Source organism: Streptococcus sp. HCA-5024, from assembly GCF_037890265.1.
GTDB classification, from domain to species: domain Bacteria; phylum Bacillota; class Bacilli; order Lactobacillales; family Streptococcaceae; genus Streptococcus; species Streptococcus lingualis.
In genome coordinates, this window is the sequence record NZ_JBBKBR010000006.1 from 1 (window position 1) to 91,205 (window position 91,205).

Genomic DNA, 91,205 nt, shown 5'->3' on the forward strand with positions numbered 1-91,205 from the left:
TTGATTCCGCCATAGCTCAGTTGGTAGTAGCGCATGACTGTTAATCATGATGTCGTAGGTTCGAGTCCTACTGGCGGAGTATAGAATAAAAGAGATCAAGTAATTGATCTCTTTTTTTACTTTTCATTTTAATGTTAATTAAAGCTCCGTTTAGTTAACGGAGCTTTTCTCTATTTAGTTATTTGGGAAAAATGCTTGATATAAGGCTTTAATTGCTTTTTCTTCTTGATCTTTACTTACAACGAACATAATGGAAACTTCACTAGAACCTTGCGAGATCATTTGAATATTCACTTCATTTTCTGATAGTGCTTTGGCTGCAGTGGCAGTAACCCCTACCTGACTCTTCATTTTCTCACCAACAATCATAATGATAGAAAGATCATGTTCAATTTCGGCTGTGTCAACTTCTAGCTTTTGTGTTAATTGTTTCAGAATCTCTTGTTCTTTGATTGGAGTCAGTTCACGTGAACGCAAAATGATGGATAAATCATCAATTCCTGTTGGCATATGTTCCCAACTGATATTGAGATCTTCTAAAATTTGAAGGACTTTTCGACCAAAACCGACTTCGCGGTTCATAAGGTATTTTGTAGTGTTAATACTAACGAATCCTGAATCACCTGCGATCCCTACAACAGTCACATGATCATTTGAATGTTCCAAAACAATGCGGGTTCCAGGGTGGTCTGGATTATTTGTATTTTTAATGACTAATGGAATTTTACCTCTGTATGCTGGAACAAGTGCTTCATCATGTAAGACTGAAAAACCAGCATAGGCTAATTCACGCATTTCTTTGTAGGTTAATTCAGGAATAGAATGTGGGTGTTTAATAATACCTGGATGTGCTGCAAAGATACCATTTACGTCTGTAAAGTTTTCGTATAAGTCTGCTTTTACACCTGCTGCAATGATCGATCCAGTAATATCAGATCCACCACGAGAAAATGTACAAATATTACCATCTTGAGTAACACCAAAGAATCCTGGAATGACAATCACTTCACTTGACTCTTTTAGTTCTTCAATTTTATCGTAACTAGATGGTAATATACGAGCGTTGGAAGGTTCTGCAGTGACTGTAATCCCTGCCTCTTTTGGATGGATGTATCTTGCTTCTAATCCATTTTGATTGAAATAAGCAGCAATGAGTTTAGCATTGTTATTTTCGCCTGCTGCTAGGAATGCATCGTATGTGAATGGATTCCCTTTTTTAGGTAAATTTGTTAAATCATAGATATCTTCAGCAATTTCTTGAATAATGGAATCTTTGAGACCCAATTCTTCTGTAATGGCACGATAACGTTCAATAATCCACTGTTGTGTTTGTGTGACATCCTTATCTGAAGTAAATTCTTTATAATACCGGATCAGAGCGTCTGTTACTTTTGTATCTTCAGCGTTGCGTTTGCCTGGAGCTGATACAACTACAAATCTTCTTTCTGGATCATCTTTAATGATATCAAGTACTTTTTTTAATTGAGAAGCTGATGCTAGAGAACTTCCACCGAATTTAGTTACTTTCATATTTTCTCCTTAATAGTTTCATTAATACATTATATCAAAGTTCAGTTATTGATACAATGTATTTACAGATAGGGCATAAAATAATTGATTCTGTAGAGGAGAGAAATTGTAATTATTCAAATTTTACAATTTTGTTACATCTTATAGATATATTTTACTATTTTACTTTTTTGTGGTATGATATGTTATAATTCAAAAGTTTTAATATCAAAATATTTTATATTTAAACAAAAGGAGTCTGTGATGTTTGAAACAATTTTGTATTCTGTCGAAAACGACCTCGCGACAATCTCTTTAAATCGTCCTGAAGTATCCAATGGTTTTAACATTCCAATGTGTCAGGAAATTTTAGCTGCCCTGGAAGATGCAGAAAAAAATGAGGAAGTAAAATTCATTATTCTATCAGCAGAAGGGAAAATCTTTTCAGTTGGTGGAGATTTAAGCGAAATGAAACGCGCAGTCGATGCGGATGACATCGAGTCTCTTGTTTTAATTGCCGAATTAGTTAATACGATTTCAAAGAAAATCAAGCAATTGCCAAAACCGGTTATTATGATGGCAGATGGAGCGGTTGCTGGAGCAGCTGCTAACATTGCAGTAGCTGTTGATTTTTGTATTATTAGTGATCGTACTAAATTTATCCAAGCCTTTGTTGGGGTTGGTTTAGCACCGGATGCGGGTGGGTTATTCTTGTTAGGAAAAGCCATTGGCATGTCTCGGGCTACTCATTTAGTAATGACGGGTGAAGCCTTGACTGCTGAAAAGGCATTTGATTATGGCCTAGCTTATCGTGTTTGTGAATCTGAAAGACTCGATAAAACAGTTGAGCAATTGCTTAAAAAATTAAGAAGAGGATCTTCAAATTCTTATGCTGCCATGAAAGAAATGGTTTGGGAAGCATTCTTGAAAGAATGGGACCAATATGCGGGTCTTGAATTGGATTTGCAAAAGAAACTAGCATTTACAGAAGATTTCAAGGAAGGGGTTATTGCCTACTCTGAGAAACGTCGGCCACAATTTAAAGGAAAATAAATTTGTAATTTTTCTATGTTTTGTGAAAAAATGCTTGCAAATTATTTTCATTTTTGATAAAATTTGACTATCAAAGTAAAATTAGGAGGTGGAGTTTTGAATTACCAATTAGTTAACGACTATTTAACATCCATCTTTAATAATGTTTTGGTTATTGAGGAGTCGAGCCTAAGAGCAAGTCGATTCAAAGATGTTTCTATTAAAGAAATGCATACGATCGATGTGATTGGTTCGACACCGAATGCAACCCCGAGTGATATTTCACGGGAGTTGATGGTGACTTTGGGGACTGTCACGACAAGTTTGAATAATCTTGAGCGCAAAGGGTATATCGAAAGAAGAAGATCGGAAGTTGATCGCCGGGTTGTACACTTGAGTTTAACGAAGAACGGTCGTCTACTTTATCGTCTTCATCAGCAATTCCATAAACGGATGGTCAACCAGATTATTGGAGATATGAGTCCCGAAGAGAAGAAAGTGATGCAAAAAGGATTGCAAAATCTGTATCGTTTCTTGGAGGAAATTAAATAATGGTCTTTGCTAAAATTAGTCAAGTTGCTCATTATGCACCTGACCAAGTCGTATCAAATGATGATTTGGCTGAGATCATGGATACAAGTGATGAATGGATCAGTAGTCGGACAGGTATCCTTCGGCGTCACATTTCAAAAGATGAGACGACAAGTGATCTAGCAACAGTCGTTGCACAAAGATTATTAGCAAAAGCAAACTTAGACGCTGAGAAAATTGATTTCATCCTTGTGGCTACGATTACTCCAGACAGCTTAATGCCATCAACTGCAGCCCGGGTACAAGCTAATATTGGTGCTTCTAGAGCTTTTGCCTTTGATCTGACTGCAGCATGTAGCGGATTTGTATTTGCTTTAGCGACTGCTGAAAAATACATTTCTTCAGGTATGTACCAGCGAGGAATTGTGATCGGTAGTGAGACGCTTTCAAAAGTATTAGACTGGTCAGACCGTTCTACTTCAGTCCTTTTTGGAGATGGAGCTGGTGGTGTCTTGCTTGAAGCGAGCGATCAAAAATCGTTTTTGGCTGAAAATCTTTTTACAGATGGTAGTCGAGGTGCTAGTCTTGAGTCTTGCTATTTGGGTCTGTCTTCCCCTTACTCAGATGAAGTTTCTGATCGAAGGTATCTGACAATGGATGGACGGGCAGTTTTTGATTTTGCCATTCGTGATGTAACGAAAAGTATTCAAAAAATGATAGCAGACGCCTCTATGGAAGCAGAAGAGATTGACTTTTTTCTGTTACACCAGGCGAATGACCGAATGTTAGATAAGATGTCAAAGAAGCTGGGTGTCTCTAGAGAGAAAATCCCAGCAAATATGATGGAATATGGGAACACTAGTGCTGCTAGTATCCCTATTCTATTATCGGAGTGTGTCGAGAATCATCGAATCAAGATGGATGGAAGTCAAAAAATTCTTCTGACAGGATTCGGTGGAGGTTTGACATGGGGCACACTTCTTGTTACAATCTAGTTAAACATGTGGAAACACATTTTAAAAATTTATATATTATTTTTTAAGGAGGCCTATCATGGCAGTATTTGAAAAAGTACAAGAAATTATCGTTGAAGAACTTGGTAAAGAACCATCAGAAGTAACTCTTGAATCTACATTCGAAGATTTAGAAGCAGATTCATTGGATTTGTTCCAAGTTATCTCTGAAATTGAAGATGCTTTTGACATCCAAATCGAAACTGAAGAAGGATTGTCTACAGTTGGTGACCTTGTCGCTTACGTAGAAGAAAAAACAAAATAATGATAGATGAGAGTATCGAAAGATATTCTCTCTTGTTTAGGTAATAGTTTGAGGCTCAAAGAAACAATCTTTTAATTTCAAACTATTACTTAAGCGAAAAAAGAGGTAGGTATAATGCAAACACGAATTACTGAACTATTGAATATTAAATATCCGATCTTCCAAGGTGGGATGGCTTGGGTGGCTGATGGCGACTTGGCTGGAGCAGTATCAAATGCCGGTGGTCTTGGAATCATTGGTGGCGGGAACGCTCCAAAAGAAGTTGTAAAGGCCAATATTGATAAGGTGAAGTCTATTACTGATAAGCCTTTTGGCGTGAATATCATGCTCTTGTCCCCATTTGCAGATGATATTGTCGACCTGGTGATTGAAGAAGGTGTAAAAGTTGTTACAACTGGAGCTGGAAATCCTGGGAAATACATGGATCGTTTCCATGAAGCAGGGATCACTGTCATTCCAGTTGTTCCATCTGTTGCCCTTGCAAAACGGATGGAAAAATTGGGTGCCGATGCAGTGATTGCAGAAGGGATGGAAGCTGGAGGTCACATTGGTAAATTGACGACCATGACCTTGGTTCGTCAAGTGGTTGAAGCTGTTTCTATTCCAGTAATTGGTGCTGGAGGTGTCGCTGATGGTGCCGGAGCTGCAGCTGTCTTTATGTTAGGTGCCGAAGCTGTTCAGGTGGGAACTCGTTTCGTGGTTGCTAAAGAATCTAATGCTCACCAAAACTTTAAGAATAAAATCTTGAAAGCGAAAGATATTGATACGGTAGTTTCAGCATCAGTTGTTGGACACCCTGTTCGTGCGATCAAGAATAAATTGGCTTCTGCCTATAACCAAGCTGAAAAAGATTTCTTGGCAGGTAAGAAGACTCAAGAAGAAATTGAAGAATTAGGAGCAGGTGCCCTTCGCAATGCCGTTGTTGATGGAGATGTTGACAATGGATCTGTAATGGCAGGTCAAATTGCTGGGCTTGTCAGCAAGGAAGAAACTTGTGCTGAAATTCTAGAAGATATCTATTATGGAGCAGCCAAGGTGATTCAAAGAGAGGCTGCTCGTTGGGCAGATGTAAACGTCTAAAAACGTCGAAAGGATTAGGATAGTGACAAAACGTGCGTTCTTATTTGCTGGTCAAGGGGCTCAGAAATTGGGCATGGCGAGCGATTTGTATGCGGCTTATCCCGTTGTTAAAGAGACATTTGATACGGCTAGTCGTATTCTAGGTTATGATTTGCGTGAATTGATTGATTCTAACGAAGAAAAACTGAATCAGACACGCTATACTCAACCAGCTATTTTGACAACGTCAGTAGCCATTTATCGTCTCTTAGCAGAAAATGGTATCACTCCTGATATTGTTGCCGGCCTCTCTTTGGGGGAATATTCTGCCCTTGTTGCGGCTGGAGCTCTTTCGTTTGAAGATGCAGTAGCTTTGGTTGCAAAACGTGGAGAATTTATGGAAACAGCTGCTCCTGCTGGAAGTGGAAAAATGGTTGCTGTCATGAATACAGATCCAAGTTTGATTGAAGAAATCTGTCAACAAGCATCTGAAAAGGGTGTAGTAACACCAGCTAACTACAATACTCCAGCACAAATTGTGATTGGTGGTGAAGTTGCGGCTGTGGACTATGCTGTGGAACTATTGAAGGAAGCAGGTGCTAAACGCTTGATCCCTTTGAATGTGTCAGGTCCATTCCACACAGCCTTACTGGAATCTGCTAGTCAAAAATTGGCGGCTGAACTAGAAAAAGTATCATTTAATGATTTTGATCTTCCTTTAGTTGGGAATACAGAAGCGACTATCATGAAGTCAGAAGATGTAAAAGCACTTTTGGCCCGTCAAGTAAAAGAACCGGTTCGTTTCTATGATTCGATTGCTACGATTCAAGACTTTGGTGTAGATGAAGTCATTGAGATCGGACCTGGAAAAGTCTTGTCAGGATTCTTGAAGAAAATTGATAAAACTCTTCCAACTCATAACGTCGAAGATCAGGCTAGTCTAGATGCTCTTCTGAATGCTTAAAACGAGGTAAAGATGGAACTTAAAAATAAAAATGTTTTTGTAACAGGTTCAACACGCGGAATTGGATTGGCTGTGGCTCATAAATTTGCGAGTCTCGGTGCCAACGTTGTCCTAAATGGACGTTCTGAAATTTCTGAGGACTTGCTTGCACAGTTTGCTGACTATGGTGTGACTGTTGTTGGTATTTCTGGGGATATTTCGAATGGCGAAGATGCGCAACGTATGGTTGCTGAAGCTATTGAAAAGCTTGGTAGTGTTGATGTTTTGGTCAATAACGCTGGGATTACAAACGACAAGTTGATGTTGAAGATGACTGAAGAAGATTTTGAACGGGTTTTGAAAATCAACTTGACTGGTGCCTTCAATATGACACAAGCTGTCTTGAAACCAATGTCTAAGGCGCGTCAAGGGGCCATCATCAATATGTCATCTGTTGTAGGTCTCATGGGGAATATCGGTCAAGCTAACTATGCGGCTTCAAAAGCTGGTTTGATCGGTTTCACTAAATCAGTAGCGCGTGAAGTTGCGGCCCGTGGTGTCCGTGTCAATGCTATCGCTCCTGGTTTCATTGAATCAGATATGACTGACGCTATTCCAGAGAAAATGAAAGATGCCATGCTAGCTCAAGTGCCAATGAAACGTATTGGTCAAGCAGAAGAAGTAGCTGAAGTTGCGGCTTTCTTAGCAGGTCAAGAATATTTAACTGGTCAAACAATTGCTATTGATGGCGGCATGACTATGCAATAATGAATGCTCACTGATCGAAAATCACTTACTTAAATATCCATCCGACAAAAGGAGAATATATATGTCTACAAATCGTGTTGTTGTTACAGGTTACGGTGTAACCTCACCAATCGGAAATACACCAGAGGAGTTCTGGAATAGCCTTCATGAAGGAAAAATTGGAATCAAGCCCATTACAAAATTTGATGCTTCTGAAATTCCAGTCTTTAATGCTGGTGAAATTCAAGATTTCCCATTCGATAAATATTTCGTGAAAAAAGATCAAAATCGTATGGATACTTACTCATTGTATGCAATCTATGCTGCGATGGAAGCTATTGAAAATTCAGGCTTGAACATGGAAGAAGAAGACCGCGATCGTGTAGGTGTGATTGTATCATCTGGTATCGGTGGTTTGCAAGAATTGGAAGACCAAATTATCCGGATGCATGAACGTGGGATGAAGAGAATCCAACCAATGTTTATTCCAAAAGCTCTTTCAAACATGGGTGCTGGAAACATCGCACTTAAGATTGGGGCTCAAGGGGTATGTAAATCCGTGACAACAGCTTGTGCTTCTGCTAATGATGCCATTGGTGAAGCCTTCCGCGAAATTAAATTTGGGTTCCATGATGTTGTTTTAGCCGGTGGTTCAGAGGCTTCAATTACTAAGATTGGTATCGGTGGTTTCAATGCCCTTACGGCCCTTTCAACAACGGAAGACCCAGAACGCTCATCTATTCCATTTGACAAAGACCGCAATGGTTTTGTGATGGGGGAAGGTGCAGGGGTTCTTGTCATCGAAAGTTTGGAACATGCCCAAAAACGTGGTGCTAATATTTTAGCTGAGATTGTTGGTTACGGTTCAAACTGTGATGCCTACCATATGACAACGCCAACACCAGACGGTTCAGGTGCTGCAAAAGCGATTAAATTGGCGATCAATGAAGCTGGTATCAAGCCTGAAGATGTCGATTATGTCAATGCACATGGTACATCTACACCTGCCAATGAAAAAGGTGAAAGTGGAGCTATCGTTTCTGTACTTGGTAAAGAAGTTCCTGTATCATCTACTAAATCATTTACTGGTCACTTGCTTGGTGCTGCTGGTGCAGTTGAGGCGATTGCTACCATCGAAGCTATTCGTCATAGCTTTGTACCAAAAACGGCTGGGACCAAAGAATTGTCTGACTACATTGAAGCCAATGTTGTTTATGGTGAAGGCCAAGAAGCTGATATTCAGTACGCTATCTCAAACACCTTTGGTTTTGGAGGACACAATGCTGTTCTGGCCTTTAAACGTTGGGAGGGTTAATTCATGAATATTTCTGAAATCAAAGATTTGTTGGCTCAATTTGATGCGTCAACTTTGCGTGAATTCTCATATAAAAATAATGGCGAAGAATTGAATTTGAGTAAAAACCAAACGAGTTCAGTTGCGGCTACACCGGTTGCTCCTGCAGTTGAAGTGGTAGCAGCTCCTCAAACTCCTGTAGTAGCCCCTGTTGTTGAAGCATCAGCAACTCCAGCTGTAGCGGCTGAACCAGTTGCTGCTCCAGCTCAGGCTGCAGAAGGTGATGTGGTTGAAAGTCCATTGGTTGGGGTGGCTTACTTGTCGCCAGCACCGGATAAACCAGCCTTTGTATCTGTAGGAGACAAAGTTACTAAGGGTCAAACACTCTTGATTATCGAAGCCATGAAAGTGATGAATGAAGTCCCAGCACCAAAAGATGGGGTAGTCACTGAAATTTTGGTAACGAATGAAGAAATGGTTGAATTTGGAAAAGGATTGGTTCGAATCAAATGACAATTGATATTAATGCTATTCGTGAGGCTTTGCCGCATCGTTACCCAATGCTTTTGGTGGATCGCGTTATAGAAACAAGCGAAGATACGATTGTTGCCATTAAAAACGTGACAATTAATGAACCATTTTTTAATGGACATTTTCCACAATATCCTGTTATGCCAGGTGTTCTCATCATGGAAGCTTTGGCACAAACAGCAGGTGTATTAGAGTTGTCAAAACCTGAAAATAAAGGGAAATTAGTCTTTTATGCAGGGATGGACAAGGTGAAGTTTAAAAAACAAGTCGTTCCAGGAGATCAACTGGTGATGACAGCTACTTTTGTCAAACGTCGTGGAACCATTGCTGTTGTTGAAGCGAAAGCAGAGGTAGACGGTAAGCTTGCAGCTTCAGGAACACTTACTTTTGCAATTGGAAATTAAGAAAGGCCTATCTATGTTTCGTAAGATCTTAATCGCCAATCGTGGTGAGATTGCAGTGCGCATTATTCGTGCGGCTCGTGAACTTGGCATCGAGACGGTTGCGGTGTATTCTACTGCTGATAAAGAAGCCTTGCATACCTTACTAGCGGATGAAGCAGTCTGTATTGGCCCTGCTAAATCAACAGAATCTTATTTGAATATGAGTGCTGTCTTGTCTGCAGCTGTCTTAACAGGTGCAGAAGCTATCCACCCTGGTTTTGGATTTTTAAGTGAAAACTCAAAATTTGCAACCATGTGTGAGGAAGTGGGCATTAAATTTATTGGTCCTTCTGCTAAAGTCATGGATTTGATGGGGGATAAGATTAATGCTCGTAAACAGATGATCAAAGCAGGAGTGCCTGTTATTCCTGGATCAGATGGTGAAGTGTATACTGCTGAAGAAGCCCTCGAGATTGCAGAGCGTATTGGTTACCCTGTGATGTTGAAAGCATCTGCAGGAGGCGGTGGTAAGGGAATTCGGAAGGTTGAAAAACCAGAAGATTTGGTTGCTGCTTTTGAATCTGCTTCCTCAGAAGCTCAAGCTGCTTTTGGGAATGGTGCCATGTATATGGAGCGGGTGATTTATCCGGCACGCCACATTGAAGTACAGATTTTAGCGGATCAGCATGGACATGTCATTCACTTAGGTGAACGCGATTGCTCTCTTCAACGAAATAACCAAAAGGTTTTAGAAGAATCCCCTTCAATTGCTATCGGAAAAACTCTTCGTAATCAAATTGGTTCTGCTGCTGTTCGGGCTGCTGAATCAGTTGGGTATGAGAATGCTGGAACGATTGAATTCTTGTATGATGAAGGCAAGGGTGAGTTCTACTTTATGGAAATGAATACCCGTGTGCAAGTAGAGCATCCTGTCACGGAATTTGTAACAGGAGTTGATATCGTTAAGGAACAGATTAAAATCGCAGCTGGACAAGAATTATCCGTTACTCAAGAGGATATTGTCATTAAAGGTCATGCGATTGAATGCCGGATCAATGCGGAAAATCCTTCCTTTAACTTTGCACCAAGCCCAGGTAAGATCACTAATCTCTATCTTCCAAGTGGTGGGGTTGGCTTGCGTGTGGATTCTGCTGTGTATCCTGGTTATACGATTCCACCATACTATGATAGTATGATTGCCAAGATCATTGTCCATGGGGAAAATCGCTTTGATGCACTGATGAAAATGCAGCGTGCTCTTTATGAGTTGGAAATCGATGGTGTCACAACCAATAGCAGTTTCCAGTTGGATTTGATTTCAGATTCACATGTGATCGCTGGTGATTATGACACTGCATTTTTGATGGAACAATTCCTTCCAAATTATAATAAGGAATGATGAAAAAGCCTGGACTTGTGAGGGAAGTATGAACATCATCTTCACAGTTTCAGGCTTTTATAGTAATGCTTCAGATACTGTAGCATATTATAAGGAGTAAGTAATGGCATTATTTTCTAAAAAAGATAAATATATTCGGATCAATCCGAATAGGTCAGCCTGGAAGGAGCCTCAGCCAAAACCTGAAGTTCCTGATGAACTATTTTCACAATGCCCAGGTTGTAAACATACCATTTACCAAAAGGATTTAGGTAGTGAACGAGTATGCCCGAATTGTGGCTATACCTTCCGTATTTCTGCTAAAGAACGCTTGGCGCTGACAGTGGATCCAGCTAGCTTTGAAGAAATGTTTACAGGAATCGAAACAACAGATCCTTTGAATTTCCCAAATTATAAGAAGAAACTAGCAGCAGTTCGGGAAATGACAGGACTGGATGAAGCTGTCCTAACTGGCACTGCCTTGATTAAAGGGCAAAAAGTTGCGCTTGGGATCATGGATTCCAACTTTATCATGGCTTCAATGGGTTCTGTAGTAGGTGAAAAAATTACTCGTTTATTTGAATTTGCGACAAAAGAAAAATTGCCAGTTGTTCTCTTTACCGCTTCCGGTGGTGCTCGGATGCAAGAAGGAATCGTGAGTTTGATGCAAATGGCAAAGATTTCTGCGGCTGTTCAACATCATTCTAAAGAAAAATTATTCTATTTGACAGTATTGACAGATCCGACAACTGGTGGGGTGACAGCCTCATTTGCTATGGAAGGTGATATTATCATGGCAGAGAGTCAGGCCTTGGTCGGGTTTGCCGGTCGTCGCGTGATCGAATCAACTGTGCGTGAAAAATTGCCAGATGATTTCCAAAAAGCAGAATTTCTACAAGAACATGGATTTGTAGACTTGATCGTGGAGAGAAGCCAAATCCGAGCAACAGTTGGACAATTATTGGCCCTTCATGGAGGTAAACATGAGTAAAATAACACAGATTATTAAAGAAGCACGTGACCAAGGAAGATTGACTGCTCTTGATTTTGCTCAAGGAATTTTTGATGATTTTATCGAATTGCATGGAGATCGAAACTTCCGTGATGATGGTGCGGTGATTGGTGGGATTGGACGCTTAGGCGATCAAACGGTTACAGTCGTTGGGATCCAAAAAGGAAAAAATCTTCAGGATAATCTAAAACGTAATTTTGGACAACCACATCCAGAAGGCTATCGAAAAGCTTTGCGCCTCATGAAGCAAGCAGAGAAATTTGGCCGTCCAGTTGTGACCTTTATCAATACAGCGGGTGCTTATCCTGGTGTTGGTGCTGAAGAACGAGGACAAGGTGAAGCCATTGCCCGTAACCTTATGGAAATGAGTGATTTAAAAGTTCCAATTATCGCGATTATCATCGGAGAAGGTGGTTCTGGTGGTGCCTTAGCTCTTGCTGTAGCAGATAAGGTTTGGATGCTTGAGAACTCCATCTATGCAGTCTTGAGTCCAGAAGGTTTCGCCTCTATTCTTTGGAAAGATGGAAGTCGTGCTATGGAAGCAGCAGAGTTGATGAAGATTACTTCTCACGAATTATTAAATATGGAAATTGTCGATAAGGTGATTCCCGAGCATGGATTTTCAAATGGAGAACTACTGGCTCAAGTGAAGAAGGAATTACAGGAAGAGTTAAAGGTTTTACAAGCCTTGCCTCTCGAAGAGCTTCTGGAGCAACGCTACCAACGTTTTCGTAAATATTAAAAAACTGAGCTTGCAAATTGCAAGACTCAGTTTTTTTAAACTTTATTTTGGTGCGATGACTTCTGCACCACCCATGTATGGACGAAGAACTTCAGGAATGGTTACAGAACCATCTTCGTTTTGATAGTTTTCAAGAATAGCAGCGACGGTACGTCCAACAGCTAACCCTGAACCGTTCAAAGTGTGAAGAAGTTTGACTTTACCATCTGCTTCGTCACGGTAGCGGATTTGCGCACGACGAGCTTGGAAATCTTCTGTATTGGAACAGCTTGAGATTTCACGGTAGGTATTTTGTGCTGGGATCCATACTTCTAAGTCGTAAGTCTTAGCAGCTGAGAAGCCCATGTCTCCTGTTGAGAGAGCTACTACACGGTATGGAAGATTCAGTTTTTGAAGGATATTTTCAGCATTGACAACCATTTTTTCCAATTCATCATATGATTCTTCTGGTTTAGCAAACTTCACCATTTCAACCTTATGGAATTGGTGCAAACGGATCAATCCACGAGTATCACGACCAGCTGAACCAGCTTCTGAACGGAATGATGGACTCATAGCGGTGAAATAGATTGGAAGGTCTTTCCCATCAAGAATTTCATCGCGGTAGTAGTTTGTCAAAGGAACTTCGGCTGTTGGAATGAGGACATAATTGGTATCGCTAAGTTCAAAAGTGTCTTCCTTGAATTTTGGATACTGACCAGTACCAAACATAGAATCATGGTTGACCATGTAAGGAGGGATGACTTCAGTGTAGCCTTCCTTGCCATGTTCGTCCAACATAAAGTTGTAGATAGCGCGTTCTAAGCGAGCTCCAAGTCCTTTGTAGAAGAGGAAACGAGCACCAGTGACTTTAGCCCCGCGTTCCCAGTCAAGGATATCAAGGTCTTCTCCTAAATCCCAGTGAGCTTTTGGTTCGAAGCCAAATTCGCGCGGTGTTCCCCAACGGCGAACCTCAACGTTGTCATCCTCATCCGCTCCAACAGGGACACTATCAGCAGGGATGTTTGGAAGGGTAGTAGTGAATTCAGTTAATTTTGCATCGATTTCAGATAATTCTGTATCCAATGCTTTGACCTCTGCAGAGAGAGTTTGCATGGCAGCAATCTTATCATCTGCATTTTCCTTGTTGCGTTTAGCTTGTGCGATTTCAGCAGATACAGTGTTACGCTCTGCTTTGAGATTTTCTACTTTGACTAAGATATCTCGACGTTTAGCATCGATTTCTTTCATTTCATTCAAAATAGCTGCATCTACGCCACGTGTTGCCAATTTTTTAGCAACCGCATCAAAGTCTGTACGAATCCGTTTAATATCTAACATAGCTTCTCCTTTAACAAAAAACACACCTGTTAGAGTGTTGGAGTGGCAGAGCCACGGTTCCATCCAACTTCACAGGTGTGCACTTGATTCGATATTGTATTTTAAAGAAACGGTAGAATTTCAATTAAGATTTCTATCTGCTCGCAGCAACCGCAGACTTTCTGAAAGAACCTCTTAACTTACTTATCCGTTTGCGTCTATTATACAAGAAAAGATCCTATTTTGCAAATAGATTTTTAATTTTAGCCGTGATGATTTGGATCAACGTAGGAAGTTTGACAATTTTATCATTTCCTAGATGTTCCCGAGCAATCTTTAAAATTTTTCCAGAGTCTTTTGAAGCAAAGAGAAATTTTGATTCTCTGGTATAGATTTCAAAATGGCGGCTAATTTTACGTCCGGATACATTGGCTCCGATTCGCTCGATTTCTTGCCAGGGAATTTGAATGTAGTCTTCTACATTTGCATCCGCATAAAATTCAAAAGCGGCATTCCCGACTAGGATTTTTCCAACCTTTCCCCCCACTCCAAGGTAAGAAACCCCTGTAGTATGGAATTCAACGGTTTTATTCAATGATTGAGCCATGAGATCCTCCTGTATTGCTGTTCACTCCATTATATCATAATAAAAAGAAGGCCGAAACCTTCTTTTTAGTTGATCTTTGCTTACATCAAGCCAGCAACGTGTGCTAATACACCGATTACAAAGAGAGCGATGATGATAGTGATTGGAGATACTTTTTTCTTCAACAACCACATACAAGCAAAAGTAAGAAGCAATCCCATCAAACCAGGAATCAATGAATCCAAGTTTTGTTGGAAAGTTGTAACTTTTTCAGGTGTTTGAGATAGGCCTGAACCAACTTGAGCGAAGGCTTCTTGAATTCCTTTGAAACCTTCAGGAAGTTTATCCCAATGGATATAAGCTTTGTCGTCTAATTTGACAGAAGAAACATTGAAGACGAATTTAATAGATACCCAACGTTCTACCAAGACAGCGAGGATGAACATCCCAAGGATAGAAGCCCCTTTAGTGATGTCTTGCAAGATCCCACCAGACATATCTTTGGTAATTTCAGAACCTGCTTTGTAACCAAGTTCTTGCGTGTACCACAAGAAGGCCATACGAATCGCATTCCATGCGATAAAGAAGATGAGTGGGCCAAGGATGTTACCAGACGCAGCAAGTGATGCACCAAGGGCACCAAGGATAGGACGTACTGTAAACCAGAAGACTGGATCTCCGATACCCGCCAAAGGACCCATCATACCAATTTTAACCCCTTGGATGGCAGCATCGTCAATAGCGGCACCGTTTGCTCTTTCTTCTTCAAGAGCAAGCGTTACCCCGATGATAGGAGCGGCAACGTATGGGTGAGTGTTAAAGAATTCCATGTGACGCTCAAGAGCAGCCGCTTGGTCTTCTTTCTTTGTGTAGAGTTTTTTGATAGCTGGGATCAATGAGTATGCCCAACCCAAGTTTTGCATCCGTTCATAGTTCCAAGAACCTTGCAAGAAGGTTGAACGCCACCAAACTTTTTGACGATCTGATTTAGATAATTGTAATTTTTCAGTCATGATAGTGTCACACCTTTCTTAATAGTCTTCGAGAATGTCGCCAATTGGATCGTTAGAAGTAGTGGCACCGCCACCTCCATTGCCACCTTTCTTAGAAAGAGTAAGGTAGATCAAGGCAAGGGCAACACCAATTGCTCCAAGAGCGATCAAAGTTAATTGGCTAACGGCTGCAAGAGCAAAACCGATGGCAAAGAATGGCCATACTTCACGGCTCGCCATCATGTTGATAACCATGGCATAACCAACGGCTACAACCATACCACCACCGATTTGCATTCCATCAGAGAGCCATTTTGGCATTTGTTCAAGAGCAGTTTTGACAGTTTCAGCAGGAATCATCAACAAGAGGGCTGCAGGAATAGCGATACGAAGGCCTTGAAGAAGAAGTGCCACAAAGTGAGCGCGTTCTACACCTTTGATATCCCCTTTTTTAGCAGCAGCGTCGGCAGTGTGAACCAAACCAACGGAAAGGGTACGGACGATCATGGTCAAGAAAAGACCAGCAACTGCAAGTGGAATAGCGACACTTTGAGCGACAGCGATTCCTTTTGCACTGAAGTCTCCCCCAAGTACCATGATGATGGCAGCAGCGACAGATGCAAGGGCAGCATCGGGTGCAACTGCGGCACCAATGTTTGCCCAGCCAAGTGCAATAAATTGAAGTGAACCACCAAGCATAATGCCAGCAGTCAAGTTACCTGTTACCAAACCGATTAAGGTACAAGCAACAAGGGGTTGGTGGAATTGGAATTGGTCAAGGATACCTTCAAGACCTGCTAAGAAGGCAACAACGACCACTAATACCATAGAAATAATAGACATGTTTAAAATCCTTTCGTAAGTAATCGATTATTGAACGTTAGCTTTGTTAATTAAGTCAAACAAATCTTTCTTAGAGTCATTTGGCACTTTACGGACATCAAATTCTACTCCAAGATCACGCATTTTTTCAAATGTAGCCACATCATCTTTATCCATTGACAACACATTGTTCACCATGGTTTTACCAGTTGAGTGGGCCATTGAACCAACGTTCAAGGTTTTAATCGGAACACCACCTTCGATGGCGCGAAGAGCATCTTGAGGTGTTTCAAATAAGATCAAAGCATGGGTATTTCCAAAACGTGGATCTTTAGCAACGTCGATCAATTTTTGAATTGGGACAACGTTTGCTTTGACACCATTTGGTGCTGCTTGCTTGATCAACTCTTTACGAAGTTCATCTTTGGCAACTGAGTCTGAAGCAACGATAATGCGATCTGCTTTTGAATCAGGTGTCCAAGCAGTTGCGACTTGTCCATGAAGAAGACGTGTATCTAAGCGGGCAAGGTTAATCTTGAGTTTTCCATCTCCGATAACCGTTCCTTCTGGAATAGCAGCTTGGGCTACAGGAGCAGCAGCGGCAGTACTAGCTTCTTCAACAGGATTCAATTCTTCTGGAAGGGCTTTGACACCGTCTTTTGCTTCCTTGATGATGTTTGCAGCGACTTGATCAACGCCGGCATTTGCATCCATCAAACGTTCTGTATAAGCTTGAATCAACATCGGAAGGTTCAATCCTGTGATGATCGCAAATTTACGATCTGGATTTTCTCCCATGACGCGACTTGCTTGGTTAAATGGAGAACCACTCCAAAGGTCAGCCAAAACCAAGACTTCATCTTCTGCATCAAATGCGGCAACAGCTGCATTAAATTTAGCATAAAGATCATCCGGGCCTTCACTTGGCATGAACGTAACCACTTGAACTTTCTCTTGATCCCCAAAGATCATCGAGCCGGATTGGTGGATTCCAGCTGCAAATTCACCGTGGCTAGCAATAATGATACCAATACTCATTATTGACATTCCTCCTTATAAAATTTGTTTGACTTTCAGTTTAAGAAAACTTTAAGCTACTTTATTATAAATCGTTTCCACACTTAAGTCAATTTTTCTATCAAAATCTCGATGTAAAAATATTGATTTATTATATTAAATTATCGTTAGATAGAAAAAGAATGCTCTTGAATGGCTCTTGTTTATTAGTTGATGATGGCAGAAGAAAGCAATGATATGTAGGTTTCATAGGATTTGAATTTCAATAAAAATATTCCAACAATCGATCTATATCCGCAAAAATAAATATATAATAAATTGTAAAATAGAGTGATTGAGAGCACTCAAAAAGACTAGCCCAGTTGGGCTAGTCCTGTAGGTTCAGTTGTTTAGTTTGTAAAGTCAAGTACCATACGTCCTTGAATGGTTCCAGCTTCCATTTCATCAAAGACTTTGACAGCATCTTCTACTGGACGTTTTTGAACGACAGGGACTACCAGGCCTTCTGCACCAAATTGGAAAGCTTCTTCCAAATCTTTACGAGTTCCTACAAGAGAACCAATGACTTGGATACCATCTAATACAGTTTTCACAATGCTGAGGTCCATCATTTCAGAAGGAAGACCAACTGCGACCACGCGGCCACCTGCACGAACAGAATCTACTGCTTGGTTGAAAGCTACTTTAGAAACAGCTGTTACGACAGCAGAGTGAGCTCCACCATTTGTTTTTTCTTGGATCAATCCTGGAACATCTTCGACTTCACGACCGTTGATGACAAAATCTGCACCAACTTCTTTCGCCAATTCTAGTTTATCATTGTTGATATCGACAGCGATGACATGTGCGTTGAAGACTTTCTTAGCATATTGAACAGCCAAGTTTCCTAGTCCACCAGCTCCATAGATAACGATCCATTGTCCTGGTTCAGCTTTGGCTTCTTTGATAGCTTTGTAAGTGGTAACACCTGCACACGTAATAGAAGAAGCTTGGGCTGGATCTAATCCTTCAGGTACTTTCACTGCGTAATCTGCAGTAACGATACATTGTTCAGCCATTCCTCCATCAACAGAGTAACCAGCATTTTTTACAGTACGACAGAGAGTTTCACGACCAGTTGTACAGTATTCACAAGTTCCACATCCTTCGAAGAACCATGCGACACTGACACGATCCCCAACCTTTAGGCTCTTAACATCTGGAGCAACTTCTTTAACAATACCGATTCCTTCGTGTCCAAGAACACGGCCTGGAACTTTACCAAAGTCTCCGTGAGCAACGTGCAAGTCAGTGTGGCAGACACCACAGTATTCGATTTGAACAAGTGCTTCCCCTGTTTCAAGTGGACGCATGTCTTTGTTTGCAACGATTTCAACACCAGTACCTTCTGGATTTACAACAACAGCTTTCATTTTGTTCCTCCTTAAGTGAACGAGAAGCGATTTAGTTTTTTGAAAGCGCTTCTTTAATAACTATGTTAATAATATCACAAACGAGATGGCAAGGCAATGAAAAAAATGTAAAAATAGGAGGGTATTGATTAACCGATTAAGTATTTAGGATAGAAAAAGACATAAGGGATAGCTCATGTCTGTTCCTATTATAAGAATAATTGAATGAGTTGGCGCGCGACACCGTCCTCATTATTGGTAAAATCTGTGACGGAATCCGCGTAAGGAAGTAGGACAGAGCTCGCGTTTTTCATGGCGTATCCATGACCAGCGAGAGCTAGCATGTCGGTATCGTTGTGCTCGTCTCCAAAGGCAATCAAATCCTTCTGATCCATATTGAGTTTATCTAGAAGGTAGGTCAGAGCAGATGCTTTGGTCACATTTTTTGGATTGCATTCCAGAATATTTAAGGGACCACCCCAAGTATTGATAGACAGATTGTAGTCATAATGCCGATTCATTTCATCTGCCAGAGCATATTTGTCTTCCGCTTTCGTTTGAAAGAGGATACAGTTTGGGTCGCTCGTTACCCGCTCTGGATTGAATTGATTTTCTGGTTGGAAAGCCTCAATACCGAATAATTTAGGGTCCGCAACGTGCTCATTTGGATCGGTAATAAAGAATTTATTGCGGTATTCACCTGCTATAAAGTCCGCTTGGATGGTGTCTCGGTTAGCGACCATATCTAGCAGGTATTTTTTATCTAAAGTCAAACATTGTTCATCCACCCATTTTTTCTCGGGGAGATGCGTAAGGGAGCCGTTAAAATTGATCATCGGAGTATTGAGCTCTAGTTGTTTGTAGTAGGTATGTGCCATACGGTAGGGGCGGCCTGTTGTAATAATGACTTTATGGCCAAGAGCACTAATTTTTTTAATCGTATCAATGGTAAAGTCGCTCAATTTGCTATCGGAATTCAAGAGAGTGCCGTCTAGATCTAGAGCGATCATCTTTTTATGCATATTTCAGTTCCTTTCGAGAAGAATGAGACCATTATATCAGAAAAATCGGAAAAGCGCTCAAAAATCGAGAAGAGAAGCGGGATTTCTTGAAAGACGAAAGATCTTTTGGTAGAATAGATATAACGTTCGCAAATTGATTGGGAGCGAGAATGATGAAAAAGGAGTTTATTCTGAAATGGATAAGTTTTTTAAACTTTCAGAACATGGAACCACTGTTCGAACAGAGGTTCTTGCTGGTTTGACAACCTTTTTTGCGATGAGTTATATCCTCTTCGTAAATCCGCAAATGTTGTCACAAACAGGTATGCCAGCTCAAGGGGTCTTCCTTGCAACGATTATTGGATCTGTTGTCGGAACCTTGATGATGGCTTTTTATGCCAATTTACCTTATGCACAAGCACCTGGGATGGGCTTGAATGCCTTCTTTACCTTTACCGTTGTATTTGGTATGGGCTACTCATGGCAGGAAGCTTTGGGAATGGTCTTCGTTTGTGGTGTGATTTCATTGATTATCACATTGACAAATGTCCGGAAGATGATCATCGAATCGATTCCGACTGCTCTTCGGTCTGCTATTTCAGCGGGGATAGGGATTTTCTTGGCCTATGTTGGGATTAAGAATGCAGGATTTTTGAAATTCACGATTGACCCTCATACCTATACAGTGGTCGGGGAAGGAGCAGATAAGGCGAATGCAACGATCTCAGCCAATGCATCTGCTGTTCCAGGATTGGTTGCTTTTAACAATCCAGCTGTCCTCTTGGCTCTTGTTGGTCTTGCGATTACTATTTTCTTTGTTGTCAAAGGGATTAAGGGAGGGATTATCCTTTCCATCTTAGTAACGACTGTGCTTGGAATTCTCATCCATGTTGTTGATATCACTAAAATTGACTTTGCAAGTAACCATCTAGGAGCGGCCTTTAATGATTTAGGCACGATCTTTGGTCAAGCTTTGGGATCGAAAGGATTGGGATCTTTGATTTCCAATACGTCTCGTTTGCCTGAGACCTTAATGGCCATATTAGCCTTCTCCTTGACGGATATTTTTGATACAATCGGAACTTTGATCGGTACGGGTGAAAAAGTTGGGATTGTTGCGACAAATGGGGAAAACCATCAATCAGCGAAATTAGATAAGGCCCTCTATTCAGACCTTGTAGCGACTTCAGTCGGAGCTATTGCAGGAACTTCAAACGTAACGACGTATGTTGAATCTGCAGCTGGTATTGGAGCTGGTGGACGCACTGGTCTGACAGCCTTGGTTGTAGCGATCTGTTTTGCTATTTCAAGTCTCTTTAGTCCGTTGTTGGCGATTGTACCGACCGCTGCCACAGCCCCAATTTTGATTGTTGTTGGGATCATGATGTTGAGTGGCTTGAAAAATATCCATTGGGAAGATATGTCAGAAGCAGTTCCTGCTTTCTTCACCTCTATCTTTATGGGCTTCAGCTACTCGATTACACAAGGGATCGCTGCTGGATTTATCACCTATAGCTTAGTGAAAGTGGTTAAAGGAGAAGCCAAAGAAGTGCACAGCATGATTTGGATCCTAGATGTTCTCTTTATTTTAAACTACGTTAGCATGGCCTTGAATTAAGTATCAGAAAAGTGCCAAAAAGGAATGGGAGTTGTCTCCCATTCCTTTTTAGATGGATCGAGGGAATAAATCGGAGAGTTTCCTGTTTTCTTTGATTTCTTCTTCTCAAAAACAAACTTGAATCAAACAATTTCTAAAAGAAAGAGCAGATTTTTAAAAAGTTTGGTATAATAGAGAAATGATTAGTCACAATGAAACGGAGCTGATCGCTCTAGGAAAACAGCTAGGAAAACTCTTAGAAAAGCAAGACGTGATTATCTTATCAGGTGATCTAGGAGCAGGAAAAACGACCTTTACCAAAGGAATTGCAAAGGGGTTAGGGATTGATCAGATGATTAAAAGCCCGACCTATACCATTGTTCGTGAATACGAAGGTCGCTTGCCTTTATACCATTTGGATGTTTACCGGATTGGGAATGATCCAGATTCTATTGATTTAGATGATTTTCTATTTGGAGATGGGGCTACCATTATTGAATGGGGAGAGCTGATTGAGCCGAGTCTCTCGGATGCTTATCTAAAAATTTTTATCCGAAAATTAGAAGATGGGCGAGAGTTAGCTTTTGAAGCTCATGGAGCGCGTGCAGAAGCTTTGCTGGCATCCTTTGAGCAGGTGGAAAAAACCGATGACTAAGGAAAAGGAAGTAACATTAGAAATTCGGCAAGCTGACAGTGCAGACGCGGCTCTTGTCGTTGATTTCTTAAATCAAGTTGGGAAAGAGTCAGATTACATGACGCTAGATGAAGCTGGAATTGGCATGTCTCCAGCAGACATGGAGCAATTTCTGATGGTGCAAGAGATGGCGGGAAACAGGATTTGCCTCTTGCTATTTCTAGATCAGGAACTGGCAGCTTTGCTAAATATCACTGCAGCTTCTCAACGGTCCATTCGGCATATTGGTGATGTCTTTATTGTGGTTCAAAAAGCTTATTGGAGTCAAGGGCTTGGACAGATCTTGTTGGAAGAAGGAATTGAGTGGGCGCACTCGACCGGTGTTCTCAGGAAACTAGTCTTGAATGTCCAAGTGCGCAATGAACGAGCAGTTCACCTGTATAAAAAGTTAGGTTTTGAGATCGAAGGTTGTCAAGCTCGTGGAGCTTGTTCAGCTGAAGGAGAATTCTTAGATGTTTACCTTATGGGGAAACTGATAGATTAGAGAGAGATTCTATATGGTTAAAAAAATTATTTTAATGTTTTTGAGCTTATTGACGGTAACAGTGATTGGGATTGGGGCTTATGGCCTTACCATCCTAAACCAAACGACTGGGACTCTCAGTAAGACCTATAAAGGCTTTGGAAATGAGACCAATGTCATTGCAGAAAACAAGCCGATGACCATCCTTCTGATGGGGGTTGATACAGGTAGCGGTTCTCGGGAAGATCCTTGGGCCGGAAATAGTGATACCATGATTTTGGTGACTGTTAATCCTCAAACAAAAGAAACAACTATGACGAGCTTGGAAAGAGATATCCTAACCAATATTACTTCAGATGGCGAAACGGTCCAAGCAAAATTGAATTCGGCTTATGCTCAAGGTGGTGCCAAGTTAGCCATTAAGACCATTCAAGATCTTTTGAATATCCATATTGACCGCTATGTCATGATCAATATGAAGGGGCTGGTTCAATTAGTGGATAAGGTTGGTGGCATCACAGTCAACAATCCATTTGACTTCGATATCTCGATCGAGGAAAATGAGCCAGAATATACGGCTAAGATCGCACCAGGACGTCAGGAGATTAATGGGGACCAAGCTCTCGTTTATTCACGCATGCGCTACCAAGACCCAGAAGGAGACTACGGACGTCAAAAACGCCAACGTGAAGTGATCAAAAAGATTGTTGAGAAAGTTTTAAGCCTCAATAGTTTGAGTCACTACAAAGGAATCATTGAGTCTGTTAGTGACAATATGCAAACCAACATTTCACTTGATAGCAACAGTCTTCTTCAATTGTTAGGATATAAAGATGCCCTTTCAACGATTCATCAGTACCAGCTGAAAGGAGAAGATGCCACCTTAGCAGATGGCGGAAGTTATCAGATTGTCACTTCAAAACATCTCTTGAAAATTCAAAATATCATCCGCAAAGCTTTGGGGATGAAAGAAATTAAAACATTGAAAACCAATGCTTACCTATTAGATGGAGATGAAGAGTTGAAGAATGCTTCTTCTCAAAATGATACGCCAGCGGCCTCATCTGAGGAAGCACCTGTTTACCAAGAGTTTAACCAACTACCAGTTGTACCATCGACCCAGGATACGGGAGTGGTGACGCCTCAAAGTTCTGTTGCACCAGTGACACCAGTTGCTCCTGCAGCTACAGAGTCGAGCAGTGTGACACCTACGGTACCTTCAGAATAAGAAAAAAACGATTGAGTTTTCTCAATCGTTTTTACTTGGTTGCCAGATGTCTTGAATTTCTTTTAGAGAGGCTGTTGCTTGTTGACTAAATAGTTTGGTCTTGTATTGGAAATCCGTTACCAATTCTTGAAGATTGGTCTTTTGGTCTTGGATAATATCCAGATTGCGTTGGATTTTTGCTAGGTTATCTTGGATTCCCTTGATCAATTGACTGGATTCAGTCACCTCTGTTTTGATTTCTTTGCGGTTTTTAACTAATTGGTAACTAATACTAGCCCCAGTTGCAAACCAAAAGAGATTTTTGAGTTTCATATAGACTCCTTTTTAACTGTTTTTGATGGTTTCTGCGAGAACTGCTAGTTGTTCAAAATTAGGCTCGTGTTCAGTAAATGAAATGGCAAGCTCATCTTGATCGGAATAGCGAGGAATAATGTGGACATGTGTGTGAAAAACGGTTTGTCCAGAAACTTCTTCCATGTTGCTGATGATATTCATTCCCTTAGCTTGGGTAGCAGCTTCTACTTTTTTAGCAACTTTAGAAACACGTGCAAATAGTTGAGCTGTGGCGGTTTCGTCCATCTCTAATAGGTTGCGAGCGTGTTTTTTTGGAACCACTAACGTATGACCTGGTGTAACCTGAGAGATGTCCAAAAATGCGAGGACTTCCTCGTCCTCATAGACTTTGGAGGAAGGAATGTCGCCAGCTATAATCTTACAAAAAATACAATCGTCAACCATAAATACACCTCATTTAGACTAAATTTTGTTATAATATAAGAACATTATACCAGAAATCGGAGAAAATATGTTAGAAATCAACAAGTTGACAGGGGGCTATGTCAACATCCCTGTCCTGAAAGAGGTGAGTTTTTCAGTTCCGGATGGCCAACTGATTGGTTTGATTGGACTAAATGGAGCTGGGAAGTCAACCACGATTAATGAAATTATTGGTCTCCTGCATCCTTATGCTGGGGAAGTACGGATTGACGGCTTGAGCCTTCCAGAAGCTCCAACAGACTATCGTAAAAAAATCGGCTATATTCCAGAAACTCCTAGCCTATATGAAGAATTAACCTTGCGAGAGCATATTGAGACCGTAGCTATGGCCTATGATTTAGACATGAATCAGGTCATGGTGCGCGTCCAGCCTTTGTTGGAACGCTTCCGTTTGGCTGAAAAATTAGATTGGTTCCCGACCCAGTTTTCAAAAGGGATGAAGCAAAAGGTCATGATTATTTGCGCCTATGCAGTGGATCCAAGTCTTTATATTGTCGATGAACCCTTTTTGGGATTGGATCCTGTTGCGATTGCAGATTTGATTCAGTTATTGGCAGATGAGAAAGCAAAAGGAAAATCGATTTTGATGAGTACTCACGTTCTGGATTCGGCTGAAAAGATGTGTGATGGTTTTGTGATCCTCCATAAGGGTCAGATCCGAGCAAAAGGGACCTTGGACGAGCTGCGTTCAACTTTTGGGGATGAGAAAGCAAGTCTAAATGATATCTACATGACCTTGACAGAAGAGGAAACAGCATGAAAGAGTTGATGAAAAAACGGCAACAAACGTTTCGAACTCAATGTGTAAAATATAGCCGCTATGTTCTCAATGATCATTTCGTCCTCTTTATGTTGATTTTTATAGGATTTTTGGCGGTTCAATACAGTCAATTCTTGCAAGATCTACCCAAAGATACAAGCCTGATCCGTTGGAGTCTCATGATTGGTTTGCTCCTCTTGGTTCCGATAGGCTCTATTGCGACCTACTTAGAGAAGCCCGATGCTTTATTCCTTTTGGTAAAGGAAGAGGAAGTGAAACGTTATATCAAAGGGCAGGCCAAGAAGTCTTTTGTGTTTTGGTTTTTGATTCAAAGTTTTGTCCTTCTATTATTTGTGCCTCTTCTTCTGGCAACGGGGCTGGATAAACTTGCTATTGTAGCTTATATCCTTGTCTTAGGAGTGGCTAAAGGGGCTGTTTTTAGCTGGAAGGAAGCGCGCTTCTACCAGGATGGAAATTTGAATTGGAACTTGGCCATTGCTCGTGAGAATGCAAGGAAACAATTGATTCTTCGTTTCTTTGCCTTGTTTACAACGGTGAAAGGTATTACTAACAGTGTTAAAAGAAGAGCATACTTGGATGGTTTCTTAGGGCTTCTTCCTAAAACACATGGCAATACGTGGCTTCACTTATATATGCACTCCTTCCTACGGAATGGTGATCTTTTCTCAATGACTCTCCGACTCTTGGCTCTTTCCATTCTCGCTATGGTCTTTATTCCTCAACCTCTCGTAGTGATTGCGCTTGTAGCCTTGCTCAATTACTTGGTTATTTTTCAATTACTGGGGCTTTACAGTGCTTTTGATTACCAACCCTTGACCCTCCTTTTCCCGATGAAAAAGGGTAGTAAAAAGGCAGGGTTGAACAAAACGATTCAGCTGGTCATGGGGATGATAACGGTGATAGAAGGGGGAATTGGCCTGGTCTTTATTTCAGATAAAGTCCTGTTGTTAGGCTTATTGGCTTATACAGTTGCTTTAATCCTACTCTATCTTCCATTTAAGATGGCGCGCTTGGTTGACGAAAGTCGTTAAAATTAGTAAAATAGATTGGAAACTTTTTACGGAGGAAAAGATGGACTCGAATGAAAAAGAGCTAAGCCTCACCCCAATTCCTGGGAAGAGTGGGAAGGCCTACATGGGGACCTACCCAGATGGTGGGCGCGTTTTTGTAAAAATGAATACGACCCCAATCCTTGCGGGTCTAGCAAAAGAACAGATTGCTCCTCAATTGTTATGGAGTCGACGATTGCCAGATGGAAATGTGATGAGTGCCCAAGAATGGTTGAATGGGGAAATTCTCACGCCAAATGGGATGTCAAAAAAACAAGTGGTCAATATTTTAACGAGATTGCACCGTTCTAGACCTTTGATGACCCAATTGAAAAAACTTGGCTATCCTGTGGAATCTCCATTAGAATTGCTCAATTCTTGGAGCAACCGGTTGCCAATTGCCCTACGTCAGAACCACTATATCCAATCAGTCGTAAAGAATTTACGTAAGACAGTGCCTGCCTTTCGGGAGGATTATGCGACGATCGTCCACGGAGATGTTCGTCATAGTAACTGGATTGAAACAGAGAGCGGCTTGATTTATCTAGTCGATTGGGACTCTGTTCGTTTGACAGACCGGATGTTGGATGTGGCGCATATCTTGAGTCACTATATCCCAGATTCTAATTGGCGCGATTGGTTAGGCTATTATGGCTACAAGTACAATCAAAAAGTATTTGATAAACTCTATTGGTTTGGTCAATACTCTTTCTTGTGCCAAATTGCTAAATACTATGAAAATAATGATTTAGAAAATGTCAATCGCGAGATCTATGCTCTGCGCAATTTCCGGTTGAAATATGGAAAGGAAATATGAGAGTTAGAAATCGCAAGGGAGCGACTGAATTATTAGAAGCGAACCCGCAATATGTGGTCCTAAATCCAGAAGATGCCAAGGGAAAGTGGCATGAAATTTTCGGGAATGACCATCCTATTCATATCGAAGTGGGTAGCGGAAAAGGGGCCTTTATTACTGGGATGGCCAAGGCCAATCCAGAGATCAACTACATCGGAATTGATATTCAAAAATCGGTCTTGAGTTATGCTTTAGATAAGGTCTTAGAAGCTGATGTTCCTAACATTAAATTGCTTTGGGTAGACGGAGATAGCTTGACCAACTATTTTGAAGATGGGGAAATTGATCAACTCTATCTGAATTTTTCAGATCCTTGGCCTAAGAAACGTCATGAGAAGCGTCGCTTGACTTACAAGACTTTCTTGGATACCTTCAAGCAAATTCTTCCAGAACATGGGGAGATTCACTTTAAAACAGATAATCGAGGTCTATTTGAATACAGTTTGGTGAGCTTTTCTCAATACGGAATGACTTTGAAGGGAGTCTGGTTGGACCTTCATGCTAGTGATTTTGAGGGGAATGTCATGACGGAATATGAGAAAAAGTTCTCCAGTAAAGGCCAGGTCATTTACCGTGTAGAAGCACAGTTTTAGCATATTCCTTGCAATCGTTGGGGAATCGTGTTATAATACCTTAAATGAATAGAAAAGGAGAGGCGGGGAAATATCTTCGCCTCTTATCTATGAGGAGGTGGCAACCATCGCAACGATTGTTGACTTAGTAACAGAAGTGATTCAGCCAGCTATAAAGGAACCATTTGAATTGGTCGATGTTGAATATGGCAAAATGGGTGGTGACTACGTCTTAAGCATTTTCGTAGACAAACCAGAAGGAATCACACTGAATGATACAGCGGATTTGACAGAAATCATCAGTCCGCTATTGGATCAAATCAAACCAGACCCATTTCCAGAACAGTACTTTTTAGAAGTCACCAGTCCTGGCTTGGAGAGACCTTTGAAAACCAAGGAAGCACTCGAGGGAGCTGTTGGTAAGTACGTCAATATCAGCTTGTACAAGGCTGTTGAAAAGCAAAAGGTCTTTGAGGGGAACCTGGTAGGTTTTGAAGAGGATGTTTTGACCATCGAGTATATGGATAAAACACGAAAGAAAACTGTAGAAATTCCTTATAACCTTGTGTCCAAAGCAAGGTTGGCTGTAAAATTGTAACAGAATGAAAGAAAGGATGCCTTTATAGTAGAGGCAAGAAAAACATGAGTAAAGAAATGCTAGAAGCCTTCCGCATTTTGGAAGAAGACAAAGGGATCAAAAAAGAAGATATCATCGAAGCCGTCACAGAATCATTGCGTTCAGCTTATCGCCGTCGTTATGGACAATCAGAAAGTGCAGCGATTGAATTCAATGAAAAAACTGGAGATTTCCGTGTTTATACGGTTCGTGAAGTGGTGGATGAAGTCTTTGATAGCCGTTTAGAAATCAGCTTGAAGGATGCCTTAGCCATTAGCTCTGCTTATGAGTTGGGGGACAAGATCAAGTTTGAAGAAGCACCAGCTGAATTTGGTCGTGTAGCAGCTCAATCTGCTAAACAAACGATCATGGAAAAAATGCGTAAGCAAACGCGCACCATCACCTATAACACTTATAAAGAACATGAAAATGAAATCATGAGTGGAACGGTGGAGCGCTTTGACAATCGATTTATCTATGTCAATCTTGGCTCAATCGAAGCTCAATTGTCTAAGCAAGACCAAATTCCAGGAGAAGTGTTCCAATCTCATGATCGAATTGAAGTATTTGTCTACAAGGTAGAAGATAATCCACGTGGTGTCAATGTCTTTGTTAGCCGAAGCCATCCTGAAATGATCAAACGTTTGATGGAACAGGAAATTCCTGAAGTCTATGATGGAACTGTTGAGATTATGAGTGTAGCGCGTGAAGCTGGAGATCGTACAAAAGTTGCGGTTCGTAGCCATAACCCAAACGTAGATGCGATTGGGACTATCGTTGGTCGTGGTGGATCGAATATTAAAAAGATTACCAGCAAGTTCCACCCAGCTCGATACGATCAGAAATTAGACCGTATGGTTCCGACAGAAGAAAATATCGATGTCATCGAATGGGTTCCAGATCCAGCTGAATTTATCTACAATGCGATCGCCCCTGCAGAAGTGGACCAAGTTATTTTTGATGATGAAGATAGCAAACATGCTCTCGTTGTGGTTCCAGATAATAAACTATCTCTTGCCATTGGTCGTCGTGGTCAAAACGTTCGTTTGGCAGCTCATTTGACTGGTTACCGCATCGATATCAAATCTGCTAGTGAGTTCGAAGAAATGGAAGCAGCTCAAGAAACTTTTGAAGACCAAGTAGAAAGTGGCGAAGAGCAAGTCGATTAAGAGAGGGAGGGAACATGGTAAAAACAAGAAAAATCCCTTTAAGAAAATCTGTCGTTTCAAATGAAATTATTGATAAGCGCGATTTGCTCCGCATTGTCAAAAATAAAGAAGGACAAGTCTTTATCGATCCAACTGGCAAAGCCAATGGTCGAGGCGCTTACATCAAGCTAGACAATGAAGAAGCGGCACTTGCTAAGAAAAAGAAAGTTTTTAATCGTAGCTTTAATATGGAAGTGGAAGAAGCTTTCTATGATGAATTGATTGCTTATGTAGATCATAAGGTGAAGAGAAGAGAGTTAGGCCTTGAATAAGCAAAAGATAAGTAATTTGTTAGGCTTGGCGCAAAGAGCAGGAAAACTAATTTCTGGAGAAGAACTCGTGATCAAAGCAATCCAGGAAGAAAAAGCAAAATTAGTTTTTCTGGCAAATGATGCAGCTAGTAACCTGACAAAAAAGGTGACAGATAAGGGTCACTATTATGAGGTTCAAGTATCTACCGTGTTTTCAACACTAGAATTAAGCACTGCAATTGGACGTGCCCGGAAGGTCGTCGCTGTTGTAGATGCTGGATTTTCAAAGAAAATGAGGTCTCTTATGGAATAGAAGAGGAGGACAGCAATTGTCTAAGAAAAGATTATACGAAATTGCCAAAGAATTGGGCAAGGAAAGTAAGGAAGTCGTCACTCGTGCGAAAGAATTAGGTTTTGACGTCAAGAGTCATGCATCTAGTGTCGATACTGATGTTGCTGAAAAGCTGATCAAGAGCTTTGCAGCGAAAAAAGAAACAGTCGAAAAGAAAGTAGCAGAAGTGGCTGCCAAGACAACGGCTGTCGCAGAGAAAAAAGAAGCAGCGCCTGTCAAAAAAGAAGGAGCAACTGAGACAAAATCAGTAACGCCAGCTGCTAAACCAAAGAGTCGTAACTTTAAAGCGGAACGAGAAGCGCGTGCAAAAGAACAGGCTGAACGTAGGAAACAACAAGACAATCGTCCAAAACGTGATCGCAAAGATAATCAGCGTCATGGTGACAACCGAAATCAACGACCACAAGAGCGAAATGAACAGCGAAATCAAGGTTCTGAGCGTCGTAATAACCGACCAGATCAAAGACGTAGTGCACAACCCCAAGTGGCACCAAAAGTTGATTTCAAAGCGCGTGCAGCAGCACTGAAAGCTGAACAAAATGCTGAATACGCACGTGGAAGTGAAGATCGCTACAAACAACAAGCTGCAAAAGCAGAACAAGAACGTCAACAGCGCCGGAAACGGGTAGAAGCACCAGAAGTGAAAGCACCTGTACAGGAGCCAGCTGTTGAGAACCATACAAAACCAGCTGTTGCTGCTGCTCCAGCTCAAGTCGATACACGTCGGAAGAAACAAGCGCGACCAGATAAGAAACGCGATGATTTTGATCGTGAAGAAGATGGTCCAAGAAAACAACAAAGGAATCGAAATAGTCAAAATCAAGTGAGAAATCAGAGAAATAGTAACTGGAATAACAATAAGAAAAATAAAAAAGGAAAGAACAACCGTAATGATGCTCCAAAACCAGTAACAGAGCGTAAATTCCATGAATTACCAAGTGAATTTGAGTATACGGATGGAATGACGGTTGCCGAAATCGCAAAACGCATCAAGCGTGAACCGGCTGAAATCGTCAAGAAACTCTTTATGATGGGAGTCATGGCGACTCAAAATCAATCGCTGGATGGAGATACGATTGAACTCTTGATGGTGGATTATGGAATTGAAGCCAAGAAAAAGGTTGAAGTGGACAATGCCGATATCGAACGCTTCTTCGTTGAAGATGGTTATTTGAATCCAGATGAGTTGGTAGAGCGTCCACCAGTTGTCACCATCATGGGACACGTTGACCACGGTAAAACTACCCTTTTGGATACTCTTCGTAATTCACGTGTAGCAACAGGTGAAGCGGGAGGAATCACCCAGCACATCGGTGCCTACCAAATCGTGGAAAATGGTAAGAAGATTACCTTCTTGGATACACCTGGACACGCGGCCTTTACTTCTATGCGGGCGCGTGGTGCATCTGTTACGGATATTACCATCTTGGTCGTAGCGGCAGATGACGGGGTGATGCCTCAGACTATCGAAGCTATTAACCACTCAAAAGCGGCGAATGTCCCAATCATTGTGGCTATTAACAAGATTGATAAACCAGGTGCCAACCCAGAACGTGTCATCGGTGAATTGGCGGAACATGGGGTTATGTCAACTGCCTGGGGTGGCGATTCTGAGTTTGTAGAAATCTCAGCTAAGTTCAACCAAAATATCGATGAACTCTTGGAAACGGTCCTTCTTGTGGCTGAAATCCAAGAACTCAAGGCAGATCCAACTGTTCGTGCCATCGGTACCGTTATCGAAGCGCGTTTGGATAAAGGAAAAGGTGCAGTGGCAACCCTCCTTGTTCAACAAGGTACCTTGAATGTTCAAGACCCAATCGTTGTCGGAAATACCTTTGGACGTGTCCGTGCCATGACCAATGACCTTGGACGTCGTGTGAAGGTTGCTGGACCATCTACTCCAGTTTCAATTACTGGTTTGAACGAAGCACCAATGGCGGGTGACCACTTTGCGGTTTATGAAGATGAAAAATCTGCGCGTGCAGCCGGTGAAGAACGTGCGAAACGTGCGCTGATGAAACAACGTCAAGCGACCAACCGTGTCAGCCTTGAAAATCTCTTTGATACCTTGAAGGCTGGTGAAGTGAAATCTGTTAATGTCATTATCAAGGCTGATGTACAAGGTTCGGTTGAAGCTCTTGCTGCTTCTCTTCAAAAGATTGAAGTAGAAGGTGTCAAGGTTACCATCGTTCACTCAGCAGTTGGTGCCATCAACGAATCAGACGTGACCCTTGCGGAAGCTTCAAATGCCTTCATCATTGGATTTAACGTTCGCCCTACGCCACAAGCGCGTCAACAAGCTGAGGCTGATGAGGTAGAAATCCGTCTTCACTCAATCATCTACAAAGTGATTGAAGAAATGGAAGATGCCATGAAGGGAATGTTGGATCCTGAGTTTGAAGAGAAAATTATCGGGGAAGCGGTTATTCGTGAAACCTTTAAAGTCTCTAAAGTGGGTACCATCGGTGGATTTATGGTCCTCAGTGGTAAGGTCACTCGTGATTCCAAGGTTCGTGTCATTCGTGACGGTGTCGTGATATATGACGGTGCTCTTGCAAGCTTGAAACACTTCAAAGATGATGTCAAAGAAGTGACAAATGGTCGTGAAGGTGGATTGATGATTGAAGGCTACAATGATATCAAGACAGACGATACCATTGAAGCCTACATCATGGAAGAAATTAAAAAATAAGAGGCTGACTAGGAAAAAAGAGGACTTTTCTCTGATTTCCTAGTTTTTAAACACAAAGCAGAAAGGAGTTCCTATGGCAAGTCATTTTCGGACAGATCGAGTAGGGATGGAAATCAAGCGTGAAGTCAATGAGATTTTACAAAAGAAAGTCCGTGACCCGCGTGTTCAAGGCGTTACTATTACGGATGTTCAAATGCTAGGTGATTTGTCTATGGCCAAAGTGTATTATTCAATTATGAGTGATTTGGCTTCAGACAATCAAAAGGCTCAGACAGGCCTTGAAAAAGCAACAGGAACCATCAAGCGTGAATTAGGTCGGAATTTGAAACTGTACAAGATTCCGGATCTTACTTTTGTCAAAGACGAGTCTATCGAATACGGTAACAAGATCGATGAGATGTTACGCAATTTGAACAAAGACTAGAGAGGTTGGAAATTTTCCACGCCCAGATTGAAAGACAAAGTCTTCTTAGAAACTTTCCTTAGGTGAGTACGGACGTCAGCGAACTTCTTCGAAGTTCCATGACTAATTATTGAGCCTAAGGTCTCAATAATTCCGAGTACCTGAAACTATTAAGTTTCAGGTACTTTTCTCACGACGAAAAGTTTCAGTAGATGATTGAATCACTCTAACGAGTAACATTTCTTTTTATAGAATTTATTAGATTTATAAAAAAGAATAGTTTGTCTACAGTCTCGGGTTGGAAATTTTCCACCCTCTTTTTTTGGCTCTTAAAACGAGGAAAATAAAACAGAAGGAAAAAACGGTTTCAAAAAATAATAGAAATTTACAGAAATCTCTTGTGTGATTGGAAATTATCCTTTACAATAGGAGAGGAGTTTTATTTCTGATCTCAAATTTGGAGGAATGAACATGTCGATTAACTGGCAGGAAATTGTATTTAACTTTTTGGGAGGCCTGGGGCTCTTTCTCTATAGTATTAAAACCATGGGAGAAGGCTTGCAACAGGCTGCAGGAGATCGACTTCGCTACTATATTGATAAATATACGAGTAATCCCTTTCTAGGGGTTCTAGTAGGGATTGGGATGACTGCCTTGATTCAGTCGAGTTCAGGGGTTACAGTGATTACGGTCGGTCTGGTGAGTGCAGGACTTCTAACCCTCCGTCAAGCTATTGGTATTGTTATGGGGGCCAATATTGGAACGACTATTACCTCCTTTATCATTGGTTTTAAATTAGGAGACTACGCTCTTCCCATGCTCTTTATCGGAGCGGTTTGTCTCTTCTTTACCAAAAATCGTTTGGTTAATAATGTTGGACGAATCGTTTTTGGTGTCGGTGGTATCTTCTTTGCCCTCAACTTGATGAGTGGGGCTATGGAACCTCTTAAAGATTTGCAAGTCTTTCGTGACTATATGGTGCAGTTAAGTAAAAGTCCTATCTTGGGTGTCTTTGTTGGATCAGGCTTAACACTTTTGATTCAGGCCTCTTCTGCAACCATTGGTATCTTGCAAAATCTCTATGCTAGTCATTTGATTGACCTGAAAGGAGCCCTCCCAGTTCTCTTTGGTGATAATATCGGAACGACCATTACAGCTATCATTGCTTCCTTGGGAGCTAATATTGCGGCCAAACGTGTGGCAGGTGCCCATGTAGCCTTTAATGTTATCGGAACCATTATCTGTCTTGTCTTCCTTGTTCCGTTTACCTCTTTGATTCAATGGTTTGAAACGACTCTTCATTTATCCCCAGAAATGACCATAGCCTTTGCTCACGGAACCTTTAATATAACCAATACCATCATTCAATTCCCATTCATTGGAGCTTTGGCATACTTTGTAACCAAACTGATTCCTGGTGAGGATGAGGTTGTCAAATATGAGCCACTCTACTTGGATGAAAACTTGATCACTCAAGCGCCTTCGATTGCTCTAGGAAATGCAAAAAAAGAGTTGCTTCATTTAGGTGGATATGCAGACAAAGCTTTTAATCTCTCTTATGATTATATTGTTCATCAAAATGAAAAAACAGCTGAAAAGGGACATAAGACAGAAGAAGCCATTAATACCATTGATGATGATTTGACTCGCTACTTGATTCGTTTGTCGAGTGAAGCCTTGAGTCCGAGAGAAAGTGAAGTTCTCACCAATATCTTAGATTCCTCACGGGATTTGGAGCGGATTGGAGATCACGCGGAAGCCTTGATCAATCTGACCGATTATTTAATTCGTAAGAAAGTCGTCTTTTCAGAAGCAGCCTTGGCTGAATTGGAAGATATTTACAACCAAACCCATCAATTTGTAGAGGATGCTTTGAAAGCCGTTGAGAACAATGATGTGAATCTTGCAAACCAATTGGTAGCACGTCACGAGGCAATTGAAAATTTGGAGAAAAAACTTCGGAAAACCCATATTCGTCGTTTGAACCACGGTGAATGTACACCTCAAGCCGGAGTGAACTTTATTGATATCATTTCTCACTATACACGTGTTGCAGACCATGCCATGAATCTCGCTGAAAAAGTACAAATCGAGCAAATTTAATGAACGTTAAACAGAGTAAGTAGGAAGCTTACTCTGTTTTTTGTTGGATTCTATTCAAAAATAGGTCTAGACCATTTACAAATAGAAGTGAAAGCGTTATAATATGTATGAATATAAATGGAACACAGTTCCTACAATGGAAAGGACGATTTTATGTCTACATATATTAAAGCAAATCAATTTTATTACCCACATGGGGTTCGTCGCGGAGGCTATTTGGAACTCGTTGATGGCAAGTTTGGAAAACATGTGGAAAGCTTACCAGAAGGTGCGGATGTGCTGGATTATTCTGGTTACAGTATTGCGCCTGGCCTCGTAGATACCCATATTCACGGATTTGGTGGGGTAGATGTGATGGATAACAATATCGAAGGCACTCTCCATACCATGAGTGAAGGTCTCTTGAGTACAGGGGTTACGAGTTTTTTGCCTACGACCTTGACTTCCTCTTACGAACAGCTTTTGGCAGTAACGGAAAATATCGGTGCACGATACAAAGAAGCAACAGGAGCCAAGATTCGCGGGATTTATTTTGAAGGCCCTTATTTCACAGAAAAATACAAGGGAGCTCAAAACCCATCTTATATGAAGGATCCAAGTATGGAAGAATTCCGGGCTTGGCAAAAAGCTGCCAATGGTCTGTTGAATAAGATTGCCCTTGCTCCTGAGCGTGAAGGGGTAGAAGACTTTGTTCGGACCATTACAGGAGAAGGGGTGACTGTCGCTTTGGGACACTCCAATGCTACTTTTGAAGAAGCTAAAAAAGCGGTTGATGCAGGTGCGAGTGTCTGGGTGCATGCCTACAATGGTATGCGTGGTTTGACGCACCGTGAACTCGGTATGGTTGGTGCCATGTATGAGTTGCCTCATACTACAGCAGAGTTGATCTGTGATGGCCATCACGTTGATCCGCTAGCTTGTGATATCCTGATGAAACAAAAAGGAAAAGAAAATGTTGCCTTGATTACGGACTGTATGACAGCTGGGGGCTTAGAAGACGGGGACTACATGCTTGGGGAATTCCCGGTTGTGGTCGCTGAAGGAACTGCTCGCTTGAAATCAACTGGTAATCTAGCTGGCTCAATCTTGAAATTGAAAGATGGATTAAAAAATGTTGTAGAGTGGGGAATTGCTAACCCTCACGAAGCAGTGATGATGGCCAGCCTCAATCCTGCAAAATCAGTCCATATTGATGATGTTTGTGGTCAAATTCGCGAAGGGTATGATGCTGACTTCATCGTGCTTGATCAAAATTTGGATCTGGTTGCGACCTATCTCGATGGGGTCAAACGTTACCAGGCTACGAACTAGATTCAAGAATCGAAGATAGAATACTTCCTCTCTAGGTCATACCTAGAGAGGTTTTTGTGAGGTATTCATGGGGCTAAACAGTCTGTAGGGGCTTTTTGTTTACCAATGGTAGTGCAATTTTGTGAATGCTGTCTTTTCATGCTATAATGGGAATTGAAATGTGAGGTAGCTTATGAAGGCAATTGATATACGTTTTTTATTGATGGGAATTTTTTTCTTGCTCTATGGGATTGTAAGAAAAAATATCTTTATTGTGATTGTTGGTGGGGCATTTTTACTCTATAGTTTTTATAGCAAGAAGATGGAGCCAACTAAGAAGAATATTTTTAAGCCAGAGATCAAGCTTCGAGGGCCTAAGAAACCGAAATCGAAGAAAGGAAAGAAAAAATGAATCATTATCGTTTAAATAATGGGGTGGAGATTCCTGTATTGGGATTTGGGACATGGAAAGCAGCGAATGGAGAAGAAGCCTATCAAGCTGTCTTAGCTGCTTTAAAAGCAGGTTATCGCCATATCGATACAGCTGCGATTTATCAGAATGAAGAGAGTGTGGGTCGGGCCATTAAAGACAGTGGTCTTGCGCGCGAAGACCTGTTTATTACCACCAAACTTTGGAATACTCATCACACCTATGAAGACGCTCAAGCTGCTTTGGAAGAGTCTCTTGAGAAACTAGGCTTGGACTATGTAGATCTTTATTTGATTCATTGGCCAAATCCAAAACCTCTTCGAGAAAATGATGCTTGGAAACAACGAAATGCTGAGGTTTGGCGGGCAATGGAAGATATGCTAGCTGCTGGCAAGGTTCGAGCTATTGGTATTAGCAATTTTCTGCCTCATCATTTGGAAGCCCTCCTTGAAACAGCTCGGGTCATTCCGTCTGTGAACCAAATTCGTCTAGCACCTGGGGTTTACCAAAGCGAAGCCATTGCAGCGAGTCGTAAGCATGGCATTTTACTAGAGGCTTGGGGACCTTTTGGCCAAGGAGAATTGTTCCAAAATGAACAAGTAAAAGAAATGGCTACTAAATATGGAAAGACGGTCGCTCAACTAGCCTTGGCTTGGAGTTTGCAAGAAGGTTTCCTTCCACTGCCAAAATCGGTTACACCTGAGCGGATTGCGAGTAATTTAAATTGCTTTGATTTTGAATTGACGGCAGATGATATGGAACTCCTTCGCCATCTTCCGGTTGAAGCAGGTGCACCAGATCCAGACACCAAAGATTTTTAAGAAAGAATATCTATTCATTAATGAAAACCGAGGACAGTTTCGTTCTCGGTTTTTAAAATCCTTTCAATGATTAAATAATTTTAAAACTCCAACAAAAACAGATGTTCTATAATACTTTCCCATTCTAATTTACAATTTTCCGAACGAAAATAAATTAATAGTTAGTAACATTCGTGAATGTTACATTTGTGTTACAATTTGTTTTTTGAATGAATTTTCAGATAATTTTGCGTTATAATAGTTACTATTAAAATAAAAGGGGAGTTTCTATGAATAGACAAGAACGTTTTTCATTAAGAAAATACAAATTTGGTGTAGCCTCAGTTTTATTAGGGGCTGTTTTGGTATTTGGATCTGCACAAGCGAGTGCTGAAGAACAAGCGGCCAGCCAAACGAGTGCTGGAACACAGCTTGTAGCCACTACTCAACAGGCACCTGCTGAAGAAGAGCATTCACAAGCAACAGAAGCAAGTACAGCAGTTGCTAGTGAGAAAGTAGAAGTTGCAAAAGAAGCAACAGTTGCTGCAAAGACAACGAATGCAACAGAAGCAGCTCTTGTTGAAAAAACAGAAGCTCCTAAAGAGGCAGCTACTGTTCCAGAAACAAAACCGGAAGTAGCGGAAAAACCTGTAGAAAAAGCAACAGCAGTGGCTACTGCGACAAGTTCAGAAACAACGAATCGCCATGAGGCAGCTGAAAAACCTCAAAGCATCGAAAGTGACGAAATTATTACTGTTCCCCAAACCTGGAAGCAAGGTTATAAAGGGGAAGGGATGGTTGTCGCCGTCATCGACTCTGGTTTGGATGTGAACCACGAGGTTCTTCGGATTACCGATCCTTCAAAAGCTAAGTTTAAAAACCAAGGAGAAATAGAAGCTGCTAAGAAAGCAGCAGGAATTGATTATGGTAAATGGTACAACGACAAGGTTGTCTATGCCTATGACTACTTTGATGGTACCGACAATATCAAAGAGGCCGAAAGAGATTCTCATGGGATGCACGTTACAGGGATTGCAACAGGGAATCCTGATAAAGCAGCAGGAAACGGAGAAAAGATCTATGGTGTAGCACCAGAAGCGCAAGTTATGTTTATGCGTGTCTTCTCAGATCGCCAAAAAACAACGGGATCTGCTCTTTATGTAAAAGCAATTGATGATGCTGTAGCTCTTGGTGCAGATACTATCAACATGAGTCTTGGTTCTACGACTGGTTCTACGGTCAATGCGGATTCAGATATTGTGGATGCCATTAAACGGGCGCGCGCTAAAGGCGTATCTGTCTTAATTTCTGCAGGAAATAGCAATAGCTTTGGAAATGGTTACTCAAGACCTTCTGCTGAAAATCCAGATTATGGTTTGGTCGGAAATCCTTCAACAGTAGAGGACTCCATCTCTGTTGCTTCTATCAATAATAATGTTATTACGACAGAAGTGTTTGAAGTCAAAGGCCTTGAAGGCAATGCGGAAGCGGATAACGGTAAGTTTGATTACAGTAAATCTGCTGCAGACGCTGATTTTGAAAAAGGCAAAGAGTACGAATATGTGTCAGTTGGTCTTGGAAAAGAAGATGATTTCAAAGATCTGGATCTTACCGGTAAATTAGCCTTAATCCAACGCGGGGAAATTCCATTCTCAGAAAAGATTGCGAATGCCTTCCATCATGGTGCAGCAGGAGCTTTGGTCTACAATAATGTGGAAGGATCGAACCTTGGAATGGCAATTGAAGGAGATGCGAAAAAGATCCCATCTGTCTTTATTTCAAAACGTTATGGGGAAGCTCTTAAGGCAGGTTCCTACAAAATTGTCTTTAACAATACTATGGCCAACCGTCCATCTCCAGAAGCAGACCAATTGTCTGATTTCTCAAGCTGGGGAGTGACAACCGATGGTCAGTTGAAACCAGATGTCACAGCACCTGGTGGGAATATCTTCTCTTCTTTAAATGACAATACCTACGGGGATATGAGTGGTACTAGTATGGCTTCACCTCACGTGGCAGGTGTCGCCGCCTTGGTCAAAGAATACCTTGTGAAGCATCACCCAGAATTAACTCCAGAACAAGTTTCTGAAACAGTGAAAGCCTTGATTATGTCTACGGCTAAACCACATGTTAACAAAGAAACCGGTGTCTATACGTCTCCACGCCAACAAGGAGCAGGGGTTGTCGACACAGCCGCAGCCGTTTCAACAGACTTGTATGTGACTGGTGAAAACAACTATCCAAGCGTCACTCTTGGAAATGTTGGAGATAGCTTTACCTTTGATGTCACAGTCCACAATATTTCAGATACCGATCGTACCTTGAAAATGTTGGTGAATACTGACACAGATGAAGTGAAGGATGGTAAATTTACCCTTCGTCCACGTAAATTAACAGAAACTGCTTGGCCTGAAGTAACCGTGAAAGCACATAGTTCTGAAACAGTTACAGTGAAAGTCGACACAAGCAAATTCACAGAAGAATTAAGCAAAGAAATGCCAAATGGTTATTTCCTTGAAGGATTTGTTCGTTTTGTCGATCCAGCAGATGATGGAGATGTAGTTAGCTTACCATTTATGGGATTCAAGGGAGAATTCCAAAACCTTCCAGCTGTTGAAAAACCAATCTATGATTTGGTTCGTGAAGGAAAAGATGGCTTCTACTATCATGTTCCAAAAAATTTGAATATCTCATCTAGTGCTAATGTTTCTGCGCTCGTCACCCTTCAAAATGACCTTCTCCTTACACAAGGGAAACGTGATGGTCGTCGGATTACAGTTCTTGGTATTGAAGAAAATGCAGAAGGAACTCACTCTCTTCAACTAGATGAGAATGGAAATGTTCGCATTGCCATTTCACCAAATGAAGATGGGAATAAAGACCTTGTTGAATACAAGACAGTCGCTCTTCGAAACATTGAAAACCTACATGCAACTGTCTATGCAGCAAGTGATACGGAACATAAAAATCCACTGTGGGAAGGAACTCCATCTGATCATCGTAAGAACTTCTTTGATGGCAATGAAAAGAACCCACGCAGCTACACACTAGATAACACTGCTTGGAATGGTACCGATGCAAATGGGAAAGCAGTAGCAGATGGTGTATATGATTATGTCATTCGTTACACCCCAATGGTTCCTGGAGCTGAGGAGCAATCAACAACCTTCAAGGTTCAAGTCGATACTCAAAAACCAGTGATCACATCAGGATATATCCGTTTCAAAGATGGGGCTCAACAGTTTGTAGCACGTAAAGCCAAAGATGTTGGCGATGGCGGTATCTTAACTGAAAAACTCGTCTATGTGACTCCATTTGATGATCAGGGGACAATGGTCCAAACCAGTGAAGATAAGAATGGTACACGTGCGCTTGAAAATTATCATGTGATCAAGGCCAATGCAGATGGTAGCTTCGATCTTCCTGAAAACATCGATAAGAAGAATATCTACTACTATGTAGAAGACTTTGCGGGGAACGTAGACTATGTTTCACTAGCTGATTTAGTTCGGGATCAAAATAGTGGTCGTATTCAAATTGCAGTGCGTGATGCTAAGACAAACAAAGATATAGATACCATGTATGTGTATCGTATCAAGGACAGCAATGGTCAATATGTAACGGTTGATAAAACAAAAGATATTAACTTCTTGAACTTTGGTCATTATACTGCAGAAATCTTTACGTATGATCGTACAGAAGTGAAATTTGTCAGCAGCTTGACCCAAGAATTTGATTTGACAGAGGATAATAGTTTCCAAACGATTGCTTTTCTTGCCAATACTTTAGAATATGCACCAGTTAGCATCAGCTTTGATCAACCGGTTTCAAAAGCAGCTACGATCGTATTAAAAGGGGCAGATGGTGAAAACTTTGTCTTGCCTGCTGAAAAATATGGTAAAAATGGCTTTGGTAAATCTGTAGCAACTGGTCAATATACCTTGGTTGCAACTCTTCCTACAGGCTATGAACTAGCTGAGGAAGCACCAGTGATCTCAGTTGTCGCAGGGCGCAACAACAATTATCGTATTGGAGTGATCTCAAAAGTGGATCTCTTAGCTGCTTTGAACAACCAAGCAGATGTTACAAAGACAGCGCAATATTTCAATGCCAGTGCGGATAAGAAGGAAGCCTATGATCAAGCCTTGCAAGCTGCCCAAGCAGCCTTGACCAACAAGGTTAGTCAAGAGCAAGTCAACCAAGCTCTAGCTAGTCTTGAAGCTGCCAGCCAAGCTTTGGATGGGAAAGATTCAAACGTTGCGGCCTTGAAAGAAGCAATGCAGGCTTACGATGCTACGACTAAAACTGGTCGTTATGCCAATGCCAAAGAAAAAGTACGTCGCGACTACGATCGTGCTTTCCAAACAGTTGCCTTGCTTGCAGTTGATCCAACTGTGAAACAAGAACAAATCAATCAAGCACTTGCTGAGCTTAGCCGTGCGGAAGGAAAATTAAACGGGAAAGCAACTGATTTTTCAAGCCTTGAAAAATACATCAAGGAAGAATTGAAGTTCCAAGAAAAGAATGCTAAATTCATCTATGCTGGAAATGAAGAAAAAGAAGCTTACCTAACAGCCTTCAAGGATGCGCAAACTATCCTTTCAAATCCAGGAGCAAGCCAACAAGATGTGAAAGATGCTTTGACAGCCTTGAAGAATGCCAAGAAAAAACTTCATGGTAAAAAACCAAAAGCTGCAAGACGTCCATAAGAAAAACAATATTGTTTGTTAGCCTAAAATCCGTATGAAACGATTGTTTCATGCGGATTTTAATTTACAAGTTACTAAAAATCTGCTATAATACTAGTCAAGAAAGAAGGGCTTACGGCGTTTTTCTAGCGAGCTTGGGATAGTGAGAGCCAAGTAGAGCAAAGTAAGCAAGTGGCGCTTTCTCTCAGTAAAAGCTGAGTAAAGTAAAATAAAATGAAGTAATAAATTAGGGTGGAACCGCGTTTCTGACGCCCCTAGGTCAAAGGACTTAGGAGCGAAGACACGGTTCTTTTTGCATCCTGAGTCACAAGAAACTTTATGAATAAAGAGTAAAACATGTCTAAAAAATTGACTTTCCACTGCGTTAGTGGCAGAGACCTCCTTACAGTCGGACTGCCCCACGCTCAGCACTAGGGTGCCTGAGCTAGACGCAGTACTAACTCGTCTTGCTTCGTAAAATCGACGAGGCAGACTCATGTCGCAAGAAATTATAGAATAAGGAGTAAAACATGTCTAAAAAATTGACTTTCCAGGAAATCATCCTTACTTTGCAACAATACTGGAATGACCAGGGTTGTATGCTCATGCAGGCTTATGATAATGAAAAAGGTGCGGGAACCATGAGTCCTTACACTTTCCTTCGTGCCATTGGTCCTGAGCCATGGAATGCGGCTTATGTAGAGCCATCACGTCGTCCAGCTGATGGACGTTACGGAGAAAACCCAAACCGTCTTTACCAACACCACCAATTCCAAGTGGTGATGAAACCATCACCATCAAACATCCAAGAACTCTACCTTGAGTCATTGGAAAAATTGGGGATCAATCCTTTGGAACACGATATTCGTTTCGTTGAAGATAACTGGGAAAACCCATCAACTGGTTCAGCTGGTCTTGGTTGGGAAGTTTGGTTGGACGGTATGGAAATCACTCAGTTCACCTACTTCCAACAAGTTGGTGGTTTGGCAACTGGGCCAGTAACTTCTGAGGTTACTTACGGATTGGAACGTTTGGCTTCTTACATCCAAGAAGTCGATTCTGTTTACGATATTGAGTGGGCTCCAGGCGTTAAATACGGAGAAATCTTCCTTCAACCAGAATATGAACACTCAAAATACAGCTTTGAAGTTTCTGACCAAGATATGCTTCTTGAAAATTTCGAAAAATTTGAAAAAGAAGCAGGACGTGCTTTGGAATTGGGCCTTGTTCACCCAGCCTATGACTACGTTTTGAAATGTTCACATACCTTCAATTTGCTTGATGCTCGTGGAGCAGTATCCGTTACAGAACGTGCCGGCTATATTGCCCGCATCCGTAACTTGGCCCGTGTCGTAGCCAAAACCTTCGTCGCAGAACGTAAAAAACTTGGTTACCCACTTCTCGACGAAGCCACACGCGCCAAACTCCTAGCAGAAGAGGAAGAATAAAGAGAGTTACAAGAATGGAAAATGGGCAAACAAAGTGAGCCCATATGGAACCCAGAGGCAAGTCGGAGACTTGCTAAAGGGATAGGCACCGCCGTACTGCTTGATGGGGATTTTTGAAACGTTAGGTTCAAAAATCAGTTGGCTAAATCCACTTTGATGAGACTGTTGGAAATCGATGTCAAGGAGACAGAAGATTTCCCTACAGCCTCACAAAGTTAGTTAGCGACGTCCCCGGTACCTAAGGTGCCTATCAAAAAGAAGAATTTTGTAAAGGAAAAAACATGACAAAAAACTTATTAGTAGAACTTGGACTTGAAGAGTTGCCAGCCTACGTTGTCACACCAAGTGAAAAACAACTCGGTGAGAAAATGGCAGCCTTCTTGGATGACAACCGCCTTTCATACGAAAGCATTCAAACCTTCTCAACACCACGCCGTTTGGCTGTCCGTGTGATTGGTTTAGCAGATCAACAATCCGATTTGACTGAAGATTTTAAAGGACCTTCTAAGAAAATCGCCTTGGATGCAGATGGAAACTTCTCAAAAGCGGCTCAAGGATTCGTCCGTGGAAAAGGCTTGACGGTTGATGATATCGAATTCCGTGAAGTCAAAGGTGAAGAGTACGTTTATGTTACGAAGCACGAAGCTGGAAAACCAGCTAAAGAAGTTTTGGCTGGCGTTCCAGAAGTGCTTGCTTCATTGACCTTCCCTGTCAGCATGCACTGGGCTAACAATACATTTGAATACATTCGCCCAGTTCACACCTTGACAGTTCTTTTGGGCGACGAAGCGCTCGATCTTGATTTCTTGGATATCCAATCAGGTCGTGTGAGTCGCGGACACCGTTTCCTTGGACATGAAGTGGAAATTACCAATGCGGATTCGTACGAAGAAGACCTTCGTACCGTTTACGTCATTGCCGACAGCAAAGAGCGTGAAAACATGATTCGTGAGCAAATCAAGGCCATCGAAGCAGAACAAGGTGTTCAAGTTCAAATCGAAGAAGGACTTTTGAACGAAGTCTTGAACTTGGTCGAATACCCAACTGCCTTTATGGGAAGTTTTGACACCAAATATTTGGACGTTCCAGAAGAAGTCTTGGTGACCTCAATGGAAACGCACCAACGTTACTTTGTTGTACGTGACCTTGATGGTCAGCTCAAACCAAACTTCATCTCCGTCCGTAATGGGAACGCTGAGCACTTGGAAAATGTTATCCGAGGAAATGAAAAAGTCTTGGTGGCACGTCTTGAAGATGGTGAATTCTTCTGGCGTGAAGACCAAAAACTCAAGATTGAAGACCTCGTTACTAAATTGGCACACGTGACTTTCCATGAAAAAATCGGTTCTCTCTCAGAACACATGGCGCGTGCTGGTGTTATTGCAGCATCACTAGCTGAACAAGCTGGTTTGACTGCTGAAGAAAGGGCAGCCGTAACTCGTGCAGCTGAAATCTACAAATTTGACCTCTTGACTGGTATGGTCGGAGAGTTCGATGAATTGCAAGGAATCATGGGTGAAAAATACGCTCTCCTTGCTGGTGAGGATCCTGCAGTAGCGACAGCTATCCGTGAGCACTACCTTCCTGATGCAGCAGATGGAGCCCTTCCAGAGACTAAGGTTGGTGCTATCCTTGCGCTTGCAGATAAATTAGATACTCTACTTTCCTTCTTCTCTGTTGGCTTGATTCCATCAGGTTCAAATGACCCTTATGCGCTTCGCCGTGCAACGCAAGGGATTGTTCGGATCTTAGATGCCTTTGGTTGGTACATCCCGATGGATGAGTTAATCGACAGCCTTTACGGACTTTCATTTGATAGCCTTTCTTATGACAATCAAGCAGAAGTGCTCAACTTCATCAAGGCGCGTGTGGACAAGATGATGGGACGTACACCAAAAGATATCAAAGAAGCTGTTCTTGCTGGTTCAAACTTTGTCGTAGCAGATATGCTGGAAGCAGCTGAAGCTCTTTCAGAAGCTGCTAAGACGGATGGTTACAAGGCAGCTGTTGAGTCACTCTCACGTGCCTTCAACTTGGCAGAAAAAGCAGATGCTTCAGTAGCAGTCGATGCTAGTCTCTTTGAAAATGATCAAGAAAAGGCACTTGCTAAGGCGATTGAAGAATTAGAATTGACTGGTTCAGCTAGTGATAAATTGGCACAGCTCTTTGCTCTTAGTCCAGTCATCGATGCCTTCTTTGACAATACCATGGTGATGGCTGAAGATGAGGCTGTTAAGAATAACCGTTTGGCCCTGCTTGCAGGTCTTGTGTCTAAAGCTAATGCTGTTGCAGCCTTTAATCAATTGAATACAAAATAAGTACCTGATGGCAGGTAGAAAGTAGGTCTGATGATGACACCTGAAAAAATTGCTCGGATCAATGAGCTTGCTAAAAAGAAAAAAACAGAAGGTTTGACGCCAGAAGAAGCAGTGGAACAAGCAAAACTTCGTGAAGAATACATTGAGGGTTATCGTCGTTCCGTTCGTCACCACATCGAAGGAATCAAAATTGTGGATGAAGAAGGAAATGATGTGACACCTGAGAAACTACGCCAAGTGCAACGGGAAAAAGGTTTGCATGGCCGTAGTCTTGATGACCCCAATTCATAATCAAAAGAGTGCTGGAAGAAACTCCAGCACTCTTTTGTACCTTCAAAATTCAGAACATTCTGGACTAGATTGACCAATTTTTTAAAACGTGGTATAGTAGATTGAGTGAAAATTGAAAGTATACTTTTCTGAAAATGTACAGAAAAAGAATTGGAGTAATCATATGTCAAAAAAACATCATCCTGGTGAAGAAACCGAAAATGGGATGGTTCGTGGTCTGCAAAATCGGCATGTCCAGCTGATCGCTATTGCAGGAACCATCGGGACAGGACTCTTTCTTGGAGCCGGTCGTTCCCTTTCGTTGACAGGTCCGTCTATTATTTTAGTCTATATGCTGACTGGAGCTTTCATGTACTTCATGATGAGGGCGATTGGCGAGATGCTGTATATGGATCCAGATCAACACACCTTTATCAACTTTATTACCAAGTACTTAGGAAAGGGTTGGGGCTATTTTTCAGGATGGTCCTATTGGGTTTCCTTGGTATTTCTTGGGATGGCAGAAATTACAGCCGTTTCCAACTATGTCCAACTTTGGTTTCCAAATTGGCCAGCCTGGCAGATTCAAATCATCTTTTTAGCGCTTTTAAGTTGTGTAAACTTGATCGCTGTGAAAGTTTTTGGAGAGGTTGAATTCTGGTTTGGAATGATCAAGATTGTCACGATTTTAGCCCTGATCGCTACAGGGATCTTTATGGTGACGACGAATTTTGAAACACCAGCTGGACATGCTAGCTTAACCAATATTACCAATGGTTTTCAAATGTTTCCGAATGGTTGGGTCAAGTTTGTGATGGCCTTTCAAATGGTCTTCTTTGCTTATCAAGCGATTGAGTTTGTTGGAATTACCACATCAGAGACAGCCAATCCCCGTCAGGTCTTACCGAAAGCCATTAAAGAAATTCCAATCCGAATTGTAATCTTTTATGTAGGGGCTTTGTTGGCGATTATGGCTATTTTCCCTTGGCAACAGCTTCCCGTCAATAAATCACCATTTGTAACGGTCTTTCAGATGGTTGGAATCAAGTGGGCAGCAGGATTGATTAATTTTGTTGTACTGACAGCTGCTGCATCTTCCTTGAATTCCACCCTCTATTCAACAGGGCGTCACTTGTACCAGATTGCAAAAGAAACACCAAACAGCAAAGTGATGAATCGTTTGAAACTGAATAGCTTATCTCGTATGGGGATTCCAAGTCGCGCGATTATTTTTTCTGCGATTGTGGTTGCTGTTTCTGCCTTTATCAATGTCTTGCCAGGTGTCTCAGATGCCTTTGCCTTGATTACGGCCTCTTCTTCTGGTGTCTACATTGCTATTTACATTTTGACCATGCTTGCCCATCTTAAGTACCGTAAATCGAAAGAATTTATGCCAGATGGTTTTGTCATGCCAGCCTATAAAGTGTTGAATCCATTGACCATTGTTTTCTTCCTCTTTGTATTCGTTTGTCTCTTCTTGCAAGAATCAACATACATTGGAGCGATTGGAGCAACCATCTGGATCATTCTTTTTGGGATTTACAGCAATTGGAAACATAATCAATAAACCGCAAGAGAGTGGGACAGAAATCGGTAATTCGTTAGAACTCGATTTCGTCGTCCCACCTCCGCACAGTTGAGTAGGGCTGTAAAAGCTGATGAAATCAGCGTAGTAGAGCCCACTCAACCACTGCGTCTTGCTCGACAATCCAAAAATAATTGAGAGGCTAGGACTTTTGTCCCAGCCTCTTTATTATTTCAGAGCTAGTTTGCTTTCTTTTAAGGAATTACTTGGAGGGAATAAAAGAAAAACAGAGGTGGAAGAAATTATTTTTCTTCCATCTCTGTTTTTTGTCCTTGAATGGCTTTTTTGAGCCACCAAAGTGAGCCGACTAGGATCAGGGCAGCAAGCCAAAAAATCCAAGCCTCAATAGTGGTTAGAAAAAAGTAGAGAGCGATAGCATCGACCAATAAAAGTGGGATGAGAATCTGTTTTCTTATTTTCATAAGAGTATTGTATCATAAATCCTAGAGGAAACAAATAAAATCAAGCCTTTCTAGGTATTTTGTAGGATCTGAAAAGGTCCGATAGGGTTAGTTAGTGAATTTTCTTTTAGGAGTGCATCTTGGTCCCATTTGTGGTAAAATAGTAAAGATATGAGTAAAGAATTTCATCATGTAACGGTTTTGCTTCATGAAACGATCGATATGCTGGATGTTAAGCCAGATGGGATCTATGTAGACGCCACATTGGGTGGGGCAGGCCACAGCGAATATTTGTTAACAAAATTAAATGAATCGGGCCATCTTTATGCCTTTGACCAAGATCAGCATGCAATTGAGAATGCTAAGATTCGTTTGGCACCTTTCATTGAGAAAGGCATGGTGACCTTCATTAAGGATAACTTTCGTCATTTGAAGGAACGTCTAAACGAATTGGGTGTGACTGAAATTGATGGAATCTGTTATGACCTAGGTGTGTCTAGTCCTCAGTTAGATGAACGGGAACGTGGATTTTCTTACAAGAAAGATGCGCCACTGGACATGCGGATGAATCAAGAAGCTTCCTTGACAGCCTATGAGGTCGTAAATAGCTACGATTACCATGATCTAGTCCGTATTTTTTTCAAATATGGAGAGGACAAATTTTCCAAGCAAATTGCGCGGAAAATTGAGCAAGCACGAGCAATTAAACCGATTGAAACGACGACTGAATTAGCAGAGATTATTAAATCTGCTAAACCAGCTAAGGAGCTCAAGAAAAAGGGCCATCCTGCTAAACAGATTTTCCAAGCCATTCGTATCGAAGTCAATGATGAACTGGGAGCTGCAGATGAATCGATTCAGCAAGCCATGGATTTGTTGGCCCTCGATGGTCGTATTTCTGTGATTACCTTTCATTCGTTAGAGGATCGATTGACCAAACAATTGTTTAAAGAAGCTTCGACGGTTGAGGTTCCAAAGGGACTTCCCTTTATTCCAGATGATTTGAAACCAAAGATGGAGTTGGTCAACCGGAAACCTATTTTGCCAAGTGATGAAGAGCTTGAGGATAATAATCGATCCCATTCAGCAAAACTACGGGTTGCTCGAAAAATACACAAGTAAGAGGAATTGATATGGCAGCAAGAGATGATAGAACAAGAACACAGGTACTGCAAGATCGCTTTCGCCGTTTCTCTAGAGTAGAAAAGGCTTTTTATGGGTCGATTGTCCTAACAGCTGTGATTTTAGCCATTAGTATTGTCTTTATGCAGACACGGATTTTACAAGTTCAAAGTGAGTTGACTGATTTGAATACGGAACTAGAAGCCAAAAAGACGGAATTGGCAGATGTTCGTCAAGAGGTTAATGAATTAACACGTTATGACCGCTTATCACAGTTGGCTAGCTCCCAAGGAATGAAGCTGCAAAAAGAAAATCGAAAAACAGTGAGTGCAAGTAGTGATGAATAAATTCAAAAAATTTTTGATCGGGTATTCGATAAAGAAACGTCGCTTGCCGGATCAGAATCGAAAACAAGTTGGGAAAAATCTCAGTGTACTGGCGATTTTCCTCTTTTTTCTCTTTCTGATTAATTTTGCAATGATCATTGGGACTGACAAAAAATTTGGTGTGACCTTATCGGATCAAGCCAAAAAAGTCCATGAGCAGACGGTCATTGTTCCTGCAAAACGTGGAACGATCTACGACCGAAATGGAGCAGTAATTGCTGAAGATGCGACGACCTATAACGTTTATGCTATTATTGATAAAAAGTACAAATCAGCAACTGGGAAAATCCTCTATGTAGAAGAGAGCCAATTTAAAAAAGTAGCAGAAATCTTTAAGCAGTACTTAGGGATGGATGAGGATTACGTCATTCAACAGTTGTCGCAAAAGAAATTGAAACAGGTTTCTTTTGGCTCGAACGGAAACGGCATAACTTATAGTAATATGACAGCCATCCGTGAGGCCATGGAAGCGGCGAAGATTGAAGGGGTTGCCTTTACAACCAGTCCAAATCGAAGCTATAAAAATGGAGTTTTTGCTTCTCAATTTATAGGTCAGGCCTCTCTTCAAGAAGATAAAGAGGGGAATAAAACTCTGAAGGGGCAATCAGGGATGGAGAAATCCCTCGATCGTATTCTCGCTGGTCAAAATGGGGTTATCACCTATGACAAAGACCGAAACGGCAATATCGTTCCTGGTTCAGATAAGGTTTCTGTCAAAACAGAAGATGGAAAAGATGTCTATACGACCATTTCAGCAGAATTACAAACCTACCTTGAGACGCGAATGGATGTTTTCCAAGAAAAAGTAAAAGGAAAGTATGTTAGTGCGACTCTTGTGAGTGCAAAAACTGGAGAAATCCTGGCTACAACGCAACGTCCATCCTATAATGCGGATACCAAACAAGGGTTGGATCTGAAAAACTTGAAAACCTGGAATACCATCCTTTATCAAGATCAATATGAACCGGGTTCAACGATGAAGGTCATGTTATTAGCTTCGGCGATTGATCATGGAACTTTCCCAGCCTATAATGAAGTATACTACAGTAACGAACTACAAGTAAAAGATGCGACGATCCGTGACTGGGATGTCAATATGGGGCTGGCTGAAGGTCGCTATATGAATATCGCACAGGGCTTTGCTTACTCAAGTAACGTGGGGATGACTCGCTTAGAGCAAAAGATGGGAAATGCTGTCTGGATGGACTACCTAACCCGCTTTAAATTCGGTCTTCCGACCCGTTTTGGAATGGGAAATGAAGCTTACGGGAGTCTTCCAGGTGATTATGTCAGTCAAGCCATGTCTTCCTTCGGTCAAGGGATTTCCGTCAGTCAAACCCAAATGTTACGGGCCTTTAGTGCCATCGCTAATGATGGGCAAATGTTAGAGCCGAAGTTTATTAGTGCCATTTACGATAAAAAATCAGACACAGCCCGCAAATCAAAAAAAGAAGTTGTTGGAAAACCAGTTTCAGGATCAGCTGCCCAACAGACACGGAACTATATGATCACCGTCGGAACAGATCCAGAGTATGGAACCTTGTACAGCGATGGACCCATCATTCAGGTGCCAGGTCAAAACGTTGCGGTGAAATCAGGGACTGCCCAAATGGCGACAGATCAAGGATACTTGCAAGGAGAAAATGATTATATCAACTCGGTTGTAGCTATGACACCTGCAGAGGATCCTGAATTCATTATGTATGTGACGGTCCAACAACCAGAAGTAAAATTCTCTCCAAATAATTGGGAAGAATTGGTCAATCCCATTTTAGAAGATGCTGTTGCTTTGAAAGACGAATTGCATTTGACATCAGAGGCACCAACTTTGGATAATGTGACCAAAGAAACGACCTACAAAATCCCTTCAGTAGAAACTCTCTCTAAGGAGTTGAATCTGAAACAAAATCTGAGCCCAGGTGCTTATTCAGAGGAATTGCGTCGCAATTTGGTGCAACCAATTGTCCTAGGAACCGGGAAAAATATCCGCAAGATGTCTGTGGATGTAGGCTCTAAAGTCAAAGCCAATCAACAAGTATTGTTATTGACAGAAGACTTTGATGCGGTTCCAGATATGTATGGTTGGACTAAGAAAAATGCAGACATCTTTGGAGAATGGACTGGAATTGAGATTACCTATAAAGGTAGTGGAAAGAAAGTAACCAAACAAAGTGTCAAAATGAACACCTCACTCAATAAAACTAAAAAGATTACGTTAACATTAGGAGACTAAGATGTATATTGCTACGATCCTTGTATCGTTTCTATTAACAGTGGCTGCTATTCCAGCCTTTATTCGATTTTACCATCGTGCTCATATTTCTGGGCAACAAATGCATGAAGATGTGAAACAACACAAAGCGAAAGCTGGCACTCCGACAATGGGTGGAGTGGTGTTTCTCATTACAGCAGTTCTAGTCAGTTTTGTCGTTACCGTATTGACTGGAAATTTCACGCGCCCTGTTCAACTGATTCTATTTATCTTGATTCTATATGGAATTGTTGGATTTTTGGATGACTTTTTAAAAGTTTTTCGTAAGATTAATGAAGGGCTCAATCCAAAGCAAAAATTAGCTCTTCAACTCGTTGGTGGAATCATCTTCTATATTTTTTCTGAACGCCACGGTGCAGGAAGCCTTTTGAATGTCTTTGGTTACGATCTTTACTTGGGCCATTTCTACATTCTCTTTGCTTTATTTTGGTTGGTTGGTTTTTCAAACGCGGTCAATTTGACAGATGGGATTGATGGATTAGCCAGCATCTCCGTTGCTATTAGCCTGAGTGCTTATTCCTTTATTGCCTATATGCAAGGAAAATGGGATATTCTCTTTGTGACTTTGAGTATGATTGGGGCCTTGCTTGGATTTTTTGTCTTCAACCACAAGCCAGCTAAAATCTTTATGGGAGATGTCGGTAGTCTAGCTCTTGGAGGGATGCTTGCAGCCTTGTCAATGGCTCTGCATGTCGAGTGGACGCTGCTCCTGATTGGTCTGGTCTATGTCATTGAAACAGGTTCTGTGATGCTACAAGTGACCTATTTCAAATGGACCAAGAAACGGTACGGGGAAGGACGTCGGATTTTCCGAATGACTCCTTTCCACCATCATTTAGAACTGGGTGGCCTTTCTGGCAATGGTCAAAACTGGTCAGAATGGAAAGTGGATGCCTTTATGTGGAGCATTGCCTTGGTGACAAGTGTCGTGACTCTAGTCCTTCTCTACCTATAAAACGACGGTGGGCTTGCCCATCGTTTTTTTGCTGACTCAGAGAGACTTCGCTGGTTAGGAAAAATGACCCATAAGAGAGGCAAGAAGACAGCTTTTCTGATATAATAATAGAGATCATGAAAGGAACTGAGAAAATGAAATTTACAGAGTTTAATTTTAAGCCCTATATTCAAGAGGCACTGAAAGAAATCAATTTTAGAGAAGCAACCGAAGTACAGGAAAAACTAATTCCGATTGTCCTAGCTGGAAATGATTTGGTAGGAGAGTCAAAGACAGGTTCTGGGAAAACCCATACTTTCCTCTTGCCGATTTTTCAAACCTTAAATGAAGACAGCCAACAAGTAGAAGCGGTCATCACGGCTCCTAGTCGGGAGTTGGCGACGCAAATTTACCAAGCTGCTCGTCAAATCGCTAGTCATTCTGAAAAAGAGATTCGGATTGTAAATTATGTTGGAGGAACGGATAAAAGCCGTCAGATTGAAAAACTGCAGGTCAAACAACCACATATCGTGATTGGAACTCCAGGCCGGATTTATGATCTGGTTGCATCGGGTGATCTGGCTATTCATAAGGCCCATACTTTTGTGGTGGATGAGGCAGATATGACACTGGACATGGGATTCTTGTCTACTGTGGATAAGATTGCTTCAAGTCTTCCGCAACAACTGCAATTTTTAGTTTTTTCAGCCACCATTCCGCAAAAATTGCAGCCTTTCTTGAAAAAATATCTCTCAAATCCAGTCATGGAGCAAATTAAGACCAAGACGGTGATTTCAGATACCATCGATAACTGGCTGGTTTCGACCAAGGGTCGAGATAAAAATGAGCAAATTTACCAATTGACCAAGACCTTGCAACCTTATTTGGCCATGATTTTCGTCAATACAAAAACGAGAGCAGATGATCTCCATGCCTATTTAGTGGCTCAGGGATTGAAAGTGGCGAAGATTCACGGAGATATCCCACCACGTGAACGGAAACGGATCATGAATCAGGTTAAAAATCTAGATTTTGAGTATATTGTGGCCACAGATTTAGCGGCTCGTGGAATTGATATCGAAGGGGTGAGTCATGTCATCAACGATGCTATTCCACAAGATCTTTCCTTCTTTGTTCACCGTGTTGGCCGGACAGGGCGCAATGGTCTACCAGGTGTCGCTATTACTCTTTATCAACCGAGTGATGATTCAGATATCCGTGAACTAGAAAAAATGGGAATTCGTTTCGTACCTAAAGTCTTGAAAAATGGGGTTATTGAAGATACTTATGATCGGGACAGACGGGCGAATCGTGAGAAAAAGCAAGAGAAACTCGACATCGAAATGATTGGTCTGGTGAAGAAGAAAAAGAAAAAAATCAAACCAGGCTACAAGAAAAAAATCAAATGGGCAGTTGATGAAAAGCGGAGAAAAGCTAAGCGAGCTGAAAACCGTGCGCGTGGTCGGGCCGAACGAAAGGCCAAACGTCAAACTTTCTAACCCCTTCTTTCAAATGTTCAGAAGAAAACATAGATTTTCTTTATGAACTCCATAAAGAAAAACTATTAGGAACTTGTCTAAAATTATGATAGACTAAATTTGAGTAGTCTATCATTTTTCTATTTCTGTAGCAATTTTTGGAATTCCGATAGTGAATGTGATAGAATGTTTATGTTCGAGAAAGGAAGTAACAAAAATGTTTACAACTAATCTTTTAACTGCCAACTGGTATGCTGACTTTTTAAAACACGTTCCAGATAGCAAGCTGTTTAGTTTGAGAGCCGTATTGGATGCATTTCCGGCTGTCATAGGGAAATTGCCTGTGACGATTTTATTAGCCCTAGGAGGCGCATTTTTTGGGATTATTTTTGCCATGATTTTTGCTCTGGTCAAAATTAATCGTGTACGAATTCTTTACCCGATTCAAGCTGTTTTTGTCAGTTTTTTACGGGGGACTCCTTTGTTGGTTCAGTTGATGTTGACCTATTATGGGATTCCTCTTATTTTAAAAGCGATCAATCAGTCTTATGGAACAGCTTTTAATATTAATGCCATTCCAGCTGAGTTATTTGCAATTGTAGCTCTTGCCTTTAATGAGGCAGCTTATGCGAGTGAGACCATCCGGGCAGCCATTTTATCGGTTGATCCTGGTGAAATTGAGGCAGCGCGTAGTCTTGGAATGACCAACCGTCAAGTTTATCGCCGGATTATTATTCCCAATGCAGCAGTCGTTGCAACTCCAACCTTAATCAATTCTCTCATTGGCTTGACCAAGGGGACCTCGCTAGCCTTTAGTGCCAGTGTAGTTGAAATTTTTGCTCAAGCACGGATTATTGGGGGGAGCGATTTGAAGTACTTTGAACGCTTTATCACGGTATCGATTGTTTACTGGATTGTGAATATTCTCATTGAAATACTAGGCCGTCACATTGAACGTCGACTGGATATTGAGACTCCCGTAGCAATTGATTTACCAGATCAGGAGGTCCGGATCTAATGATTTATATTTCAGAATTATCAAAGACATTTTCAGGTCAAAAGGTTTTAAATAATCTAAGTTTAGAAATTCAAAAAGGGGAAGTCGTGGCCCTAATCGGGTCTTCGGGAGCTGGTAAATCAACCTTCTTACGCAGTTTAAACTATTTGGAAGCACCAGATAGTGGTAGAATTAAGATTGATGATTTCGAAGTTGATTTTGAGCACATTACTCAAGATCAAATCTTAACCTTAAGAAGAAAATTGGCCATGGTGTTCCAACAGTTTAATTTGTTTGGTAGAAAAACAGCCCTTGAAAATGTGAAAGAAGGGCTCGTTGTTGTGAAGGGCTTATCCGATCAAGAAGCAACGAAAATTGCTCGAGAAGAACTGGCAAAAGTCGGTTTATCGGATCGTGAAAATCACTATCCTCGTCACCTCTCAGGTGGACAAAAACAACGGGTGGCTTTGGCCCGTGCCTTGGCTATGAAACCAGAAGTTCTTTTGTTGGATGAACCGACTTCAGCCTTGGATCCAGAATTGGTTGGAGAAGTTGAAAAATCCATTGCCAATGCAGCAAAATCAGGACAAACCATGGTACTGGTCAGTCATGATATGTCTTTTGTAGCGCAAGTAGCAGATAAGGTCTTATTTTTGGATAAAGGACGGATTATTGAATCTGGAACACCAGAGGAAATCATGCAACATCCAAAAGAAGAACGGACAAAAGAATTCTTTGCTAGTTACAAACGGACCTATGTTTGATATAATAGAGGAGAGGTAAGACTCAGCTGGCGATGCTAGCTGGGTTTGTTTTCTGAAAATGTAAAAATATTTGGAGTCGTGATGTTAAATAAATTATTGTCCTTATATTTACAAAGTTTAGTGACGACAACGATTTTAGTTGGGATCGCTTCTTGTATTTGGATTGGCTACCGTGCCCTTAAGAAGAAAGATAAAACAGCCAAGCAACGACAAGCCCATTTGTATGATATCCTTTTAATTGATATCATGACGATTCCTATTTTAACCTTTGCGGTCATAGGGATTTTGTTTATCTTTCAAGCACGATAATTGCAAAAAGACCGTGTTAGAATTATAATGATTACAACGAAACAGAAAGAGGTTGTGTATGTTTGATACAGTGATTATTGGGGCAGGTCCTGCAGGGATGACTGCTGCCCTTTATGCAGCACGAAGCAATTTAAAAGTCGCATTGATTGAGAGAGGAATTCCAGGCGGTCAAATGAACAATACGTCTGACATTGAAAACTATCCTGGCTATGCGAATATTAGTGGTCCAGACTTGGCTGAAAAAATGTTCGAGCCTTTAGAGAATCTTGGTGTAGAACATTTGTTTGGACAGGTAGAGCGCATCGAAGACCACGGAGCAACCAAAAAGATTGTCACAGATGACGGAGAATTTGAAGCTAAAACTATTGTGATTGCAACAGGTTCCAACCACCGTTTATTAAATGTCCCTGGTGAAGAGGAGCTGAATAGTAGAGGGGTTTCCTACTGTGCTGTTTGTGATGGAGCTTTCTTTAGAGACGAGGATCTCTTGGTCGTTGGTGGAGGCGATTCTGCGGTAGAAGAAGCTGTTTTTTTGACTCAGTTTGCAAAAACAGTGACCATTGCCCATCGTCGTGATCAATTGCGTGCTCAAAAAGTTCTTCAAGATCGTGCCTTTGCCAATGATAAAATTCACTTTGCTTGGAATACAGTTGTTGAAGAAATTAAGGGTGAACAAAAAGTAACGTCTGTCCTTTTAAAAGATGTGAAGACAGGAGAGGTTAGAGAGCAAGCCTTCGGTGGTGTCTTTATCTATGTCGGTTTAGATCCTGTCAGTGAATTTGCGACAGAACTTGGTATTTTAGATGAAAATGGCTGGGTGGTCACGGATGATCATATGAGAACCACAGTCCCAGGTATTTTTGCGGTTGGCGATGTTCGTCAAAAAGATTTGCGTCAAGTGACGACAGCCGTCGGAGACGGTGCGATTGCTGGCCAAGAAGTTTATAAATATATCACAGAAAACTTTTAATCCAAAAAATCTGAGCTTCCTGTCTCAGATTTTTTTCATGCTTTCCTTTCAGTATTCAATAGAGCTGAAATATGCTATAATGGTACTAATTTTATGGTAGGAATTCATAGAACAAATCAATAAAAAAGAGGTATACATATGTATCCAGATGACAGTTTAACTTTGCATACTGATTTATACCAAATCAACATGATGCAAGTCTATTTTGATCAAGGTATCCACAATAAACATGCTGTATTTGAAGTGTATTTTCGTCAACAGCCTTTTAAAAACGGTTACGCTGTATTTGCTGGCTTAGAGAGAATTGTGAAATACTTGGAAAACTTGAGTTTTTCTGAGAGCGATATTGCCTATTTAGAGTCACTTGGTTATCATGGGGCCTTCTTGGAATATCTTCGTGATCTCAAGTTGGAATTGACGGTACGATCGGCTCAAGAAGGAGACTTAGTCTTTGCGAATGAACCAATTGTTCAGGTAGAGGGCCCTTTAGCTCAGTGTCAATTGGTGGAAACAGCCCTTTTGAATATCGTCAACTTTCAAACCTTGATTGCAACAAAAGCTGCTCGTATTCGTTCGGTCATTGAAGATGAGCCTTTGATGGAATTTGGAACACGTCGTGCGCAAGAAATGGATGCGGCCATTTGGGGAACTCGTGCAGCAGTCATCGGAGGGGCCAATGGAACTAGTAATGTTCGTGCAGGAAAACTCTTTGGAATCCCAGTTTTAGGAACCCATGCCCATTCTCTTGTACAAGTATATGGGAATGACTATCAAGCCTTTAAAGCTTATGCGGAAACCCATAAAGATTGTGTCTTCCTCGTCGATACCTATGATACGCTTCGTATTGGGGTACCAGCAGCTATTCAGGTAGCGCGTGAAATGGGAGATAAGATCAATTTCCTAGGCGTCCGGATTGACTCAGGAGATATTGCTTATATTTCTAAAAAGGTTCGCCAGCAATTAGATGAGGCTGGGTTTACAAATGCTAAAATCTACGCTTCTAATGACTTGGATGAAAATACCATCCTCAACTTAAAAATGCAAAAAGCAAAAATTGATGTTTGGGGTGTAGGAACCAAGTTAATTACAGCTTACGATCAACCAGCGCTTGGAGCGGTATACAAAATTGTCTCTGTTGAAAACGAAGCAGGAGAGATGATCAATACCATCAAGCTTTCCAATAATGCAGAGAAAGTTTCTACACCAGGTAAAAAGCAAGTCTGGCGGATTACCAGCCGTGAAAAAGGTAAGTCAGAAGGGGACTACATCACTTACGATGGAGTAGATGTTTCACAACTGACAGAACTTAAAATGTTCCATCCAACTTATACCTACATTAATAAAACAGTCCGAAACTTTGAGGCGGTTCCTCTTTTAGTGGATATTTTTAAAGAGGGTCAATTGGTTTATCAACTGCCAACATTATCAGAAATTCAAGAATATGCTCGTAAAAATTACGATCAATTATGGGATGAATACAAGCGCGTTCTCAATCCACAGCATTACCCAGTTGACTTGGCCAAAGATATTTGGCAGGATAAGATGGATCTGATCGAGGAAATGCGTAACAAGGCCAATGGAGAAGGAGAAGCAAAATGAGTTTGCAAGAAGAGATTATCCAACAATTGGGTGTCAAGCCTAGCATTGATCCTCAGGAAGAGATTCGCCGCTCGGTTGATTTCTTAAAAAGATATCTAAAAAAACATCCCTTCTTGAAAACATTTGTATTAGGGATCTCAGGAGGACAAGATTCAACTCTTGCTGGACGATTAGCTCAATTGGCCATGGAAGAAATGCGTGCAGAAACAGGAGATGCCTCCTATCAATTTATTGCCGTTCGTCTTCCTTATGGGGTACAAGCAGATGAAGCAGATGCACAAAAAGCATTGGCCTTTATCCAGCCGGATGTTAGCCTGGTTGTGAATATCAAGGAGTCTGCTGACGAAATGGTACGAGCAGTAGAAGCGACTGGAACAGAGGTTTCTGATTTTAACAAAGGCAATATTAAGGCTCGCAGTCGCATGGTTGCTCAGTATGCTCTAGCTGGAGCACGCAGCGGAGCGGTGATTGGAACGGATCATGCTGCAGAAAATATTACTGGTTTCTTCACAAAATTTGGAGATGGTGGTGCAGATATTTTACCCCTTTTCCGTTTGAATAAACGCCAAGGAAAACAATTGCTTAAGGCCTTAGGAGCCGATCCTGCTCTTTATGAGAAAATCCCAACAGCAGATTTGGAAGAAGAAAAACCAGGAATAGCAGATGAAGTAGCACTGGGTGTCACCTATAATGAAATTGATGATTACCTAGAAGGCAAACAAGTGAGTCCAGAAGCTCAAGCCACTATTGAAAAATGGTGGTACAAAGGCCAACACAAACGCCACTTGCCAATCACAGTATTTGATCATTTTTGGGAGTAAAAAGGTCCAGTGGACCTTTTTAGCCCGAGTCTTAAAATAGGAGAACGAGGTAGAAATCGGTAACTCGTAGAGTTCTATTTCGTAGTCTCACCATACAATATTGTGAAAAGCATTAAAAAGAAGGGCGGTTTCATCCGTCCTTTTCTTCTAGATTAAAGTAACCAACTTGCAAAGTTCAAGTTGCATGAAAAAATGAAGGGAGACAATCTATGAAGCATCTTGGAAGTCTTGTCATAGAGACGGAGCGTTTATACATGAGGCCTTTCGTTTTGGAGGATGCATCAGCGATGTTTGAAAATTGGGCTTCTGATCCTGAAACCCTGAAATATGTCACCTGGGATGCCCATGCATCTTCTGAGAGAACTAGAGAATCGATCAAAAGATGGATCGAACAGTATCGTAAATCAGATACTTATAAATGGGCGATTTGTTTGAAAACATCACCGGATCAGGTAATTGGAGATATTAGTGTGGTTTCTCAGGACCCGGAAAGTCAATCATGCGAGCTAGGTTATATCCTTGGCAAGAAATTCTGGGGGCAGGGATTCATGACAGAAGCCGTCATAGCTGTTTTGGCTTTCTTATTGAACGAAGTCGGATTTAAAGAAATCAAAGCCACTTATGTCAGTTTAAATCCTGCTTCAGGGAAAGTCATGGAAAAGACAGGAATGCAGTATGTAGAAACCATCCCTCATGCCATTCAACGCAAAGGATATTGTGGGGATAAAATCATCTATTCTATACAGAATCCCTCTCTATAGGGTGATTTTTACTTGAAGATTCTGCTCAAAGGATTATAATAGTAAATAACGAAAAAAGGAGATTGCTATGTCAGAATTAACGAAAGAATTTACAGACCAGCTCTATGCTAATTATGAAGCAAATGTGAAATATGCGGCTCTTGAAAATGCTGTTACCCACAATGGGATCCATGCATCGCTTGAAACGCGCAAGAGTGCAGTAGAAAATACACCAGTTTTTTCACTTGATTTGACCAAGGATAAGGTGACAAACCAAAAAGCATCTGGACGTTGTTGGATGTTTGCGGCTTTAAATACCTTCCGTCACAAGATGATTTCAAGCTTCCAATTGGAGGATTTTGAATTGTCTCAAGCACATACTTTCTTTTGGGATAAGTATGAAAAATCAAACTGGTTTTTGGAGCAAGTGATTGCTACAGCAGACCAAGAATTGACCAGCCGTAAGGTGGCTTTTCTCCTACAAACCCCACAACAAGATGGCGGTCAATGGGATATGGTGGTATCTCTCTTTGAGAAATACGGAGTGGTTCCAAAATCAGTTTATCCAGAATCGATTTCTTCAAGCAATAGCCGGGAATTGAACACCTACCTCAATAAACTCTTGCGTCAAGATGCGCAAATCTTGCGTGATTTGATTCACTCAGGCGCAGATAGTGAGGCAGTTGCGAGCAAGAAACAAGCGCTGTTGCAAGAAATTTTTAACTTCTTGGCTATGTCTTTAGGATTGCCTCCACGTGAATTTGACTTTTCATACCGTGATAAGGACAACCAATTCCATAGTGAAAGTGGTTTAACTCCACAAAGCTTCTACAAAAAATATGTAGACCTTCAATTAGACGATTACGTCTCTATTATCAATGCCCCAACTACAGACAAGCCATATGGAAATTCTTACACCGTAGATATGCTGGGCAATGTTGTTGGTAGCCGTCCAGTCCGCTACCTAAATGTTCCAATGGATCGATTGAAAGAATTAGCCATTGCTCAAATGAAAGCAGGGGAAACTGTCTGGTTTGGTTCAGATGTAGGCCAAGTCAGCAACCGTAAAGCCGGAATCCTGGCAACAGATGTCTACGATTTTGAAGCAGGCATGGACATTCATTTGACACAAGACAAGGCGGGTCGCTTGGACTATGCAGAAAGTCTCATGACACATGCTATGGTCTTGACAGGGGTTGATTTAGACGAAGCAGGTCAGTCTCGTAAATGGAAGGTTGAAAATTCATGGGGAGACAAGGTCGGTACAGATGGTTACTTTGTGGCTTCTGATGCTTGGATGGATGAATATACCTACCAAATCGTGGTTCGTAAAGAATTCCTAACAGCAGACGAATTAGCAGCCTATGAAGCAGAACCAATTGTCCTAGCACCGTGGGATCCAATGGGAGCTTTGGCAAAATAATGATACAGAAAAGAGCCGAAAGGCTCTTTTTTTTATATACTCAAAAATAAAAAAGCTGGGAAGTCTAACTAAATAAATCAGATTTTATTCGTTCTGGTTTTTTAACCATTGTTTTAAAAAAAGCCGGGCAAAAGCCCGACTTCTCTGTTATATTATTCGTTATGATTGTTAGATTCTTGTGAAGAAGGCTCAGATGGTTTAGATTGATTTTCTTCGTTCGAAGAGCTAGACGATGGTTCTTCATACGAATACTGATCAGTGGAATAACTTGGCTCATAGTAGTAGTTATTGTAGTTGTTCTTACCATTGTTTAAGTAGAGATAAGAACCACTTCGATACAGTCCACTTGGTTGCGTCCAATCCGTATGACCAGAGTTATTATTATTAGCAAGATAGAGCATCATTTGACGGTAGACATCCGTTGCGACCTGTATTCCATTATCCAATACTGGTGTAAAGCGATTGGAATAACCTGTCCATACTGCCATGGCATATTCAGGAGTGTAGCCTACAAACAATTCATCCGGTGTTACAATATTTGAATAAGCATTTTTTGTCAATTTACCGATTTCGTTATCAGCATAGTTTGATGTACCTGTCTTACCAGCTTGGTAGATTCCCGAAATGGCAGCATTTGTACCGGTACCAGACAAGAGAACTGTCTTCATCATATCTGTCATCATGTAGGCAGTTGTTGCTTTCATTGCACGAGTTCCTTCGGACTCAAATTCCTTGGTTGTGCCATCACTAAAGACAACCCGACTAACATAGGATGGTTTGTAATAGGTACCGCCATTGGCAAAAGCAGCATAGGCAGCTGCCATTTTCTCACTGCTGGCTCCGTATTTGTTGCTAGAATCGCTAGTGTTACTCGAGATAGCGTTGGCGTAAACCATTTCTGGGTAATCGATCCCTAATCCATTGAGGAATTTCTTAGCTTGTTTAAGACCAACTTTTTCCAGGGCCTTCACCGCAGGCACGTTACGAGATTGTTGAATTGCGTAGGTAATGGACATGCTACCATAGTATGAACGGTCCCAGTTGTAGACAGGCGTTGATGAATGAGGGAAGTTGTATGGCGCATCTGTTGTAGTAGCTGCTGTAGAGGTATATTCCTCATGTTCAAGAGCTGGTGCGTAATCTGTGATTGGTTTCATTGTTGAACCCCAGTCACGGTTCGTTTCAACCGCTTGGTTTGTACCAAAGGAAACATTGCTGGATTGGTGACGAGAACCCAGCTGAGCAATGACTTTACCAGTATTGACATCAATAACGGTAGAAGCTACTTGCATTTCATCATCCGGGTAATTGACATATTCATCTGTATTGTAGATATCCCATAGTTTCTTTTGAGCTTCTGTATCCACGTTTGTATAGACATCCATTCCGGTTGTCAACAAATTGTAGCCCGTTTCTTCTTCGACTTGCTCGATCACTTCTTTTAGGTAATTATCCATATAGGCTGGGTAACTGCTTGAAGAACTGAGACTTTGCAGACCATCTGTAACAGGTGTATTGACCGCTGCTTCGTATTGTTTGTTAGAAATGGTCTTCATATCGAGCATTTCTTTTAATACTAAGTTTCGGCGCTGTTGCGCTGCTTCAGGATGGGAGTATGGATCGTATTGGTTTGGTGCTTGGGGCATCCCCGCAAGGAGTGCCAATTGAGGGAGCGAAAGATCTTTTAGATCTTTTCCGTAATAACTTTTCGCAGCTGTCTGCATTCCGTAGTTCCCATTCGCCATAAATACTTTATTGACGTAATAGGTCAAGATTTCTTGTTTGGTTGCTTTCTTTTCTAGTTGGGTTGCTAACCAAGCTTCTTGGATCTTACGAGAGAGGGTACGGTCAGAGGCTGAAGTGGAGAAATAGGTTAACTTGATCAATTGTTGCGTCAAGGTTGACCCACCTTGACTTCCTCCTCGTAAGTTGTGAAGGAAGGAACCGCCGATCCGAATGATGTCGACCCCACGGTGATTGAAGAAACGGTGGTCTTCAATCGCAACGATAGCATTGACCAAATCAGTAGGGATTTCATTGGCTGTGACATTGATTCGTTTCTCAGCTCCCAAATCCGCGATCAAGTTATTTTGGTTGTCATAGATCTTACTAGATGTTGTTGCAACCAAATCTTTTTCAGACAAGGTTGGTGCTTTCATAGCATAGTAACTAAATATCAGTCCACCGAGGACAAATAAAAGTAAGAAAAATGAAATGGCTGCGATGGCAACATATTTCAACCATTGAATGACTGTTTGTTTATTCATTTAAATACCGCCTAGAAGTTTCTGTTCGATAATATCAAGATAAGGAACGCTTGGAAGACGATTCTTATCTACTAGAAAGCCGTGCTCCTGAATATAGGAGAGGGGCATGGATTTACTACCATGATCGATGTTGTAATAGTGAATTAATGCAGGAGCAGGAAGTAAGTAGGTTTCACTCAACTTTGCAAAATGCAAGAGAACGAAACAGATACCGCCTTGCTGAACAACTGCCTCCATATGATCGATTTGATGTTGATGAAAATTTTTCATCGGCATGGATTGCTTTTGCTGTGTTTCCTTCGCTTCAAAATCGATATAGCGTCCCTTGTATACTCCAGAATAGTCCGTCGTTGAGGCTTGCCTGAAATAGGCTTCAACAATCTTTGCCCGACTGCGACGTGGATAATCCACTTTCACGATTTGAATCGGTGTTGGTTTTTTATGGATGACTGCTAGACCTCGAGAAAGATAGTATTGATTGCTTTCATTGATCATTTTTTCAAATGTCATCCCACGATTCGCAAAGTCGACTGGATGTTTCCTTTGTGTAGAGACCAAGGTTTTTTTGGCTACTTTATGTGGATAGTTGACCATAGTTCTCCTTATTGGTACAATTACATCACTCTATTATATCATAAATTAGAATAATGAGGAAAAAATGAATACCATACTTGTTGCAGGTTATAAGAGTTTTGATGTGGGAGTCTTTTCCAATAAAGACCCTCGACTGACCATTATCAAAAAAGCCATTGAAAGAGATCTTCGTCGTCTATTTGAAGAAGGAGTGAAATGGCTGGTCTTTTCTGGTAATTTGGGATTTGAGGCTTGGGTACTAGAGGTCGCCTTTGAATTAAAAAAAGATTACGATTTTCAAATGGCGACGATCTTCCTATTTGAGAATGTTGGCGAAAATTGGAATGAAAGCAATCAGGAATTATTAGCACGCTTCAAACAGGTGGATTTCGTGAAATATGCCTATCCCCACTATAGCAATCCGGGTCAACTAAAAGAATACAATCAGTTTTTGATAGATAACGCGGATGGAGCTTATGTTTTTTATGATCCAGAAAATGAAACCAATTTAAAATATCTTTACAAAATGATGGTAGAAAAAGAACCATTTTATGTCAAACAATTAAGTTTTGATGACTTAAATGAACTTGCTGAAAATTTTTACGAAAACTAAGTGTTATACCTTGATTTTTCTTACCATTTTTTTATATAATTGAGATGATGAACTAGATTGGAGAGAGTAATGGCGAGTATTATTTTTACTGCGAAAGATATTTTTGATCAAGATTTCAAACGAGAAGTTCGTGGTTATAATAAAGATGAAGTAAATGAATTTTTGGATGATGTCATAAAAGACTATGAAACCTATGCTGCTTTGGTGAAGGAATTGCGTGAAGAAAACGCCCGCCTTCGTGAAGAACTTGCCCAAAAAGCACAGGAAACACCACAAACATCTCCGATTGCTAGCACTGCTACGCAAGAATTCCCGCAAGTGACAACAGCGACGAACTTTGATATTCTCAAACGTCTCAATCGTTTGGAAAAAGAAGTTTTTGGGAAACAGATCGTAGATCGCGATTATTAATCCCATAGATTGTGCAATTTTTGGATAATCGCGTGAGAGAATCCTCTCATGAGGAAAGTCCATGCTAGCACAGGCTGTGATGCCTGTAGTGTTTGTGCTAGGTGAATCCATAAGCCTAGGGACTTGATCTTCAAGTTACGGCGAGTGAAGGAGCTAAGTCTAAGGATAAGCTCTAGTAACTCTGAAAGTGCCACAGTGACGTAGTTTTTAGGGAAACCTAAAAAGTGGAACGCGGTAAACCCCTCAAGCTAGCAACCCAAACTTTGGTCGGGGCATGGAATGCGTGGAAACGAACATAGCATTCTGACTGGAAACAGTAGACAGATGATTATCGAAGGAAATGGTACCTAGTCATTTCTGGAACAAAACATGGCTTATAGAAAATTGCATATAGGTTGATGAGGTGGAGAGAGATCTCAACCTCCTTTTTTAAAGTGATAGGAATAAGATGGAAAAACAATTTGAATTGATTGCAACGGTCGCTGCTGGATTAGAGGCTGTTGTTGGTCGAGAACTACGCGATCTTGGCTACGATTGCCAGGTTGAAAATGGACGGGTTCGATTTCAAGGAGACCGTCGAGCAATCATAGAAACCAACCTCTGGTTGCGAGCGGCTGATCGAGTGAAAATTGTGGTTGGGACTTTTCCAGCCAAAACCTTCGAAGAACTCTTTCAAGGTGTCTTTGCTTTGGATTGGGAAAATTATTTGCCTTTAGGAGCACGTTTTCCTATTTCTAAGGCTAAATGTGTCAAATCAAAACTTCATAATGAACCTAGCGTTCAGGCCATTTCGAAAAAAGCAGTGGTTAAAAAGTTACAAAAACATTATGCCCGGCCAGAAGGTGTTCCTCTCATGGAAAATGGGGCAGAGTTCAAGATTGAAGTATCGATCCTTAAAGATCAAGCCACTGTCTTGATTGACACCACTGGTAGTAGCCTCTTCAAACGTGGTTATCGGACTGAAAAAGGGGGAGCCCCTATTAAGGAAAATATGGCAGCAGCAATTCTTCTGCTGTCAAACTGGTATCCAGATAAGCCCTTGATTGACCCGACATGTGGTTCTGGAACCTTTTGTATTGAGGCGGCGATGATTGCGAGAAATATGGCACCTGGTTTACGTCGGACCTTTTCTTTTGAAGAATGGAACTGGATGGATGATCGCTTGATTCATGAAGTCCGTCAAGAAGCAAGCAGAAAAATCAATCGCGAGATCGAATTGGATATTATGGGAACTGATATCGATGCACGGATGGTTGAGATTGCCAAAGAAAATGCCCAGAAAGCGGGCGTTAGCAGTGACATTACTTTCAAACAGATGCGAGTCCAAGATCTTCACTCAGATAAGATCAACGGGGTGATTATCTCCAACCCTCCATATGGAGAACGCTTATCCGATGATGAGGGTGTGACGAAATTGTATACTGAAATGGGGCACGTATTTGCACCTCTCAAAACCTGGAGTAAATTTATCCTAACCAGTGATGAAGGTTTTGAATCTAAATTCGGTAGTAAAGCAGATAAAAAACGAAAACTTTATAACGGAACCCTAAAAGTTGATCTCTACCAATATTTTGGGGAACGAGTAAAACGGCAGATAAAGGCATAGAAAGGATTTTTATGACAGAGAAGGATAAAAAGCCATTAGAGCAAGAAACAGAATCAATTTTAGAGTTTGAAGATGCTAAAGAGATGACGATTGGGCAGGCCAATCGAAAGGCAGAAGAAATCGAAGCAGGTGTCACTGAAGGTGATAATGTCTTAGACAAATACATCAAACAACACCGAGCAGAAATTGAAGCTGAAAAATACGATACAAAAATTTTGGCCAAAGAAGAATTGGCTAAAGCTGAAGAGGTGGCAGCTTCAGAAACAGTTGCTGAAGTAGCTGAAGCAGTGGAGGCACCGGAAGTAACGGAAACGGTCTTGGAACAAAGACCTGAAATGGATGCTATCTCAACAGAATTACCTGCCAAGATTAAATTTGGACCTACACCAACTGAACCAGTTGTAGAAGCAGAGGACCTTCCTGAGGAAACACCAAGCAATGCGGGTAAACGAATCAAAGCGGTTCTATACTCTGCATTAGGTCTTGCGATTGTCGGTTCGGCCATTTTTGTGACCTATAACTGGATGCACAGTCGTGGAAAATCTGGTGGTACAACTGTTGTATCGTCTTCATCTAGCAAGTCATCTTCTACTTCTAAATCAAGTAGCAGTGAAACACAAGCTCAAAAACTAGAAGAGTTTACCAAAGCCTACGATGCCTTTTTTGTAGATGAATCAAAAAGTGCTCTTAAAAATGATAAATTCGGAGACTTGGAAAATCTGAAGAAACTGCTGGACAAATTAGAAGGAAGCAGTGATTATAATGCGGCTAAAACAAAATATGAAGACCTTGTGAAGCAAGTTTCTGCTATTCAAAAAGTGAATTCTCAATTTAGTTCTCCAGTCATCAAAGATGGAGTTCTTGATGCAACTGCCAAAGCGAAAAGTGATGCGACCTTTGCAGAAACAAAGACAGGCAATGAAAAATTAGATAGCTTATTGAATGAAGCGGTTGCGCAAGGACGTTCACAACAAGTTGCGACACCGGCACCAGTGACTGGAACAGGAGGTACAGATACTTCTAATGCAACTCCAGCCCCAGCTCAAGCAGCAACGCCTACGGCCCCAGCTGTCAATGCTGCTACAGGTAGTGCAGGAACGGCAAATCCAGGCTATTCAGGGTACGGTCTTCCAAGCGATGGTGTCCCACTTCAGCGGAACTTGAGTCGTGTGCCATATAACCAAGCAGCTATCAATGATGTCAATAACCCGGCTTGGGTATTTGGTGATGGGATCCTTGAAAAAGTATTGAACATTGCTCGTAAACGTGGACATATCACTGGCAATCAATACATTTTAGAGCGCGTCAATATCATTAATGGTAATGGCTATTACAACCTCTTCAAACCAGATGGAACCTATCTCTTTAGTATCAATGCCAAGACTGGTTATTTCGTAGGAAACGGGAAAGGTCATTCAGATGCTCTGGATTATTAATACCTGAGCAGACATCCCCTTTCTGGGAAAAATGACAATAAAAAAGAGAGTGGGACAGAAATCGGTAATTCGTTAGAATTCGATTTCGTCGTCCCACCTCCGCACAGTTGAGTAGAGCTGTAAAAGCTGATGGAATCAGCGTAGTAGAGCCCACTCAACCACTGCGTCTTGCTCGACAATCCAAAAATAATTGAGAGGCTAGGACTTTTGTCCCAGCCTCTTTTTCGTATTAAACAAGATGACGTTCAAACGGATCGTCCGAAATTCCTTGGTCTAGAATCAGGCGACACCATTCTTTGGCTGAGAAGAGGCTGTGATCCTTGTAATTTCCACAAGACTCAATAGTTGTGCCTGGGACATCCTCCCAAGTGCTGACAGATGCAATTTCTTCTAAAGAATCTTTGATTACTTTAGCAATTTCCGTACTCGAATGTTGTCCCCACATGATCATATGAAAACCGGTGCGACATCCAAAAGGGGAACAATCAATCATACCATCGATTCGTTTTCGAATGAGCATCGCAAGAAGGTGCTCGATCGTGTGGAGCCCTGCCGTTGGAATCGCATTTTCATTGGGCTGCACTAGGCGAATATCAAAGTTAGAGATGATGTCTCCTTTGGGTCCAGTTTCTTCCCCAATCAAGCGTACATAGGGAGCCTTCACAGCTGTGTGGTCCAATTCAAAACTTTCAACAATTACTTCTTTTGTCATACTCAAATCCTTCTTTGTTTTTCTTGATTATAGCATAAAAAAGCAGATTCAACAAAGTCGAAATAAATGAATATCTCACAGATGTTCCATGAAAGAAAAGACGATAAAAGGACAAGCATTAAGCAAAAATATAAAAGGTTTTTCCTGTTTTTTTAGATTGTTAATTTTACTAATTTATGGTAAAATGTAAAAGAATTTTTAATTCAACTAATTAAATAGATTTGGGGTAAAAGCATGAATTTTGTTATTACAGGTGTTTTTGCCGCGGTCATTGGTTTAGTCATTGGATATGTGGGAACTGCTCTTAAAATGAAAGCTTCAAAAGAAGCTGCGGAACTCACCCTTTTGAATGCTGAACAAGAAGCAACGAATTTACGTGGACAGGCTGAACGCGAAGCCGATTTGATTTTAAAAGAGGCGAAGCATGAGTCAAGTTCACTTAAAAAAGAAGCACTTTTGGAGGCAAAGGAAGAAGCCAGAAAATATCGTGAAGAGGTCGATGCTGAGTTTAAGTCAGAACGACAAGAATTGAAGCAATTAGAAAGCCGTTTGGCAGAACGTGCTAGCAATCTTGATCGCAAAGACGACATTTTAACAAGCAAAGAACAGTCTCTTGAACACAAAGAGCAAAGTCTTACAGATAGAACTAAACACATTGATACGCGTGAACAACAGCTGGAAGAGCTTGAACACAAGAAAGTAGAAGAACTGGAACGTGTCGCTGCTCTAAGTCAAGGAGAAGCGCGTGACATTATTTTGAGTCAGACGGAAGAGCAACTTTCAAAAGAAATTGCCTCACGGATTCGTGATGCTGAATTGGAAGTGAAAGAACGTTCTGATAAAATCGCAAAAGACATTCTCGTCCAAGCCATGCAACGGATGGCGGGTGATTTTGTTGCTGAGCAAACAAATTCAACCGTTCATTTGCCGGACGATAGTATGAAGGGTCGGATTATCGGTCGTGAAGGTCGCAATATTCGTACCTTTGAGAGTTTGACAGGTGTCGATGTGATTATTGATGATACGCCTGAAGTGGTGACCTTGTCAGGGTTTGATCCGATTCGTCGTGAAATCGCCCGTATGACAATGGAGAGCCTTCTCAAAGATGGTCGGATCCATCCAGCCCGTATCGAAGAGCTGGTTGAGAAGAACCGTCAGGAAATTGACAACCGGATTCGTGAATACGGTGAAGCGGCTGCCTATGAAATTGGTGCGCCAAACCTCCATCCAGATTTGATGAAAATCATGGGACGGTTGCAATTCCGTACTTCTTATGGTCAAAACGTTTTGCGTCACTCCATTGAAGTTGCCAAACTTTCTGGTATTATTGCTAGCGAGTTGGGTGAAAATGCTACCTTGGCACGACGTGCAGGATTCTTACATGATATCGGTAAAGCGATTGACCGTGAAGTGGAAGGAAGTCACGTCGAGATTGGAACTGAATTGGCACGGAAGTACAAGGAACACCCAGTGGTGGTCAATACCATTGCCAGTCACCATGGTGACGTGGAACCAGAAAGTGTCATCGCAGTCATTGTCGCTGCAGCGGATGCCTTGAGTGCAGCTCGACCTGGAGCACGAAGTGAGTCACTTGAAAGCTACATCAAACGCTTGCAAGATCTTGAAGAAATTGCAAATAGTTTTGAAGGAGTTAAGACAAGTTTCGCCCTTCAAGCGGGTCGTGAAATCCGTATTATGGTTAGCCCTGAGGCAATCAAGGATGATAAAGTGACGATCTTAGCTCATGATATTCGTGAGAAGATCGAGTCCAATCTTGAATATCCTGGAAACATTAAGGTTACCGTTATTCGAGAATTGCGTGCAGTCGATTACGCAAAATAAACAAAAAGCTTGAGATCTAGCATCTCAAGCTTTTTGAATGAAAAAATCAGTTGAAAATTAGGCCGATTTTTGTTACACTAGATAGAAAGACATTGAAGGAGAAATCATGGCGGATCGTGGCTTATTAATCGTATTTTCTGGCCCTTCGGGGGTTGGAAAAGGAACGGTCAGACGAGAAATTTTTGAAAACTCGGACAATCAGTTTCAGTATTCTGTATCGATGACGACGCGTGCACAACGTCCAGGTGAAGTGGATGGTGTCGACTATTTTTTCCGTACACGTGAAGAATTTGAAGATTTGATCCGTCAAGGGCAAATGTTGGAGTACGCTGAGTACGTTGGAAATTACTATGGGACTCCTTTAACCTATGTGAATGAAACCTTGGACAAGGGAATCGATGTATTTCTTGAAATTGAAGTTCAGGGTGCCCTTCAAGTAAAGAAGAAAGTTCCAGATGCAGTTTTTATTTTCTTAACTCCGCCTGATTTGGATGAATTGCAAGATCGATTAGTGGGTCGCGGGACAGATAGTGCAGAAGTTATTGCGCAACGGATTGAAAAAGCAAAAGAAGAAATCGCCATGATGCGTGAATATGACTACGCCATTGTGAACGACGAGGTTCCTCTTGCTGCTGAGCGTGTCAAACGTGTGATCGAAGCAGAGCATTTCCGTGTAGACCGTGTCATTGGCCATTATCTGGATATGTTACCAAAAACACAAACTATTGTGAAGAGATAAATAATTAGAAATTAGGTATAGGAATATGATGTTAAAACCTTCTATTGATACATTGCTTGACAAAGTACCATCCAAATATTCATTGGTCATTCTTGAGGCAAAACGGGCCCACGAATTGGAAAGTGGTGCAGTACCCACTCAAGAATTCCAATCAGTTAAATCAACATTACAAGCGCTTGAAGAAATTGAGTCCGGAAACGTAGTTGTTCACCCGGATCCAGAAGCAAAACGTGAAGCGCTTCGTCGTCGGATTGAAGCAGAGCGGATTCGCAAAGAAGAAGAAGAGCGCAAAATTAAGGAACAAATTGCCAAAGAAAAAGAAGATGGTGAAAAAATTTAAGGTTGGGGCTTCTCAATCTTATTTTTTGCTATTTAAAGGGTTCCGTGATAAAGTAAAGCTCATATGATAGAGGCTGGAGGTGAAAAAGTGATAGCAAAAGTCATCGTAGATGTCCCATTGATGCAGACAGATAAACCCTATTCTTATCAGATCCCATCAGAATTTGAGGATATGGTGGAGGCAGGTATGCGAGTTCATGTCCCCTTTGGTAAAGGGAATCGCCTCATTCAAGGGATTGTGGTAGATGTTTTAGAAGAGGCAGACACAAGCGAGGAATTAAAAGCGATTGTGGAGGTCTTGGATTACACTCCGGTCTTAAATCAAGAGCAGTTTTGGTTGGCGGATCAATTACGAAAAAGTGTTTTTTCTTATAAGATCACGATTTTAAAAACCATGCTTCCTTCTCTCCTCAATTCGAGTTATGATAAGATTTTGTATCCTCAACCTTCTTTAGATCCCACTCTCAAAATAAAACTTTTTGGTGCAAAAAATGAAGTTTCTTTTTCTTCTCTAGATGCAGCCGATCAAGCCCAAGTGATGCGGTTGGTCAGAAAAGGAGATTTGGTACTTGAATACAAGGCCAAGGATAAGAAACAAATTAAAACAGAAAAATGGTATCGCGTTAACCAGGAAAGATTAAAAGAACTTCAACTATCAGCGAGAGCTAAAAAAAGGCTAGCATTGAAAGAGCGCCTGTTACTAGAGCAAGGGGAGCAACTCTTAGCAGGATTGTATCAGGATTTTTCACGAGAAGTAGTGGCTTATTTTATTGATCAGGGTGTTTTAGAAATAACAGAACGAGAAGTGAATAGGGCGGCTGCATATTATGAAGGCAAAGAACAGACCCAGGCTCTGCTTTTAAATTCAGAGCAAGCAAAAGCTGTAGAAAGAGTAGTTTTTCAAATTGGGAAAACATCAAAGCCTTTTTTATTAGAAGGTGTGACTGGAAGTGGGAAAACAGAAGTTTATCTGCAGATTATTCAGGAAGTTCTAAATAAGGGGAAAACGGCTATTATGTTGGTTCCTGAGATTTCCCTGACGCCACAGATGACGGATCGTTTTATCTCTCGTTTTGGTCAGGAAGTAGCCATTCTGCACTCGGGCTTATCAAATGGTGAGAAGTATGATCAATGGCGAAAAGTTGAACGTGGGGAGGCCAAGGTAGTCGTTGGAGCGCGCTCAGCCATCTTTGCTCCTTTAAAAAACATCGGAGCTATCATCATTGATGAGGAGCACGAGGCTTCCTACAAACAAGATAGTAATCCACGCTACCACGCAAGGGAAGTCGCAGTCTTAAGAGCTCAGTACAATCAAGCAGTTTTGCTTCTTGGATCTGCTACACCAAGTTTAGAATCGCGGGCTCGTGCAACAAAAGGGGTTTATGAATTAATTCGTCTGACCCAACGGGCCAATCCGGCAGCCAAAATTCCAGAAGTTAAAGTCGTTGATTTTCGTGATTATATTGGCCAAAATGAAGCTGGTAACTTCACTCCGGTTCTAGTGGAAGCTATTGCTGATCGCTTGCAGAAAAAAGAGCAGGTTGTCTTGATGTTGAACCGCCGTGGTTATTCCAGTTTTGTCATGTGTCGCGAGTGTGGAACTGTAGATACTTGTCCCAATTGTGACATCTCTTTGACCCTCCACATGGATACTAAAACCATGAACTGTCATTATTGTGGCTATAGTAAAGCGATTCCTCGACACTGTCCAAATTGCCAAAGTCCTTCCATTCGTTATTACGGGACAGGAACACAAAAAGCTTATGATGAATTACAAGAGATCTTTCCTGAAGCTAAAATTCTGCGCATGGATGTGGATACCACTCGAAAAAAGGGGAGCCACGCAGCGATATTAGATGCTTTTGGGAATGGAGAAGCGGATATTTTGTTAGGGACGCAAATGATTGCGAAGGGATTGGATTTTCCAAATGTGACGTTAGTGGGTGTCTTGAATGCGGATACTTCTTTAAATTTACCGGATTATCGATCCTCTGAGAGAACCTTTCAACTCTTGACTCAGGTGGCAGGAAGGGCCGGACGAGCAGAGAAAGAAGGAGAGGTTATCATTCAAAGCTACAACCCCAATCATTATGCGATTCGATTTGCCAAAGACCAAGATTATGAAGGTTTTTTTGCCTATGAAATGCAGATTCGCCGGCAGTTAGGCTATACGCCTTATTACTTCACAGTTGGGCTAACCCTATCTCATAAGAGTGAGGAAATGGTGAAGGAGAAGTCACATCAGGTCATGGAAATTCTCCGATCTGGCTTATCTGATCAGGTCCAAATCTTAGGACCAACACCTAAACCAATTGCACGCACACATAATTTGTATCATTATCAAATCATTGTGAAATATCGTTTCGAAGAAGGCATGACTCAGGTCTTGAATCAAATCTTAGAATTTACACAAGAAAGAGGCAACCAAGATCTACGTGTCAGTATTGATAATGAACCTCAAAGTTTTATGTAAGGAAGAAAGAAATGACAAAATTAATTTTTATGGGGACGCCTGATTTTTCAGCGACGGTTTTAAAGGGATTGTTAGCAGATTCGCGCTATGAAATTTTGGCAGTTGTGACTCAACCAGACCGCAAAGTAGGTCGCAAAAAAGAGATTCGAATGACCCCGGTGAAGCAGGTAGCTTTGGAACATCAACTACCGGTTCTTCAGCCGGAGAAATTATCGGGTAGTCCAGAAATGGAAACTCTCTTATCACTAGATGCAGATGGAATTGTGACCGCTGCTTTTGGACAATTTTTACCGACAAAATTGTTGGAGAACTTTCAGTTTGCGGTGAATGTCCACGCGTCTTTATTACCTAAATATAGAGGTGGAGCTCCCATTCACTATGCCCTGATCAATGGTGACGAAGAAGCTGGGGTTACAATTATGGAAATGGTCAAGGAAATGGATGCTGGAGACATGATTGCAGCTCGTTCTCTCCCAATTTTAGATGAGGACAATGTGGGAACTTTGTTTGAAAAATTGGCAGTCCTTGGACGTGACTTACTCCTAGATACTTTGCCAGCTTACCTGGCAGGGGAGATCAAGCCAAGTCCACAAGATCCAAGTTTGGTCACATTTTCACCGAATATTTTACCGGAAGAAGAGGTTTTGGACTGGACCAAAACCAATCGCCAAGTCTTTAATCAGATCCGGGGGATGAATCCTTGGCCGGTCGCTCATACGTTATTAAATGGGCAACGCTTTAAAGTTTATGAAGCAGAGCTATGCGAAGGAAATGGAAATCCTGGAGAAGTGATTGCTTTGACCAAAAAAGAGTTGCTGGTCGCTGCAGGAGAAGGCGCATTGTCCCTCAAAGTTGTGCAGCCGGCAGGAAAACCAAAAATGTCCATCACAGACTTTTTGAATGGCGCTGGCCGTCAATTGAAAGTAGGAGATCACTTTGGAAATTAAACAAATGAATGCGCGTGAACAGATCGTTCGAGTGTTAGAAGAGGTTTTTGAACAGGGAGCTTATTCTAATATTGCCCTAAATCAAGCGCTAGAACACTCTCAACTTTCAGATAAAGATAGAAGCTTTGTTACGGAAGTTGTATACGGTACTGTAGCACGGAAGATAACACTCGAGTGGTATCTCGCCCACGTAATTGAAGACCGGACGAAATTAGATCCTTGGCTCTATTATCTTTTGATGATGAGTTTGTATCAACTTGTCTATTTAGACCGAATTCCTGATCATGCCATCGTCAATGAAGCTGTCCGGATAGCAAAACGTCGTAAAGAAGGCAGTGAGAAGTTTGTCAATGCTATTCTTAGAAAGCTAATCCGCGAAGGACTACCAGCTATTGATACAATCAAGCGAAAGAATAAACGTTATTCGGTAGAGTATTCCCTACCTGTATGGTTGGTCAAAGTATTGATCGAAGAATACGGTGAAGAACGTGCTTGTGCTATTTTTAAGAGTCTTTATCAGCGTAATAAATCCAGTATTCGTGTGATTGATCTGGACGAAAAAGAAGAGTTGGCTCAGCTGTTCGAAGCAACCTCCTCTCTACTTGCTCCGTCCGCTCTCGTGAAAGAGCAGGGACATTTTGCGGCGCATTCCTTGTTTAAAGAGGGGCGCATTACTATTCAAGACGAGTCCAGTCAATTGGTGGCACCAGCTTTGGATTTGCAAGGAGATGAGTGGGTTTTAGATGCCTGTGCTGCGCCAGGTGGAAAAACGACTCACCTGGCTTCTTATCTCACAACTGGGAAAGTCACAGCCTTGGATCTCTATGACCATAAGCTCAAATTGATTCAAGAAAATGCTAATCGGCTCCATGTTGCGGACAAAATTTTGACAAAGAAGTTAGATGCGACAAAAGTCTTTGAAACATTTGGACCTGATGCTTTCGATAAAATTTTGGTGGATGCGCCTTGTTCAGGGATTGGTTTGATACGGAGAAAGCCTGATATCAAGTACAATAAAGAGAGTGCAGATTTTGTATCTTTACAAGCTATTCAATTGGCCATTCTGGATAGTGTTTGTCAAAGTGTGCGTAAAGGTGGTATAATAGTGTACAGTACGTGTACAATTATGGGTAAAGAGAATTTTGAAGTGGTGGACCAATTTTTGAAAAACCATCCAAATTTCGAACAAGTCCCATTGGATCACGAAAGAAAAGATATTCTTAAAAATGATTGTATCCTTATTACACCCGAATTATATGGAAGCGACGGCTTCTTTATCAGTCGTTTTAAGAGAATCTCATAATATCAGGAGGAAACTGACAGTATGGATATGACGATCTTAACCGATGTAGGTCAAAGACGGACAAATAACCAAGACTATGCAAATCAATATACAAACAAGGCAGGAAAATCTATGGTTTTCCTTGCTGATGGTATGGGAGGACACCGTGCCGGAAATATTGCTAGTGAAATGGCAGTCACAGACCTAGGTGCGGCTTGGGTTTCTTCTGAGATCGAGACGGTTAATCAAGTACGGGAATGGTTTGCAGAACATTTAGAAGCTGTGAACCGTCGGATCCATTTAGCTGGGCAAGATGATGAGCACAAAGGAATGGGAACGACACTGGAAGCTTTGGCTTTTGTAGAAGGACAAGTGATTTATGCCCACGTTGGGGATTCACGGATTGGCCTCATTCGTCAGGGCAAATACCAGCAGTTGACTAGTGACCATTCTCTTGTAAATGCTCTTTTACGAGCAGGTCAAATTACAGAGGAAGAAGCAGCCCATCATCCTCAACGTAACATTATCACTCAGTCCATTGGCCAAAAAGATGAGTTGGAGCCGGATTATGGTTTGGTGACGGTTGAAGCAGATGATTATATTTTGATCAATAGTGACGGTTTAACTAATATGATTGGCCCGGATGAAATCAGAGATATTGTCTTGAGTGATGTTTCACTGGAAGAAAAAGCTCAAACCTTGATTCGTTTTGCCAATAATGCTGGAGGCTTGGATAATATCACTGTTGTACTGCTCCACTTTACTGAGGAGGACGCAGCATGATTCAAATCGGCAAAATTTTTGCCGGGCGATATAAAATCATCCAACAAATTGGACGCGGCGGGATGGCAGATGTTTATCTTGCGCGTGATTTGATTTTAGATGGGGAAGAAGTTGCAGTCAAGGTACTGCGTACGAATTACCAGACGGATCCCATTGCGGTTGCGCGTTTTCAGCGTGAAGCAAAGGCGATGGCAGAGCTGGACCATCCAAATATCGTTCGGATTACAGACATTGGCGAAGAAGAAGGACAACAATACCTTGCAATGGAATATGTTGCAGGTTTAGACTTGAAACGCTATATCAAAGAAAATGCTCCTTTATCAAATGAAGAAGCTGTTCGTTTGATGGGGCAGATCCTTCTAGCTATGCGTCTTGCCCATACGCGTGGCATTATCCATAGAGATTTAAAACCACAGAATGTTCTCTTGACACCAGATGGAACAGCAAAAGTTTCAGACTTTGGGATTGCAGTGGCCTTCGCAGAGACTAGTTTGACTCAGACCAACTCGATGTTGGGGTCGGTTCATTATTTGTCCCCTGAGCAGGCGCGCGGTTCAAAAGCTACGGTGCAAAGTGACATCTACGCGATGGGGATCATTTTCTATGAGATGTTGACAGGACACATTCCTTATGATGGAGATAGTGCAGTTACAATCGCTTTGCAGCATTTTCAAAAGCCACTCCCATCTATTCGGGAAGAGAATAAGAATGTTCCACAAGCTTTAGAAAATGTGGTGATCAAAGCGACAGCTAAAAAACTGACGGATCGCTATAAATCAGTGGCAGAGATGTATGTGGACCTTTCAAGTTGCTTGTCCTACGAGAGAAGAAATGAGAAAAAACTGATTTTTGAAGATCAATCGAAAGCTGATACAAAGACTCTTCCAAAAGTGAGTCCAACTCCAAAGACGGCTCCTGTTCCAATCTCTGAGGTACGCAGTGAAATCAGTTCGGTAGATCCTAATCGACCATTATCTGACCAGCAGACAATGGCACCAAGTAAAAAGCCAAGAAGACGCTTGCGGGCGCGCTACAAGGTATTGTTTGTTGCCATTGCACTAGTTCTTGCAGCCTTTACTTTCTTGTTGTATATGAGCCCAGCCAATAAAACAGTTCCAGATGTTTCCGGCAAAACCATTGCCGAAGCTAGAGCGGTTATTGAGGGACAAGACCTTCAAGTCGGTGAAGAGAAAGAAGAGTACAGTGATTCGGTTGCAGAAGGCTATGTCATTCGGACCAATCCAAATGCAGGTGCTCAAAAGAAAGAACAAAGTCGCATTGATTTGATTGTTTCAAAAGGTCCAAATAGTTTTGAAATGCCAAACTATGTAGGAGAAACACGAGCTAAAGCAGAGGAAGATCTGAAAAATACTTATAAAGTATCAAGCAAAATGATCACGATTGAAGAAGTTGAGACCTTCGATTATGCTGCAGGGACAGTTCTTGAACAAACCCCAGCTCCAGGAGAGCAATATTCTCTGAATTCAAAAACCAAGATTGTTTTGAAAGTAGCGAAAGAAACGACTTCAATTGAAATGCCAAACTATGTTGGATCAACTTATGATTTTGCTAGAAGTAATTTGATTGAGATCTATGGTATTAAAGAAGCCAATATCGAATTAAGAAAAACGGAACATCTCCCTGATGGGGTAGTTGTTTCTGCCGGTCAAATTGTCAGTCAAACTCCAGAAGTTTCGAGTACGGTGGATATTAACCGAACACGAATTGTTTTGACTGTATATGAGCCTAAAGTGACGGCTTCTTCAAGTACGAAAGCCTCATCAAGTTCAGATGCATCTAGTTCATCCTCTGCTGAACGATCAGATACAGAAAGCTCCAGCAGTAGTGCAACTGGTGGAGATTAATAAATCAGTCTAAGACTCAGATGAATTTCTGAGTCTTTTTGTATTTTTTTGTTGCTATGTCGTGATTTTTTTATTTCCCTGTAGAGGGAAAAACTTTGAGGTCGCTTCAAGAAACTATTTTTCTACAGATGAATAGATTATGTGAATCCCTTAACAAACAAGGGGTTTCAAGTCCGGTAAAATAAAATAGTCAATTAAACATAAGGTAATTTGAAGTTGAAAATAGATTGAATATCAAATTATTTGCCTTTGTTTTAGCCCACATGCTATAATCTGCGTGAAAGGAGATCAAAGAGTAAAAATGTCGTTCAGACCTGCTTTGATAGGAAATTGGTAAACGAATAGATTTTTTTCTACTAGTTGAATAGGCCTTGACAACTGGTGGAGATAAATGTCGTGAACTAAGAAACAGGGAGGTAGAATGACTTTTGAAATATGTGCACATAGTTGATGTATCTTTCGCCTATACTTTCCCAATGGAGATTATTTAAATGGACAGAAAATATAGAGTGGTTAGTCGAGCAATCTTAGCAACAGCTATGATTGTCCCGGCATTTATAGCAACAAAAGTAGCTGCAGAAAATAGAGGATGGAATACCTCCCCTTATCGTTCAAACTATTATAACTATGGTTACAATAATTGGAACGGTTATAATGGCTATAATTCATGGACCTATAGTTATGGCTATGGATATCCAAATTGGAACTATTATTATGGCTATAACTATGGTTATCCTAGCTGGAATAATTATTATGGCTATAATGGTTGGAACTATGGTTATTCCTTGGAAAATGATGTAAACTACATTTATTGGAATGGCAATCATTATTATCGGATGAGTGATGGGACTTACCGGATCTACCGCAATGGTGAGTGGAAGCCTTTAACTAATCGGAATAACTCTACTAATAACCTTGCCAATGACCCTCATTATGTATATGAAAATGGCTACCATTATTATGTATTAGATAATGGGGATTATTACTACTATAAAAATGGTAAATGGGTATTTGTGAAGAATTCGACGGAAAATCCTGATACTCCAGAACCAACTCCAACACCGACTCCGGAACCAACTCCAACACCCGACGAGCCAGATCCAAGCGATAAACCCGATCAACCAGTCAACCCATCAGAACCATCTACACCAGAAGATCACGGGAACTTGATCTTCCCAGAAAATCCTCCATTTGTAGGAGCAGATGGAGAGTTTGATCCTTTCGCACCAACCCCAGAAAATCCAAGTGAACCAAAACCAGAAGAACCGGTGCAACCTGAAGTGCCTGGAAATGATGGTTTGGTATCAACAGATCAACCTAGTGAAAACCAAATTCCTCCATACGTTGAGACACCAGCAGAAGGATTAGAACATCTTCCATGGGCTCCAAATGGACGAGCACCAAAGATAGTCTATCCTCCTGGCAAACCTGGATCAGCAGCTTTGCGTCGAGATAAGAACTACTACTTTGACGGGTCGACTCACTATTACTACGTTCCTTCTGATACGGAAGCAACTGGTTACTCTGCTTATTGGAAATGGAATGGAGATAAATGGAAACTTTATGGAATGACAGATCCGAAAGATCCTGAAATCGATCCAAAATTCCACGAAGATGCCAAAGATGATGAATATGCCTATAGCGATCGAGACTCAAGCGTGAAGCTCTACTCTACAAACCTTGTAGAAACAGCTAAAGCAGGTCAAGCTCTTCCATTTAAGAATGTGGATGAATTTAAGGACTATGTCATTAAGAAAATGAATCCTAAATTTATTGACAATGCTGGCTGGGATGCCAAAGTAGAATGGGAAATCGAGGACCCAGAACTCTTTGAGCAATCTAAAGAAAACCCATGGGCTAAAGACTATGTTTTAATCGCTAACTTGAAGAGTGGAGTAGATGACAAGAACTACAAAGATGTTGAGTTTGGCTATGTGAAATTCGTTTATCGTGTAGAAGCAACAGACAATACAAACTATATCGAGTTAGATAAAGCGAAAGAAGCATTTGCTAAGATTAACGAATTGCGAAAAGCACAAGGCTTAAAAGAATTGACTTGGTCAGATGATGTCTACAACTCACGTGCCTTACCAAAAGCCCATACTATTTCACGTCAGTACGATAGCACAGGTTTTGTAGCTCGCCGTGAAGACAATGCAACAACAGTCGCAACGAAATGGTATAACAGTGGATTGAGAGAATTAATGCTCGATCCAAATGCCACAGAAGGTGCGGTAGCAGCAGTCATCAATGGCGACGGTAACTATTACTGGGCATTCATGTATAAATAATGCCTCTAGACAACCGTTATCGGAAAGAACTTATTTAATAACAATTCATTCCGATACTAAGGACACCCAAAGGATTTCTATCTTTTGGGTGTTTTTTTGCTCTTCGTATTATCCAACCACAGACGGAAGTCAAATGAGGAAAAATTTGATAAAATAGGAAAAGATGAGGTAGACTATGTGGAAAATACAAATTTTTATTTTCGTTGAAGCCGTTTTGTTAACATTAGCAGCGATCACCATTTTATCAATCGATTTTTCCAGATTTGTTGTCTTGATGGTTCTCTTTTTGCTCCTTTTGTATTACTATTTTGGCAAACAAAAAGCGAATTTTCTATTAATCGCACTGAGTGTGCTCTTGTTTTTTATCGTGATGCTGAATCCTTTTGTGATTGCAGCCATTTTATTTGCGGTGGTTTATGGTTTATTGATCGCCTACCCTTATATGTATAAGGAAAATGAAGCAGTTGTGTTTGATGTTGAAGAGGATACGAAAATTCGTCAGGAAAAAACTCGATGGATTGGTGATTTACAACATTTTTCAAAGCAAAGTCGAGGGTATCGAGATCTGAATGTGATCCGAGTTTTTGGGAATGACACCCTCCATTTAGAGGAGGTAGCCATTTGCAATTGGGACAATGTAGTGATCATTCGGAAAGGGTTTGGAAATACAAAAATTATCTTACCGATTGATTTGGAATTGCATTTACAAATTAACACCCTGTATGGAGATCTGAAGTTTTTGGAACTTCCTGTCCGTAAAATGAGAAATGAAACCATAGACATTGAAACGGCACATTATCGGAGATCGCACCGTTCTATAAAAATTGTGTTAGTTGATATTGTTGGGGATGTTGAGGTGATTCGCGCATGAAGAAATTAGACTATCTCCTATTGTATTTCTATTCCCTAATGGTGGTTGCGGTCATTTGTCATACCATTTTCCATTTTGTTGGTTTTCAGTGGGGCAAACTTCTTTCAGATCTTTCCTTGCTTCAATCATTCCTATTTTTGGTTTTTAGTCTGACGCTTGCATTGACGGCTTTGGTTGTCTTAATTATTAAAATCACGCAATTTGTAACGGTTCATGCAGTACAACAAAAGGTAGAATCTATCCTGACTGCTTCACAGCGAAAAGAAATTGCCCCCAAAGAATTGAATCGACAGTTAGATTTATTGGACAGCAAATTGCTTCGACTAGAAGAAAATTTACAAAAAAGTGAAAATCGTGTGATGCGAAATGAGGAAGAAATTGTGGAAATCGAGCGTAAGAGAATTGCGCGTGATCTACATGACACGGTTAGTCAAGAATTGTTTGCAGCCAATATGATTTTATCTGGAGTGGCAGCACAGGCCCTTGAGTTAGAGAAAAGTCAGATCCAGCAGCAACTCAATGGTGTGTCAGATATTCTAGGTACAGCCCAAAATGATTTACGCGTCTTGCTCCTACATCTTCGTCCTACAGAATTGGAAGGAAAAAGTTTGGTAGAAGGTATGGAGATGATTTTTAGAGAATTGAAGGAAAAGAGTAACCTAACAGTTGTCTTCCATCATAATGACGTGAGCATTCCAAAAGAAATGGAAGAACATCTATTTCGGATCGTCCAAGAAATTGTCAGCAATACCTTGAAACACGCTAGAGCTCAACAAATGGATGTCTTTTTGCATCAGGAAGGAAAACAACTTCATTTACGGATGGTAGATGATGGAATCGGCTTTGAGCAGGAAAAATTGGAACGATTGAGTTATGGGTTGAAAAATATTCAAGAACGTGTAGAGGACATGGCGGGAACCATTAAAATAAGAACGAGTCCTCAAAAGGGAGTGGCTGTGGATATTCGCGTTCCCCTCCTTGTAAAAGAGAAAAATGAAAAGGAAACTGTATGAAAGTATTATTAGTAGACGACCATGAAATGGTTCGATTGGGATTGAAAAGCTTTTTGTCCATGCAAACCGATATTGAGCAAGTCTTAGAGGCGAAAAATGGGCATGAAGGGGTGGACTTGGCGCTGAAAGAAAGACCAGACGTCATCATCATGGATATTGTGATGCCAGAGCTAAATGGAATCGATGCGACTCTAGCCATCCTAAAAGAGTGGCCGGAAGCTAAAATTGTCATTTTGACGTCTTATTTAGATAACGAAAAGATTTACCCTGTCTTAGATGCCGGTGCAAAAGGGTATATTTTAAAGACCTCGTCAGCAACTGAGATCTTACAGGCTGTCAGAAAGGTTGCAAAGGGAGAATTTGCAATTGAGACAGAAGTTAGTCAAAAAGTTGAGTCACGAAAGAACCATGCTGAATTGCATGATGATTTGACAGCTAGAGAACGAGATATTCTGGCTTTATTGACGAAAGGATATGAAAATCAACGAATAGCAGATGAACTCTTCATTTCTTTAAAAACAGTGAAGACCCATGTCTCCAACATCTTATCCAAATTAGAAGTCAGTGATCGGACGCAAGCAGTAGTCTATGCCTTTCGACACCATCTGGTGAATCAAGAAGATTTTTAAAAGGAAACATGCTATAATAGAGCATGATCATAAGGGGGAGACAAGTGGACGCAAAATTACGTTATAAAGCCAAAAAAGTTAAAATCGTCTTTTTTGATATTGATGATACATTACGTGCAAAAGAAACTGGATTGATCCCAGAATCTGTCAAAGAAGTCTTTCATCAATTGAAAGAAAAAGGAATCCGAACAGGGATTGCAACCGGTAGAGGGATTTTTGGGGTTGTTCCTGAAATCATGGACTTAAAGCCTGATTTTCTAGTAACCTTAAACGGCGCCTATATAGAAGATACAAAAGGAACTGTGATCTACCAATCACCAATCAATGAAGCAATCGTTTCTTCTTTTGTGGATTGGGCCAAAGAATCCGAGATTGATTATGGGTTAGTGGCTAGTCATCAAGCTGCCCTGTCCAATCGGACACCCTTGATCAGTGATGCTATTGACATCATTTATCCCAACTTACCTGTAGATCCAGATCTGCATTTGAAAGAACCTATTTTCCAAATGTGGACCTTTGATGAACAGGATAGTGAGCTAGAGTTGCCCCCTTCTTTGCAAGAGAACTTGCGCCTAGTTTCGTGGCATCCCCATTCGTCAGATGTTGTTCGCTTTGAAGCTTCAAAAGCTTCAGGAGTTTCTCATCTTGTCAAACATTTGGGCTTGAAGCCAGAGAATGTTTTAGTATTTGGGGATGGATTAAATGATCTAGAACTATTTGATTATGCTGGAATTAGTATCGCAATGGGAAAATCTGCTCCAGAGTTACAAGAAAAAGCTGATTATATCACTAAGAATTTAGAAGAAGATGGCATATTCTATGCCTTAGAGGAGTTAAATATGGTTGAAAAAGAATTGACGTTACCACAGTTGGAACTTGGTGTGGTTGAAGGTCCTATAGCTGTGATCAAAACCAATCACGGTGAGATGAAAATTCAATTGTTCCCAGATCAAGCGCCAAAAACAGTTGCAAATTTTGTGGCTCTTGCTAAGTCTGGCTATTATGATGGTGTCATTTTCCATCGGATTATTAAAGATTTCATGATCCAAGGGGGAGATCCTACTGGTACAGGTATGGGTGGTGAATCCATCTATGGTGAGAGCTTCGAAGACGAATTTTCAAAAGAACTGTACAATATTCGCGGAGCCCTTTCGATGGCAAATGCTGGACCAAACACAAATGGTAGCCAATTCTTTATTGTACAAAATCAACATCTCCTATATTCGAAAAAGGAATTGGTCCGCGGTGGCTGGCCTGAAAAAATCGCAGAAATCTATACGACAGAAGGGGGAACTCCTCACTTAGATCAACGTCATACAGTATTTGGTCAATTGATGGATGAATCTTCTTTTGCCGTATTGGATGAGATCGCGGCTGTTGAAACAGGTATGATGGATAAGCCGGTAGAAGATGTCGTGATTGAAACCGTCGAAATAGAGGACTAATATGAAAATTGGAGATAAGTTAGAAGGGACCATTACGGGCATTCAACCTTATGGTGCCTTTGTCGAACTAGAGTCGGGTGTCACGGGCTTGATTCATATCTCAGAGATTAGAAGTGGTTATGTAAGTAATATTCATGATATTCTTTCAATTGGAGAAAAAGTCTTTGTCCAAGTCATCGATGTTGATGAATATTCTAAGAAAGCCAGCCTCTCTCTGAGAACACTAGAAGAAACACCACAACGAAGCATTCGACACCATCGTTTTTCAAATGACCGCCACAAGAGTGGTTTTGCGCCCTTAGCTCAACAGATGCCGACCTGGGTCAAAGAAGGAAAGGTATTCTTTAGCAAACAAGAAAAAAAATAAAAACTTCGATAGGTTGATGAAACCTACCGAAGTTTTTTTAATATAGAGAATTATTCAAATTCGTAAAGGGTAGTAGAAAGGTAACGTTCTCCATTATCTGGTGCAAGAGCAAGAACTTTTTTACCGCTACCCAATTCTTTTGCGACTTCAATAGCGGCATAGATAGCAGCTGCGCTTGAGATTCCGACTAAGAATCCTTCAGCTCCACCGATAGCGCGTGCAAGTTCGAAAGCTTCTTCTGAAGATACGCGACGAACACCATCATATGCATTAGTGTCTAAAGTATTTGGGATAAAGCCTGCTGAAATCCCTTGGATTTTATGTGGTCCAGGTTTTTCACCAGAAAGGACTGCAGATTCATTGGCCTCAACGGCATAGACTTTGACAGCAGGATTATTCTTTTTCAAAGTATGAGAAATACCAGAAACAGTACCACCAGTACCAACACCTGCGACAAAAGCATCTAAACCATCTTTTCCAAAGGCATCAACGATTTCTTGTCCTGTTGTTCTTTCATGTACCTCTGGGTTAGCAGGGTTTTCAAATTGAAGAGGAAGGAAGCCATTTCTTTCTGCAGCGATTGCTTCAGCTTTAGCGATAGCGCCTTTCATTCCTTCACTTCCAGGAGTCAAAACGAGTTCAGCTCCATAGGCTTGAATGATTTTACGACGTTCCACACTCATGGTTTCAGGCATGACAATCACAACTTTGTAGCCTTTAGCTGCGCCAACCCATGACAAGCCAATTCCTGTGTTCCCACTAGTTGCTTCGACAATGGTATCACCTGGTTTGATCAAGCCATCCGCTTCAGCTTTTTCAATCATGCTCAAAGCAATCCGGTCTTTAACAGATGATCCAGGATTGAAAGCTTCGAGTTTGACATAGACGTCTGCAGCTCCTTCAGGAACAAGACGGTTCAATTTGACAATCGGAGTGTTCCCAATTAATTCTGTAATATTTTCATAAATAGCCATAATATACCTCAGTTCTAGGTTTTCTTGATACTAACAAGTATAGTCCCTTGCAGGAAGAATGTAAAATATAGATATTTTATGGGTGTGATAAAAAAAAACTATCGTTGCCGATAGTTTTTTGATTATTTTTCTACAGAAAGTCGGGGTACTTCAACCTCACGAATTCCGTGATCTTCAATAATGACTTTGCCATTGTAAAATTCGACTAAAGCTGCTGTGATAGAACTTGTGTTTTCTTTATCTACAAAAATAGTTGTCATCACCTGATCTGTAAACATCGGATCTTGTTCCGCCAATTGATGGTCTTTTAAGAAATTAGCAAATTCTTGGTATTGGGAATAAGAAAGTGTGATCCCAAGTACCACTTGCTCTTTGATTTCTACCAGTCCAATCTCTCGAACTGCTTGTGCAACATTTCCAGCATAAGCACGAATCAGACCGCCAGCACCTAATTTAATACCTCCAAAATAGCGGGTAACCACGACACAACTATTAGTGATGCGATGATTCTCCAAAACTCCTAACATCGGTACCCCAGCGGTTCCACTAGGCTCTCCATCGTCACTGGTCCGTTTGATGTCACTTTGTTCCCCAATGATGAAAGCAGAGCAGTTATGTGTAGCCTTATAGTGTTCCTTTTTGATGGCATTGATAAAATCTCTAGCTTCCTCTTCAGAGGAGACTCGCTTGACATGACAAATGAATTTTGATTTTTTGATTTCTTCTTGAACAGTGCCGTTCTCTTTAAATGTAACATATTCCATATTCTTATTTTACAAAAAAAGAATGATTTTCTCCAACTTTTGCGAATTAATAAGTATGAAGATAGAAGATTCTTATGGAAGACTCTTAACAGAGAGTCAAATGACAAATGATCTAAAAGAAATTGCCCAAGAACTTCCAGCTATAGAAAAAGAGAATGGAAGGTACCATTGCTTTCGATGTGGCAGTTTGATTGATCAGAAACTTTGGAAGTTGAGTGAGGAGGTGCTGTATTGTAGAGCCTGTATCCAATTGGGAAGGATCCGGAGTGATCAAAAACTTTATACTATTGCACAGCGAGACTTTGAAGGTCAAGAGGTGCTAAACTGGAAAGGGACCTTGACTTCCTATCAACAAGAGGTATCTGAAGGACTTATCCAAGCAGTTAAAGCAGGGAAACATGCCCTGGTACATGCTGTGACAGGAGCTGGGAAAACGGAAATGATGTATCAGGTTGTAGCAACAGCGATCAAGGCAGGAAAAGCAGTCTGTATTGCTACCCCAAGAATCGATGTCTGTATCGAACTGTACGGAAGGATGAAGGAAGATTTTTCCTGCCCCATCTCTTTACTTCATGGAGAATCGGAACCCTATTTTAGAACACCTTTGGTGATCGCTACAACCCATCAATTGCTAAAGTTTTATCAGGCCTTTGATCTCCTTATTATAGATGAAGTAGATGCGTTTCCCTATGTGGACAATCCAATCTTATATAAAGCAGCTCAGAATGCAATAAAAAAAGAGGGAAATACCCTATATTTAACAGCAACCTCTACAGATGAGTTAGATAAAAAGGTCAAGAAAAAAGAAATCATTCGTTATAGTCTTCCAAGAAGATTTCATGGGAACCCACTAGTGGTCCCTGAAATAAAATGGGTGCCGAAAATTAGAGAAAAAATAGAAAAAGGAAGAATCCCTTACGAACTATTGCAACTGATCAAGAAACAAAGACAGACTCACTACCCATTGTTAATCTTTGTATCTGAAATAGAATTAGGACAACAATTCACTGAGAACTTAAAAAAATACTTTCCCAAAGAAACAGTAGGTTTTGTATCCTCACAGACAACAGACCGCCTACGAATGGTAGAAGAGTTTAGAAACAAAGCCATAACCATGCTAGTCTCGACAACAATTTTAGAAAGAGGAGTGACTTTTCCATTTGTAGATGTCTTTGTTTTAGAAAGTAATCACAAATTATTTACTAAAAGTGCCCTCGTACAAATTTCAGGAAGGGTCGGTCGAAGTAAAGAAAGACCAACAGGTGAACTACTTTTTCTATCAGATGGTATAACACGAGAAATGAAAAAAGCGATTAAAGAAATAAAGGAAATGAATCAGGAGGCTGGATTTTGAAAGAATGTCTGCTTTGTACTAAAGAGTTGAAAACTGGTGAACATTTCATAGATCTTATAATTATGAATCAACAAGAAGAATGGATTTGTAAAGAATGCAAAGAAGACTTCGAACAAATTGGCGAAATCCATTGTCCTAGATGTTATAAAGATAAGGAGGAGAAAGTATGTAAAGATTGCGAATACTGGATACAAAAGGGGAATATGGTAGAACATGAAGCATTATATAGATATAATGCAGCAATGAAGGACTATTTCAAGCGATATAAATTTGAAGGAGATCGTTTATTAGGAATGATATTTGCATGTGACATCAAAAAAGCCTTGAAAAAGTATAAAAGCTATACGATAATACCGACTCCAATCAGCCATGAAAAAAAGCAGGAAAGAGGATTCAATCAAGTATCGACTATATTAGATTTTGCAGAAATAAAGTACAGCAGTCTCTTCCAAAAAGAAGACAGCTTAGCCCAATCAAAAAAAACAAGAGAAGAAAGATTAAAAACCTCTCAACACTTTCAATTAAAAGAAGAGGTTTCAAAAAAGCAGAAATATCTTATCTTTGATGATATCTACACAACGGGCAAAACAATCGAATTAATGAAGCGTCTACTAATTGAAAAAGGTGTGAAAGAAATAAAGACATTTTCAATCGCAAGGTAAAAAAAGATTTGCAAAAACTTTATGAAAGCGTTATAATATACATATAAATAAAAACATAATGTTTAGAAAGTAGGTACTAATATGATTAAATATAGTATCCGTGGTGAAAACCTAGAAGTAACAGAAGCCATTCGCGACTATGTCGTTTCTAAACTCGAAAAGATTGAAAAATATTTTCAGGCAGATCAAGAGCTAGACGCTCGAGTAAACTTAAAAGTTTACCGTGAAAAGACCGCAAAAGTAGAAGTAACCATTCCGCTTGGATCTATCACACTTCGTGCAGAAGATGTCTCTCAAGATATGTACGGTTCAATTGATCTAGTTGTAGATAAAATTGAACGTCAAATTCGTAAAAATAAAACAAAAATCGAAAAGAAAAATCGTGTTAAATCTGGTGCAGGTAAATTGTTTACCGATGCAGTTGTAGAAGAAGCAACAACCACAGAAAAAGTTGTTCGCTCAAAAACAATTGATCTAGAACCAATGGATTTAGATGAAGCGATCCTTCAAATGGATCTATTAGCACACGATTTCTTCATTTATCGTGATGCAGAGGATAACACAACAAATGTGATCTACCGTAGAGAAGATGGAGACATTGGTCTATTGGAAGTAAAAGAATAGAGATCAAAAAAAGAGATTGAAAACATCAAATAAATTATAGAAGAATCAGGAGCATCTGTGCTCCTGATTTTTTATATAACTAAAAAACA

Annotated in this window: 85 protein-coding genes, 1 tRNA gene, 1 other RNA gene and 2 pseudogenes; 73 read left to right on the plus strand and 16 right to left on the minus strand. The window is 41.0% G+C overall.

Annotation, left to right across the window (positions count from 1 at the left end):
- Nucleotides 1–5: 5 nt before the first annotated feature.
- A tRNA-Asn gene (locus WKT08_RS08435) sits at nt 6–79 on the plus strand.
- 95 nt (nt 80–174) lie between these two features.
- Here the strand turns inward: WKT08_RS08435 and WKT08_RS08440 are convergent.
- Nucleotides 175–1,530, minus strand: coding sequence for an aspartate kinase (locus tag WKT08_RS08440; RefSeq protein WP_340281378.1), 1,356 nt, complete (start codon nt 1,528–1,530; stop codon nt 175–177).
- A gap of 240 nt (nt 1,531–1,770) precedes the next feature.
- Here WKT08_RS08440 and fabM point away from each other — a divergent pair, with 240 nt between their 5' ends.
- The 13 genes from fabM to WKT08_RS08505 all read left to right on the plus strand — a co-directional run bounded on the left by fabM (nt 1,771) and on the right by WKT08_RS08505 (nt 12,439).
- Nucleotides 1,771–2,562 (plus strand): trans-2-decenoyl-ACP isomerase, encoded by a 792-nt coding sequence (fabM, locus tag WKT08_RS08445; RefSeq protein ID WP_045760237.1) that lies wholly within the window; start codon nt 1,771–1,773, stop codon nt 2,560–2,562.
- 96 nt (nt 2,563–2,658) lie between these two features.
- A complete protein-coding gene (gene fabT / locus WKT08_RS08450; RefSeq protein WP_003003993.1) occupies nt 2,659–3,093 on the plus strand; it encodes a fatty acid biosynthesis transcriptional regulator FabT in 435 nt (144 codons plus the stop codon).
- Nucleotides 3,093–4,067, plus strand: a complete 975-nt coding sequence (locus WKT08_RS08455) for a beta-ketoacyl-ACP synthase III (RefSeq protein WP_340281380.1) — start codon at nt 3,093–3,095, stop codon at nt 4,065–4,067. The genes fabT and WKT08_RS08455 overlap by 1 nt, the downstream gene beginning before the upstream one ends.
- Before the next feature lie 58 nt (nt 4,068–4,125).
- Nucleotides 4,126–4,350, plus strand: a complete 225-nt coding sequence (locus tag WKT08_RS08460) for an acyl carrier protein (RefSeq protein ID WP_003003892.1) — start codon at nt 4,126–4,128, stop codon at nt 4,348–4,350.
- Between the two features lie 114 nt (nt 4,351–4,464).
- Nucleotides 4,465–5,430: an enoyl-[acyl-carrier-protein] reductase FabK gene (gene fabK / locus WKT08_RS08465; protein ID WP_049522748.1), complete on the plus strand. Its 966-nt coding sequence runs from the start codon at nt 4,465–4,467 to the stop codon at nt 5,428–5,430.
- Between the two features lie 22 nt (nt 5,431–5,452).
- Complete coding sequence (fabD, locus tag WKT08_RS08470; protein WP_118228674.1) at nt 5,453–6,373, plus strand: ACP S-malonyltransferase; 921 nt, start codon at nt 5,453–5,455, stop codon at nt 6,371–6,373.
- Between the two features lie 12 nt (nt 6,374–6,385).
- Complete coding sequence (gene fabG / locus WKT08_RS08475; RefSeq protein ID WP_003010456.1) at nt 6,386–7,120, plus strand: 3-oxoacyl-[acyl-carrier-protein] reductase; 735 nt, start codon at nt 6,386–6,388, stop codon at nt 7,118–7,120.
- Between the two features lie 61 nt (nt 7,121–7,181).
- Nucleotides 7,182–8,414: a beta-ketoacyl-ACP synthase II gene (gene fabF, locus WKT08_RS08480; RefSeq protein ID WP_340281385.1), complete on the plus strand. Its 1,233-nt coding sequence runs from the start codon at nt 7,182–7,184 to the stop codon at nt 8,412–8,414.
- 3 nt (nt 8,415–8,417) lie between these two features.
- Nucleotides 8,418–8,906: an acetyl-CoA carboxylase biotin carboxyl carrier protein gene (gene accB, locus WKT08_RS08485; protein ID WP_049490989.1), complete on the plus strand. Its 489-nt coding sequence runs from the start codon at nt 8,418–8,420 to the stop codon at nt 8,904–8,906.
- Nucleotides 8,903–9,328, plus strand: a complete 426-nt coding sequence (gene fabZ / locus WKT08_RS08490) for a 3-hydroxyacyl-ACP dehydratase FabZ (RefSeq protein WP_049490988.1) — start codon at nt 8,903–8,905, stop codon at nt 9,326–9,328. The genes accB and fabZ overlap by 4 nt, the downstream gene beginning before the upstream one ends.
- Before the next feature lie 13 nt (nt 9,329–9,341).
- Nucleotides 9,342–10,706 (plus strand): acetyl-CoA carboxylase biotin carboxylase subunit, encoded by a 1,365-nt coding sequence (locus WKT08_RS08495; protein ID WP_003003860.1) that lies wholly within the window; start codon nt 9,342–9,344, stop codon nt 10,704–10,706.
- Between the two features lie 103 nt (nt 10,707–10,809).
- Nucleotides 10,810–11,676, plus strand: coding sequence for an acetyl-CoA carboxylase, carboxyltransferase subunit beta (gene accD / locus WKT08_RS08500; RefSeq protein WP_021154503.1), 867 nt, complete (start codon nt 10,810–10,812; stop codon nt 11,674–11,676).
- Nucleotides 11,669–12,439 (plus strand): acetyl-CoA carboxylase carboxyl transferase subunit alpha, encoded by a 771-nt coding sequence (locus WKT08_RS08505; protein WP_021154504.1) that lies wholly within the window; start codon nt 11,669–11,671, stop codon nt 12,437–12,439. The genes accD and WKT08_RS08505 overlap by 8 nt, the downstream gene beginning before the upstream one ends.
- 42 nt (nt 12,440–12,481) lie before the next feature.
- Here WKT08_RS08505 and serS read toward each other — a convergent pair whose 3' ends face one another.
- The 7 genes from serS to WKT08_RS08540 all read right to left on the minus strand — a co-directional run bounded on the left by serS (nt 12,482) and on the right by WKT08_RS08540 (nt 19,568).
- Nucleotides 12,482–13,759 (minus strand): serine--tRNA ligase, encoded by a 1,278-nt coding sequence (gene serS / locus WKT08_RS08510; protein ID WP_340281391.1) that lies wholly within the window; start codon nt 13,757–13,759, stop codon nt 12,482–12,484.
- A 217-nt stretch (nt 13,760–13,976) separates the two neighbouring features.
- The gene (locus WKT08_RS08515; RefSeq protein ID WP_023920226.1) at nt 13,977–14,345 is read right to left on the minus strand and encodes a DUF956 family protein; all 369 of its coding nucleotides are present in this window, start codon (nt 14,343–14,345) and stop codon (nt 13,977–13,979) included.
- A gap of 80 nt (nt 14,346–14,425) precedes the next feature.
- Nucleotides 14,426–15,337 carry a PTS system mannose/fructose/sorbose family transporter subunit IID gene (locus WKT08_RS08520; protein ID WP_031575187.1) on the minus strand — a complete coding sequence of 304 codons (912 nt, stop codon included), beginning with the start codon at nt 15,335–15,337 and terminating at the stop codon, nt 14,426–14,428.
- An 18-nt stretch (nt 15,338–15,355) separates the two neighbouring features.
- Nucleotides 15,356–16,159: a PTS mannose/fructose/sorbose transporter subunit IIC gene (locus tag WKT08_RS08525; protein WP_340281395.1), complete on the minus strand. Its 804-nt coding sequence runs from the start codon at nt 16,157–16,159 to the stop codon at nt 15,356–15,358.
- A 27-nt stretch (nt 16,160–16,186) separates the two neighbouring features.
- Nucleotides 16,187–17,176 carry a PTS sugar transporter subunit IIB gene (locus tag WKT08_RS08530; RefSeq protein ID WP_003010431.1) on the minus strand — a complete coding sequence of 330 codons (990 nt, stop codon included), beginning with the start codon at nt 17,174–17,176 and terminating at the stop codon, nt 16,187–16,189.
- A 368-nt stretch (nt 17,177–17,544) separates the two neighbouring features.
- Nucleotides 17,545–18,567, minus strand: coding sequence for an alcohol dehydrogenase AdhP (adhP, locus tag WKT08_RS08535; RefSeq protein ID WP_045760245.1), 1,023 nt, complete (start codon nt 18,565–18,567; stop codon nt 17,545–17,547).
- Between the two features lie 188 nt (nt 18,568–18,755).
- Nucleotides 18,756–19,568 (minus strand): Cof-type HAD-IIB family hydrolase, encoded by an 813-nt coding sequence (locus WKT08_RS08540; protein ID WP_023920232.1) that lies wholly within the window; start codon nt 19,566–19,568, stop codon nt 18,756–18,758.
- A gap of 175 nt (nt 19,569–19,743) precedes the next feature.
- Between WKT08_RS08540 and WKT08_RS08545 the strand changes: the two genes are divergently transcribed.
- From WKT08_RS08545 to lytR, 4 genes are all read left to right on the plus strand, one after another.
- Complete coding sequence (locus WKT08_RS08545) at nt 19,744–21,165, plus strand: NCS2 family permease (RefSeq protein WP_340281400.1); 1,422 nt, start codon at nt 19,744–19,746, stop codon at nt 21,163–21,165.
- Between the two features lie 178 nt (nt 21,166–21,343).
- A complete protein-coding gene (gene tsaE / locus WKT08_RS08550; RefSeq protein WP_031575203.1) occupies nt 21,344–21,799 on the plus strand; it encodes a tRNA (adenosine(37)-N6)-threonylcarbamoyltransferase complex ATPase subunit type 1 TsaE in 456 nt (151 codons plus the stop codon).
- Complete coding sequence (locus tag WKT08_RS08555; protein ID WP_340281403.1) at nt 21,792–22,322, plus strand: GNAT family N-acetyltransferase; 531 nt, start codon at nt 21,792–21,794, stop codon at nt 22,320–22,322. The genes tsaE and WKT08_RS08555 overlap by 8 nt, the downstream gene beginning before the upstream one ends.
- Nucleotides 22,323–22,335: 13 nt before the next feature.
- Nucleotides 22,336–23,529, plus strand: a complete 1,194-nt coding sequence (gene lytR / locus WKT08_RS08560; protein WP_049485568.1) for a glycopolymer--peptidoglycan transferase LytR — start codon at nt 22,336–22,338, stop codon at nt 23,527–23,529.
- A gap of 21 nt (nt 23,530–23,550) precedes the next feature.
- Here lytR and WKT08_RS08565 read toward each other — a convergent pair whose 3' ends face one another.
- Complete coding sequence (locus WKT08_RS08565) at nt 23,551–23,841, minus strand: hypothetical protein (RefSeq protein ID WP_223325649.1); 291 nt, start codon at nt 23,839–23,841, stop codon at nt 23,551–23,553.
- A gap of 12 nt (nt 23,842–23,853) precedes the next feature.
- Complete coding sequence (locus WKT08_RS08570; RefSeq protein WP_003012582.1) at nt 23,854–24,267, minus strand: HIT family protein; 414 nt, start codon at nt 24,265–24,267, stop codon at nt 23,854–23,856.
- A 67-nt stretch (nt 24,268–24,334) separates the two neighbouring features.
- On the opposite strand from WKT08_RS08570, the gene WKT08_RS08575 reads away from it, so the two are divergent.
- The 20 genes and pseudogenes from WKT08_RS08575 (at nt 24,335) to WKT08_RS08665 (ending at nt 48,000) form a co-directional block, all read left to right on the plus strand.
- On the plus strand, nt 24,335–25,066 hold the full coding sequence (locus WKT08_RS08575; protein ID WP_340281410.1) for an ABC transporter ATP-binding protein: 732 nt from the start codon (nt 24,335–24,337) through the stop codon (nt 25,064–25,066).
- A complete protein-coding gene (locus tag WKT08_RS08580; RefSeq protein ID WP_340281412.1) occupies nt 25,063–26,118 on the plus strand; it encodes an ABC transporter permease in 1,056 nt (351 codons plus the stop codon). The genes WKT08_RS08575 and WKT08_RS08580 overlap by 4 nt, the downstream gene beginning before the upstream one ends.
- A 40-nt stretch (nt 26,119–26,158) precedes the next feature.
- Nucleotides 26,159–26,953 (plus strand): cell cycle regulator CcrZ, encoded by a 795-nt coding sequence (ccrZ, locus tag WKT08_RS08585; RefSeq protein WP_003003852.1) that lies wholly within the window; start codon nt 26,159–26,161, stop codon nt 26,951–26,953.
- A complete protein-coding gene (gene trmB / locus WKT08_RS08590; protein ID WP_024056398.1) occupies nt 26,950–27,585 on the plus strand; it encodes a tRNA (guanosine(46)-N7)-methyltransferase TrmB in 636 nt (211 codons plus the stop codon). The genes ccrZ and trmB overlap by 4 nt, the downstream gene beginning before the upstream one ends.
- Nucleotides 27,586–27,682: 97 nt before the next feature.
- The gene (rimP, locus tag WKT08_RS08595; RefSeq protein WP_021154518.1) at nt 27,683–28,162 is read left to right on the plus strand and encodes a ribosome maturation factor RimP; all 480 of its coding nucleotides are present in this window, start codon (nt 27,683–27,685) and stop codon (nt 28,160–28,162) included.
- Between the two features lie 44 nt (nt 28,163–28,206).
- Nucleotides 28,207–29,349 (plus strand): transcription termination factor NusA, encoded by a 1,143-nt coding sequence (nusA, locus tag WKT08_RS08600; RefSeq protein ID WP_003010402.1) that lies wholly within the window; start codon nt 28,207–28,209, stop codon nt 29,347–29,349.
- A gap of 14 nt (nt 29,350–29,363) precedes the next feature.
- Nucleotides 29,364–29,660: an RNase P modulator RnpM gene (gene rnpM / locus WKT08_RS08605; RefSeq protein WP_003010401.1), complete on the plus strand. Its 297-nt coding sequence runs from the start codon at nt 29,364–29,366 to the stop codon at nt 29,658–29,660.
- A complete protein-coding gene (locus WKT08_RS08610) occupies nt 29,653–29,952 on the plus strand; it encodes a YlxQ-related RNA-binding protein (RefSeq protein ID WP_003010399.1) in 300 nt (99 codons plus the stop codon). Before rnpM ends, WKT08_RS08610 begins: the two co-directional genes overlap by 8 nt.
- A gap of 16 nt (nt 29,953–29,968) precedes the next feature.
- Nucleotides 29,969–30,092 (plus strand): annotated as a pseudogene (locus WKT08_RS10490) (translation initiation factor IF-2 N-terminal domain-containing protein); the annotation flags it as partial.
- Between the two features lie 95 nt (nt 30,093–30,187).
- Nucleotides 30,188–32,683 (plus strand): annotated as a pseudogene (infB, locus tag WKT08_RS08615) (translation initiation factor IF-2); the annotation flags it as partial.
- 73 nt (nt 32,684–32,756) lie between these two features.
- Nucleotides 32,757–33,107 carry a 30S ribosome-binding factor RbfA gene (gene rbfA, locus WKT08_RS08620; RefSeq protein WP_003003976.1) on the plus strand — a complete coding sequence of 117 codons (351 nt, stop codon included), beginning with the start codon at nt 32,757–32,759 and terminating at the stop codon, nt 33,105–33,107.
- A gap of 450 nt (nt 33,108–33,557) precedes the next feature.
- Nucleotides 33,558–35,189, plus strand: coding sequence for a Na/Pi cotransporter family protein (locus tag WKT08_RS08625; protein ID WP_340281420.1), 1,632 nt, complete (start codon nt 33,558–33,560; stop codon nt 35,187–35,189).
- 153 nt (nt 35,190–35,342) lie between these two features.
- On the plus strand, nt 35,343–36,500 hold the full coding sequence (gene nagA, locus WKT08_RS08630; RefSeq protein ID WP_340281422.1) for an N-acetylglucosamine-6-phosphate deacetylase: 1,158 nt from the start codon (nt 35,343–35,345) through the stop codon (nt 36,498–36,500).
- Nucleotides 36,501–36,672: 172 nt separating this feature from the next.
- A complete protein-coding gene (locus WKT08_RS08635) occupies nt 36,673–36,891 on the plus strand; it encodes a hypothetical protein (RefSeq protein ID WP_195623611.1) in 219 nt (72 codons plus the stop codon).
- Complete coding sequence (locus WKT08_RS08640) at nt 36,888–37,730, plus strand: aldo/keto reductase (RefSeq protein ID WP_247923832.1); 843 nt, start codon at nt 36,888–36,890, stop codon at nt 37,728–37,730. Before WKT08_RS08635 ends, WKT08_RS08640 begins: the two co-directional genes overlap by 4 nt.
- Before the next feature lie 269 nt (nt 37,731–37,999).
- Nucleotides 38,000–42,418: a S8 family serine peptidase gene (locus WKT08_RS08645; RefSeq protein ID WP_340281429.1), complete on the plus strand. Its 4,419-nt coding sequence runs from the start codon at nt 38,000–38,002 to the stop codon at nt 42,416–42,418.
- 509 nt (nt 42,419–42,927) lie between these two features.
- A complete protein-coding gene (glyQ, locus tag WKT08_RS08650; protein ID WP_002886077.1) occupies nt 42,928–43,845 on the plus strand; it encodes a glycine--tRNA ligase subunit alpha in 918 nt (305 codons plus the stop codon).
- A gap of 281 nt (nt 43,846–44,126) precedes the next feature.
- On the plus strand, nt 44,127–46,163 hold the full coding sequence (gene glyS / locus WKT08_RS08655) for a glycine--tRNA ligase subunit beta (protein ID WP_340281432.1): 2,037 nt from the start codon (nt 44,127–44,129) through the stop codon (nt 46,161–46,163).
- A 33-nt stretch (nt 46,164–46,196) separates the two neighbouring features.
- A complete protein-coding gene (locus WKT08_RS08660) occupies nt 46,197–46,454 on the plus strand; it encodes a DUF896 family protein (protein WP_003012632.1) in 258 nt (85 codons plus the stop codon).
- Nucleotides 46,455–46,617: 163 nt separating this feature from the next.
- A complete protein-coding gene (locus tag WKT08_RS08665; RefSeq protein ID WP_340281434.1) occupies nt 46,618–48,000 on the plus strand; it encodes an amino acid permease in 1,383 nt (460 codons plus the stop codon).
- A 260-nt stretch (nt 48,001–48,260) separates the two neighbouring features.
- Here WKT08_RS08665 and WKT08_RS08670 read toward each other — a convergent pair whose 3' ends face one another.
- Entirely contained in the window at nt 48,261–48,440 is a 180-nt protein-coding gene (locus WKT08_RS08670; RefSeq protein ID WP_003014929.1) for a hypothetical protein, read from the minus strand.
- Between the two features lie 150 nt (nt 48,441–48,590).
- Between WKT08_RS08670 and rsmH the strand changes: the two genes are divergently transcribed.
- The 13 genes from rsmH to pepC all read left to right on the plus strand — a co-directional run bounded on the left by rsmH (nt 48,591) and on the right by pepC (nt 62,234).
- Nucleotides 48,591–49,541 carry a 16S rRNA (cytosine(1402)-N(4))-methyltransferase RsmH gene (gene rsmH, locus WKT08_RS08675; protein ID WP_024054758.1) on the plus strand — a complete coding sequence of 317 codons (951 nt, stop codon included), beginning with the start codon at nt 48,591–48,593 and terminating at the stop codon, nt 49,539–49,541.
- A gap of 11 nt (nt 49,542–49,552) precedes the next feature.
- Nucleotides 49,553–49,888: a cell division protein FtsL gene (gene ftsL / locus WKT08_RS08680; RefSeq protein ID WP_061591245.1), complete on the plus strand. Its 336-nt coding sequence runs from the start codon at nt 49,553–49,555 to the stop codon at nt 49,886–49,888.
- The gene (gene pbp2x / locus WKT08_RS08685) at nt 49,881–52,160 is read left to right on the plus strand and encodes a penicillin-binding protein PBP2X (protein ID WP_340281440.1); all 2,280 of its coding nucleotides are present in this window, start codon (nt 49,881–49,883) and stop codon (nt 52,158–52,160) included. The genes ftsL and pbp2x overlap by 8 nt, the downstream gene beginning before the upstream one ends.
- A 1-nt stretch (nt 52,161) precedes the next feature.
- Nucleotides 52,162–53,154 carry a phospho-N-acetylmuramoyl-pentapeptide-transferase gene (gene mraY, locus WKT08_RS08690; protein ID WP_003014926.1) on the plus strand — a complete coding sequence of 331 codons (993 nt, stop codon included), beginning with the start codon at nt 52,162–52,164 and terminating at the stop codon, nt 53,152–53,154.
- 134 nt (nt 53,155–53,288) lie between these two features.
- Nucleotides 53,289–54,632 carry a DEAD/DEAH box helicase gene (locus WKT08_RS08695; protein ID WP_037608303.1) on the plus strand — a complete coding sequence of 448 codons (1,344 nt, stop codon included), beginning with the start codon at nt 53,289–53,291 and terminating at the stop codon, nt 54,630–54,632.
- A 196-nt stretch (nt 54,633–54,828) separates the two neighbouring features.
- Complete coding sequence (locus tag WKT08_RS08700; protein ID WP_049498839.1) at nt 54,829–55,629, plus strand: amino acid ABC transporter permease; 801 nt, start codon at nt 54,829–54,831, stop codon at nt 55,627–55,629.
- Nucleotides 55,629–56,372, plus strand: a complete 744-nt coding sequence (locus WKT08_RS08705) for an amino acid ABC transporter ATP-binding protein (RefSeq protein ID WP_070664876.1) — start codon at nt 55,629–55,631, stop codon at nt 56,370–56,372. Before WKT08_RS08700 ends, WKT08_RS08705 begins: the two co-directional genes overlap by 1 nt.
- 81 nt (nt 56,373–56,453) lie before the next feature.
- Complete coding sequence (locus WKT08_RS08710; protein WP_003003995.1) at nt 56,454–56,681, plus strand: DUF4059 family protein; 228 nt, start codon at nt 56,454–56,456, stop codon at nt 56,679–56,681.
- Nucleotides 56,682–56,739: 58 nt separating this feature from the next.
- Nucleotides 56,740–57,651 carry a thioredoxin-disulfide reductase gene (gene trxB, locus WKT08_RS08715; RefSeq protein ID WP_134974508.1) on the plus strand — a complete coding sequence of 304 codons (912 nt, stop codon included), beginning with the start codon at nt 56,740–56,742 and terminating at the stop codon, nt 57,649–57,651.
- Between the two features lie 138 nt (nt 57,652–57,789).
- Complete coding sequence (locus tag WKT08_RS08720; RefSeq protein WP_049490970.1) at nt 57,790–59,250, plus strand: nicotinate phosphoribosyltransferase; 1,461 nt, start codon at nt 57,790–57,792, stop codon at nt 59,248–59,250.
- Nucleotides 59,247–60,071 carry an ammonia-dependent NAD(+) synthetase gene (gene nadE, locus WKT08_RS08725; RefSeq protein ID WP_118398437.1) on the plus strand — a complete coding sequence of 275 codons (825 nt, stop codon included), beginning with the start codon at nt 59,247–59,249 and terminating at the stop codon, nt 60,069–60,071. Before WKT08_RS08720 ends, nadE begins: the two co-directional genes overlap by 4 nt.
- A gap of 209 nt (nt 60,072–60,280) precedes the next feature.
- The gene (locus tag WKT08_RS08730; protein ID WP_049490969.1) at nt 60,281–60,832 is read left to right on the plus strand and encodes a GNAT family N-acetyltransferase; all 552 of its coding nucleotides are present in this window, start codon (nt 60,281–60,283) and stop codon (nt 60,830–60,832) included.
- 67 nt (nt 60,833–60,899) lie between these two features.
- Nucleotides 60,900–62,234, plus strand: a complete 1,335-nt coding sequence (gene pepC / locus WKT08_RS08735) for an aminopeptidase C (RefSeq protein ID WP_049490968.1) — start codon at nt 60,900–60,902, stop codon at nt 62,232–62,234.
- 152 nt (nt 62,235–62,386) lie between these two features.
- Here pepC and pbp1a read toward each other — a convergent pair whose 3' ends face one another.
- Together pbp1a and recU are read right to left on the minus strand one after the other, a co-directional pair.
- Entirely contained in the window at nt 62,387–64,501 is a 2,115-nt protein-coding gene (gene pbp1a, locus WKT08_RS08740) for a penicillin-binding protein PBP1A (RefSeq protein WP_340281449.1), read from the minus strand.
- Nucleotides 64,502–65,095: a Holliday junction resolvase RecU gene (gene recU, locus WKT08_RS08745; protein ID WP_003010355.1), complete on the minus strand. Its 594-nt coding sequence runs from the start codon at nt 65,093–65,095 to the stop codon at nt 64,502–64,504.
- Between the two features lie 64 nt (nt 65,096–65,159).
- On the opposite strand from recU, the gene WKT08_RS08750 reads away from it, so the two are divergent.
- From WKT08_RS08750 to WKT08_RS08770, 5 genes are all read left to right on the plus strand, one after another.
- A complete protein-coding gene (locus WKT08_RS08750; protein ID WP_003010353.1) occupies nt 65,160–65,687 on the plus strand; it encodes a DUF1273 domain-containing protein in 528 nt (175 codons plus the stop codon).
- A 69-nt stretch (nt 65,688–65,756) separates the two neighbouring features.
- Nucleotides 65,757–66,098, plus strand: coding sequence for a cell division regulator GpsB (gpsB, locus tag WKT08_RS08755; RefSeq protein WP_003010351.1), 342 nt, complete (start codon nt 65,757–65,759; stop codon nt 66,096–66,098).
- A gap of 16 nt (nt 66,099–66,114) precedes the next feature.
- An RNA gene (gene rnpB / locus WKT08_RS08760) (RNase P RNA component class B) lies at nt 66,115–66,480 on the plus strand.
- Between the two features lie 66 nt (nt 66,481–66,546).
- Nucleotides 66,547–67,704 carry a THUMP domain-containing class I SAM-dependent RNA methyltransferase gene (locus WKT08_RS08765; protein WP_340281453.1) on the plus strand — a complete coding sequence of 386 codons (1,158 nt, stop codon included), beginning with the start codon at nt 66,547–66,549 and terminating at the stop codon, nt 67,702–67,704.
- An 11-nt stretch (nt 67,705–67,715) separates the two neighbouring features.
- Nucleotides 67,716–69,140: a cell division site-positioning protein MapZ family protein gene (locus WKT08_RS08770; RefSeq protein WP_134974510.1), complete on the plus strand. Its 1,425-nt coding sequence runs from the start codon at nt 67,716–67,718 to the stop codon at nt 69,138–69,140.
- A 229-nt stretch (nt 69,141–69,369) separates the two neighbouring features.
- On the opposite strand, the gene WKT08_RS08775 is transcribed toward WKT08_RS08770, so the two are convergent.
- On the minus strand, nt 69,370–69,852 hold the full coding sequence (locus tag WKT08_RS08775; protein ID WP_049474465.1) for an S-ribosylhomocysteine lyase: 483 nt from the start codon (nt 69,850–69,852) through the stop codon (nt 69,370–69,372).
- Between the two features lie 234 nt (nt 69,853–70,086).
- Here WKT08_RS08775 and WKT08_RS08780 point away from each other — a divergent pair, with 234 nt between their 5' ends.
- The 14 genes from WKT08_RS08780 (at nt 70,087) to WKT08_RS08845 (ending at nt 86,738) form a co-directional block, all read left to right on the plus strand.
- Nucleotides 70,087–71,694: a ribonuclease Y gene (locus WKT08_RS08780; protein WP_003010343.1), complete on the plus strand. Its 1,608-nt coding sequence runs from the start codon at nt 70,087–70,089 to the stop codon at nt 71,692–71,694.
- A gap of 106 nt (nt 71,695–71,800) precedes the next feature.
- Nucleotides 71,801–72,433, plus strand: a complete 633-nt coding sequence (gene gmk, locus WKT08_RS08785) for a guanylate kinase (RefSeq protein WP_003003905.1) — start codon at nt 71,801–71,803, stop codon at nt 72,431–72,433.
- 25 nt (nt 72,434–72,458) lie between these two features.
- Nucleotides 72,459–72,773 carry a DNA-directed RNA polymerase subunit omega gene (rpoZ, locus tag WKT08_RS08790; protein WP_003010339.1) on the plus strand — a complete coding sequence of 105 codons (315 nt, stop codon included), beginning with the start codon at nt 72,459–72,461 and terminating at the stop codon, nt 72,771–72,773.
- 63 nt (nt 72,774–72,836) lie between these two features.
- Complete coding sequence (locus tag WKT08_RS08795) at nt 72,837–75,245, plus strand: primosomal protein N' (RefSeq protein ID WP_134974511.1); 2,409 nt, start codon at nt 72,837–72,839, stop codon at nt 75,243–75,245.
- Between the two features lie 11 nt (nt 75,246–75,256).
- Entirely contained in the window at nt 75,257–76,192 is a 936-nt protein-coding gene (gene fmt, locus WKT08_RS08800) for a methionyl-tRNA formyltransferase (protein ID WP_070448998.1), read from the plus strand.
- Entirely contained in the window at nt 76,182–77,495 is a 1,314-nt protein-coding gene (rsmB, locus tag WKT08_RS08805) for a 16S rRNA (cytosine(967)-C(5))-methyltransferase RsmB (RefSeq protein ID WP_340281460.1), read from the plus strand. Before fmt ends, rsmB begins: the two co-directional genes overlap by 11 nt.
- Before the next feature lie 21 nt (nt 77,496–77,516).
- Entirely contained in the window at nt 77,517–78,257 is a 741-nt protein-coding gene (locus WKT08_RS08810; RefSeq protein ID WP_340281462.1) for a Stp1/IreP family PP2C-type Ser/Thr phosphatase, read from the plus strand.
- Entirely contained in the window at nt 78,254–80,122 is a 1,869-nt protein-coding gene (pknB, locus tag WKT08_RS08815; protein ID WP_287299931.1) for a Stk1 family PASTA domain-containing Ser/Thr kinase, read from the plus strand. Before WKT08_RS08810 ends, pknB begins: the two co-directional genes overlap by 4 nt.
- A gap of 491 nt (nt 80,123–80,613) precedes the next feature.
- Nucleotides 80,614–82,413 carry a CAP domain-containing protein gene (locus tag WKT08_RS08820; RefSeq protein ID WP_340281466.1) on the plus strand — a complete coding sequence of 600 codons (1,800 nt, stop codon included), beginning with the start codon at nt 80,614–80,616 and terminating at the stop codon, nt 82,411–82,413.
- Nucleotides 82,414–82,588: 175 nt separating this feature from the next.
- Nucleotides 82,589–83,284 (plus strand): cell wall-active antibiotics response protein LiaF, encoded by a 696-nt coding sequence (gene liaF, locus WKT08_RS08825; protein ID WP_340281469.1) that lies wholly within the window; start codon nt 82,589–82,591, stop codon nt 83,282–83,284.
- Nucleotides 83,281–84,297 carry a sensor histidine kinase gene (locus WKT08_RS08830; protein WP_340281471.1) on the plus strand — a complete coding sequence of 339 codons (1,017 nt, stop codon included), beginning with the start codon at nt 83,281–83,283 and terminating at the stop codon, nt 84,295–84,297. Before liaF ends, WKT08_RS08830 begins: the two co-directional genes overlap by 4 nt.
- Nucleotides 84,294–84,926, plus strand: a complete 633-nt coding sequence (locus WKT08_RS08835; RefSeq protein ID WP_049507122.1) for a response regulator transcription factor — start codon at nt 84,294–84,296, stop codon at nt 84,924–84,926. Before WKT08_RS08830 ends, WKT08_RS08835 begins: the two co-directional genes overlap by 4 nt.
- 44 nt (nt 84,927–84,970) lie before the next feature.
- Nucleotides 84,971–86,371, plus strand: coding sequence for a bifunctional Cof-type HAD-IIB family hydrolase/peptidylprolyl isomerase (locus tag WKT08_RS08840; protein ID WP_340281475.1), 1,401 nt, complete (start codon nt 84,971–84,973; stop codon nt 86,369–86,371).
- 1 nt (nt 86,372) lies between these two features.
- A complete protein-coding gene (locus WKT08_RS08845) occupies nt 86,373–86,738 on the plus strand; it encodes a S1 RNA-binding domain-containing protein (RefSeq protein ID WP_023920312.1) in 366 nt (121 codons plus the stop codon).
- A 50-nt stretch (nt 86,739–86,788) separates the two neighbouring features.
- Here WKT08_RS08845 and cysK read toward each other — a convergent pair whose 3' ends face one another.
- The gene (gene cysK / locus WKT08_RS08850) at nt 86,789–87,712 is read right to left on the minus strand and encodes a cysteine synthase A (RefSeq protein WP_003004014.1); all 924 of its coding nucleotides are present in this window, start codon (nt 87,710–87,712) and stop codon (nt 86,789–86,791) included.
- Nucleotides 87,713–87,834: 122 nt separating this feature from the next.
- Entirely contained in the window at nt 87,835–88,476 is a 642-nt protein-coding gene (locus WKT08_RS08855) for a YigZ family protein (RefSeq protein ID WP_340281480.1), read from the minus strand.
- Nucleotides 88,477–88,531: 55 nt separating this feature from the next.
- On the opposite strand from WKT08_RS08855, the gene WKT08_RS08860 reads away from it, so the two are divergent.
- The 3 genes from WKT08_RS08860 (at nt 88,532) to hpf (ending at nt 91,116) form a co-directional block, all read left to right on the plus strand.
- Nucleotides 88,532–89,830, plus strand: a complete 1,299-nt coding sequence (locus WKT08_RS08860; protein WP_340281482.1) for a DEAD/DEAH box helicase — start codon at nt 88,532–88,534, stop codon at nt 89,828–89,830.
- Entirely contained in the window at nt 89,827–90,492 is a 666-nt protein-coding gene (locus tag WKT08_RS08865) for a ComF family protein (RefSeq protein WP_340281485.1), read from the plus strand. The genes WKT08_RS08860 and WKT08_RS08865 overlap by 4 nt, the downstream gene beginning before the upstream one ends.
- Before the next feature lie 81 nt (nt 90,493–90,573).
- Nucleotides 90,574–91,116: a ribosome hibernation-promoting factor, HPF/YfiA family gene (hpf, locus tag WKT08_RS08870; protein WP_223346182.1), complete on the plus strand. Its 543-nt coding sequence runs from the start codon at nt 90,574–90,576 to the stop codon at nt 91,114–91,116.
- The last annotated feature ends 89 nt before the right edge of the window (nt 91,117–91,205 follow it).

Excerpts from the sequence above, each read along its gene's own strand:
- WKT08_RS08770 (WP_134974510.1), top strand. The coding sequence starts at position 67,716 with ATGACAGAGAAGGATAAAAAGCCATTAGAGCAAGAAACAGAATCAATT.
- pbp2x (WP_340281440.1), top strand. The coding sequence starts at position 49,881 with ATGAATAAATTCAAAAAATTTTTGATCGGGTATTCGATAAAGAAACGT.
- hpf (WP_223346182.1), top strand. The coding sequence starts at position 90,574 with ATGATTAAATATAGTATCCGTGGTGAAAACCTAGAAGTAACAGAAGCC.
- mraY (WP_003014926.1), top strand. The coding sequence starts at position 52,162 with ATGTATATTGCTACGATCCTTGTATCGTTTCTATTAACAGTGGCTGCT.
- rpoZ (WP_003010339.1), top strand. The coding sequence starts at position 72,459 with ATGATGTTAAAACCTTCTATTGATACATTGCTTGACAAAGTACCATCC.
- WKT08_RS08580 (WP_340281412.1), top strand. The coding sequence starts at position 25,063 with ATGAAAGAGTTGATGAAAAAACGGCAACAAACGTTTCGAACTCAATGT.
- liaF (WP_340281469.1), top strand. The coding sequence starts at position 82,589 with ATGTGGAAAATACAAATTTTTATTTTCGTTGAAGCCGTTTTGTTAACA.
- rnpM (WP_003010401.1), top strand. The coding sequence starts at position 29,364 with ATGGTAAAAACAAGAAAAATCCCTTTAAGAAAATCTGTCGTTTCAAAT.
- WKT08_RS08730 (WP_049490969.1), top strand. The coding sequence starts at position 60,281 with ATGAAGCATCTTGGAAGTCTTGTCATAGAGACGGAGCGTTTATACATG.
- glyQ (WP_002886077.1), top strand. The coding sequence starts at position 42,928 with ATGTCTAAAAAATTGACTTTCCAGGAAATCATCCTTACTTTGCAACAA.
- WKT08_RS08750 (WP_003010353.1), top strand. The coding sequence starts at position 65,160 with ATGAATACCATACTTGTTGCAGGTTATAAGAGTTTTGATGTGGGAGTC.
- tsaE (WP_031575203.1), top strand. The coding sequence starts at position 21,344 with ATGATTAGTCACAATGAAACGGAGCTGATCGCTCTAGGAAAACAGCTA.
- fabF (WP_340281385.1), top strand. The coding sequence starts at position 7,182 with ATGTCTACAAATCGTGTTGTTGTTACAGGTTACGGTGTAACCTCACCA.
- nadE (WP_118398437.1), top strand. The coding sequence starts at position 59,247 with ATGAGTTTGCAAGAAGAGATTATCCAACAATTGGGTGTCAAGCCTAGC.
- glyS (WP_340281432.1), top strand. The coding sequence starts at position 44,127 with ATGACAAAAAACTTATTAGTAGAACTTGGACTTGAAGAGTTGCCAGCC.
- WKT08_RS08810 (WP_340281462.1), top strand. The coding sequence starts at position 77,517 with ATGGATATGACGATCTTAACCGATGTAGGTCAAAGACGGACAAATAAC.
- recU (WP_003010355.1), bottom strand. The coding sequence starts at position 65,095 with ATGGTCAACTATCCACATAAAGTAGCCAAAAAAACCTTGGTCTCTACA.
- fmt (WP_070448998.1), top strand. The coding sequence starts at position 75,257 with ATGACAAAATTAATTTTTATGGGGACGCCTGATTTTTCAGCGACGGTT.
- WKT08_RS08795 (WP_134974511.1), top strand. The coding sequence starts at position 72,837 with ATGATAGAGGCTGGAGGTGAAAAAGTGATAGCAAAAGTCATCGTAGAT.
- gmk (WP_003003905.1), top strand. The coding sequence starts at position 71,801 with ATGGCGGATCGTGGCTTATTAATCGTATTTTCTGGCCCTTCGGGGGTT.
- cysK (WP_003004014.1), bottom strand. The coding sequence starts at position 87,712 with ATGGCTATTTATGAAAATATTACAGAATTAATTGGGAACACTCCGATT.
- accD (WP_021154503.1), top strand. The coding sequence starts at position 10,810 with ATGGCATTATTTTCTAAAAAAGATAAATATATTCGGATCAATCCGAAT.
- trxB (WP_134974508.1), top strand. The coding sequence starts at position 56,740 with ATGTTTGATACAGTGATTATTGGGGCAGGTCCTGCAGGGATGACTGCT.
- WKT08_RS08710 (WP_003003995.1), top strand. The coding sequence starts at position 56,454 with ATGTTAAATAAATTATTGTCCTTATATTTACAAAGTTTAGTGACGACA.
- WKT08_RS08645 (WP_340281429.1), top strand. The coding sequence starts at position 38,000 with ATGAATAGACAAGAACGTTTTTCATTAAGAAAATACAAATTTGGTGTA.
- WKT08_RS08700 (WP_049498839.1), top strand. The coding sequence starts at position 54,829 with ATGTTTACAACTAATCTTTTAACTGCCAACTGGTATGCTGACTTTTTA.
- WKT08_RS08845 (WP_023920312.1), top strand. The coding sequence starts at position 86,373 with ATGAAAATTGGAGATAAGTTAGAAGGGACCATTACGGGCATTCAACCT.
- WKT08_RS08540 (WP_023920232.1), bottom strand. The coding sequence starts at position 19,568 with ATGCATAAAAAGATGATCGCTCTAGATCTAGACGGCACTCTCTTGAAT.
- WKT08_RS08455 (WP_340281380.1), top strand. The coding sequence starts at position 3,093 with ATGGTCTTTGCTAAAATTAGTCAAGTTGCTCATTATGCACCTGACCAA.
- WKT08_RS08635 (WP_195623611.1), top strand. The coding sequence starts at position 36,673 with ATGAAGGCAATTGATATACGTTTTTTATTGATGGGAATTTTTTTCTTG.
- WKT08_RS08705 (WP_070664876.1), top strand. The coding sequence starts at position 55,629 with ATGATTTATATTTCAGAATTATCAAAGACATTTTCAGGTCAAAAGGTT.
- WKT08_RS08575 (WP_340281410.1), top strand. The coding sequence starts at position 24,335 with ATGTTAGAAATCAACAAGTTGACAGGGGGCTATGTCAACATCCCTGTC.
- fabG (WP_003010456.1), top strand. The coding sequence starts at position 6,386 with ATGGAACTTAAAAATAAAAATGTTTTTGTAACAGGTTCAACACGCGGA.
- serS (WP_340281391.1), bottom strand. The coding sequence starts at position 13,759 with ATGTTAGATATTAAACGGATTCGTACAGACTTTGATGCGGTTGCTAAA.
- fabZ (WP_049490988.1), top strand. The coding sequence starts at position 8,903 with ATGACAATTGATATTAATGCTATTCGTGAGGCTTTGCCGCATCGTTAC.
- rsmH (WP_024054758.1), top strand. The coding sequence starts at position 48,591 with ATGAGTAAAGAATTTCATCATGTAACGGTTTTGCTTCATGAAACGATC.
- WKT08_RS08520 (WP_031575187.1), bottom strand. The coding sequence starts at position 15,337 with ATGACTGAAAAATTACAATTATCTAAATCAGATCGTCAAAAAGTTTGG.
- WKT08_RS08495 (WP_003003860.1), top strand. The coding sequence starts at position 9,342 with ATGTTTCGTAAGATCTTAATCGCCAATCGTGGTGAGATTGCAGTGCGC.
- adhP (WP_045760245.1), bottom strand. The coding sequence starts at position 18,567 with ATGAAAGCTGTTGTTGTAAATCCAGAAGGTACTGGTGTTGAAATCGTT.
- WKT08_RS08515 (WP_023920226.1), bottom strand. The coding sequence starts at position 14,345 with ATGGCTCAATCATTGAATAAAACCGTTGAATTCCATACTACAGGGGTT.
- WKT08_RS08570 (WP_003012582.1), bottom strand. The coding sequence starts at position 24,267 with ATGGTTGACGATTGTATTTTTTGTAAGATTATAGCTGGCGACATTCCT.
- WKT08_RS08775 (WP_049474465.1), bottom strand. The coding sequence starts at position 69,852 with ATGACAAAAGAAGTAATTGTTGAAAGTTTTGAATTGGACCACACAGCT.
- WKT08_RS08505 (WP_021154504.1), top strand. The coding sequence starts at position 11,669 with ATGAGTAAAATAACACAGATTATTAAAGAAGCACGTGACCAAGGAAGA.
- lytR (WP_049485568.1), top strand. The coding sequence starts at position 22,336 with ATGGTTAAAAAAATTATTTTAATGTTTTTGAGCTTATTGACGGTAACA.
- WKT08_RS08720 (WP_049490970.1), top strand. The coding sequence starts at position 57,790 with ATGTATCCAGATGACAGTTTAACTTTGCATACTGATTTATACCAAATC.
- pknB (WP_287299931.1), top strand. The coding sequence starts at position 78,254 with ATGATTCAAATCGGCAAAATTTTTGCCGGGCGATATAAAATCATCCAA.
- WKT08_RS08695 (WP_037608303.1), top strand. The coding sequence starts at position 53,289 with ATGAAATTTACAGAGTTTAATTTTAAGCCCTATATTCAAGAGGCACTG.
- WKT08_RS08820 (WP_340281466.1), top strand. The coding sequence starts at position 80,614 with ATGGACAGAAAATATAGAGTGGTTAGTCGAGCAATCTTAGCAACAGCT.
- accB (WP_049490989.1), top strand. The coding sequence starts at position 8,418 with ATGAATATTTCTGAAATCAAAGATTTGTTGGCTCAATTTGATGCGTCA.
- pbp1a (WP_340281449.1), bottom strand. The coding sequence starts at position 64,501 with ATGAATAAACAAACAGTCATTCAATGGTTGAAATATGTTGCCATCGCA.
- WKT08_RS08640 (WP_247923832.1), top strand. The coding sequence starts at position 36,888 with ATGAATCATTATCGTTTAAATAATGGGGTGGAGATTCCTGTATTGGGA.
- pepC (WP_049490968.1), top strand. The coding sequence starts at position 60,900 with ATGTCAGAATTAACGAAAGAATTTACAGACCAGCTCTATGCTAATTAT.
- trmB (WP_024056398.1), top strand. The coding sequence starts at position 26,950 with ATGAGAGTTAGAAATCGCAAGGGAGCGACTGAATTATTAGAAGCGAAC.
- nusA (WP_003010402.1), top strand. The coding sequence starts at position 28,207 with ATGAGTAAAGAAATGCTAGAAGCCTTCCGCATTTTGGAAGAAGACAAA.
- WKT08_RS08780 (WP_003010343.1), top strand. The coding sequence starts at position 70,087 with ATGAATTTTGTTATTACAGGTGTTTTTGCCGCGGTCATTGGTTTAGTC.
- ftsL (WP_061591245.1), top strand. The coding sequence starts at position 49,553 with ATGGCAGCAAGAGATGATAGAACAAGAACACAGGTACTGCAAGATCGC.
- gpsB (WP_003010351.1), top strand. The coding sequence starts at position 65,757 with ATGGCGAGTATTATTTTTACTGCGAAAGATATTTTTGATCAAGATTTC.
- WKT08_RS08625 (WP_340281420.1), top strand. The coding sequence starts at position 33,558 with ATGTCGATTAACTGGCAGGAAATTGTATTTAACTTTTTGGGAGGCCTG.
- WKT08_RS08855 (WP_340281480.1), bottom strand. The coding sequence starts at position 88,476 with ATGGAATATGTTACATTTAAAGAGAACGGCACTGTTCAAGAAGAAATC.
- fabK (WP_049522748.1), top strand. The coding sequence starts at position 4,465 with ATGCAAACACGAATTACTGAACTATTGAATATTAAATATCCGATCTTC.
- WKT08_RS08670 (WP_003014929.1), bottom strand. The coding sequence starts at position 48,440 with ATGAAAATAAGAAAACAGATTCTCATCCCACTTTTATTGGTCGATGCT.
- WKT08_RS08565 (WP_223325649.1), bottom strand. The coding sequence starts at position 23,841 with ATGAAACTCAAAAATCTCTTTTGGTTTGCAACTGGGGCTAGTATTAGT.
- WKT08_RS08830 (WP_340281471.1), top strand. The coding sequence starts at position 83,281 with ATGAAGAAATTAGACTATCTCCTATTGTATTTCTATTCCCTAATGGTG.
- ccrZ (WP_003003852.1), top strand. The coding sequence starts at position 26,159 with ATGGACTCGAATGAAAAAGAGCTAAGCCTCACCCCAATTCCTGGGAAG.
- WKT08_RS08665 (WP_340281434.1), top strand. The coding sequence starts at position 46,618 with ATGTCAAAAAAACATCATCCTGGTGAAGAAACCGAAAATGGGATGGTT.
- WKT08_RS08545 (WP_340281400.1), top strand. The coding sequence starts at position 19,744 with ATGGATAAGTTTTTTAAACTTTCAGAACATGGAACCACTGTTCGAACA.
- WKT08_RS08835 (WP_049507122.1), top strand. The coding sequence starts at position 84,294 with ATGAAAGTATTATTAGTAGACGACCATGAAATGGTTCGATTGGGATTG.
- WKT08_RS08860 (WP_340281482.1), top strand. The coding sequence starts at position 88,532 with ATGAAGATAGAAGATTCTTATGGAAGACTCTTAACAGAGAGTCAAATG.
- WKT08_RS08555 (WP_340281403.1), top strand. The coding sequence starts at position 21,792 with ATGACTAAGGAAAAGGAAGTAACATTAGAAATTCGGCAAGCTGACAGT.
- WKT08_RS08525 (WP_340281395.1), bottom strand. The coding sequence starts at position 16,159 with ATGTCTATTATTTCTATGGTATTAGTGGTCGTTGTTGCCTTCTTAGCA.
- WKT08_RS08460 (WP_003003892.1), top strand. The coding sequence starts at position 4,126 with ATGGCAGTATTTGAAAAAGTACAAGAAATTATCGTTGAAGAACTTGGT.
- rbfA (WP_003003976.1), top strand. The coding sequence starts at position 32,757 with ATGGCAAGTCATTTTCGGACAGATCGAGTAGGGATGGAAATCAAGCGT.
- WKT08_RS08765 (WP_340281453.1), top strand. The coding sequence starts at position 66,547 with ATGGAAAAACAATTTGAATTGATTGCAACGGTCGCTGCTGGATTAGAG.
- WKT08_RS08660 (WP_003012632.1), top strand. The coding sequence starts at position 46,197 with ATGACACCTGAAAAAATTGCTCGGATCAATGAGCTTGCTAAAAAGAAA.
- WKT08_RS08530 (WP_003010431.1), bottom strand. The coding sequence starts at position 17,176 with ATGAGTATTGGTATCATTATTGCTAGCCACGGTGAATTTGCAGCTGGA.
- nagA (WP_340281422.1), top strand. The coding sequence starts at position 35,343 with ATGTCTACATATATTAAAGCAAATCAATTTTATTACCCACATGGGGTT.
- WKT08_RS08440 (WP_340281378.1), bottom strand. The coding sequence starts at position 1,530 with ATGAAAGTAACTAAATTCGGTGGAAGTTCTCTAGCATCAGCTTCTCAA.